This is a genomic window from Nocardia arthritidis, from assembly GCF_011801145.1.
Lineage (GTDB): Bacteria > Actinomycetota > Actinomycetes > Mycobacteriales > Mycobacteriaceae > Nocardia > Nocardia arthritidis_A.
Window position 1 is genome coordinate 8,723,462 of record NZ_CP046172.1, and the last position, 115,062, is coordinate 8,838,523.

109 protein-coding genes, 2 tRNA genes and 1 pseudogene (2 of these 112 only partly in view) are annotated in these 115,062 nt (G+C 67.1%); 48 read left to right on the plus strand and 64 right to left on the minus strand.

Annotated features, from left to right (window positions below):
* Positions 1-594, minus strand: the 5' portion of a protein-coding gene (locus F5544_RS39545) for an SAM-dependent methyltransferase (protein WP_238846903.1). It extends 198 nt beyond the left edge of the window; the window shows 594 of its 792 coding nt (coding positions 1-594); the start codon lies at positions 592-594; its stop codon lies beyond the left edge, outside the window.
* 436 nt (positions 595-1,030) lie between these two features.
* Positions 1,031-1,107, minus strand: a tRNA-Leu gene (locus F5544_RS39550).
* 175 nt (positions 1,108-1,282) lie between these two features.
* On the opposite strand from F5544_RS39550, the gene F5544_RS39555 reads away from it, so the two are divergent.
* Complete coding sequence (locus F5544_RS39555) at positions 1,283-2,599, plus strand: serine hydrolase domain-containing protein (RefSeq protein ID WP_238846904.1); 1,317 nt, start codon at positions 1,283-1,285, stop codon at positions 2,597-2,599.
* Between the two features lie 7 nt (positions 2,600-2,606).
* Here the strand turns inward: F5544_RS39555 and F5544_RS39560 are convergent, their stop codons facing one another.
* The gene (locus F5544_RS39560) at positions 2,607-4,130 is read right to left on the minus strand and encodes a multicopper oxidase family protein (protein WP_167477879.1); all 1,524 of its coding nucleotides are present in this window, start codon (positions 4,128-4,130) and stop codon (positions 2,607-2,609) included.
* Entirely contained in the window at positions 4,127-4,495 is a 369-nt protein-coding gene (locus F5544_RS39565; protein WP_167477880.1) for a hypothetical protein, read from the minus strand. The genes F5544_RS39560 and F5544_RS39565 overlap by 4 nt, the downstream gene beginning before the upstream one ends.
* 36 nt (positions 4,496-4,531) lie before the next feature.
* Between F5544_RS39565 and F5544_RS39570 the strand changes: the two genes are divergently transcribed.
* Together F5544_RS39570 and F5544_RS39575 are read left to right on the plus strand one after the other, a co-directional pair.
* Positions 4,532-4,852 carry a PadR family transcriptional regulator gene (locus tag F5544_RS39570; RefSeq protein ID WP_167477881.1) on the plus strand — a complete coding sequence of 107 codons (321 nt, stop codon included), beginning with the start codon at positions 4,532-4,534 and terminating at the stop codon, positions 4,850-4,852.
* Positions 4,849-5,466 (plus strand): permease prefix domain 1-containing protein, encoded by a 618-nt coding sequence (locus tag F5544_RS39575; protein WP_167477882.1) that lies wholly within the window; start codon positions 4,849-4,851, stop codon positions 5,464-5,466. Before F5544_RS39570 ends, F5544_RS39575 begins: the two co-directional genes overlap by 4 nt.
* An 11-nt stretch (positions 5,467-5,477) precedes the next feature.
* On the opposite strand, the gene F5544_RS39580 is transcribed toward F5544_RS39575, so the two are convergent.
* From F5544_RS39580 to F5544_RS39640, 12 genes are all read right to left on the minus strand, one after another.
* Positions 5,478-6,014 carry a hypothetical protein gene (locus F5544_RS39580; protein WP_167477883.1) on the minus strand — a complete coding sequence of 179 codons (537 nt, stop codon included), beginning with the start codon at positions 6,012-6,014 and terminating at the stop codon, positions 5,478-5,480.
* Between the two features lie 39 nt (positions 6,015-6,053).
* Complete coding sequence (locus F5544_RS39585; RefSeq protein ID WP_238846905.1) at positions 6,054-7,547, minus strand: amino acid permease; 1,494 nt, start codon at positions 7,545-7,547, stop codon at positions 6,054-6,056.
* A gap of 28 nt (positions 7,548-7,575) precedes the next feature.
* On the minus strand, positions 7,576-9,057 hold the full coding sequence (locus tag F5544_RS39590) for a peptide MFS transporter (protein ID WP_167477884.1): 1,482 nt from the start codon (positions 9,055-9,057) through the stop codon (positions 7,576-7,578).
* A 778-nt stretch (positions 9,058-9,835) separates the two neighbouring features.
* Complete coding sequence (locus F5544_RS39595; protein WP_167477885.1) at positions 9,836-10,783, minus strand: Ppx/GppA phosphatase family protein; 948 nt, start codon at positions 10,781-10,783, stop codon at positions 9,836-9,838.
* A complete protein-coding gene (locus F5544_RS39600; protein ID WP_167477886.1) occupies positions 10,776-11,303 on the minus strand; it encodes a DUF501 domain-containing protein in 528 nt (175 codons plus the stop codon). The genes F5544_RS39595 and F5544_RS39600 overlap by 8 nt, the downstream gene beginning before the upstream one ends.
* Positions 11,300-11,914, minus strand: a complete 615-nt coding sequence (locus tag F5544_RS39605) for an FtsB family cell division protein (protein WP_167477887.1) — start codon at positions 11,912-11,914, stop codon at positions 11,300-11,302. The genes F5544_RS39600 and F5544_RS39605 overlap by 4 nt, the downstream gene beginning before the upstream one ends.
* A gap of 32 nt (positions 11,915-11,946) precedes the next feature.
* Entirely contained in the window at positions 11,947-13,236 is a 1,290-nt protein-coding gene (eno, locus tag F5544_RS39610) for a phosphopyruvate hydratase (protein WP_167477888.1), read from the minus strand.
* A 138-nt stretch (positions 13,237-13,374) separates the two neighbouring features.
* Positions 13,375-14,148, minus strand: coding sequence for a lytic transglycosylase domain-containing protein (locus F5544_RS39615; RefSeq protein ID WP_167479807.1), 774 nt, complete (start codon positions 14,146-14,148; stop codon positions 13,375-13,377).
* 99 nt (positions 14,149-14,247) lie between these two features.
* Positions 14,248-16,044, minus strand: a complete 1,797-nt coding sequence (locus F5544_RS46855; protein WP_238846906.1) for an ABC transporter ATP-binding protein — start codon at positions 16,042-16,044, stop codon at positions 14,248-14,250.
* A 147-nt stretch (positions 16,045-16,191) separates the two neighbouring features.
* Positions 16,192-17,094, minus strand: coding sequence for an ABC transporter permease subunit (locus F5544_RS39630; RefSeq protein ID WP_167477889.1), 903 nt, complete (start codon positions 17,092-17,094; stop codon positions 16,192-16,194).
* A 66-nt stretch (positions 17,095-17,160) separates the two neighbouring features.
* On the minus strand, positions 17,161-18,090 hold the full coding sequence (locus tag F5544_RS39635) for an ABC transporter permease (protein WP_167477890.1): 930 nt from the start codon (positions 18,088-18,090) through the stop codon (positions 17,161-17,163).
* Positions 18,090-19,604 (minus strand): ABC transporter substrate-binding protein, encoded by a 1,515-nt coding sequence (locus tag F5544_RS39640; RefSeq protein WP_167477891.1) that lies wholly within the window; start codon positions 19,602-19,604, stop codon positions 18,090-18,092. The genes F5544_RS39635 and F5544_RS39640 overlap by 1 nt, the downstream gene beginning before the upstream one ends.
* Positions 19,605-19,865: 261 nt before the next feature.
* Between F5544_RS39640 and F5544_RS39645 the strand changes: the two genes are divergently transcribed.
* From F5544_RS39645 to F5544_RS39670, 6 genes are all read left to right on the plus strand, one after another.
* On the plus strand, positions 19,866-21,014 hold the full coding sequence (locus F5544_RS39645; protein ID WP_167477892.1) for a TauD/TfdA family dioxygenase: 1,149 nt from the start codon (positions 19,866-19,868) through the stop codon (positions 21,012-21,014).
* A complete protein-coding gene (locus tag F5544_RS39650; protein WP_174867490.1) occupies positions 20,986-21,996 on the plus strand; it encodes an ornithine cyclodeaminase family protein in 1,011 nt (336 codons plus the stop codon). The genes F5544_RS39645 and F5544_RS39650 overlap by 29 nt, the downstream gene beginning before the upstream one ends.
* A complete protein-coding gene (locus tag F5544_RS39655) occupies positions 21,987-23,357 on the plus strand; it encodes an alanine racemase (protein ID WP_342760403.1) in 1,371 nt (456 codons plus the stop codon). Before F5544_RS39650 ends, F5544_RS39655 begins: the two co-directional genes overlap by 10 nt.
* A gap of 46 nt (positions 23,358-23,403) precedes the next feature.
* Complete coding sequence (locus F5544_RS39660; protein WP_167477893.1) at positions 23,404-24,435, plus strand: PLP-dependent cysteine synthase family protein; 1,032 nt, start codon at positions 23,404-23,406, stop codon at positions 24,433-24,435.
* 79 nt (positions 24,436-24,514) lie between these two features.
* Positions 24,515-25,918, plus strand: a complete 1,404-nt coding sequence (locus F5544_RS39665) for an MATE family efflux transporter (protein WP_167477894.1) — start codon at positions 24,515-24,517, stop codon at positions 25,916-25,918.
* A gap of 144 nt (positions 25,919-26,062) precedes the next feature.
* Complete coding sequence (locus F5544_RS39670; protein ID WP_167477895.1) at positions 26,063-27,016, plus strand: phosphodiesterase; 954 nt, start codon at positions 26,063-26,065, stop codon at positions 27,014-27,016.
* On the opposite strand, the gene F5544_RS39675 is transcribed toward F5544_RS39670, so the two are convergent.
* Positions 26,964-28,418, minus strand: a complete 1,455-nt coding sequence (locus F5544_RS39675; RefSeq protein ID WP_428847202.1) for a stealth family protein — start codon at positions 28,416-28,418, stop codon at positions 26,964-26,966. The genes F5544_RS39670 and F5544_RS39675 overlap by 53 nt on opposite strands.
* 485 nt (positions 28,419-28,903) lie before the next feature.
* Here F5544_RS39675 and F5544_RS39680 point away from each other — a divergent pair, with 485 nt between their 5' ends.
* The 4 genes from F5544_RS39680 (at position 28,904) to F5544_RS39695 (ending at position 31,370) form a co-directional block, all read left to right on the plus strand.
* The gene (locus F5544_RS39680) at positions 28,904-29,356 is read left to right on the plus strand and encodes a flavodoxin domain-containing protein (RefSeq protein ID WP_167477896.1); all 453 of its coding nucleotides are present in this window, start codon (positions 28,904-28,906) and stop codon (positions 29,354-29,356) included.
* Between the two features lie 97 nt (positions 29,357-29,453).
* A complete protein-coding gene (locus F5544_RS39685; RefSeq protein WP_167477897.1) occupies positions 29,454-29,936 on the plus strand; it encodes a hypothetical protein in 483 nt (160 codons plus the stop codon).
* 83 nt (positions 29,937-30,019) lie between these two features.
* Entirely contained in the window at positions 30,020-30,595 is a 576-nt protein-coding gene (locus tag F5544_RS39690; RefSeq protein WP_167477898.1) for a TerD family protein, read from the plus strand.
* A 91-nt stretch (positions 30,596-30,686) separates the two neighbouring features.
* Positions 30,687-31,370, plus strand: a complete 684-nt coding sequence (locus F5544_RS39695; protein WP_167477899.1) for a DUF6891 domain-containing protein — start codon at positions 30,687-30,689, stop codon at positions 31,368-31,370.
* A 19-nt stretch (positions 31,371-31,389) separates the two neighbouring features.
* Here F5544_RS39695 and F5544_RS39700 read toward each other — a convergent pair whose 3' ends face one another.
* The 3 genes from F5544_RS39700 to F5544_RS46075 form a co-directional block, all read right to left on the minus strand.
* Complete coding sequence (locus tag F5544_RS39700; protein ID WP_167479812.1) at positions 31,390-32,427, minus strand: alpha/beta hydrolase; 1,038 nt, start codon at positions 32,425-32,427, stop codon at positions 31,390-31,392.
* Positions 32,428-32,543: 116 nt separating this feature from the next.
* Positions 32,544-33,302: an SDR family oxidoreductase gene (locus F5544_RS39705; protein WP_167477900.1), complete on the minus strand. Its 759-nt coding sequence runs from the start codon at positions 33,300-33,302 to the stop codon at positions 32,544-32,546.
* Positions 33,303-33,639: 337 nt separating this feature from the next.
* Positions 33,640-34,071, minus strand: coding sequence for a hypothetical protein (locus F5544_RS46075; protein ID WP_203217453.1), 432 nt, complete (start codon positions 34,069-34,071; stop codon positions 33,640-33,642).
* A gap of 598 nt (positions 34,072-34,669) precedes the next feature.
* On the opposite strand from F5544_RS46075, the gene F5544_RS39715 reads away from it, so the two are divergent.
* Positions 34,670-35,326 (plus strand): hypothetical protein, encoded by a 657-nt coding sequence (locus F5544_RS39715; protein WP_238846907.1) that lies wholly within the window; start codon positions 34,670-34,672, stop codon positions 35,324-35,326.
* 6 nt (positions 35,327-35,332) lie between these two features.
* Here the strand turns inward: F5544_RS39715 and F5544_RS39720 are convergent, their stop codons facing one another.
* Positions 35,333-36,169 carry an SDR family NAD(P)-dependent oxidoreductase gene (locus F5544_RS39720; protein ID WP_203217454.1) on the minus strand — a complete coding sequence of 279 codons (837 nt, stop codon included), beginning with the start codon at positions 36,167-36,169 and terminating at the stop codon, positions 35,333-35,335.
* 125 nt (positions 36,170-36,294) lie between these two features.
* On the opposite strand from F5544_RS39720, the gene F5544_RS39725 reads away from it, so the two are divergent.
* A complete protein-coding gene (locus F5544_RS39725) occupies positions 36,295-37,170 on the plus strand; it encodes an LLM class F420-dependent oxidoreductase (RefSeq protein ID WP_167477902.1) in 876 nt (291 codons plus the stop codon).
* A gap of 46 nt (positions 37,171-37,216) precedes the next feature.
* Here the strand turns inward: F5544_RS39725 and F5544_RS39730 are convergent, their stop codons facing one another.
* The 4 genes from F5544_RS39730 to F5544_RS39745 all read right to left on the minus strand — a co-directional run bounded on the left by F5544_RS39730 (position 37,217) and on the right by F5544_RS39745 (position 43,086).
* The gene (locus F5544_RS39730; protein WP_167477903.1) at positions 37,217-37,906 is read right to left on the minus strand and encodes a MazG family protein; all 690 of its coding nucleotides are present in this window, start codon (positions 37,904-37,906) and stop codon (positions 37,217-37,219) included.
* A complete protein-coding gene (mfd, locus tag F5544_RS39735; protein ID WP_167477904.1) occupies positions 37,903-41,517 on the minus strand; it encodes a transcription-repair coupling factor in 3,615 nt (1,204 codons plus the stop codon). The genes F5544_RS39730 and mfd overlap by 4 nt, the downstream gene beginning before the upstream one ends.
* Positions 41,518-41,606: 89 nt before the next feature.
* Positions 41,607-42,254 carry a TetR/AcrR family transcriptional regulator gene (locus F5544_RS39740; protein WP_167477905.1) on the minus strand — a complete coding sequence of 216 codons (648 nt, stop codon included), beginning with the start codon at positions 42,252-42,254 and terminating at the stop codon, positions 41,607-41,609.
* Between the two features lie 181 nt (positions 42,255-42,435).
* A complete protein-coding gene (locus F5544_RS39745) occupies positions 42,436-43,086 on the minus strand; it encodes a TetR/AcrR family transcriptional regulator (protein WP_167477906.1) in 651 nt (216 codons plus the stop codon).
* A gap of 357 nt (positions 43,087-43,443) precedes the next feature.
* Here F5544_RS39745 and F5544_RS39750 point away from each other — a divergent pair.
* The 6 genes from F5544_RS39750 (at position 43,444) to F5544_RS39775 (ending at position 47,495) form a co-directional block, all read left to right on the plus strand.
* Positions 43,444-43,514: transfer RNA gene (locus F5544_RS39750), tRNA-Gln, on the plus strand.
* 107 nt (positions 43,515-43,621) lie between these two features.
* On the plus strand, positions 43,622-45,109 hold the full coding sequence (glmU, locus tag F5544_RS39755; protein ID WP_167477907.1) for a bifunctional UDP-N-acetylglucosamine diphosphorylase/glucosamine-1-phosphate N-acetyltransferase GlmU: 1,488 nt from the start codon (positions 43,622-43,624) through the stop codon (positions 45,107-45,109).
* Positions 45,109-46,089 (plus strand): ribose-phosphate diphosphokinase, encoded by a 981-nt coding sequence (locus F5544_RS39760; RefSeq protein WP_167477908.1) that lies wholly within the window; start codon positions 45,109-45,111, stop codon positions 46,087-46,089. Before glmU ends, F5544_RS39760 begins: the two co-directional genes overlap by 1 nt.
* An 87-nt stretch (positions 46,090-46,176) precedes the next feature.
* Complete coding sequence (locus F5544_RS39765) at positions 46,177-46,437, plus strand: hypothetical protein (RefSeq protein ID WP_167477909.1); 261 nt, start codon at positions 46,177-46,179, stop codon at positions 46,435-46,437.
* Between the two features lie 84 nt (positions 46,438-46,521).
* The gene (locus F5544_RS39770; protein ID WP_167477910.1) at positions 46,522-46,842 is read left to right on the plus strand and encodes a hypothetical protein; all 321 of its coding nucleotides are present in this window, start codon (positions 46,522-46,524) and stop codon (positions 46,840-46,842) included.
* Between the two features lie 11 nt (positions 46,843-46,853).
* A complete protein-coding gene (locus F5544_RS39775) occupies positions 46,854-47,495 on the plus strand; it encodes a DUF2461 domain-containing protein (protein ID WP_167477911.1) in 642 nt (213 codons plus the stop codon).
* Positions 47,496-47,545: 50 nt separating this feature from the next.
* Here F5544_RS39775 and F5544_RS39780 read toward each other — a convergent pair whose 3' ends face one another.
* The 5 genes and pseudogenes from F5544_RS39780 to egtA all read right to left on the minus strand — a co-directional run.
* On the minus strand, positions 47,546-49,162 hold the full coding sequence (locus F5544_RS39780) for an alkaline phosphatase family protein (protein ID WP_238846908.1): 1,617 nt from the start codon (positions 49,160-49,162) through the stop codon (positions 47,546-47,548).
* A 188-nt stretch (positions 49,163-49,350) separates the two neighbouring features.
* A complete protein-coding gene (gene egtD / locus F5544_RS39785; RefSeq protein WP_167477912.1) occupies positions 49,351-50,322 on the minus strand; it encodes an L-histidine N(alpha)-methyltransferase in 972 nt (323 codons plus the stop codon).
* Positions 50,323-50,326: 4 nt separating this feature from the next.
* On the minus strand, positions 50,327-51,343 hold the full coding sequence (locus F5544_RS39790) for an ergothioneine biosynthesis protein EgtC (protein WP_238846909.1): 1,017 nt from the start codon (positions 51,341-51,343) through the stop codon (positions 50,327-50,329).
* A gap of 3 nt (positions 51,344-51,346) precedes the next feature.
* A complete protein-coding gene (gene egtB / locus F5544_RS39795) occupies positions 51,347-52,684 on the minus strand; it encodes an ergothioneine biosynthesis protein EgtB (RefSeq protein ID WP_167477913.1) in 1,338 nt (445 codons plus the stop codon).
* 401 nt (positions 52,685-53,085) lie between these two features.
* Positions 53,086-54,363: pseudogene (gene egtA, locus F5544_RS39800) on the minus strand (ergothioneine biosynthesis glutamate--cysteine ligase EgtA); the annotation flags it as partial.
* A 240-nt stretch (positions 54,364-54,603) separates the two neighbouring features.
* On the opposite strand from egtA, the gene F5544_RS39805 reads away from it, so the two are divergent.
* Complete coding sequence (locus F5544_RS39805; RefSeq protein ID WP_167477915.1) at positions 54,604-55,785, plus strand: aminotransferase class V-fold PLP-dependent enzyme; 1,182 nt, start codon at positions 54,604-54,606, stop codon at positions 55,783-55,785.
* Between the two features lie 59 nt (positions 55,786-55,844).
* Here the strand turns inward: F5544_RS39805 and F5544_RS39810 are convergent, their stop codons facing one another.
* On the minus strand, positions 55,845-56,417 hold the full coding sequence (locus tag F5544_RS39810) for a TetR/AcrR family transcriptional regulator (protein ID WP_167477916.1): 573 nt from the start codon (positions 56,415-56,417) through the stop codon (positions 55,845-55,847).
* 135 nt (positions 56,418-56,552) lie between these two features.
* Here F5544_RS39810 and F5544_RS39815 point away from each other — a divergent pair, with 135 nt between their 5' ends.
* Positions 56,553-57,206 carry a lysophospholipid acyltransferase family protein gene (locus F5544_RS39815; protein WP_167477917.1) on the plus strand — a complete coding sequence of 218 codons (654 nt, stop codon included), beginning with the start codon at positions 56,553-56,555 and terminating at the stop codon, positions 57,204-57,206.
* A 109-nt stretch (positions 57,207-57,315) separates the two neighbouring features.
* On the opposite strand, the gene F5544_RS39820 is transcribed toward F5544_RS39815, so the two are convergent.
* Positions 57,316-57,864, minus strand: coding sequence for a DUF1062 domain-containing protein (locus F5544_RS39820; protein ID WP_167477918.1), 549 nt, complete (start codon positions 57,862-57,864; stop codon positions 57,316-57,318).
* 299 nt (positions 57,865-58,163) lie between these two features.
* Here F5544_RS39820 and F5544_RS39825 point away from each other — a divergent pair, with 299 nt between their 5' ends.
* Complete coding sequence (locus tag F5544_RS39825; RefSeq protein ID WP_167477919.1) at positions 58,164-59,810, plus strand: fatty acyl-AMP ligase; 1,647 nt, start codon at positions 58,164-58,166, stop codon at positions 59,808-59,810.
* 104 nt (positions 59,811-59,914) lie between these two features.
* Here the strand turns inward: F5544_RS39825 and pth are convergent, their stop codons facing one another.
* Together pth and F5544_RS39835 are read right to left on the minus strand one after the other, a co-directional pair.
* Positions 59,915-60,496: an aminoacyl-tRNA hydrolase gene (gene pth, locus F5544_RS39830; RefSeq protein ID WP_167477920.1), complete on the minus strand. Its 582-nt coding sequence runs from the start codon at positions 60,494-60,496 to the stop codon at positions 59,915-59,917.
* 12 nt (positions 60,497-60,508) lie between these two features.
* The gene (locus F5544_RS39835) at positions 60,509-61,108 is read right to left on the minus strand and encodes a 50S ribosomal protein L25/general stress protein Ctc (RefSeq protein ID WP_167477921.1); all 600 of its coding nucleotides are present in this window, start codon (positions 61,106-61,108) and stop codon (positions 60,509-60,511) included.
* Between the two features lie 327 nt (positions 61,109-61,435).
* Here F5544_RS39835 and F5544_RS39840 point away from each other — a divergent pair, with 327 nt between their 5' ends.
* On the plus strand, positions 61,436-63,055 hold the full coding sequence (locus tag F5544_RS39840; RefSeq protein WP_167477922.1) for a peptide chain release factor 3: 1,620 nt from the start codon (positions 61,436-61,438) through the stop codon (positions 63,053-63,055).
* 7 nt (positions 63,056-63,062) lie between these two features.
* Here the strand turns inward: F5544_RS39840 and F5544_RS39845 are convergent, their stop codons facing one another.
* Together F5544_RS39845 and F5544_RS46860 are read right to left on the minus strand one after the other, a co-directional pair.
* Positions 63,063-63,659, minus strand: a complete 597-nt coding sequence (locus F5544_RS39845; protein WP_238846910.1) for a nuclear transport factor 2 family protein — start codon at positions 63,657-63,659, stop codon at positions 63,063-63,065.
* A 120-nt stretch (positions 63,660-63,779) separates the two neighbouring features.
* Complete coding sequence (locus tag F5544_RS46860; protein ID WP_238846911.1) at positions 63,780-64,649, minus strand: Abi-alpha family protein; 870 nt, start codon at positions 64,647-64,649, stop codon at positions 63,780-63,782.
* Between the two features lie 221 nt (positions 64,650-64,870).
* On the opposite strand from F5544_RS46860, the gene F5544_RS39855 reads away from it, so the two are divergent.
* Both F5544_RS39855 and F5544_RS39860 read left to right on the plus strand, forming a co-directional pair.
* Positions 64,871-66,193: a DUF445 domain-containing protein gene (locus tag F5544_RS39855; protein ID WP_174867492.1), complete on the plus strand. Its 1,323-nt coding sequence runs from the start codon at positions 64,871-64,873 to the stop codon at positions 66,191-66,193.
* On the plus strand, positions 66,184-67,053 hold the full coding sequence (locus F5544_RS39860) for an Abi-alpha family protein (protein ID WP_167477923.1): 870 nt from the start codon (positions 66,184-66,186) through the stop codon (positions 67,051-67,053). Before F5544_RS39855 ends, F5544_RS39860 begins: the two co-directional genes overlap by 10 nt.
* A gap of 8 nt (positions 67,054-67,061) precedes the next feature.
* Here F5544_RS39860 and F5544_RS39865 read toward each other — a convergent pair whose 3' ends face one another.
* The 3 genes from F5544_RS39865 to F5544_RS39875 all read right to left on the minus strand — a co-directional run bounded on the left by F5544_RS39865 (position 67,062) and on the right by F5544_RS39875 (position 70,131).
* A complete protein-coding gene (locus F5544_RS39865; protein ID WP_167477924.1) occupies positions 67,062-67,799 on the minus strand; it encodes a DsbA family protein in 738 nt (245 codons plus the stop codon).
* A 307-nt stretch (positions 67,800-68,106) separates the two neighbouring features.
* Complete coding sequence (locus tag F5544_RS39870) at positions 68,107-68,475, minus strand: hypothetical protein (RefSeq protein ID WP_167477925.1); 369 nt, start codon at positions 68,473-68,475, stop codon at positions 68,107-68,109.
* A 141-nt stretch (positions 68,476-68,616) separates the two neighbouring features.
* Entirely contained in the window at positions 68,617-70,131 is a 1,515-nt protein-coding gene (locus F5544_RS39875; RefSeq protein WP_167477926.1) for an FAD-dependent monooxygenase, read from the minus strand.
* 161 nt (positions 70,132-70,292) lie between these two features.
* Here F5544_RS39875 and F5544_RS39880 point away from each other — a divergent pair, with 161 nt between their 5' ends.
* A complete protein-coding gene (locus F5544_RS39880) occupies positions 70,293-70,913 on the plus strand; it encodes a TetR/AcrR family transcriptional regulator (protein WP_167477927.1) in 621 nt (206 codons plus the stop codon).
* Positions 70,914-70,972: 59 nt separating this feature from the next.
* Here the strand turns inward: F5544_RS39880 and F5544_RS39885 are convergent, their stop codons facing one another.
* Positions 70,973-72,760 carry an ABC-F family ATP-binding cassette domain-containing protein gene (locus tag F5544_RS39885; protein WP_167477928.1) on the minus strand — a complete coding sequence of 596 codons (1,788 nt, stop codon included), beginning with the start codon at positions 72,758-72,760 and terminating at the stop codon, positions 70,973-70,975.
* 237 nt (positions 72,761-72,997) lie between these two features.
* Here F5544_RS39885 and F5544_RS39890 point away from each other — a divergent pair, with 237 nt between their 5' ends.
* A complete protein-coding gene (locus F5544_RS39890) occupies positions 72,998-73,846 on the plus strand; it encodes an LLM class flavin-dependent oxidoreductase (protein ID WP_167477929.1) in 849 nt (282 codons plus the stop codon).
* Between the two features lie 5 nt (positions 73,847-73,851).
* Here the strand turns inward: F5544_RS39890 and F5544_RS39895 are convergent, their stop codons facing one another.
* The gene (locus F5544_RS39895; protein ID WP_167477930.1) at positions 73,852-74,781 is read right to left on the minus strand and encodes a 4-(cytidine 5'-diphospho)-2-C-methyl-D-erythritol kinase; all 930 of its coding nucleotides are present in this window, start codon (positions 74,779-74,781) and stop codon (positions 73,852-73,854) included.
* Positions 74,782-75,038: 257 nt separating this feature from the next.
* Here F5544_RS39895 and F5544_RS39900 point away from each other — a divergent pair, with 257 nt between their 5' ends.
* The 6 genes from F5544_RS39900 to F5544_RS39930 all read left to right on the plus strand — a co-directional run bounded on the left by F5544_RS39900 (position 75,039) and on the right by F5544_RS39930 (position 81,844).
* Positions 75,039-75,797 carry a CPBP family intramembrane glutamic endopeptidase gene (locus F5544_RS39900; protein ID WP_167477931.1) on the plus strand — a complete coding sequence of 253 codons (759 nt, stop codon included), beginning with the start codon at positions 75,039-75,041 and terminating at the stop codon, positions 75,795-75,797.
* Between the two features lie 93 nt (positions 75,798-75,890).
* Positions 75,891-76,097, plus strand: a complete 207-nt coding sequence (locus tag F5544_RS39905) for a heavy-metal-associated domain-containing protein (protein ID WP_167477932.1) — start codon at positions 75,891-75,893, stop codon at positions 76,095-76,097.
* Positions 76,097-76,963, plus strand: a complete 867-nt coding sequence (locus F5544_RS39910; protein ID WP_167477933.1) for a hypothetical protein — start codon at positions 76,097-76,099, stop codon at positions 76,961-76,963. The genes F5544_RS39905 and F5544_RS39910 overlap by 1 nt, the downstream gene beginning before the upstream one ends.
* A complete protein-coding gene (locus F5544_RS39915; RefSeq protein WP_167477934.1) occupies positions 76,963-79,218 on the plus strand; it encodes a heavy metal translocating P-type ATPase in 2,256 nt (751 codons plus the stop codon). The genes F5544_RS39910 and F5544_RS39915 overlap by 1 nt, the downstream gene beginning before the upstream one ends.
* Before the next feature lie 59 nt (positions 79,219-79,277).
* Positions 79,278-80,972: a serine hydrolase gene (locus F5544_RS39925; RefSeq protein ID WP_194252454.1), complete on the plus strand. Its 1,695-nt coding sequence runs from the start codon at positions 79,278-79,280 to the stop codon at positions 80,970-80,972.
* Between the two features lie 86 nt (positions 80,973-81,058).
* Positions 81,059-81,844 carry a CPBP family intramembrane glutamic endopeptidase gene (locus F5544_RS39930; RefSeq protein WP_167477935.1) on the plus strand — a complete coding sequence of 262 codons (786 nt, stop codon included), beginning with the start codon at positions 81,059-81,061 and terminating at the stop codon, positions 81,842-81,844.
* Between the two features lie 173 nt (positions 81,845-82,017).
* On the opposite strand, the gene F5544_RS39935 is transcribed toward F5544_RS39930, so the two are convergent.
* Both F5544_RS39935 and F5544_RS39940 read right to left on the minus strand, forming a co-directional pair.
* Entirely contained in the window at positions 82,018-82,167 is a 150-nt protein-coding gene (locus tag F5544_RS39935; protein WP_167477936.1) for a hypothetical protein, read from the minus strand.
* A complete protein-coding gene (locus F5544_RS39940; protein WP_167477937.1) occupies positions 82,167-82,736 on the minus strand; it encodes an ADP-ribosyltransferase in 570 nt (189 codons plus the stop codon). Before F5544_RS39940 ends, F5544_RS39935 begins: the two co-directional genes overlap by 1 nt.
* Before the next feature lie 229 nt (positions 82,737-82,965).
* On the opposite strand from F5544_RS39940, the gene F5544_RS39945 reads away from it, so the two are divergent.
* Positions 82,966-83,142 carry a hypothetical protein gene (locus F5544_RS39945; RefSeq protein WP_167477938.1) on the plus strand — a complete coding sequence of 59 codons (177 nt, stop codon included), beginning with the start codon at positions 82,966-82,968 and terminating at the stop codon, positions 83,140-83,142.
* Positions 83,143-83,219: 77 nt separating this feature from the next.
* Here F5544_RS39945 and F5544_RS39950 read toward each other — a convergent pair whose 3' ends face one another.
* On the minus strand, positions 83,220-84,071 hold the full coding sequence (locus F5544_RS39950) for an MBL fold metallo-hydrolase (protein WP_238846912.1): 852 nt from the start codon (positions 84,069-84,071) through the stop codon (positions 83,220-83,222).
* Positions 84,072-84,089: 18 nt separating this feature from the next.
* Here F5544_RS39950 and F5544_RS39955 point away from each other — a divergent pair, with 18 nt between their 5' ends.
* Positions 84,090-84,371: a winged helix-turn-helix transcriptional regulator gene (locus F5544_RS39955; protein WP_167477939.1), complete on the plus strand. Its 282-nt coding sequence runs from the start codon at positions 84,090-84,092 to the stop codon at positions 84,369-84,371.
* 200 nt (positions 84,372-84,571) lie between these two features.
* Positions 84,572-85,915, plus strand: coding sequence for a Vps62-related protein (locus F5544_RS39960; protein ID WP_167477940.1), 1,344 nt, complete (start codon positions 84,572-84,574; stop codon positions 85,913-85,915).
* 32 nt (positions 85,916-85,947) lie between these two features.
* Here the strand turns inward: F5544_RS39960 and rsmA are convergent, their stop codons facing one another.
* The 4 genes from rsmA to F5544_RS39980 all read right to left on the minus strand — a co-directional run bounded on the left by rsmA (position 85,948) and on the right by F5544_RS39980 (position 90,295).
* Positions 85,948-86,829, minus strand: a complete 882-nt coding sequence (rsmA, locus tag F5544_RS39965) for a 16S rRNA (adenine(1518)-N(6)/adenine(1519)-N(6))-dimethyltransferase RsmA (RefSeq protein ID WP_167477941.1) — start codon at positions 86,827-86,829, stop codon at positions 85,948-85,950.
* A gap of 30 nt (positions 86,830-86,859) precedes the next feature.
* Positions 86,860-88,011 carry a lipase family protein gene (locus F5544_RS39970; protein WP_238846913.1) on the minus strand — a complete coding sequence of 384 codons (1,152 nt, stop codon included), beginning with the start codon at positions 88,009-88,011 and terminating at the stop codon, positions 86,860-86,862.
* 94 nt (positions 88,012-88,105) lie between these two features.
* Positions 88,106-89,248: a resuscitation-promoting factor gene (locus F5544_RS39975; RefSeq protein WP_167477942.1), complete on the minus strand. Its 1,143-nt coding sequence runs from the start codon at positions 89,246-89,248 to the stop codon at positions 88,106-88,108.
* Positions 89,249-89,467: 219 nt separating this feature from the next.
* Positions 89,468-90,295 (minus strand): TatD family hydrolase, encoded by an 828-nt coding sequence (locus F5544_RS39980; protein WP_167477943.1) that lies wholly within the window; start codon positions 90,293-90,295, stop codon positions 89,468-89,470.
* Between the two features lie 16 nt (positions 90,296-90,311).
* Between F5544_RS39980 and metG the strand changes: the two genes are divergently transcribed.
* Entirely contained in the window at positions 90,312-91,919 is a 1,608-nt protein-coding gene (gene metG, locus F5544_RS39985) for a methionine--tRNA ligase (protein ID WP_275107072.1), read from the plus strand.
* Positions 91,920-91,963: 44 nt separating this feature from the next.
* Here metG and F5544_RS39990 read toward each other — a convergent pair whose 3' ends face one another.
* Both F5544_RS39990 and rsmI read right to left on the minus strand, forming a co-directional pair.
* Positions 91,964-92,713 carry an isocitrate lyase/PEP mutase family protein gene (locus F5544_RS39990; RefSeq protein WP_167477945.1) on the minus strand — a complete coding sequence of 250 codons (750 nt, stop codon included), beginning with the start codon at positions 92,711-92,713 and terminating at the stop codon, positions 91,964-91,966.
* 101 nt (positions 92,714-92,814) lie between these two features.
* Positions 92,815-93,669, minus strand: a complete 855-nt coding sequence (rsmI, locus tag F5544_RS39995; protein WP_167477946.1) for a 16S rRNA (cytidine(1402)-2'-O)-methyltransferase — start codon at positions 93,667-93,669, stop codon at positions 92,815-92,817.
* 145 nt (positions 93,670-93,814) lie between these two features.
* Between rsmI and F5544_RS40000 the strand changes: the two genes are divergently transcribed.
* Positions 93,815-95,419 carry a dolichyl-phosphate-mannose--protein mannosyltransferase gene (locus F5544_RS40000; protein WP_167477947.1) on the plus strand — a complete coding sequence of 535 codons (1,605 nt, stop codon included), beginning with the start codon at positions 93,815-93,817 and terminating at the stop codon, positions 95,417-95,419.
* A gap of 21 nt (positions 95,420-95,440) precedes the next feature.
* Here the strand turns inward: F5544_RS40000 and F5544_RS40005 are convergent, their stop codons facing one another.
* Positions 95,441-95,803 (minus strand): GntR family transcriptional regulator, encoded by a 363-nt coding sequence (locus tag F5544_RS40005; protein WP_167477948.1) that lies wholly within the window; start codon positions 95,801-95,803, stop codon positions 95,441-95,443.
* A gap of 9 nt (positions 95,804-95,812) precedes the next feature.
* Positions 95,813-97,075 carry an arginine deiminase gene (arcA, locus tag F5544_RS40010; RefSeq protein ID WP_167479822.1) on the minus strand — a complete coding sequence of 421 codons (1,263 nt, stop codon included), beginning with the start codon at positions 97,073-97,075 and terminating at the stop codon, positions 95,813-95,815.
* Between the two features lie 186 nt (positions 97,076-97,261).
* On the opposite strand from arcA, the gene soxR reads away from it, so the two are divergent.
* Positions 97,262-97,747, plus strand: coding sequence for a redox-sensitive transcriptional activator SoxR (soxR, locus tag F5544_RS40015; RefSeq protein ID WP_167477949.1), 486 nt, complete (start codon positions 97,262-97,264; stop codon positions 97,745-97,747).
* Here soxR and F5544_RS40020 read toward each other — a convergent pair.
* The 6 genes from F5544_RS40020 to F5544_RS40045 all read right to left on the minus strand — a co-directional run bounded on the left by F5544_RS40020 (position 97,716) and on the right by F5544_RS40045 (position 104,448).
* Positions 97,716-98,570: an SDR family oxidoreductase gene (locus tag F5544_RS40020; RefSeq protein ID WP_167477950.1), complete on the minus strand. Its 855-nt coding sequence runs from the start codon at positions 98,568-98,570 to the stop codon at positions 97,716-97,718. The genes soxR and F5544_RS40020 overlap by 32 nt on opposite strands.
* A gap of 378 nt (positions 98,571-98,948) precedes the next feature.
* Entirely contained in the window at positions 98,949-100,076 is a 1,128-nt protein-coding gene (locus tag F5544_RS40025) for a glycosyltransferase (protein ID WP_167477951.1), read from the minus strand.
* An 89-nt stretch (positions 100,077-100,165) separates the two neighbouring features.
* On the minus strand, positions 100,166-101,158 hold the full coding sequence (locus tag F5544_RS40030) for a GAF domain-containing protein (RefSeq protein ID WP_167477952.1): 993 nt from the start codon (positions 101,156-101,158) through the stop codon (positions 100,166-100,168).
* A 13-nt stretch (positions 101,159-101,171) separates the two neighbouring features.
* Positions 101,172-103,052: a putative bifunctional diguanylate cyclase/phosphodiesterase gene (locus F5544_RS40035; RefSeq protein ID WP_167477953.1), complete on the minus strand. Its 1,881-nt coding sequence runs from the start codon at positions 103,050-103,052 to the stop codon at positions 101,172-101,174.
* A 521-nt stretch (positions 103,053-103,573) separates the two neighbouring features.
* A complete protein-coding gene (locus F5544_RS40040) occupies positions 103,574-104,008 on the minus strand; it encodes an effector binding domain-containing protein (protein ID WP_167477954.1) in 435 nt (144 codons plus the stop codon).
* Positions 104,005-104,448, minus strand: coding sequence for a GyrI-like domain-containing protein (locus F5544_RS40045; protein WP_167477955.1), 444 nt, complete (start codon positions 104,446-104,448; stop codon positions 104,005-104,007). The genes F5544_RS40040 and F5544_RS40045 overlap by 4 nt, the downstream gene beginning before the upstream one ends.
* Before the next feature lie 148 nt (positions 104,449-104,596).
* Here F5544_RS40045 and F5544_RS40050 point away from each other — a divergent pair, with 148 nt between their 5' ends.
* On the plus strand, positions 104,597-105,340 hold the full coding sequence (locus F5544_RS40050; RefSeq protein WP_428847203.1) for a uracil-DNA glycosylase: 744 nt from the start codon (positions 104,597-104,599) through the stop codon (positions 105,338-105,340).
* On the opposite strand, the gene F5544_RS40055 is transcribed toward F5544_RS40050, so the two are convergent.
* From F5544_RS40055 to F5544_RS40065, 3 genes are all read right to left on the minus strand, one after another.
* Positions 105,322-106,002, minus strand: a complete 681-nt coding sequence (locus F5544_RS40055; RefSeq protein ID WP_167477957.1) for a GAP family protein — start codon at positions 106,000-106,002, stop codon at positions 105,322-105,324. The two genes, F5544_RS40050 and F5544_RS40055, sit on opposite strands and share 19 nt — an antisense overlap.
* Positions 106,003-106,047: 45 nt before the next feature.
* Entirely contained in the window at positions 106,048-106,881 is an 834-nt protein-coding gene (locus F5544_RS40060) for an SAM-dependent methyltransferase (protein ID WP_167477958.1), read from the minus strand.
* 141 nt (positions 106,882-107,022) lie between these two features.
* Entirely contained in the window at positions 107,023-107,766 is a 744-nt protein-coding gene (locus tag F5544_RS40065; RefSeq protein WP_167477959.1) for a class I SAM-dependent methyltransferase, read from the minus strand.
* 102 nt (positions 107,767-107,868) lie between these two features.
* Here F5544_RS40065 and F5544_RS40070 point away from each other — a divergent pair, with 102 nt between their 5' ends.
* A complete protein-coding gene (locus F5544_RS40070) occupies positions 107,869-108,411 on the plus strand; it encodes a CGNR zinc finger domain-containing protein (protein ID WP_203217455.1) in 543 nt (180 codons plus the stop codon).
* A gap of 39 nt (positions 108,412-108,450) precedes the next feature.
* Complete coding sequence (locus tag F5544_RS40075; protein ID WP_167477961.1) at positions 108,451-109,236, plus strand: SDR family NAD(P)-dependent oxidoreductase; 786 nt, start codon at positions 108,451-108,453, stop codon at positions 109,234-109,236.
* 13 nt (positions 109,237-109,249) lie between these two features.
* Here F5544_RS40075 and F5544_RS40080 read toward each other — a convergent pair whose 3' ends face one another.
* The 3 genes from F5544_RS40080 to kduI are packed head-to-tail and all read right to left on the minus strand — an operon-like array spanning position 109,250 to position 111,617.
* Positions 109,250-110,029, minus strand: a complete 780-nt coding sequence (locus F5544_RS40080) for an IclR family transcriptional regulator (protein ID WP_167477962.1) — start codon at positions 110,027-110,029, stop codon at positions 109,250-109,252.
* Positions 110,026-110,784: an SDR family oxidoreductase gene (locus F5544_RS40085; protein ID WP_167477963.1), complete on the minus strand. Its 759-nt coding sequence runs from the start codon at positions 110,782-110,784 to the stop codon at positions 110,026-110,028. The genes F5544_RS40080 and F5544_RS40085 overlap by 4 nt, the downstream gene beginning before the upstream one ends.
* On the minus strand, positions 110,781-111,617 hold the full coding sequence (kduI, locus tag F5544_RS40090; protein WP_167477964.1) for a 5-dehydro-4-deoxy-D-glucuronate isomerase: 837 nt from the start codon (positions 111,615-111,617) through the stop codon (positions 110,781-110,783). The genes F5544_RS40085 and kduI overlap by 4 nt, the downstream gene beginning before the upstream one ends.
* Positions 111,618-111,746: 129 nt before the next feature.
* Here kduI and F5544_RS40095 point away from each other — a divergent pair, with 129 nt between their 5' ends.
* The 4 genes in view from F5544_RS40095 to F5544_RS40110 are tightly spaced (each overlapping or abutting the next) and all read left to right on the plus strand, a layout consistent with a single transcriptional unit that may run on beyond the window.
* Positions 111,747-113,060: an ABC transporter substrate-binding protein gene (locus F5544_RS40095; RefSeq protein WP_167477965.1), complete on the plus strand. Its 1,314-nt coding sequence runs from the start codon at positions 111,747-111,749 to the stop codon at positions 113,058-113,060.
* Positions 113,057-113,941, plus strand: a complete 885-nt coding sequence (locus F5544_RS40100; RefSeq protein ID WP_167477966.1) for a carbohydrate ABC transporter permease — start codon at positions 113,057-113,059, stop codon at positions 113,939-113,941. Before F5544_RS40095 ends, F5544_RS40100 begins: the two co-directional genes overlap by 4 nt.
* Positions 113,938-114,819, plus strand: coding sequence for a carbohydrate ABC transporter permease (locus F5544_RS40105; protein ID WP_203217456.1), 882 nt, complete (start codon positions 113,938-113,940; stop codon positions 114,817-114,819). Before F5544_RS40100 ends, F5544_RS40105 begins: the two co-directional genes overlap by 4 nt.
* A protein-coding gene (locus F5544_RS40110; RefSeq protein ID WP_167477967.1) for a hypothetical protein crosses the window boundary here: on the plus strand, positions 114,816-115,062 show its 5' end (the start). The gene runs 2,426 nt beyond the window's last position; the window shows 247 of its 2,673 coding nt (coding positions 1-247); it begins with the start codon at positions 114,816-114,818; its stop codon lies off the right edge, out of view. The genes F5544_RS40105 and F5544_RS40110 overlap by 4 nt, the downstream gene beginning before the upstream one ends.

Sequence of the window (115,062 nt, forward strand, 5' to 3'; positions counted from 1 at the left end):
CTTGGCGCTTTCGTCCCAGCCGTGCGTGAAGGCGAGGTAACTGCCGGGCGCCATCGCGTCGCGCAACTCCGAGAAAATCTCGGCGGGCCCTTCGTCATCCATGACAAAATGCAGGACACCGACGATCAGAATGGCGACCGGTTTGTCCCAGTCGATTCCGGCTTCGACGCGGCACCGCTCGATGATGTCCTCGGGATGGCGAATGTCGGCGAGTATCGGCGTGACGCCCGCCGCACCGCTCAGCATCGCGTTGGTGTGCACGTATACGACCGAGTCGTAATCTACCGAGGCCACCAGCGCCGACGGCTGAATCTTCTGCGCGACCTCGTGCACATTCGGTGAAATCGGAATGCCGGCACCGATATCGATGAACTGCCGGATCCCGTCCTCGGCGGCCATTTGCACGGCCTTGAGCAGGAACTGACGGCTGAACCAGGCCATTGTCTTGGTATCGGGCGCAATTGCGAGCATGCGATTAGCGACAACCTGGTCGACCTCGTAGTTGTCCTTGCCACCGAGCAAATAGTTGTACAGCCGAGCCGCGTTCGGCTTGGTTGGATCGACGCCCGCCGGTACCCGCTTGCCGTCCGACACCGTACCTCCCTCGATATCCTCGCCCATCGTAACAAGCCGCGACCGCCAACTGCGTGAAACCTGCGGCGGAAGGGCATCGTTACCGTGGGCATTCCGCCGCTCGACGAGCGTTGTCCCTCAACCGATTCGGTCGATCACCGACCGCATCAGCATGCCAGACCGCGACCCGCCGAATCGACAACACCGCCCCGCGAATCCGCGTCCGAATCAACCGATTCGGCGATTGTTCGACTTCCGGCATTACAACAAGTTTCAACGATTCGGCGGATCCGCCAGCGGAACAGCAATTCGGGCCTCGAACCGTCGCACGTAACTTCTCGGCGGGTTGCCGACCGCGGCGCGCGGATCATCGCGTCGGCCGCCCGAACCACCCAGGAACGGAACCACCGGTCGGCTCGGCGCAGAACCCCTGATCACACCGCGACGCGCGCCGCAATGGTGCCCCCAGTCGGACTCGAACCGACACTTGGCGGATTTTAAGTCCGCTGCCTCTGCCAATTGGGCTATGGGGGCGCGTCGGCCAGCGTACCGAATCGTACGGATGTACCGGAATGGGTTCGGGGGTTCGATGTGTCGCGGCCGGGCCCCAGAACGGCTGCCCCAGTAAGTAAGGGCAGCTCAGCGAGTTAACGCCGGACGGTCCAGCCCGATGAGCCAACTGGAAAATGGTCGGGTTGTGGAGGATGGCGTGGGTCGGCTGAAAAGCATTGCGGTGGGTGTTGTCACGGCCGTCGCGCTATCGCTGGGGTGTGCGGTGACCGCCCATGCCGCGGAGTTGAAGCACTGTGCGGTGAGCGCTGGGCGGGCGCCGGAGACGGCGACGCCGGAGGAGGTGGGGCTGGATCCGGACGCGCTGCGCGAGGCGGTGCGTTTCGCGGCCGATCCGACCCGGATGACATTGCAGATATTCCGGAACAACTGCCTGATCGCGGTGGGTCCGAACAACGCGAAAGCCGCTGGGGTGCCGTGGAATCTGTGGAGCAGCACCAAGAGCGTGGTGTCGCTGCTCGCTGGCATCGCCATCGATGACGGCCGCCTGCGACTCGACGCGCCGATCGGCACCTATCTGCCGCCCGGCCTCGGCGATGCCGGGCATCGCGCCATCACCGTGCGCAACCTGCTGCAGGAATCGTCCGGTATGCAGGTCGCGGTGGCCTCGGAGGGCATAACCGGGCTGGCGCAATTGGATCCGAATGTGGTCGCGCAGGCCCTCGGCATGCCGATCGACGAACCGCAGGGCGCCGAATGGCGCTACAGCCAGCGCGGCGTCGATCTGCTCGCCTATGTGATCCAGCAGGCCGTCGGCGAGGATCTTCAGGTCTACGCGCAGCGAAAGCTGTTCGACCCGTTGGGGATCAAACGGTCCGACTACTTCTGGGGCCGGGACCGCAGCGGCAACACCTACGGCTACGCCCACCTCGTTCTTCCGCCGGATGATTTCGCGAAACTCGGTCTGCTGCTGGCCAATCGGGGCACCTGGGGTGATCGTCAGGTGATTTCGCGGGATTATCTCGCGCTGGCGGGCAAACCGTCGCCGGTGCACGGCTGCTACGGCTTCCTGCTGGTGGTGAACGGCCCCGAATGCGGCAATATGTTCCCCGGCCTGCCGCCGGACGCGCTGCAGATGTCGGGCATGATGCGCCAGGACAATTTCGCGGTCCCCAGCCTGGGCCTGCTGGTGAGCTGGACCGGCGTGACCTTCCCCGGCAGCGCCGTCAGCTTCCCGCACGACGTGTTGCGCGCCGTCGCGGGCGCCTTCCGCACGCCCCGCCTGCCGGATCCGGGACCCTATGTGCAGCAACCGGATACGCAGCTGTCCGATCCGATGATCTCCAACCCGGATGCGACGCTGGCCGCGCTCGGCGTCGGCCCGATGGCCTATCCGGGCTGTAATCCGCTGTCCTGCTTGGGCAAACCGATGTCGGCGCCGTTCGCCAACTGGCCGCCCGGCTGCTTCATCCTCGGCTGCGTCGGTCCGGACCCCGCGACACCCGGAATACATTGAGGCAGGCTCAGACGACCTCGAAGTTCGCCATCATCGCCATATCCTCGTGCTCGAGATTGTGGCAGTGATAGAGGAATCTGCCGCGATAGTCGGTGAAACGGACCAGCACACTGGCGATTTCGGCGGGACGCAGGTTGATGGTGTCTTTCCAGCCCGCGTCGTACGGCCCCGGCGCGGCGCCATTGCGGGACAGCACCTGGAACTGGTTGAGGTGCAGGTGGATCGGATGATGGAAGTCGGTGCTGAAACGCCAGATCTCGGTATCGCCCAGCCGCGGCCGGGCGGTGATGCGATCCGGCTCGAAGGGCGCACCGTTCACATTCCAGCCCATCCCACCGTTGTCGCGGAAGCTGAATGTCCGTGTGGTTACCGCGTCGTCCGTGCGCGGCGGCTCGATGACCGACAGCCGATCCGGCACTCGGCTGTCGTCGCGTCCGGCGCGCACGACGCGGAAGGCCATGACTCGTCCGGCCGGCCCGCTGTCCAACCGGTTGACCAGTACCACCTGCTCCCCTACCGAATAACGGGAGAAGTCGATCACCAAGTCGAAACGTTCCGCGGGCGCGATGTCGATCTCGTCGTGCCGCACCGGCGCCGCGAGCAGCCCGCCGTCGGAGCCGATCTGGCTGAACCCGCCCGAATCGGGTTCCAGCGCAAGCCGATACCGGCGCGCATTGGAGGCGTTCAGCACGCGGAACCGATAACGCACCGCGGCGACCTCCAGCATCGGCCACGGCGCGCCGTTGACCAGGATAACGTCGCCGAGCACGCCCTGCCGGTACTCCTTGCGCACTCCCGGCATGCCGGGATCGACCGCGGGATAGAGTAATTCGCCGTCGGAGCCGAAGGCTCGGTCGGTGAGCAGCAGCGGGATGTCCCGATCGCCCGCTGGCAGCGGCAGCGCGGCCTCCTCGTCATCGCGGATCAGATGGAATCCGGCCAACCCGCGCCAGACACCGGGGCCGGTGAAATCCATCCGATGGTCGTGGTACCAGTGCGTCGCCGCTCGCTGCCGCATCGGATACACATACTCGCGCATCCCGTCGGCGATGACGGCGCGGCTGTCCGAATGCCCCATCGAATGCCCATGCATACCGGTAATGCCTTGCGGCATAATCAGATCCGTCGGATACCCATCGCTGTCCGCCGGCGTGTGCCCGCCGTGCAGATGGACGACGGTCGGCACGGGCAGTTCGTTGCGATACCGCACAACGGTTCGGCGGCCGCTGCGGGACACGATGGTCGGGCCCGGGAAGATCCCGTCGTAGCCCCAGATTTCGGTGGATACCCCGGGCACGATCTCCCGCATGGCCACCCGCTGGGTGATCTCGTAATAGTCGGTGGTCTCGTCGGCGCGCGGCACCAGCACCGGCGGAATCGGCAGCGGCACCCGAAAGGGTTGCGGCAGTGGCATTTCGCTGCGGAGCAGGCGGCCGGTTTCGCCGGCGGAGATCAGCCACGGCACGCTCGCCCCCATGGTCGCGCCGAGCACCGCCGCACCGCCCGCGAGGAGGAACCCACGCCGCCTCATGCCGCACTCCGTCGCCAGGCCCAGGTGAGCAGAACCATCAGCGCCGCGATGATGGCGACGCCGAGCGGCACGTGCACGCCGATACCGCGAAAGTAGCCGAGCAGGATCTGCGCGGTCTCGGCGAGCACGAGTCCGACGCTGACGGCGAGCGGCCAGACCGGCCCGCGTCCTGGACGCCAAACCAGCAGCGCCACAACGACTTGCAGATATCCGATGCCCCCGACGACGGTCGCGTTGGTGGCGTGCGCGGCCACCATGTCGTAGTCGCCGGACAGGAACCGCCCGGCCAGCACGGCCTGTCCGAAGGCGCCCAGTGCGTGCAGCGTGATCACCCACCGCAAGGCCAATGTGTAGCCTGTCTTCATATAGCCGAATGTAGCGCACGTGTAGACTGTCTGCACATGAGGGCCGACGAACTCCGCGGACATCTGGACGGTCTCGTTCTCGCCGTCCTGGAGCGCGCGCCGCTGCACGGTTACGGCGTCAGCCAAGCTCTCGCCCTGCGTAGCGGCGGCGCCATCGACGTGCCGAGCGGCACCATCTATCCGGCGCTGCACCGGCTCGAGCGCGCCGGTGCGATCAGCAGCGATTGGGCGAGCGCCGACGGACGCAAACGCCGCGTCTACACCATCACCGCGCGGGGCCGGCGCGACCTGGCCGAACAACGCGCCGCCTGGGCCGAGTTCTCCAGCACCATCAGCACGGTGTTCGCGGCGCGATGACGATCGAGGACTATCTCGCCGAGTTGGACCGCGGACTGCGCGGTCCGGCGCGCGCCAAACGCAGGCTGCTCGCCGAGGCCGCCGCCGGGCTCGAGGACGCGGTCACCGCGTATCGCGAAGCGGGCGTTACGGATTCGCGCGCGACAGCGCTCGCCGTCGCGGATTTCGGCCCGCTCGACCAGATCCGCTCGGCTTTCCAACAGGATATCGATATCGTCACGGCGCGGCGCCGCGCGCTGGCCAATATGATGGCGATCCCCGCGACGGTCGGCGCATGGAAGGCCGCCTGGGAGCTGAATCCCTATCACCCGCAACAGGTTCCGCTACCGGCGATCCTGATCGTCCTGACCCTCTGCCTGGCCGCAATCGTCACTTTCACCACCGCCATGACCACTTACCTGGCGACGGGGCGGCTCGGTCACCGCCGGGCCTGGACCGGCACGGTGCACGCCCTGAACCTCTGCACCCGCGGCGAAGCCGCCGCCCTCGCCGTCGGCATTGCCACGCTGACGCTCATCGCACCACGAATGTTCCTGTGGCCATTCATGTTTCCCATCGCGATCGGCACGATGGCGCCGCTGCTCCTCGCACAGTTCCGGCTGGCGCGCGCCTGATCGGCCGCGCCTCAATGGGCGGATCCGGTGCGCACCGCGTCGAACGCCTCGATGACGGTATCGGCGGCGGGCAGGCCGTAGTCGTCGGCGACATCGCGGACGTCGGCCGAGAGCGAGACATCGGTGGTCACCGCCAGCAGCGCCAGTTGCAGCGTCTCGCCGAGCTGGATCATGCGGGCGCAGATGGCGGCGGTATCCATCTCCGGTGTCATATCGTTCCAGGCGACCTGGACGACACCGGCGATGCGGTGGGTGCGCAGCGTCTCCTCGCCGAGCGCCTTCATGAATTCGACCGCGGCGACCAGACAGCGGTGGTTGGCGGTCTTCAGTTCCTGCCACGGCCGCACCTTTTCGATGAGTACGGCGGCGACGGTCGCGGCGGTGAACAGCCCGTCGCAGGCGCGGGCGGGCGCGGCCTCCGGCGGACCGCTCGGCGGGTGGGTCAGCCCGGCCACGACGCTATCGATCCAACCGAGCACCAGATCGGTGCCCGTCGTATCGACGGGAGCGGCCGGCGCACTGATGCGGGGAGTGCGCCGACCGATCAAGCGTCGTAACCAGCGACGCATGGCTTGCCCTTCCGGAAGCTAATCCGCGGTGGATGTCCCGAGCAGCGAATGCCGCCGACCGTAGGCAAAGTACACCAGCAGCCCCAGCGCCATCCACACCAGGAAACGCAGCCACGTCTCCACCGAGAGGTTCAGCATCAGCCACAGGCAGGCCAGCACGGCGAGCACCGGGATGAGCGGAACCAGCGGCACGCGGAATCCGCGCGGCAGGTCCGGCCGGGTGCGCCGCAGGATGACAACGCCCACCGAAACCAGCACGAAGGCGAACAGGGTTCCGATATTCACCATCTCTTCCAGCGTGCCGAAATCGATGAAGCCCGCGAGCACCGCGCAGACGACGCCGACCAGCGCGGTGATCCGGACCGGTGTGCCGTTCTGGCTGGTACGCGCCAGTTTTCGGGGCAGCAGGCCGTCGCGCGACATGGCGAAGAGCACCCTGGTCTGACCGAGGTACATCACCATGACCACGGTGGTGAGCCCGGCCAGCGCGCCGATGGAGATGAGGTTCTTGGCCCAGTTCGCGCCGTGCAGTGCGAAGGCGGTGGCCAGCGTCGCGTTTTCACCGGACAGCGCGGTGTAGGGCACCATGCCGGTGAGCACCAGCGAAACCGACACATACAGCACGGTGACGATGACCAGCGAGCCGAGGATGCCGCGCGGCACCGCCCGCTGCGGGTCCTTGGTTTCCTCGGCCGCGGTGGCCACCACGTCGAATCCGATGAACGCGAAGAAGACCAGCGAGGCCGCGGCCAGCAGGCCGTACCAGCCGAAGCTGCTGTGCCCGCCGCCGGTGAAGAAGGAGAACAGCGACTGACTCATGCCCTCGCTGGTGCCGGACGGTTGCGACGGCGGGATGTAGGGCGAGAGGTTCGACTTGTCGAAGTAGCTGAGGCCGACCACCAGCACCAGCGCGATCACCGCGAGTTTGATCGCCACCGCGATAGCGGACACCCGCGACGACAGTTTGGTTCCGGTGGCGAGCAGCACGCCGAGCACGGCGATCAACAGCACCGCGCCCCAGTCGAAACTGATCGAACCGATGTGCACGATCGGCGAATGCGAGCCCATCACCTGGCCCAGATACTGCGACCACCCCTTGGCGACCACCGACACCGCGAGCGCGAATTCCAGCACCAGGTCCCAGCCGATGATCCAGGCCACCAGCTCACCGAAGGTGGCGTAGGAGAAGGTGTACGCGCTGCCCGCGACCGGAACCGTCGAGGCGAACTCGGCATAGCAGAGCGCGGTCAACCCGCAGGCCACGGCGGCGAAGACGAAGGCGAGCGAGACCGAGGGTCCGGCGACATTGCCCGCGGTGCGCGCGGTGAGGGTGAAGATGCCCGCGCCGATCACGACGGCGACGCCGAAGACGGTCAGGTCCCACGCGGTCAGATCCTTGCGGAGCTTCGAATCCGGTTCATCGGTGTCGCGGATCGATTGCTCGATCGACTTGGTGCGGAACAGTCCGCCCCAACCGGTCGAGCCTCGGCTGGTTGAGCCGCGAATGGCCACAAGGATCTCCTTAACTTTCTGCCGGGTGCTAGTGCACGCCCGCCATTTGCCTGCTGATCCGCGGCGCGATGACAAGCACGACCAAACCGGCCAATATTGCCACGACACCGGTGATGCCGAAGTAGGCGAGCTCGTGTTTCGGTGAGTAGTACTGGGCCATCACACCCGAGGTGGAGGTGCCGATGCCGACCGAGAAGAAGTACAGCGCCATCATCTGCGCGCGGAATGCCTCCGGCGCCAGCTGCGTGGTTACCGCCAAGCCGGTCGGCGAGAGCATCAGCTCCGCGACCGCGAACGCGGCCATGATGAACACCACCGCGATGGCCGGGCTAGATTTGCCCTCGCCGCCGGCCATCGGGACGAAAAGCCAGAAGGCCAAACCCATTCCGATCACGCCGAGCGCGAATTTGCGCGGCGTGCTGGGCGCCCGATTGCCGAGCCTGGTCCACATGGCCGCGAACAGCGGTGAGAGCGTGATGATCCACACCGGCTCGATCGAGCCGATCCAGTTCGACGGTGCGGTCCAGCCGAAAATGCTCCAGTTCATCCGCTTGTCGGCGTACACCGCGAGCACGGTGAAGGTCTGCTGGAACAGCGACCAGAAGACGGCGTTGGCGATGAACAGCGGGATGAACGCGCGCACCCGGCTCTTTTCCAACTGGGTCACCTTGGGGCTGCGGAGCATCCGGGCGAAGTAGATCGCCGCGGCGACCGCGATGACGCCGGTGGTCACCTTCGGCAGATTGTGCAGGGTCACCAGGCCGGTGGCCCAGGCCGCCGCGACGACGACGATGCCGAGCGCGACCAACCCGACGAGCGGACGGGCCTCCCTGGCGGTGATCGGATTCGGCACCGTGCGGCCCGCGTCGCCGAGGTTGCGCCGGAACACCACGTACTGGGTCAGGCCGAGCGCCATGCCGATGGCCGCCGCGCCGAAGCCGTAGTGGAAGCCGATCCGGGTCTGCAGTAGGCCGGTGAGCAGCGGACCGATGAACGCACCGGTGTTGATGCCGAGGTAGAAGAGGGTGAATCCGCCGTCGACCCGGCCGTCTCCCTTCGGATACAGGGTGCCGAGCAGCGAGGAGGCGTTGGCCTTCAACCCGCCGCTGCCGAGCGCGATCAGCGTCAGCCCGACGCCGACGCCGAGCAGGCCCGGCAGCACTGCCAGCGCGAGATGCCCGAACACCACGACGAGGCCGCCGTAGAAGACGGTGCGTTCCATGCCGAGGACCCGGTCCGCGATCCAGCCGCCGAGCACGGTGGCCAGATACACCAGGCCGCCGTATGCGCCGACGATGCCGACACCGGTGGCCTCCGACAGGCCCAGACCGCCCTCGGTCACGGAGTAGTACAGGTAGTACCCGAGGATGGTGAGCATGCCGTAGAAGGAGAACCGCTCCCACAGCTCGACTCCGAACAGATTGACCAATCCGATCGGATGCCCGAACACCGTCCGGCGCGGAGCCGGTTGTTCTTCTGCTGTTCGGTCCTCGGACACACTGACACCCATTGCACGGACGATAGCAATTGACCGGCATCCACACCGAATGTCAGGACAAACAACGCCGCGGGGTCCATTTTGGCCGATTGGCCATAGCTATCCAGGCATTATTCATGAAGCCGGGATGAAAACCCGGCCGCCGCGATCTTGGGCAAACTTTCCGGCAATCGATCAGACAACGGGGCTTGGCAGCCGCTTCGACAGATCGTCTCCGGAACGGTTACAGCCTACGGTCTCGATCAGTGGGATGAAGGGTTGCCGCAGCGTGATCCTGCTCTCCGGGTGCCGCACGCGGTATCGCCATGATCGAACCGATATCGGTTCGCGGCGGGTGGATCGGCGATCACGACGGGCACGAATGCGCCGCGCATCGCGGCGGCCAGCAACCGGCGGGATGGATGAGGACCGAAACCCGCTGCGGCCCGCCGGAATCCGGCGAACGGCAGTGGGGAACCGGGACCGGTCATCCCCGTGCCCCCTCCCCCAGGGGGATAACCGACCGGTCGGTCGCATCATAACGTGATGGACGAGTGTTCGGAAAATCGTCTACGGCGCATCGGGATACGGCGACGCCGTCGCGAAATCGACGGCGCCGCCGGATAAAACGATCAACGCGCGGGCGCACCGACGAACGGCAGGACCGTCTCGCAGGTCACCGGCTCGGCATGCGCCGGGTCCTGGCCCGCGCTGTCCGGCACGGGCGCGACCGCGCCGAGCGCGGGGCCGAGCGGACCGGCGCCATAGGTGGTGCTGAAAACGCAGTAGCCCGCCTTCGCCAGGACCGCGATCAGGCGATGGAGAGCGCGATGCCGTCCAGGATGTCGTGCTCGCTCACGATCAATTCAGAAATGCCCGCGCGGCGGGCCAATTCGGCGGCCAGCACCTCGGTGATCACCGCGCCGCCGCCGATCACATCCACCCGGCCGGGATGCATCGGGCCGAGTGCCGCGCGTTCGTCGTGGTTCATGGCGATCAACCGATCGCACACCCCGGATAGCTCGTTCAGGCTCAGACGCGTGAGATGCACTCGCTCCGAATCGTATTCGGGTAGGTCGAGCGCGACGGCCGCCAGCGTCGTCATGGTGCCCGCGACACCCACCCAGGTGCGCGCGCCGTCGACCGGCACCTTCGCGAACGCCTCGGCCAACCGCAGCGCCGCGAAATCCCGTGCGGCCGCGACCTGTTCGGCGGTGGGCGGATTGCCGGGCAGGCAGCGCTCGGTGATCCGGACACAGCCGATATCGGCGGAGAACGCCGCACGCACACCGGATTCGTCACCGAAGACCAGTTCGGTGGAACCGCCGCCGAGATCGACGACGACGAAAGGCCCGTCGTCGCCGGATAATTCGCCGATCGCACCGGTGAACGACAGCCGCGCCTCCTCGTTACCGGAGATCACCTCGGCCTCCGCGCCCGGCACGACGGCGCCGAGTTCGGCGCGGGCCATGGCGAAGAAGTCATCGCGATTCGACGCATCCCTGGTGGCCGAGGTCGCGACCATGCGCACCCGCCGCACCTCGGCCTTGCGCATCAGATCGACGTAGTCGGCGAGCGCGGCCCTGGTGCGCTCGATGGCCTCCGGCGCGAGCGAACCGGTGGCGTCGACGCCCTGGCCGAGCCGCACGATGCGCATCTCCCGATGCACGTCGACCAGCCTTCCGTCGGGGCGGACGTCGGCGATGAGCAGGCGGATGGAATTGGTGCCGCAATCGACGGCCGCTACCCGATCATTCATTCGGCGCTCCTCGTAGGTCGGCGTACTTCGGCCAGTCCGCCGGAATCGCGGTGCCGCGCAATCCATTATCGGCCGCCAGTGCCACCGACTCGTCACCGAGCGGATTCACCCCCGGGCCCTTCGCCAGCGAATGCGCGATGAGCACGTGCAGGCATTTGACCCGCTCCGGCATCCCGCCGCCGGTGAAATCCGTTCCGAGCGATTCGATTTCGTCTCGTTCGGCGAGATAGCTCTCGTGCGCGGCGCGGTAGGCCGCGGCCAATTCCGGGTCCGCCGTGAGGCGTTCGGTCATCTCCCGCATCACCCCCGCCGACTCCTGCCTGCTCGCCTCGGCGGTGAGCCGCGGATCGGTCAGATAGAACAGGGTGGGAAAGGGGGTGCCGTCCGGCAACCTCGGCGCCGTCTTCACCACCGCGGGCACACCGTCGGGCGTGCGGTAGGCCACGGCGAGCACACCGCGCGGAGCCCGGCCCAATTGCTCGGCGATGATCTCGAGATCGCGGTCGGTGGGTGCGGTCACCTGGGTCCTTCCGGTGCTGGTCCGGGCGGCGACGCGGCCGCAGGGGTTTGCTGGGGTTGGGAGATGGTGCGCCACAGGTCCGTGTACCAGGGATCCGGCGCCTTCGGCGGGCCGGTCACCGGTGACGGGCTCGGCGCCTCGATACCGGGCACCTGCACCAGATACGGCGTCTCGCCCGGCATCACCAGCCGCAGCCGGTCCCGCGCCTGTGCCTTCAAATAGGCCGGATCCTGTTGCTGCGCACGGCGATCGCGCAACCGCGCCAGATCGGCCTCGAGCTCGACGCGCTGCTGCTGCAGCTGCTTGGCCTCGGACCGCTGCGCGAAATAGGTGCGCATCGGCACCGCGAGGGTGAGCGCGAGTGCACACACCACGATCGCCAGGATGATCGCCTTACCGGTGGACAGCCCGAGGAACTTGCGCTCGTGCCGCTCCGAATCACGATGCGCCGCACGGGATTCGAACTTCTGCTGCTCGGCCTTCTTCTCCGCGCGGGTGGTCCGCTTCGCGGCGGGCCGCGCCGCCGTCTCGTGCCCGGCGCGCGGGCGGGGAGTTCGCGACGTGCGCCGGTCCCCACGTCCGGACGGACCGGCGCCACGTCGCTCACTCATCTGAACCGCCTATCGGGTCACACTTTCGGTGGTCAGCCCTCGAATACGAAACGCGGGAACGCGACATCCCCGGCGTAGCGGGCGGAATCGCCCAGCGCGTCCTCGATGCGCAGCAGCTGGTTGTACTTGGCCACCCGCTCGCTGCGCGCCGGGGCGCCGGTCTTGATCTGACCGCTGCCCACCGCGACCGCGAGATCGGCGATGGTGGTGTCCTCGGTCTCGCCGGAGCGGTGGCTCATCATCGTCTTGTAGCCGTTGCGATGCGCGAGCTCGACGGCATCCAGCGTCTCGGTGAGCGTGCCGATCTGGTTGACCTTCACCAGCAGCGCGTTCGCCGCGCCCTTGGCGATGCCCTCCTCCAGGCGCTCCGGGTTCGTGACGAACAGGTCGTCACCGACCAGCTGGATCTTGTCGCCGATCTGATCGGTCAGCGTCACCCAGCCGTCCCAGTCGTCCTCCGACAGCGGATCCTCGATGGAGACCAGCGGGTACGCGGTGAGCAGGTCCGCGTAGAACTGGGCCATCTCGGCGGCGCCGCGCACGGTGCCCTCGAACTTGTAACCCGTTCCGGCGGTGTAGAACTCGGTGGCGGCCACGTCGAGCGCCAGCGCGATATCGCTGCCGAGCCGGTAGCCGGCCTTCTGGATCGCGCCCGCGATCAGGTCCAGCGCCTCACGGGTGCCGCCGGCCAGATCGGGGGCGAAGCCGCCCTCGTCGCCGAGGCCGGTGGACAGGCCCTTGGCTTTCAGCTCCGCCTTCAGCGCGTGGTACACCTCGGCGCCCCAGCGCAGCGACTCCTTGAAGGTCGGCGCGCCGATCGGGGCGATCATGAATTCCTGCACGTCGACACTGGTGTCGGCGTGCGCGCCACCGTTGAGGATGTTCATCATCGGCACCGGAAGCACGTGCGCGTTCGGGCCGCCCAGGTAGCGGAACAGCTCGAGGCCCGAGGATTCGGCGGCGGCCCGCGCCACCGCGAGCGAGACGCCGAGCAGCGCGTTCGCGCCGAGCCGGGACTTGTCCGGGGTGCCGTCCAGATCCAGCAGCACCTGATCGACGGTGCGCTGCTCGACGGCGTCCAAACCGATGACGGCGGGCGCGATCTCGTCGAGGACGCCCTCGACCGCCTTGCGCACGCCCTTGCCGCCGTAGCGTTCACCGCCGTCGCGCAATTCGACGGCCTCGTGCTCGCCGGTCGACGCACCGGACGGGACCGCCGCCCTGGTCAGCGTGCCGTCGTCGAGGGCGATCTCGACCTCGACAGTGGGGTTGCCGCGAGAATCGAGGATCTCGCGCGCTCCGACCTGTTCGATGATGGCCACGAAAACGACACTCCTTCGGCTGCGGGCACGGTAGGTCTCGATGGATGGCCGTGCGGGTGCGAGCCTATCGCAGCGGCGTGAGTGTCAGGCTCAGAGGCGGTAGCGACGCGTAACCACACGGGGCCCGCGAACGCCGGATCAGGATCGGCGACCCACGCTGTAGGCGGCGGCCCGCTTGCGGACGTCGAGCATGTAGGAGTTGGACTGGTTGTAGGCCCACAGCGCCTTCTGCCAACCCTCCGCCGAGGTGAGATCGCCGCCGCTGGCGCACAGGTAGCGGGCCGCGGTGAGGGCGGCGTCATCGATATTGTCCGGGTCGGCGACACCGTCGCCGTTGGCGTCGACACCCCAGCGCTGCCAGGTTTCCTGGATGAACTGGAACGGTCCCATCGCCCTGGCGTACACCTCGTGCCCCGCCTTCGCGGTGGCCTCGTTGTCGAGAACCTTTGCCACACCCGGAGATCCGTCCAGCAGCGGACCGCGGATGGGCGGATCCACCTTGCCGTCGGGGCCGATCCGGGAACCGCCGTGGCTGCCGTGCTGCGTCTCCACCCTGGCGATGCCGGCCAGCGTCGTCCACGCGATACCGCATCCGGGACGGGACTGGGCCAGCACCGCGGCGGCGTAACCGTATGCCTCCAGCGCGAGTACCGGAATGCCGAGCGCGCTCGCCTGCTGCTGGGCCCACGCCTCCAACTGGACCGCGGTTCGGCCCGGGCCGTTGACGTCGATCGGCGGTAGCGGGGTGCCGGGGCCGGGCGGAATGGTGTCCGGTATCGGCGGCAAACTCGGCCCGAAGGTGCCGCTGCCGCCACCGCAGGCGGCGATGAGGAGCACCAGCACCAGGGAGGTGATCAGACCGGCTCCGCGCAACAGTCCCCCACCGATCTTCGTCAATCGCACCTCATCCATCATCCAGATGCGGCCTACCGGGAACTTGCGATCGACCGTGTCCTCGCCCCTAATCCGGTCAAGTGGGCTGACGCACCGGCGTCCGTGAGATATCGATCACTAGCCCAGCAGTTCCAGCGTCGCCCGATGGGTGGCCGCCGCCAACACCGCGGTGGTGTCGCCCGCCTCGACGATCCGGCCGTCGTCCAGCACGACCACCCGCTGACAGTGCCTGGCGACCAACGACATGTCGTGGCTGATCACCACCAGCGCCGTGCCGCGCTCGGCGCGGATCCGGTCCAGCAGCGCCATGATCGCGTTCGCCGTCGCGCCGTCGAGCGCCGAGGTGATCTCATCGCAGATGAGCACCGCGGGTTCGGCGGCAAGCGCCCGCGCCAGCGAAATCCGCTGCCGCTGCCCGCCGGACAGCTCACCGGGATATCTGTCGGCGAATTCCGGACCGAGCTCCACCGAACCGAGCAGTTCGGCGATGTGCCGCGCCAGCTGCCGTCTCGGCACCTTGCCGATCCGGCGCAGCGGGCGCCCGAGCGTCTGCGCGACCGTCCTGCGCGGGTTCAACGCCGAAAGCGGATTCTGGGTGACCAGCTGAATTCCATTGCCGCCGTAGGGTCTACGGCTGCCTGTGCCGATCGGGAAGGATGCGCCGCGCAACTCGAGCGTTCCGGCCGCCGACCGATGCAGCCCGGCGAGTACCCGCGCGAGCGTCGTCTTTCCCGCACCCGACGCGCCGACGACGGCGAGCGCCGAGCCCTCGGACAGGTCGAAGGCGATGTCGGCGAGGACCGGTCGGCCGCCGAATTCTGCGCTGATTCCGTTGGTGCGCAAGATGTTTGCCGCGACAACGCGCTTGGCGTTATCACATTCGGCGTGCCCCGGGGTGCTGCCCGAACCCACGTGAGGTTCCTGGACCAAGGTGGCCGACGAGACCTTGGACGATGAAGCATCTTCCTTGGCAAGACAATTCGCCGTCTTCCCAGCGACAGCCCGGTCTGCACCCCCGCCCTGCGACCGCGCGTCGACCGGAGCCATCGCGTCGTTCCGGGCATCCGGTTCGGTCGATGCCGAACCACCGATGGCGACCTCCGCAGTGGCAGCACCGGCGGACGAATCCGATAGCGGCGGAACACCGATCGAATCGGCCCCGACCGCCTCGAAGTTCGACGGAATGCGGGCAACCGGAGCGGCGAGGTGGATGACGTCGGTGGCGATGGCGTCGATGGCCGCGGTGTCGTGGCCGGAGAGCAGGATGGTGGTGGCTCGTTCGGTGGCGATTTCGGTGAGCAGGCGGGCGATTTCGGTGCGGAGGGCACCGTGTAGACCGGCCAGTGGTTCGTCGAGGATCAGGACAGGAGTTTTGCGGATCAGGGCGCGGGCTAGGGCGACTCGGCGCTGTTGGCCGCCGGAGAGTTCGGCGGGGCGGCGGCGCAGGTGTTCAGCGGAGAGACCGACCAATTCCAATGTCTCGAACAGACTTTCGCGCGATGGATGCGCGGCTACCTCGGCGAGTAGGCGGTGCACCCGCATGAGCGGGTTGAGCGCGGAGCCGGGATCCTGGCCGACATAGGCGATGTTGTCGCGGCGAAAGCGTTGCAGCGCAGCGGGATTCAATGCGAAGACATCGTGACCGAGCACGGTTGCCGAGCCGGTTCGGGTGGCACTGCCCGGCAACTGTCCGAGGAGTGCGCGCATGAGCGTGGTCTTGCCGGAACCGGACGGTCCGGTCAGTGCGGTGACGGTGCCCGCTCGCAGTCGGAAAGTCTGCGGCTCCAGCAGTTCCCGCCCTTCCGGACAGCGCACCGCCAGCCCGTCCACCAGCACCGATTCGCGGGTATAGGTTGGGCCACACGATATTTCGCCGCGTGAGACCGGCACGGCATCGATCGCTATTTCACCCATATTCGCTCCCTCGATGCTGGCGACCGTTCTCGGCACGCCGGATTTCGGCAGAGGTGCTGTTTCGCGTCGGCCTACGCGGACAATATCCGGCGATTTCCGCGGTTACGGGCCGATAATCGGGCGATATTGTCCGCTGAGGCCGGGCGTTCACCGCTCCCTCCCGAATGCGGATACCGCCAGGTTCACGCTCACCGCGACGATCGCGATCGCAAGGCTGGGTGCGAGCACCGCCCACGGGTTGAGCAGCATGCCGGAGGCGTTGTCGCGCACCATGACCGCCCAATTCGTCGCGCCGAGCGTTGTGGGCAGTTGCAGGAACGACGCGGTGCTCACCAGGTAGACGGCCTCGACGAAACGCAGGCCGAGCTGCGCGGCGAATACCTCGCGCAGATTCGGGATCACCTCGCGGAACACCAAGTGCGGCAATCGTTCCCCGCCGGCCTGCGCACTCTCGACGTATCCGCTCGCCGCGACCCCGGCCGCTGCCGCAGCGAAAACCCTTGCGCAGTACGGAATGCCGAACAGCAGCGCGACCACGACGAGCCCGTAGACTCCGGCATCCGGCCACGACGTCAGCACCAGCAGAATTCCGAGCACCACCGGAAGCAGAATGACGAAATCGGTCGCCGTCTCGATCCACCCGCCGACCCGCGGCCGCAATGCCGCGACCGCACCGAGTACGCAGGACAATCCGGTGACCAGCACCGCGATCACCGCCGCGAGCAGCAGCAGACCCCATCCGCCGTACAGCAACTGGCTGAGCACATCATGTCCGAGCCGATCGGTGCCGAGCGGCGCGCCACCGCCGGGCGGTCCGAACGGAATCCCGATCGGCGCCTGCGCCGCATGCGGAGCCATTGTCGGCCCGATCAACGCCAGCACCGTCACCACTGCGGCGGGCAGCACGGTCAACCATCGAAACCACCGCGTGCCAGCGCGTTTCACCGCACCACCGGTGCGCCCGACGGCATCATCGACCGCCCCGGTCGGCTCGACATCAGCGAATCCCGCTGCCCGCCAACCGGATCGGATGTCCCTGTCGTCATTCATCCGCTACCCGGCTCCATCGGCTGGTGATTCGCCGCCCGGCCAGCCACCGATTTCCGTGCGTAATTCTCATCGACTCCCCCGCAATGACCAGGCCCGGACCGCGTCGGCGAGCGCGAGCATGCACATGATCACCGTGCCGGACAGCGCGACGACCGCCGCGATTACCGAGACGTCCCGGTCGGCGACCGAACCGGCGAGCACGGCCCCGAGTCCGGGATAGTTGAAGATCGTTTCGACGACGAGCGATCCGCCGAGCACCATGCCGACGGTGGTCGCGAAACTCGCGACGATCGTCGGCAGCGCGAACGGCAGCAGATGCCGCAGAAGTACCGTACGCGTCGAAAGCCCGTCCAGCACAGCGCTTTCCACGTGTGGAGCGCGAGCGGCGTCGGCGATGGCGGCGCGGACGACCCTGGTGTTCCAGCCGATCTGCGGCAGTGCCAGCGCCAGCACCGGCAGCACGGCCATATCCGCCCCGGCCGGGAATCCGGAGCGTCCGGTGATGGTCACCGCGGGCAGCCAGCCGAGGCCGAGCGCGAATACGAGGATCAGCAGTGTCGCGACGACGAATTCGGGCACCGCCACCGCCATCGTCGTCGCGGGTTGCAGCACCCGGGTGAGCACGGAACCGCCGCGCATCGCCCACCAGGAGCCGAGCGCCAGCGAGATGACGACGGTGAGCAGGATGGCCAGCCCGCCGAGCAGCAGCGTCGGCGGGAATTTGTCCGCGAGCAACTGATTGATCGGCATACCGCGCGCGGTGCGCCCGAAATCGCCGGTGGCGACGCCGGTGATCCAGTTCCAGAACCGCTGCGGCAGCGGCCGATCCAAACCCAGCTCGTGCCGCTTCGCCGCCAACTGTTCCGGCGTGGCATCGCGGCCGAGCACGGCGCGGGCGGTATTGCCCGGCAGCAGCTCGACGGCCACGAAAACCGTTGCCAGCAGCGCGATCAGCAGGCCGATGCGCCGAATCAGGAGCCGTGCGACGGTGCCCACTACGCCAACCAGGCCCGTTCCAACTGCACCCTGGCGAAGCCGCCGAGGGTCGGCAGGTCACGCACTCGGGAGGTCGCGATATCGACGCCGTCGGCCATACCCCAGACGAGGTAGCCGCCGCGCTCGTACTGGATCCGCTGCACGTCCCGGCAGGCCTGGGTGTAGTCCGAATCGCTGCGCGCCGAAAGCGCTTTGGCGGTGGCCGCATCGAATTCGGCGTCCTTGAAAGCGGTTTCGTTGCGGTTGGACGCGCTCGACATGAGGTTGTTCGCGTAGAACAGCGTGGAATCGTTGGTGCCCCAGGACACCGTGTACATCGGCGCCTTCAACCAGGTCTGGTCGTAGAAGACATTGGACTCCTGAGTGAGGACATCGAGCCGAAGTCCGATATCGGCCAGCTGGCTCGCGATCACCTTCGCCGATTCGACCTCGCCGGGCGCCTCGGCCTTGGTGTACAGCTGGTAGGTGCGCCCGGTGTCGAAATTCGCCTCGCGCAGCAGGCTTTTCGCGCGATCGGTATCGCGGGTGCGCTGCGCGATGGACTTGTCGTACATCGGATCGCCGGTGCCGAGAATGTCGTTGGCAATCTGCCCGTAGCCCGAATGCACCTGGGAGACCAGCGCGTTCCGGTCCACGCCCAGTCGCACCGCGGTGCGCACTCTGGCATCGGCGAACGGCCCGTCCGCCGCACGCATGGCCAGTCCGAGCATGGTGTCGTCCGAACGCCGCACCACCCGCAGGTCACCGCGTCCGGCGGCGCTGCGGCCCGCGATCGCGCCGACGTTGGATGCCAGGTCGATCTGGCCGGCGAGTACCGCATTGCCCAGTGCGGTAACGCTTTCGAACATGGTGACCTCGATGGCGTCCAGCAGCGGCGCCGGGCCGTGCCAGTGCTCGTTGCGCACCAGCCTGGCATTGCCGCTCTGATACGACTCGAGCCGGAACGGTCCGGTGCCAACGGCTTTCGTGAAATCGGCGGTGTCCTTCTTGACGGTGAACGTCATCAGCCGGACCAGCAGCGGCAGTTGGGTGTTCGGCTCGGGCACGGTGAGCACCACCCGGTTGGGACCGTCGGCGACGATATCGTCAACGGCCACTGGCATTTTCGAGGCGCCGCCGACGGTGCGCAGCCTGCGCAGCGACCATACGACATCGTCGGAGGTGACCGGCGCGCCGTCGTGGAAGGTGGCGCCGCCGGCCAGGGTGAAGGTCCAGCGGCGGCGCTCCGGATCCGGCTCCCAGCTGCTGGCCAGCCGTGCGGCGACATTCGGGTTACCGCCGGGGACGGTGAGCGCGTCGTAAACCAGTGAGGTGATGAGGAAGTCGCTGTCGTTGCTGAGGTTGGCGTGCGGATCGCGCTCGATCCGGGCCGCGGTGCCGAGCGCGCCGACCCGCAGTGTCCCGCCGCGCCGCGCCGGACCCGGCGTTTCCGCCCCGTTCGAGCATGCGGCGAGCGCCAGGACCGCCCCCATGCCGAGGCTCGACCGGATCAGCTGCCGCCGACTGAAACCCATTGCGCTGCCTACCTCCTGGACGACCGATCGCCCACGCCCGCCTACCTGAATCAGGAAAGGCTAGCCTAATGAGGCAGGTTTTCTCCACGCCTAGAGTTTCGGCAAACATTCAGCACTGAACCCGGTCCGCGATCATGCGTTTCGGCTATTTCTGGGCGACTCGCTTAGGCAAGCCTTGCTTAACTCGCCGCGACCGGCTAGCTTCGCAGATCGAGTCTTCACGCCACTTCTCCACCCCCGCTGCGAAGAAGGGACTTTTCGGTGAAAAGCGTTCTCTCCGAACACAAGACGCTTCACCCAGATACCGTCGAACGTCGCGAGTTCTCCGCGGCCGCCGGCGCCGCGGTGCGCGAGCTCGCGCGGGAGATATGTACCACACTCGACGCTTGTGCCCAGGTCACCATGCCCGACACCGCACGAACGCTGACCGATCCGGCGCTGCTCGAACAGATCGATGCGCGCGTCGGCGAACTCCCGGCGGAAATCCGTGCGACGCTGCGCCCGCCCGCCACCAGCGCGGGCGCCACCATCGTCGGCCGATTGCCGCTCACCGACGCCGAATTCGGCCCCACCCCGCCGAGCTGGCGCGAGGCCGCGAGCTGGAGCGGCGATCCGGCGCGCCGCGCGAGCTCATTCGAATTCGATGTGGTGATGCTGCTGCTCGCCCGGTCGGCGGGCGAGCCGTTCGGCTGGCACGGCCAACAGGGCGGACGTTTGGTCAACAACATCGTGCCCGCCGCGGGCCACGAGAACGAGCAATCGGGTGCGAGCAGCAAAACCCTGCTCAGCCCGCATACCGAGGATGCGTTCCACCCGGCGCGGGCGCATCTGCTGATGCTCGCCTGCCTGCGCAATCCGGAACTGGTCGGCACCACGGTGTCCTCGGTGCGCCGCGTCGAACTCTCCGCCGCCGAACGCGCGCTGCTGCGCGAGCCGACCCTGCCCATCCTGCCCGACGTCTCCTACGGCACCGGACACGAAAACTATTCGCCGACACCGCTGCCCACGCTGTGGCACAACCCCGACGACGCCGAAACGCTGCGCTACGATCCCGCGTATACCCCCCTGGACGACGCCGATCCGGAATTCCGGGCCGCCTACGCGCGCCTGACCGCGGAACTGGAGCGCGTCTGCGTCACCGCCGCGCTGACCCCGGGCGAACTGCTGCTGGTGGACAACGACGTGGCCGTGCACGGGCGGGTCCCGTTCACCGCGCGCTACGACGGCACCGACCGGTGGCTCAAACGAGTGAATATCCGCCTGCCGCAACGGCGGCGGCGAAGTGAAGAAGCCTACGAAAATGGATATGGACAAACGATCGTTTCACCGTTCCGGGGAGGGCTACCCACCGGACGGAGTTCTACAGAACGAGTTGCAGCTCATGATCGAGGACCCGTTGAACACCCGTGACCGCAGCACCCCATTGCGGGTGCTGAGCCGCAGCGACCTGGCCACCGTGCCCATCACGCCCGCCGATGTGGTGCACGCGGTCGAGGGCGCGTATCTCGCGCTGGCCGCAGGGGATTCGGATAACCCACGCAAGCTCAGCGTCGCCCATCCGGAGGGCTGGTCGGTCGCCTACGCCATGCTCGGCCGGGACGGTCGCCGCCGGGTGGTCGCGATGAAGACCTCGTACAAATTCGATCCCGGCCACGACCGCGCGACCAAGCGCTACTACACCACCATCACCCTCTACGACGACACCACCGGCGCACCGATCGCGATGATGGACTGCGCCCGCGTCGGCGCGCTGCGCACCCCGGCGGTTTCGGCGCTGCTGGTGCGCGAGACCGCGCGCCGCGGCGCGGAGAGCGTATTGCTCATCGGCACCGGCACTCAGGGTCGAAATGCGTTGCCGCACTTGCTCGCCGCCAATCCACAGCTGCGCAAGCTGATGATGTACGGCACGCATCCGGAGGGGTTGGCCGCGGTGCGCGAACAGCTCGCCGAATACCATCCGCACGCGCTGCTGGAGATGGTCGAGGATCCGTACGCGGCGGCCGCGACCGCCGACGTCGTGCTCGCGACGGCGGGCCCCGGCACCGAGGTCGCGCTCGAATCCAGCCATCTCGCACCGGGTTCGGTCGCCGTGCTGGTCGGCTACGGGCTGGCGCCGTCGACGCTCACCGATGCCGATCGGGTCATCGCGACCAGCGCCGAGCAGATGACGCTCACCGGCACCGATATGGCCGGCCCCGATGGGAAACTGCGCGCGGTGGACGCCGAACTCCCGCAGATCCTGAGCAGGCGCGCCATCGGCCGCGAATCCGACGAGCAGAAAATCTTCGTCTACAACAGCGGATTGGTGCTCACCGATATCGCCGTCGCGCACGCGCTCGCCGAGCGGGCCATCGCCGAGGGACGCGGCGTGGAGGTACCCCTGTGGGATTAGAGACCGGCGCCGTCGGGCGCAATGGCACGAAAGAGCCCGGCGGCACGTCTCCGATCTGTGCGGCCCCGATGCCCGCGCGCCTGGACGAGTGGGAGCACCGAGTCCTCGACGACCCGAATCTGCTGGGCGACATCGCATTCGCGCTAGGCCGCCCTTTCCACCTGCTCTATCCGCAGCGGGTGGCCGCGAATATCCGCGATTTCCAGCGCGTCTTCGAGCGGGCCGGTGTCGAGGGCGCCGTCTACTACGGCAAGAAGGCGAACAAATCCGCGTGCGTCACCCGCGCGTGCGCGGAAAACGGTGCGGGCGTTGACGTTTCCAGCTCCGGTGAGCTGAGCGCCGCACTGGCCAACGGGATCCGGGGCGACGAGCTGATGGTGACCGGCCCGGCCAAATCCGACGACCTGCTCTGGCTGGCCGCCCGGCACGGCGCGCTGATCGCCGTCGACGATCTCGGCGAGTTGACACGGCTTGCCGCGCTGAATGATTCGGCGCGAATCCTGTTGCGTGTGCTGCCGAAGGCCGCGACGAGCCGATTCGGGCTGACCGATGACGAAATCAGCAGTGCCCTGGACTATCTCATCGACCGACGAGAGATTCGCCTGGAGGGCTTCAGCTTTCACCTGTCCGGATACGATGCCGTCGCCCGCGCCGAAACGGCGGGCGAGCTGATCGACCGCTGCCTGCACGCGCAGACCCTCGGCCTGCCCGCCACCACGATCTCGATCGGCGGCGGCTTCGGCGTCGACTACGTCGCGGCCGAGGCCTGGGCGAATTTCACCGAGCACGCCGACCGCGACTGGTTCCACTCCGGTAAGAAATTCGATTCCTACTACCCCTACCACTTCCCGGCACCTGGCGCCGAAATGCTCACCGCCGTACTCGAATTCGATGGTTTGGCGGATCGCCTGCGGGACAACACCATTCGCCTGGCCATCGAACCGGGACGAGCCCTGCTCGCCAACGCCGGATGCACCGTCTTCCGGGTGCAGGGCAGCAAAATCCGCTACGCGCAGGGACATCCGTATCATCTGCTCACCGTCGACGGCACCAGCCTCAGCCTTTCCGAGCAGTGGTTCGAGAGCGAGTATCTGCCCGATCCGCTGCTCTGGCCCGCCCGTCCCGGCACCCCGACCCCCACCAGCGTCGGCGCGGCCACCTGCCTCGACTCCGATATGCTCAGCTGGCGGCGCATTCCGCTACCCCGCGCCGCCGTCATCGGCGATCTGCTCGTCTACCCCAATACGGCCGGCTACCAAATGGATTCGAACGAGTCGGCCTTTCACGAACTCCCGATCCCGCCGAAGGTCGTGCTGCACGCGACCGGGGATCGGTACCGCTGGACGCTCGAAACCGGATAATCCGCCCCCGCCCAACGAAATCACACATCACACGAGGAGATCCTCCATGCCGCTCGTCACGCGTGTGACGGACCTGATCGGCCGCACGCCGCTCTTCGAGCTGGCGACCACCGCGACCGGCACTCGGCTGCTGCTCAAGCTCGAGCAGTTCAACCCCACCGGCGCGGCCAAGATCAGGATGGCGCGCGAGATGGTGCTCGACGCCGAGCGGCGCGGTTTGCTGCGCGATGGCGGGCATATTATCGAGTCCACGTCCGGGAATACCGGACTCGGCCTGGCGGTCGTAGCCGCCGAACGCGGGTATCGCTTCACCGCCGTCGTAGACCACCACGCATGTAAGGACAAACTGCGCGCGATGCGAGCAATGGGTGCGGAATTGGTGTTCGTCGCCGAGGAGGGCGACGAGGACCTGGCCACCTCGGCGCGAGAGGACCTGGCCGCGGCCATGGCCGCCGAACGCGCCGACGCCTACTTCACCGAACAGCACAACAACGACGCGAACGCCGTCGGCTACTACGCCGTGGCCGAGGAATTGCTGGCGGATGTGGAGCGGGTCGACATCCTGCTGTCCGCGGTGGGCACCGGCGGCTCGCTGTTCGGCACCGCGACGCGGCTGCGTCAGCTCGGCTGCGTGCCGTACGTCATCGGCGTCGAGCCCGTCGGCTCGATCGCCTTCGGCGGGCCGGGCGGACCCTACTGGCAGTCCGGCACCGGCACCCCGCCCGGCGCCACCATCGGGACCGCCGTCGACTACTCGCTGCTCGACGAGGGCGTGAAGGTCTCCGATATCGCGGCCTTCGCCACCGCGCGCGCGGTGGCCGCCGAACTGGGACTGATGATCGGCGGCTCGGCGGGCGGCTCGGTGCACGCGGCGCTCACCAGGATGGACGAATTCCCGCCCGGCTCAACTATTGTCACGATCGTCTGCGATGGCGGCGAGAAATACCTGGACACCGTCTTCGACGACGACTGGATGCGCGAGCGCGAACTCCTCGATCCCGCAGCGGAACTCGAAGTGCGCGAATTGCTCGGCCGCTATGCCCCGGCGGCGCGCAGGCCACTGGTGGACGCGCGATGAGGGCGCTCCCCCGGTGTCCCGCGAGACCGTGCGACAAGGCGGTTTTCGAGTTCGACGCCTCGGCAGGGGAGGTCGGCCGATGATCCTCTCGACGTTCCACGGCGACGGACGGCGCCTGGCCGGGCTCGCCACACCCATTGCGCTCACTCAGCTGGCCCAGATCGCGGTGTCCACCACCAATGTCGCGCTGATGGGCACGCTCGGCGTGCGCGAGGTCGCGGCGGGCGGGCTGGCGATGGTGCTGTTCAACCAGATTCGCACCATGTGCGTCGGATTGATCACCGGCACCGGCAATCAGATCGCCACCGCGACGAGTTCCGCTGGCAAGCGCGGCGTTTCGGCCGACCGGGAGATCCGGGACATCGTGCGATCCAGCTTCGTCATCGCGACGCTCGCCGGAATACTCGGCGGCGCAATCCTTATCGGCCTCGGCTGGTCGCTGCAGTGGCTCGGTCAGGACGCGGGCGTGCTCGCCGACGCCCGCCCGCTGATGGTGGCCCTCGCACCCGGCCTGCTGCCCTGTCTGTGGTTCCAGGTGCTGCGCCAATACACCGTCGGCATGCAGCGCCCGCAGGCCCTGCTGCTGGTGACGCTCGGCTCGGTGGCGCTGAATCTGCTGCTGGCCCTTGCCTTTATCCGCGGCTGGGCCGGATTGCCCGAGCTCGGGCTCACCGGAATCGGCGTCGCCACCTCACTGGTCTTCCTGATCACCTTCGCCGTCTTCCTGGCCATGATCCGCCGGGACGCGAAACTCGGTGCGACACTGCCGATCCGGCCGTGGCCAAGGGATACCGCCACCATCCGCGCCGAATTGAAGCTCGGCACGCCGATCGCGCTCACCTACGGTTCCGAGGCCGGCATGTTCTCGGTGCTCGCGCTGGTGATGGGCAGTATCGGGCCCGCGGCGCTGGCCGCGCACAACGTGGTGTATCAGATCATCTACATCGTCTTCCAGGTCGCGATCGGCCTGTCGCACGGTGCATCGATCCTGGTCAGCCATGCCGTGGCCAGGGACGAATCCGCGCACGCGCGCGCACTGGCCTGGCTCGCGCTGCGCGCCGCCGCACTCGTCGCGGTGCTCACCGGCGTGGTCTACGTCGTCGCACCCGATTGGGTGCTGCTGCCGTTCCTGCATTCGACCGACTCCGACACCATTCAGGTCGCGCACACCCTGCTGTTGATCGGCATCGTGCTCCAATTCTTCGATGCCGCACAGAACATCGGCACCGGATTGCTGCGCGGGCTGAAGGCGACGAACGCCGGTTTCCGGCTGTCGCTCATCGGCTACTGGTGCGTCGGCCTGCCCGTCGCCCTGCTGCTCGCCTTCCCCGCCGGGCTCGGCGCGGCGGGCGTCTGGTGGGGTCTCACCGCCGGGCTGGCCGCGACGGCGGTGCTCATGGTGCGGCGGTACTTCACTTTGCTCGGCGAGATGGACCGGGCGCGCGTCGCGGTCGCCGCCGACAGCGAGCTGAGTCCGGCCTGAGACCAAGATCTGACACCGAACCCTCACCTTCCCGAAAGCATGTCGTCACCGTGCGTCGGGAATCCCGTCGGTAGCCCTTCGCTATCCTGGCGTTGGAATCGAAGCCAATGGCGGGCAAACCGCCGGGAGGGACGTTCGGGTCCGGTGCACATCTCCAGAGTCGCGGAGCATCCGCGGCCGGATCATGTTCTTTTCCACTTCAGCGACACCCATCTGATCGCCGGTGACGGTGAGCTGTACGACGCGGTCGACGCCGACCGGCGGCTGCGCCAGCTGCTGGCGCAGGCCCGGTCCAGCCGGATCAGCCCGACCGCGATCGTGATCACCGGCGATCTCACCGACCGGGGTGAGCCCGATGCGTACGACAAACTTCGTGCGCTGGTCGAGCCGGTCGCGCGGGAGTTGGGCGCGCCGATCGTGTGGGTCATGGGCAACCACGACGACCGCGCGACGCTGCGCGACCGACTACTCGGCGAACGGTCGTCCACCGCGCCGTTCGACCGGGTGCATCTGATCGACGGGCTGCGGATCATCGCGCTCGACACCACGGTGCCCGGCCACCACTACGGCGAAATCACCGACGCGCAGCTCTCCTGGCTTGGCGAGGTGCTGGCCGAACCGGCCCCGTTCGGGACCATCCTCGCCATGCACCACCCGCCGGTCCCCTGCGTGCTCGACCTCGCGGTTACCGTCGAGCTACGCGACCAGCGCCGCCTCGCCGACGTGCTCGACGGCAGCGATGTGCGCGCCATCCTGGCCGGGCATCTGCACTTCTCCACCTTCGCGACCTTCGCGGGCGTTCCGGTCTCGGTCGCCTCCGCCACCTGCTACAGCCAGGATCTCGCGGTGGCACGGGGCGGTCTGCGCGGCCGCGACGCCGCCCAGGCCTTCAACTATGTGCACATCTATCCCGATACCGTGGTGCACTCCGTTGTCCCGATCGATCAGGGCCCGACGGTCGGCACGCCGGCGACCCCGGAGGAAGCGGCCCGCAAATTGGCCGAGGAGGGCATCGTCATCCCGCCCGCGAGCCGTATCCCACATGTCATGCGGCACCGGGAGCCGACTCCGGAATCGGGTGACGAGGCGATGCGCTGACCCGCTCCCACGGCGCCGGATCCGGGAAGTAGCGGCGCAGGAACTCCGAAACCGCCTGCGTCCGTTCGGCTTCCGGCACCTCGGGGAAGCTCCCGTCGTTGAGGCAGAAGAAGTCGACGTCGCGGCGCTTGGCCAGTCCGGGCAGCAGCGCGAGCCCACTGCGGCTGGTGGTGTCCACGTACCGCATCCGCGCCGACTCCTGTGGTACCGCGCGGCCGGTGAGCAGCGCGTAGTAGTGGTACAGCGAATTGGTGACGGAGATATCCGTCGCGGCGCGGAACCGACTCGCCCGGGTCCGGGCGAAATCGGCGGCGAACTCCTCCTCCATCTCCAGTAAGACGCTGCGCCGCAACGGAGCAGGCGTATGTTCCAGATGCCTGGTGATGACGTGCCCGAAGCGCGCGGCGAGCAGTTCCCGATTCACCCGCGCGGCATTCTCGAATCCGCTGCGCCGCTCGTTGTTACGGCCCGGCCCGATCCGGGTGCCCGCCTCGATGAAGCGACTCACCCCGCCGGGGGTGAAGAACATCGACGGGCGCACCGGCCTGGCGAAGAACATATCGTCGTTGGAGTACAGGAAATGTTCGCTGAGCCCGTCGATGTGCTGCAGTTGGGATTCCACCGCATGGGAATTGAACACCGGCAGCCCGGATGTGTCGCTGAAGTGATCGACCGCACGGACGACAGTGACCTGCGGATGATCCGAAAGCCATTCCGGCACAGCCGAATCCGTCGCGATGAAGATACGCCGCAGCCACGGCGCGTTCTTGTGCACCGAGCGCAGCGCATACTTCAACTCGTCGATCTGCCGGATCCGCGCGTCAGCGTCGTCACCCTCGCCGACCACGACACCGTCGAGCATTCCCGCACGGCGCGCGCGGAATTCGGGATCGGTGCCGTCCACCCAGGAGAACACGATATCGATATCGAAGCCGACATCGGTCGCCTGCGGTGCGAACATATCCACCAGCGTCGGCCAGCGCCGGTCGAACAGCAGCACCTCGGTGAATTCCACGTCGGCGAGGTCGAATACGGTGCGCGTCAACGCGTTCGGTCGCGGGCACGACACCGTGTCGCCGTGGTACTCCCACAGTTCCACATCGACGTGATGCGCCGGATCGGCATCGCGGCCGAGCCGGAATACGTTGTGCTGCACGTCGTTACAGCTGAATCCGGCGACGACCGCCGACTTCAGCACGCGCCGCACCATGCCCGCCTGCGCCGCGTTCGCGGCCAGCACCAGGCGGTGCCCGATATCGCGCACCAGCAGGAATGACACCTCGGCCGCCGCCAATTCGGCGCGCAGGTAGCCGAGGTCATCGATCATCGCCGCGGAAACCGCCAGGTTCCGGGCCACCGGGCGGGAAACCATATCCACCATGCCCGAATCCACCGCACCCATATCCACCATGTCCCGTCTTCCCATCTGTCCGAATTGCCGGAAATACCTATCGCGGGGCACCGCGCCAGCGATCCGACGCCCCGGCAACGTGTTTCGCATTGCCGAGGGGCCGCGCCGACGCGGTCGGAGTTAGGGATGGGGGATGGTGCCGCGATGCGAGTACGAACTCATCCGCCGAATAACAGACGATCGGATAACCATTCGTTTCACCTCACTCACGGCGGGACGCCGGTGGCGTCGTTTTCTGGTGTGGCGCAATTCACGCGCGCGACCGTCGGCCGGACGTAGAACGAAGTGCGACACACAGGGGGCCGGACACACATCGGCCGGCGAATTGGAGATGCCCCGAAGAAGGGCGCTCTAGGAATGATGCAACGGAGGTGGCCAGCCGTCAATCGGGACATCGCTGCCCCCGTCATGCCCTTGCACTGCCAACACGCGCCGAGCACAATACTTAGGGTAGCCTAACTAGCGAAGGAGTGCGCGTGCGCGTCGTCATCTTGTTCGGAACCGAGCTGGGTACCTCGGAAAAGGTCGCCGAAGCCATCGCCGACGAACTGACCACCCACGACGTATCCGTCTACGACATGACCGATTACGCCGTCGACGATCTCGACATCCGCGACTTCCACATCATCGTCTGCTCCACCTACGGCGACGGCGACCTGCCCACCGGCGCCGAACCGTTCTTCGCCGAGCTCGACGCGCAGGCCCCCGACCTGACCGGCCTGCGGTTCGCCGTCTTCGGCCTCGGCGACAGCGTCTACGGCGACACCTTCAACCGCGGCGGCGAAATCGCCGCGGAAAAGCTCGCCGAACGCGGCGCGATCCAGCTCGGCGAGCATGCGCGCCACGACGCGTCCACCGCCCTCCGCGCCACCGATATGGCCCGGACCTGGGTCGCGGACCTGCCGATTCCGGATCTGCTCACCGCCTGAGCTCACCGACACCCCAGCGGGCAACGGGCGCACCGTCATAGACTGCAAACAGCGCGGCACAGCCCCGTCGCGCGCGACGATCCATGAGGTGACGAAGATGGCAGGCGGAGCGACCCCCGCGCAGCATCAGGAGCAGTCGACCGACCATCCCGAATTGGACGTACTACCGGAATGGCCGCTCGACACCATCGCCGTGCTGGTCACCACCGACCCTGCGCCCCATGCGATCCCGGTGTCCTGGCCGGTCCGCGCCGATGACCGGACCATCCTGATCAGCCTCAAATACGATCGCGGATCGCTGGCCCGGCTGCGCACGCGCCCCGAGGTGGCGCTGCTGATCCTGAGCGGCGGCAATGTGGCGCTGTGCGCCAGAGGCACCGCGAAGGTGATCGTCGAGCAAATGCCGAACGCCGCCGAATACGCCGCGGTGCGGATCGATGTCGCGGTGATCGACGATCACCGGCAGTCGGCCTTCGCGGTGGCACAGGGCATCCAGCGCAATGTGCTGGACGACAGCGAATTGCGCGCACTACAGAGCCGCGTCACGACGCTGCGCTCCTGGGCCGCCGACCAGAACTGAAGCGGCGCAACCATTCCGGCGCGGCGGATAATAATCGTGGGACAGGCGGCGCGACCGGCGTCGCATGAAAGGGGAAATGCAGCGTGAGCGTCACACTGAACAAGGGCGGAAATGTATCGCTGTCCAAGCAGGCGCCCAATCTCACCCGGGTCGCGGTGGCACTCGGCTGGGATGTGCGCACCACCACGGGCGCGGACTACGATCTCGATGCCAGCGCGCTGGCTACCGGGCCGAATCTGAAAGTGTTGTCGGACAGCCATTTCGTGTTCTACAACAACCTGCGCTCCCCCGAAGGCACCATCGAACACACCGGTGACAATCTGACCGGCGAAGGTGAGGGCGACGACGAAACCATCAACGTCGACCTCGGCGCGACGCCGCCGAATATCACCAATGTCTTCTTCGCGGTCTCCATTCACGAGGCCGACGCCCGCGGCCAGTCGTTCGGTCAGGTGCGCAACGCGTATATCCGCGTCATCGATTCCACCACCGGCCAGGAACTGGCCCGCTACGACCTCAGCGAGGACGCGTCCACCGAAACCGCGATGGTGTTCGGCGAGCTGTACCGGCATGGGGCGGAGTGGAAATTCCGCGCCATCGGTCAGGGTTACGCCTCCGGACTTGCCGGTATCGCCCGGGATTACGGCGTCAACGTCTAGGTAGGCGTGCCGCCGAGGGCACGGGGTGGTTCTCGGCGGTGATCGGCGTTCCGGTGGCCCGGTGTCCGGCGAGCCGGTACCGTCGGAAAACATGCTGGTCTTCGAGCACGGCGACGGCGGTATCGAAGCTCTGGAGCGGTTCGCGCGGCAGCTGATAATCCCCGGCTTCCTACCGCTGGACAGCGTGCTGGAATACGTCGCCGAATGGATCGCGGACGGCGGCCGAATTCCCTTGGCGCAGGCCGAGGCAGCCACCCGGCGCATCTGGCGGGAGCGGCTGGCCGAACAGCGGAACTGGACCGAGCCCGGCGATTACAACCGGTTACTGCTCGCCTATGCCGATCTGGAAAGCCAGGGAATTCTGGCCCGAATGAATTTCACCTGCTGCAAACAGTGTGCGACGACCGAGATAGATTTCGAGCGCACCGCGCACCCGAATCCGCCGGACTGGTATCGCTATCGCGAATGGGCGTATGTCTACTTCCATCAGCAAGATGGTGACCGGCTGGCCGAGGATAATCCCGAACTGCTTTTCGGATACAGCGCGTTCCGGCTGCTTCCCGGCACCCCGGCCGAGATTTATCGGCGGATCGCCGCGGGCGATCGGCAACTGGAGGACGAGGTGGGCTTGCGCACCGATACCGAGGTCGGGCGGCGCATTGTCGCCGCGTTCACCCGTCAGGGGTTGCGGGTGAGCTGGGGTGGGGATCCGGACACTCGCATCGGTGTCCGGATCGACGCGTGGCGCAAACCGCTGCCCGAATTCGACGAGTGAGCGACGGTTCGCGGTTCGGTTACGGCGCGGAATACAGTCCCTGCGCGAGCACCGGCCACGAGGTGTGCAGGTCGTCCTGCCAGTAACCCCAGGAATGGGTGCCGGTATCGCGGTAGACGAAGGTGCCCGGGATGTCGAGCTGATTCAGCCGGTTCTGCAGGTTGTGCGTCGACCAGTTCACCCCCATTTCGATGATCGCGCCCAGCGCAACGACTTTCGGCGTATCGATCGGCGCCTCCATGCGGAACTTGTTGCCCGGCACATCGTACGCACCGGGGATGCCGCTGCCGGTGGAGACGAACAGGTTTGTGCCGCGCAGCTTTTCGGCGTTCAAGATGGGATCGTTCGCGGCCCACAGCGGGCTGTTCGTCGGGCCCCACATATTCGTGGTGTCACCGCCGCCCCAGGTCTCGACGGTGGCCTTCACCATGCGCTGGCCGATCGGGTCGCTGGTCTGCGCGATACCGCTGTACACCGCCGCGCTGCGCCACAGTCCGGGCTTGGCGATCGCGAAGTTCAGCACCGAGGTGCCCGACATCGAAAGCCCCGCGATGGCGTTCACACCATTGGTGCCGAGCGCCGCGTTCACCAGCGGCGGAAGTTCCTCGGCGATATAGGTTTTCCACTTGTTGGGACCGAGTACCGGATCGTCCTTCAGCCAGTCGGTGTAGAAACTCCACTGGCCGCCGATCACCTGCACGACATTGATGTTCTTGTCCGACAGGAAGGTCAGCGCATCGGTGTTCTTCTGCCACGACGCGTCGTCGACGCCGCCGCCCGCACCGTTGAGCAGGTACAGCGTCGGCCGCGGCACCGAGGTGTCGGCCGGACGCAGCACATCGAGGGGGATCGCGGCATCCATTGCGGCGGAATGGATGTAGAGGCGGACATTGCGGTCGTCCTTCACCTCGACCCGCTCGACATACGAGCCGTCCGGCGATTTCGCCGATGTGGAAACCGGATTCGGATCCGCCGACGCGGAATTACCGCCGACGCCGACGGATACGGCGGCCACCACCGCGGCCAGCACCAAACGCCTGAAGGTCAGACGACGCACGCCCACCCCACACTCCTCTCGTCGCGCCGAATGTTAACGGCACGGGACGGGTTTGGGAAACCCGGACCCTACCCGTTACCGGTGGTCGGGATTCTTTGCGGCGCCGAAGTTTTCGCTCACCGCGCGGCATGTTCGGCCAGATAGTCCGCCCACGTGCGCTTTCCCTCGGTCTCGAAGGTCAGATTGGCGCCGGCCCGGTACGCCCTGCCCACCTTGCCGGGCAACGGAATCGGCAGCAGCAGACGGCGTTTGCCCGTCGCACGCAGATAATCCCGCACCATCGCGCCGAATTCGAGCACCTGCGGTCCGGCCAGGTCGGGCACTCGGCCCGCCGGTTCCGCCAGCGCCAATTCCACCAGGCGCGTTGCCACCTCGGCCGTCTCCACCGGCTGCATCCGGATCCCGCGCGGATCCGGCACGATCGGCGACTTGGCGAGCGCCTGAATCACTTTGAACACCAAATCGTGGAATTGCGCCGCCCGCAGGATGGTGTACGGAATACCCGATTCCTCGATCGCCCGTTCCGCGCCCAGTTTCGCCTTGAAGTAGCCGAGGTCGACGCGCTCGGCCGCGGTTACTCCGATGAACACCAGGTGCCGCACACCGGCTTTCGCGGCGGCGGCCAGCAAAGTGCGGGTGGTCTGCTCGTCGGTCTTGGCGTCACCCGCCAGGTGCACGATGGTGTCGACGCCTTTTACCGCGGCATCGACACCTGCGCCGGTCTGTAGGTCGCCGACCACGTATTCGATGCCGTCGCCGGTCCGTGCGCCACGGCTCAGCACCCGTACCGGTCGACCCGCCGCGCGCAGCAGCGGCACCACCCGGGTGCCCAGCGTGCCGGTTCCACCGGTTACCAGAATCGTCTGCTCAGTCATCGCCGTACTCCGCTCTCGTAGCGTCATCACCCCAATCGCGGGGAGCTACACATACGACGACGCAACCCTGGCGGGCTGTGACATGAGGTGAGTCAGACCACAGTTAGTCGCCCGGCCACCCTCGCGCGAGGCTAGGCCCACCCGTCGCCCGACCACCCCCCATGGAATCGCTGCGCGATACTAGTCCTTCGGAAAACCCACCACGAATCCGAAGGCGATCAACACCGCACTGACCACTCCGAGAATCGGAATCACCCACATGAAATCCATGCCTACGCAGCGTAGTAACAAATTCCACCGCCGTCCCGGGATTCGCGCACCGAAAATCCGCTGGGCGCTACTCGCTCCGGCCCGGTTCGATCGCACCCCACACCCGCAGCGAACCGATTGGGGCACAACCGTTCTGGATGGCCGCCGCGAGGTCATCCCCCTGCTCGTAGCCGACGACCGCGTGGTTCGGCCACATCCGCGCAACCGCCCGCAGACCTCCGGCCCACACCTCGTCGGCGGGTATGCCGAGACCGAACACATTGGAAATTCCCACCACATCCGCGTCGCGATGCACCACCGCCCCGCAGACCAGTTCGTTCCCCACCCAACCACCGAGCACCGTCACCGCATCGTCTTCGAGTAATTCGGCACGAAAAACGCCCGCATGCACCGGATCCCAAGCCGCCGCCCATTCCGCCAACTCACCCGCCCCACGAACCGGCTCCCACACCTGCTTCGTCGCCGCGGGCACCCGCTCCCCGCCGCCCGACGAATCCATTCGGCCTCGAACAAAATCCGAAACCCATCCCCCGAAAGATCCAACACGGCAAAACTATCCTTCACCGAAGCCCCCGGCACCCCCAGCTCGATCCGCCCCAAAACCTCTGCCCCACAAACCCTCTCATCAAGCGTAACCGCATCCGGATAAAACACCGGCGTCCGCCGCCCACAAGCCCAAACCCCACCCCCGAACTCCCCAACCACCCCATGCACCCGACACACCGCAGCACACCACCGCGCATTCTCCAACGCCGCCACCAGTACCCATCCCCGCCGCTCATCCAACACAACCTGATCCTGACGCAACCGACGGAACCGCGCGCACCGTTCCGGGCATCGACCACGCAACGCCCCGCCCTTGGTCAGCACTGAGCGCCCGCCCATCGCTCCCCATGTCTACTGTAAAACCTTGTATAGAACCCCACCTTCGACCAAGCAGCATCGTCCGAAGCAAGGCTTCGGCTTCAGAAAGCAGCTTTTGTGACAAGCTACAACTACTTCGCCGACGATGAAGACGATTACGTCGTATCCGCAGCTGAAACCGCAGGCAGGCTGGCTAAATGAGGAAGCGGCGCCCGACGGGCAGCAGGCTCGTAATGTCCCGCAATGTGATCGCCGTTTTGCTGATCGGCGTGTCGGTCGTGATTACTGGCTGCTCGACAAAGGGTGAACAAACCGAAGGACGTCGGTTCACGAAGCTGCCGAGCAGCTGCTCCGAGCTCACGAAACCCGTTACGCGAGAAATCCAAGAATATGCGGGTCGGCTCTATTCGTCGAGTGTCGAATTCAAAGACGCTGGGAGCAAATTGGTTTCGTCGCCGCCCGATACGCTCGGTGCCCTGTGTAGTGTGATATATCCGGACCAGACCACTACCGTGCAAATACCGGTCGGCGATCCGAGAATCAGGCGAGTCCTCATAACATTCCGTCTGGAGACCGGCGGCAAGCCCGTCACGGCCCAAAAGAAATACTTCGAAACCAGCGGTCAGGGTTACGACGGAAAGACTTCGGCAGGCATCGGTGAAGAGTCCTATTCGGCGATCAGGACAAAGGATGGTTCGGCTGACGCGACGACGGCGTTTCGCATCAGCAACTTCTATGCGCAGGTATCGACGTCCGGGGAGAACGCTCCGCCGCAGCCGGGGCCGGGCATCACCGATTCGCCGCAACTTCGGTCGAGCCTGCAGTCCGGCTCGCAACGAATCGCGAAGGCGTTGGCCGACAATGTCGATACGGTCCTGGGAGGCAAGTAACGGACGCTACTTGGAGTGGAGGGCGTCGCGAGGGGCGGCGAGCAAAGCGGTTGTGTGGCGGCATAGTTCGCGGCGGGCGGTCGGGTCGTAGGCCTGGGGGTTGGCGCGGCTTTCATGTGGGCCATCGAAGTAGTGGCCGGTGCCCACCTCATCGTTGATCAGGTGCAGTACTGCGGCGCCGCCTTCTTCGATGGTGCTTTGGGCGGGATAGTCGGCTTGCCGGACCATTGTTGTATTCATAAGGGACGCAGGGTGGATCGCGTTTACGGTTACGCCGGAGGGGGCCAATTCCGCTGCCAGGTCGAAGGTGAACATGATTTCGGCAAGTTTGGCGCGGCGGTAAGCGGAGACGCCGGAATAGTCGTGTTCGAGCATGAGATTGTCGAAATCCAGGGGCTCCTGGCCGATCGAGGCGACGTTGACGATCCGGGACGGCGCGGAGCGCACGAGCAGGCCCCGGAGCAGGTGGGTCAGCCGGTAGACCGCCAAATAGTTTACGGCGAAACGTAATTCGATTCCGTCGGCGCTGAGTTCGCGGGCGCCGCCCGGTGCGCCGAAGCCGATTCCGGCGTTGTTCACCAGTACATCGAGGCGGTCGGTGCGCGATTCGACCTCGGCGGCGAGCCGGTCCACCGCCGACAGATCGGCGAGGTCGGCGAGGTCGGCGAGGATGATGTCCGGTTCGGGGCCGCCTTCGGCCAGGATCCGCGCGCGCACCTCCTCGGCGCGCTCGCGGTCGCGGCCGTGCAGCAGCACTCTCGCGCCCGCACGCGCGGTTTCGATCGCCAGATACCGGCCGAGCCCATCGGTTGCCCCGGTGATCAGGATGGTTCGTTCGGACACAGCGCACCGCCCTTTCATCGTCATGCGCACAGCACCGCTTCGACGCTACCCGCGCCGAACCTGGAGTGTGTTCCAGCCGATTCCACCCTTGACCTGGAGTGCACTCCAACTCATAGCATTCGACTATGCGACTCGGAATTCATGTTCCCAACTTCGATATGCCGGGTGGACCGGCCGCGATCGCGCCGGAATTGGCGCGGGTCGGGGCCGCGGCGGAGGCGGCGGGCCTGAGCTGGCTTTCGTTCATGGACCACTATTTTCAGATCCCGCCGCGGGGTGTGGCCGAGCAGCCGATGCTGGAGGGATACACCACGCTCGGCTACCTGGCCGCGCATACCGAACGAATCCGGTTGAGCCTGTTGGTGTCCGGCGTGACCTACCGCCATCCCGGCCTGCTCGCGAAAATCGTTACGACGCTTGATGTGCTGTCACAGGGCCGGGCCACGCTCGGTATCGGCGCGGCCTGGTTCGATCGGGAGCACGAGGGTCTCGGCGTGCCGTTCCCGCCGATGAAGGAGCGGTTCGAGCGGCTGGAGGAGGCGGTCCGGATCTGCCTGCAGATGTGGGATCCGAATAACAACGGCGCGTTCGACGGCAAGTACTACCAGCTCGCCGAGACGCTGTGTTCGCCTGCGCCGGTACAGAATCCGCATCCGCCGATTCTGATCGCGGGCGGCGGCGAGAAGAAGACGCTGCGGCTGGTCGCCAAATACGGCGACGGCTGCAACCTCTTCTACGACACCCCGGACGGCGTCGCGCACAAGCTGGATGTGCTGCGCGCCCACTGCGCCGACGTCGGCCGCGACTACGACGAGATCCAGAAGACGATCATCTACAACGCAGGCACTCCCGACGACGATTTCGTCGAGCTCATGGCCCATTACGCGAAACTCGGCGTCGATATGGTGATGGTCGCCCCGCCCGGCGACTACCCGGCCGAGTGGGTCGAGAAGGTTCTCACCCCCATCGTCCCGCGCCTGGCCGACCTGCCGACCAAGTGACGACCGTGGTGCGCACCATGACCGGTGCGCACCACGTTCGGAAAACCTATACCGGCCAGTACTTCCGCCAGTCCGCGGCCGAAAGCGGCACCCGTTCCCCTCGGTCTGCCTCCGCCGCGTCCTCCGCGGCCCGGATCGCATCGGCGAACACCAAAGTCGCCTTCCGCAAACGCTCTTCGGCACTTTCCGGCGCACCGAGATGAACCACCCGGAGCGCGTCCGGAACCAGATCGTCCGGCAGCCCCGCCTTCGCGCTGCGCGCACGCACCTTCTCGGCCAGCGCGAGGGCAGGTTGCGCCATGGCGATGCCGTCGAGGCAGGAGCGCCGCGCCTTCTCGGCGGATTTCCGTTCCTCCCAAGCCTTTTCCTGCAACGCGATCTTCTCGTCCACCGTCGCCGCCGGATCGATCACCGGCCCGGCGAGCTGCGGGCTGCGGTTCGTCAGCTTGGCCACCAGTGCCGCCGCCACCTCGGCGACGGTGAATTCGCCTGCGGCCTGGGCGATCCGGGAATGGAAAAGCACCTGCAGCAGCAGGTCGCCCAGTTCCTCCTTGATGGTTTCGGCATCCTCGTGCTGGATGGCGTCGAGCAGTTCGTAGGTTTCCTCGAGCAGATAGGGCCGCAGCGAGTCGTGCGTCTGGGTGACCTCCCAGCCGCCGAAGCGCCACAGCCGGTCCATCACCTCGACCGCCTCGACGAGGTCCGCGGTCAGCCGGGCGGCGTCGGAATCGGTCATCGCGCCCCGGAAACCTCGGTCGCCACCGTGAGATCGACTGCCCCCTGGGCTTTTCCGTCCAACGCCAGCAAAAGGTCGGCGACGAATTGCAGCAGCACCACATCGCGCACCCGCTCGGCGCCGACGCTGTCCTCCACCCGAGGCAGCGGCAGCTGCACCACCCCGCTTGCCGCCTTGTAGCCCGCGCTCGGATAGAGCCGCTTCAAGCGCAGCTGTTTGGAGTCGGGGAGGCTCAACAGTGGTGAAATCTTCAATGTCGTTCCGGTGACCGCGATTTCGGTGACGCCGTATTCGCGGGCCAGCAGCCGCAGTTTGGCCACCGAGACCAGCCTGCCCACCTCCACCGGCAGCGGGCCGTACCGGTCGACCAATTCGTCGACCACCGCGGCCAGCGCCGGATCGTCCTGCGCCGCAGCGAGTTTCCGGTACGCCTCCAGACGCAGCCGGTCGCTGGCGATGTAGTCGGGCGGGATGTGCGCGTCCACCGGCAGGTCGATACGCACCTCCTTGGGCTCCTCGACGGTGATCGGCTTGCCATCGGCGGCGGCGCGATACGCCTCCACCGCCTCGCCCACCAGCCGCACGTACAGATCGAATCCGACCCCGGCCACATGGCCGGACTGTTCGGCGCCGAGAACATTTCCGGCGCCGCGGATTTCGAGATCCTTCATGGCCACCGCCATACCCGCGCCGAGGTCGGAATTCTGCGAGATGGTGGCCAACCGGTCGTAGGCGGTCTCGGTGAGCGGCTTCTCCGGCGGGTACAGGAAGTACGCGTACCCGCGCTCCCGGCTGCGCCCGACCCGGCCGCGCAGCTGGTGCAGCTGCGAAAGACCAAGCGCGTCCGCGCGTTCCACGATCAACGTATTCGCATTGGAGATATCGAGGCCGGTCTCGATGATGGTGGTGCACACCAGGACGTCGAATTCGCGCTGCCAGAAACCCTGCACGGTCTGCTCGAGCATGTCCTCGTGCATCTGACCGTGCGCGACCACCACCCGCGCCTCGGGCACCAGATCGCGAATTCGCTTGGCGGCCTTGTCGATCGAGGAGACCCGGTTGTGCACGTAGAAGATCTGCCCGTCGCGCAGCAGCTCACGCCGGATGGCGGCGGTGACCTGCTTGTCGTTGTACGCGCCGACGTAGGTGAGCACCGGATGCCGCTCCTCCGGCGGGGTGAGGATGGTCGACATCTCGCGGATGCCTGCCAGGCTCATCTCCAGGGTGCGCGGAATCGGCGTCGCGGACATGGTGAGCACGTCGACGTGCGTGCGCAGCGCCTTGATGTGCTCCTTGTGTTCGACGCCGAAGCGCTGTTCCTCGTCGACGACGACCAGCCCCAGGTCCTTCCACCGCACGCCGGTCTGCAGCAGCCGGTGCGTTCCGACGACGATATCCACCGAGCCGTCGGCCATCCCCTCCAGTACGGCGCGCGATTCGGCGGGATCGGTGAAGCGGGACAACCCCTTCACGGTGACCGGGAATCCGCTGACCCGCTCGGTGAACGTCTGCAGATGCTGTTGTGCCAGCAGGGTTGTCGGCACCAGCACCACCACCTGCTTGCCGTCCTGCACCGCCTTGAACGCGGCGCGCACCGCGATCTCGGTCTTGCCGTAGCCGACATCGCCGCACACCACCCGGTCCATCGGGACCGGCTTCTCCATATCGGATTTCACCTCGGCGATGGCGGTCATCTGGTCGGCGGTTTCGGTGAACGCGAACGCGTCCTCCATCTCCTGCTGCCACGGGGTGTCCGGACCGAAGGCGTGGCCGGGCGCCGCCTGCCGCGCCGCGTAGAGCTGCACCAGTTCACCGGCGATCTCGCGAACGGCCTTGCGCGCCTTGCGTTTCGTATTCGCCCAGTCGGAGCCGCCGAGTTTGGACAGGCTCGGCATCTCGCCGCCGACGTAGCGGGAGAGCTGGTCGAGCGATTCCATCGGGACGAACAACCGGTCGCCGGGCTGGCCGCGCTTGCTCGGCGCGTATTCGATGACGAGGTATTCGCGCCGGGCGCCGCCGACGGTGCGCTCGATCATCTCGACGAAGCGCCCGATGCCGTGCTGATCGTGCACCACCATGTCGCCCGCGTTCAGCGCGAGCGGATCCACCTGGTTGCGCCGCTTGGCGGGCAGCCGCTTGCCATCGCCCGGCGCGGTGACCCGGTTGCCGGTGAGATCGGATTCGGCGACGACGACGAGACCGGCGTCGTCGAAGATCAGGCCGTCGTGCAGCGAGCCGCACAGCACGCCGACCAGACCTGGCTGCGGTTCGGCGCCGGCCGCCAGCACCGCGGCCGGGACGTCCGCATCGCCGAGCCGTTCCTGAATGCGTTGTGCCGTACCGTGTCCCGCGACGACGACCACCGCGCGGCCGCCGGTCGAGACGTGCGCACGCAGCGAGGCGAAGATCGTCGCGACGAGTTCGTCGGAGCCGCGCGCGGCCGGGCCCGCCAGCACCGGCAGCACGACCTCGGCTGGATCACCCGAGGTGAGCGGGCTCAGCGTCCACCACGGCAGGCCTTGCCGGTCGGCGCTGGCGTGGATATCGGGCAGCGGGCGATACGCCGAGGCCGCCAGGTCGAGTCCGTGACCGCCGAGCGGGGCCGCGCCGCCGAAGGAGGCCGCGGTCCACGACGCCTCCAGGAATTCCTCGCCGGTGCGCACGAGATCCGCCGCGCGGGTGCGGATTTTCTCCGGATCGCACAGCAGCACATGCGTTCCGGTGGGCAGCACCTCGGTGAGCAGTTTGAGCTCACCCGGCTGCAATACCGGCAGCAGCGCCTCCATGCCCTCGACCGGAATACCCTCGGCCAGCTTCTCCAGCATTTCGACCAGGGCCGCGTCGGCCGCGTTCTCGATGGCCACCTCGGCGGCCCGGTCCCGCACCGCGGGCGTGAGCAGCAGTTCCCGGCAGGGCGGCGCGACGACGAGGTCCACCTCGAGATCGGTGAGCGAGCGCTGATCGGCGACCGCGAACGGCCGCAGCTCGGTGACCTCGTCACCCCAGAACTCGACGCGCACCGGATGATCCGCGGTGGGCGGGAACAGGTCGAGGATGCCGCCGCGCACCGCGAACTCGCCGCGCTTGCCGACCATATCGACCCGCGTATACGCGAATTCGACCAGGCGCGTTAGCAATTCATCGAAATCGAACTGTGCGCCGACGCGCAGCACGATCGGCGCGATATCGCCGAGGCCGGCGGCCATCGGCTGCATCAGCGAGCGCACCGTCGTCACCACCACCCGCAGCGGCTCCGGGAAAACCTCATCTTCCGGATGCGCGAGCCTGCGCAGCACCGCGAGCCTGCGGCCCACGGTATCCGCGCCGGGCGAGAGCCGTTCGTGCGGCAGCGTCTCCCACGACGGGAACTGGGCGACCGCCGCGCCGAGGATTTCGGTGAGCTCGACGGTCAGATCGTCGGCCTCACGACCGGTGGCGGTCACCACGACCAGCGGTTTACTCGCGGCGATGGTGTGCGCGACGAACGGCCGCACCGCCGAGGGGGCCACCAATTCGACCGTGGATTTTCCGATCAGCCCGGCGACCGTCTGTAGCGCGGTATCGGCGCTCGCGGCCGCGGCGAGTCCGGCCAGCGGGGGACGATTGGGCATTGAACGACTCCTGAGCACGCACGTTTCGGTCGGCCAACCGAGTCTAGTTGGGCGGACCGACGCGGTTGCCCGCGCCCGGCGGCCGCAACCTACGGCACGTAGCGCCGCAACCGCCGGGCCGCGAATTCCCGGAAGTACGAAAGCTTTTCGGCGGGCACGATGGACGGCAGCAGGAAGTACCAGGCCCGTTCCATCCTGGTTGCCATCTGGTCCATGGTCTCGGTGCCGACCGCGATGATGTGCACGCCCGCGGTGACCTCCTGGAGCAGCACGCCGATCACCTCGGGTTCGAGATCGGCCTCCAGATCGCCCTGGGCGATGGCCCGTTCGGCGAGCACCCGGTAGGTGTCGCCCCAGGTCTTGGCGATGTTGTCACCCTGGGCGCCGCGATAGTCGCCGATCTGATGGGTCAGCTTGAGCATGGCGCCGACCATCGGATCGTTCATCGACAGATCGGCGACCACATAGGTGATGCCGATGCACGCCTCCAGCGCGGGCACCCGGGGATCGAAGAATCCCTGGCAGGAGCTGACCAGTCGCTCGTTGCCCTGATCGACCACCGCGCGGGCCAGTTCTTCCTTCGAACCGAAGTGAAAGTACAAGGCGCCCTTGGTCACATTGGACTGCGCGATGATCTCACTGAGGCTCGCGTTGGCATATCCCAACCGCAAAAAGACATCGGCCGCGCCCGCGAGAACGGAATCGCGGGTGATCTCCGCGCGCGCTTGCCTAGCCATCAGATCCGCCTGTCATCCAAAAACCAGCCATCCTGAAGTAGACCGACATCCCGAAGTTGACCGACATACCGCCCGAACAGCACCCAGAGGATGGGTGAACCGTACCACCAGGTGCCCGTCCAGCAGGCAATTCGAGCATTCGACCAAACCTTCTTCGCAATTCACTGGTTAACACGCGTGGTCAGTCCGCAGAACCGGTCCGCCATTCGGAACTCAGCTGCGGATCGGCCTCCAGGTGCTGTAGTCCGTTCCAGCAAAGGTTCACCAGGTGTGCGGCGACAACCTCTTTCGACGGTTTCCGCTCGTCCAGCCACCAGGTAGCAGCCGTCGAAACCATACCGACCAGTCCCTGTGCGTAGAGGGTGGCGAGACTGGTGTCGAATCCGCGCCTGTCGAAATCGCCCGCCAGGATGTGCGCCACCTGATTCACCGCCTCGTTGAGCAGGCTCGAATAGCGGCCGTCGGCGGTCGCGGCCGGCTGGTCGCGCACCAGGATGCGGAAGCCGTCGGTGCGCTCCTCGATATAGGTCAGCAGCGCCAGCGCGACCTGCTCCAAGCGCACCCGTGACCGATTCTGGGTGAGGGAGGACACGATCATGTCCAGCAACATGGACATTTCGCGGTCGACCACCACCGCGTACAGCCCTTCCTTACCGCCGAAGTGTTCGTACACCACGGGTTTGGAGACCTGGGCCCGCTGCGCGATCTCCTCGATCGAGGTGGCGTCGTACCCGCGCTCGGCGAACAGCGCCCGCCCGATCTCGATCAACTGCTGGCGCCGCTGGGTGCCCGTCATCCGCGGCCGGGGCGCGCGTTGCTCACCCGATGACATCGAGCTCCTCCGCCTCTGTCGTGTGGTTACGCCGGTCGCTGGGACAGGGTCGGCTCACCCATGCTCTTACGAAATCAGTCGTTTGCGTTGAGGCTATCAAGCTGGCGCGCAATCGGTTTCCGCACCGGGGCCCGGTCGGCGGGTCGTCCGAACATCCAAGGCGGCAACCGATTTCGGGTCGCGGCGGCGCGCGGGCGGCGCGACGCCCGAGGCATCCGGCGGCGGCCGGGAGAAGTCCAGTTCGCGCGGGCGGGCATGGCGGATTCGGCTATGCGGTTCGACGTGGAGCGGGTACTCGTGCGAGGATCATGCCGTGCCGTGGCGCAGCGACGGATCTTCGATCCGCCGATGCGACGATCCGCCGTAGTGTAATGGCAGCACCTCTGATTTTGGTTCAGATAGTTCAGGTTCGAGTCCTGGCGGCGGAGCACACCGGCACGGTAACTATCGTTGGCCCCGCACATCGCTGAACGCGCAGCGAAACCCCAGTACGTACCGAGCAGCCCGCACGATGACAGGCAGCCGAGGGAGATCCATGCCACAGCAGACCGCCGTCGTCGTTCTCGCAGCCGGTGCCGGGACACGAATGCGGTCGAAGACCCCCAAGGTTCTGCATTCGTTGGCCGGCCGGAGCATGCTCGCGCACGCGCTGCATGCGGCGAACGAGATCGACCCAGCCCACCTCATCACCGTGATCGGCCACGATCGCGAACAGGTCGGCGCCGCGGTCGCCGCGGTCGCCGCCGAACTCGGCCGCGACATCACCTCCGCCATCCAGGAGGAACAGCTCGGCACGGGACACGCCGTGCAGTGCGCACTCACCGCCGTACCCGCCGATTTCAGCGGTGACCTGCTGGTCACCTCCGCCGACGTGCCGCTGCTCGACGGGCACACGCTGAGCGCGCTGCTCGACGAGCACCGCAGTTATCCGGAGCGCTCCGCGGTCACGGTGCTGACCTTCGTCCCCGAGGACGCGAACGGCTACGGCCGCATCGTGCGCGACGCCGACGGCCACGTCGTCGAGATCGTCGAACATGCCGACGCCACCCCGGAACAGGCGGCGCTCACCGAGGTCAACTCGGGTGTGTACGTCTTCGACGCCGCGGTGCTGCGCACCATGGTGCATCGACTGTCCACCGCGAACGCCCAGCACGAGCTGTACCTGACCGACGTGCTGAAGCTCGCCCGCGAGGCCGGGCATCCGGTACACGGCGCGCGCCTGGTCGACTCGAACAAGGTCACCGGCGTGAACGACCGGGTGCAGATGGCCAACGCCGCGGGCACCATGAACCGCTACATCCTGGAACGGCATATGCGGGCCGGGGTCACCATCATCGATCCGGCATCCACCTGGGTGGACGCCGGTGTGCAGATCGGCAGGGATGTCACGCTGCGCCCCGGCGTACAACTGCTCGGCAATACGGTGATCGGCGAGGACGCGGAGATCGGGCCGGACAGCACGCTCACCGATGTGGTCGTCGGCGAGGGCGCACGGGTGGTCCGGACGCACGGCGAGAGCGCGGCGATCGGACCCGGCGCGAATATCGGACCCTTTAGTTATCTGCGTCCCGGCACGGTCGTCGGCGCGTCCGGCAAGCTCGGCGCCTTCGTGGAAACGAAAAACGCCACCATCGGCGCACATTCGAAGGTGCCGCACCTGACCTATGTCGGCGACGCCACCATCGGCGAGCACAGCAACATTGGTGCGTCCAGCGTTTTCGTCAATTACGACGGGGTAAACAAGCACCACACCACGGTCGGCTCGCATGTGCGTACGGGAAGCGACACAATGTTTATCGCACCGGTAACCGTGGGTGACGGCGCGTATACGGGTGCGGGTACTGTACTGCGCAGAAACGTTCCGCCGGGGGCACTCGCGGTATCCGGCGGACCGCAGAAGAACATTGAGGGCTGGGTGCAGCGTTTCCGTCCTGGAACGGACGCGGCGCGCGCGGCGGCGGCAGCCAACGCGGCCAATGAGAAGTCGGATCCCCCAGACGAGCAAAAGGATGGCAAACAGTAGTGACCGCGTCATGGATCGACAACCAGAAGAACCTGATGCTCTTCTCGGGACGCGCTCATCCTGAGCTGGCCGAACAGGTCGCCAAGGAACTCGACGTCCACGTCACCCCGCAAACCGCCCGCGATTTCGCCAACGGCGAGATCTTCGTCCGGTTCGAGGAATCCGTGCGCGGCTCGGACGCCTTCGTACTGCAGAGCTTTCCCGCCCCGCTGAACCAGTGGCTGGTGGAGCAGCTCATCATGATCGACGCGCTCAAGCGCGGTTCGGCCAAGCGAATCACCGCGGTGCTGCCCTTCTACCCGTACGCCCGCCAGGACAAGAAGCACCGCGGCCGCGAGCCCATCTCCGCCCGCCTCGTCGCCGACCTGCTGAAAACCGCCGGCGCGGACCGGATCATCACCGTCGACCTGCATACCGATCAGATCCAGGGCTTCTTCGACGGCCCGGTCGATCACATGCACGCCCTGATCCAGCTGTCGGAGTACATCCGCACCAACTACAGCCTCGAACACATCACGGTCGTCTCCCCCGACGCCGGCCGCGTGAAGGTCGCCGAGAAGTGGGCCGACTCGTTGGGCGGCTCGCCGCTGGCGTTCATCCACAAAACCCGCGACCCGCTGGTGCCCAACCAGATCGTGGCCAACCGCGTCGTCGGTGATGTCGACGGCCGCACCTGCATCCTGATCGACGACATGATCGACACCGGCGGCACCATCGCGGGCGCGGTCAAGGTGCTGAAGGAGGCGGGCGCGGGCGACGTCGTTATCGCGGCCACCCACGGCGTGCTGTCCCACCCGGCCGCCGAGCGTCTGGCCGCCTGCGGCGCCAAGGAGGTCGTGGTGACCAATACGCTGCCGATCAGCGAGGAGAAGAAGTTCCCGCAGCTGACCGTGCTGTCCATCGCGCCGCTGCTGGCCCGCACCATCCGCGAGGTCTTCGAAAACGGTTCGGTGACGGGCCTCTTCAACGGCAACGCATAGTTTCACTGCCGAACGGCGGTCCGGGTCTCGGCTCGGGCCGCCGTTTCGTTTCCGAATAGAACCGCCCGAACGGGACATACTGTGTCCATGGATACGGACCCGCTCGATATGGATATGGGTGATGACGAGCAGGCGGATGAGATCCGCGAATACGAGCGTTACGTCGAGGATCCGCCCGCCGATCTGGAAATCGGCTACCGGGAGAACGAGGACGACGGCAGGCTGGGCATCGGGGACGAACTCGCCCAGGAGTGGACCGCGCGCAACCAGCGCGCCGAGGATGCCGCGAACGACGACCGGCCCGCGGAGGAAGCCGCCATCGAGATCATCGACGACGACCGGCTCTGATCCGATCGCCCGCACCGCAGCAGGTGCCGGGGTCACCGCGTCGTGGTACCCATGACCTGAACCGGACGACCCGAGGAGGGCGCAATGACCACGCCACACGAGCAGCCGTCCGGCGACGATCGGCGCACCGAGGACGAGGACATCTACCCACCCCCGGACACCCTCCTGCAACGACTCGGCAACCAGGGTTTGTCGCTGTTCGGATTCCTCTGTGCCGCACTGGCTCTGCTGTTCTGTCCGGTCCTGTTCGGTCCGGCGGGCATCGTCATCGGCCTGCTGGCACACGGCAAAGGTGAATGGCTCGGAAAATGGGCGGCGCTCGCCGCGGCGCTGGCCACCGTACTCGGCACCGTGCTCGCGTTCCTGTACTGGAACAGCGGTCTGCGCACCGGATCGACGGGGTAGGTTTTTCGGCTATGACGGAATTCGGCGGCTTTCCGCTCACCGGTCTGGATTTCTATGAGGATTTGGAGGCCGACAATTCGAAGGCCTTCTGGACCGCGCACAAGAACATCTACGACACCGCGGTGCTCGCACCGATGAAGGCGCTGGTCGCCGAGCTGGAGGCGGATTTCGGCGCCGCCAAGATATTCCGGCCGTACCGGGATGTGCGGTTCGCCAAGGACAAATCGCCGTACAAGACGGCGCAGGGCGCGGTGGTCGGCACCGCACCCGGTTGCGGCTGGTACGTACAGATCGGCGCGGCGGGGCTGTACGTCGGCGGCGGCTTCTATCAGGGTTCGCCCGCGCAGATCGCGCAGTACCGGGCCACCGTCGACGATGGGGTGCGCGGCCCGGAGTTGGAAGCGATACTGGCCCGGCTGCGCAAGGCGAAATTCGCGATCGGCGGCGAACAGCTGAAGACCAAGCCCAAGGGGTTCGATGCCGATCATCCGCGAATCGACCTGCTGCGGCACAAATCGCTTACGGCGGGTAGGGAATTCGGCGCACCGGACTGGTTGACGACGCCGCGGGCCGGTAAGGAGATCCGCAAGGCTTGGGAGACGATGCGGCCATTCATCGAATGGCTTTCGGCGGTCGTAGGGGGCACTCGATAGGGGTTGGGCCAGCGGCGCGGACGCGACGCCGCTGAACCATTCGGCGAACTCTACAGCCCCGGCAGCACCGCGGTGTGCTCGGCCGCGACGGCATCCAACTTGTTCGGATCCAGGTCCAGCCTGCGCAGGATGGTCGGCGCGATCTGGGTGAGCGAGACCTCCGCGTCCACCGAACTCTTCCCGATTCCCTTGCCCGCCACCACGATCGGCACATGCCGGTCATCCGGTGTCATGCCGCCGTGTTCGGCGATCTTCGACTTGCCGCCGGTGTACACGGTGCCGGGGACCGCTCCCGCGTAGATATCGGGTACGCGCGGATCGTCGGGGCTCACCCCGAAGAACTTGGCGGCGTCCGCACCCGCGTACACCTTGTCCCTGTCCACGCCGGATGCGGTGTACGGCTTCGGATCACCCTTGATATCGGTGCCGGTCCCGTTGGTTTCCAAGAGCTTTCGCTTGACGAAGGCGGCCGCGTCGGCCGAGCGGTCGGTGAGCCACATGACGATCGCCGAATCGTCGATCGCGTGCGCGACCAACTTCGGGGTGCCGGGATGGGTTGCCGCCCATTCGGTATTGATCGCATCGACGATCTTCTTGTCGTCGACACGGGTCAGCGTCGACGGGTCGATCGGGGATTGACCGTGTTTGGCGGTCAGGATGATCGAGGTCTTGTCGGTGAGCCCGGCCTTGTCCAGCGCCGTGACCAGACGGCCGACCTGCTGGTCGACGAAATCCAGTGCGCCGCTGAGCAGTTCGCCCGGCTTCCCGTCCGGCAGATAGCCCTTGGACGCGGGCAGCTTCTGCGCGGTGGACACCGACTGGAAGTTCATGCCGAATATCGCGGGCACGCCGACCTGCTCGGCGCCGGAATGGTCCTTGCCCGCGATCTCGTTGACCACCGCGTCGACCTTATAAGCGTCGTAGCGGCGGGTGAGCTGGTTGTCCTTGGTCCAGTCGGCATCCGAACCGGGTGCGGCGCTGTTGATCTCGGGGGTGAACAGGTCGTCGATCGAGCGGCCGCCCTTGCCGTTCGCGATCACATAGGCCGGATGCTTGTCCGACCAGGCGGTGCGCTTCCCGGCCGCGTGCAGCACCGAGAAGACCGTGTTGACCTTCAGATACTCGTTGGGCGCCAACGGTTTACAGCTGGCCGGAGCCACCGGAAGTTTGGCCGGATCGAGCAGGACGCTCGGGTCGCCGGTCAGTTTGCCGATGCCGTCGGGCAGGCCGGTCAATCCCTGGCCCGCATCGATGCGGTGCTGATCCTTGTCGAGGTCCTCGGTGAGGGATACCTCGGTGCCCTTCTTCGCGTCCGCGCAATTCGTGGTGCCCGCGGGCAGCAGATCACGGGCCCAGGTGTCGTCGTAGTACACGCCGGTGGTCTTCGGATTGCCGCCGGAGATCGCGGCGATCAGGCCAGGGAAGGAGTCCGACGGAATGGGCGTCTGCGCGTTGGTGAACGACGCGCCGCGCCCGACCAGCTTCGCCAGCGCCGAATCCGGGTGGGACCGCACATATCCGGCCAGATCGGACTGGTGCATGCCATCGATGGACAACAGCAGGACATGCTCATCCCGCTTGGTTTCGGTGTCCCCGGAACAACCGCTCGCGATCATTCCCATCGCACACGCGCAGACCACCGCGATCCCGGATTTGAACTTATTCACCTGGTACTTCCATTCCTCGACATCCGGCAGCGACCGGAATCGGGGAAACGTAACCGGGTTCGGGTAACGCGAGCTGACCTGGCGGTGATGATTCAACGAACAATCGACCCGGCCTGGGCGGACAATATCTCACGTTTTCGGCGAGATTCTCGGGTAATCGGGGCGATATTGTCCGCCCAGGCCGGAATTCAGCGGCGGCCCGCCAGGATCAGCGCGAAGCGGTCATCGGGATCGGTCCACACCTGCTCGGTGGCGAAACCGGCTGCGGCCAGCTCACTTTTCAGTCCGTCGATGCGGAATTTCGCGGAGATCTCGGTACGCAGCTGCTCCCCTCGTTGGAAACGCACCGTCAAATCGAGCTCTCGGATTTCGACCGTCATGTCTTCCGTTGCAGCCAAACGCATTTCGATCCACTCCCGCTCGGCGTCCCAGAGCGCGACGTGCTCGAATTTCTCCGGCGCGAAATCCGCACCGAGGCGAGAGTTCAGTACGTGCAGCACATTTCGGTTGAATTCGGCGGTGACGCCCGCGGCGTCGTCGTAGGCGGGCACCAGGACGGCCGGATCGATCACCAAACCCGCACCGAGCAGCAGTTGCTCGCCCGGCTCCAGCACATCCCTGATGCTCGCCAGGAATTCGGCGCGCTCGGCGGGCACCAGATTGCCGATGGTGCCGCCGAGGAAGGCGATCATCCGGCGGCCGCCGCCCGGCAGATTGTGCAGGGTATCGGTGAAATCGCTGACCACCCCGTGCACCGCGAGGCCCGGAAATTCCGCGGCGATCTGGTCCGCCGCATCCTGCAGCGCCGTGGCCGAAACGTCCTGCGGCACATATGTTTTCAACGGTCCATCGGCGGTGAGCGCGGTGAGCAGCAGCCTGGTCTTGGCGGCCGAACCGGCGCCGAGCTCCACCAGCACCTCGGCCTGGGCGGTGCGGGCGATCTCGCCGACCACCCGCTCCAGCAGTGCCCGCTCGGTGCGGGTCGGGTAGTACTCCGGCAGTTCGGTGATCTTTTCGAACAGCTCGCTGCCGCGCGCGTCATAGAACCACTTGGGCGGCAACCACTTCGGGTCGGCGGTCAGGCCGAGCCTGGCGTCGGTCCGCAACGCGGAGGTCAGGTCCGCCTCGGATAGGTAGATGTCCAGGGTGGGTGCGGTCATTGCGCTAGGCCTTTCGTGTGCCTGAATCCAGGCGGTCGTCAACGGTTTTCGTGCTTTCCGCAGTGGTGAGCGGTTCGTCCGAGAGGTGGCCCGGCCGCGCGATCACCAGTCGCCGGTCGGCGATCGAACGCCAGGCCGGGTCGTCGTCGTACGGTTCGGAGGACAGGATTGCGCAGGAGTCGGTGACCAGTGCGTACAGCGAGTGGTGCACCGTTGTGGCCCAGAGGGTTTCGCCATCGCCGAGCAGGAAGTTCAGCCGCGAGGTCGGTGCGTGCGCGAGGATCGCCTCGGTGATCAACCTCAGTGCAGTAGCGGGCGAATCGACGAAGCCGCCGGGCGCGATGGCGTCGAGCAGGCGGGCAAGCAGTACCCAGACCGTCGCCGAATCGGTCGGCGATTCGGCGGTGAGCAGCAGTTCGTCCTCGAAAAGCCTGCTGGCGCCCGCACTCAACGCGGCGGCATCCAGATCCGCGCAGACGGCCGTCAGCGTTCGCCGCCAATCCCGCACCGCCCCGTTGTGACTGAACGCCCAATGGCCGTGGACGAACGGCGCACATGCCGCCCGCTCCACCGGCATCCCGGAGGTCGCCGACCTGATCGCGCCGAGCACCGCCCGCGACGTCAACTGCGGCAGCACCTCGTCCACCGCCGGATCGGTCCAGATGGGCGCGGCATTGCGATACCGGCTCACCGGCAGTGGGTCCGAAACAGTCTGGTGTGCAGCGGATTCCACCGCATCGCCGGACCGCTCGAATTCGGGATCGGTCTGCGCACCGCCATTCGCCGGGTCGGGGTCACCGGCGTCCGCGCGGTGGCCGAGCAGCTGTGCCGTATCGGTGGCCGCCGACTTCAGGGCGACACTCGCACGCCACCAGGCGACGCCGAAGCCGTCGGCGTTGACCTTGGCGCCGCCGCGCATCTCGTTGGGCGCCCACGATTGGACGCGCAGGGAATGTGGTCCGCGGGTGATGATTTCGCCTACGGGAACCGCATCGCCCAGGTAACCGATATGCCTACACATGGCTCAGTGCTCACCTCGTCTCAGGTCGCGGGCCAATCGGAAGCCGGAGAAGATCTGGCGACGGATGGGGTGGTCCCAGTTGCGGAAGGTGCCGCGGCAGGCCACCGGATCGGTGCCGAAGGAGCCGCCGCGCAGCACCCGGTAGTCGCCACCGAAGAAGACCTCCGAGTACTCCCGGTACGGGAAGGCGCGGAAGCCCGGATACGGCTCGAAACCCGATGCGGTCCATTCCCATACGTCGCCGATGAGCTGATGTACGCCGAGCGGCGACGCGCCGTCCGGATATGCGCCGACCTCGGCCGGTTCCAGGTGGCGCTGGCCGAGATTCGCGGTGCGGGCATCGGGTTCGGCGTCGCCCCAAGGGAATCGGCGCGACGCACCGGTCGCCGGGTCGAACCGGGCCGCCTTCTCCCACTCGGCCTCGGTGGGCAGCCGCTTGCCCGCCCAGTTGGCGTACGCCTCCGCCTCGAACCAGCACACGTGCAGCACGGGCTGTTTCGGCCGCAGCGGGGACATCACCCCGAACACCCGGCGCCACCACTGCCCGGCCGGATCGCGCTCCCAGAACTGCGGAGCGACCAGCCCGGCCTCCTGCCGGTGCGCCCAGCCGCGCTCGGACCACAGCTCGGGCCGGTCGTAACCGCCGTCGTCGATGAAGGCCAGGTACTGCTCATTGGTGACCGGCGCGGCATCGATCGCGAAGGCGGGCAGGTGAACTCGATGCGCCGGACGCTCATTGTCGAGAGCCCATGGATCGGTCGAGGTGCCCATCGTGAATTCGCCTGCGGGGACGATGATTTCACCGTCAATCGGGGTGGCGGCCCGTGGCGCGGGCGGCGCGGAGAGCACCGCGGCGCCGGTGCGCAGCTGATGGGTGGCCAGCATGGTCTCGTCGTGCTGCTGTTCGTGCTGGGCGATCATGCCGAAGGCGAATCCGCCGTCGACCAGCGGATCGCCGCGTAACGCACTGGCGTCCAACACATCCCATACCTTTTCGCGTACGGTGCCGACGTAGCCGCGGGCCTGCGCCGGATCGAGCAGCGGCAGTGCGGGACGGTTGACGCGGGCGTGTTTGAACGCGTCGTACAGTTCATCGATATCGGCGCGGACGGGCTCGCGGCCGCCGACATCGCGGACCAGCCAGAGTTCCTCCTGATTGCCGATGTGCGCGAGATCCCAGACCAGTGGGCTCATCAAGCGCGAATGCTGGGCGACGAGTTCGGCCTCGTCGAGACAGTCGGTGAGGGCGCGGGTGCGGGTGCGGGCTCTGCCGAGCACGTCGGCGATATCGGCTCGCAGCCGTTCGGTGGCGGAATTATCGGTGGGGTGCTGAATGGTCATGACGAAGTTCTTTCGAGCGAGATGCGAAGGACCGCAGCGCAATGCGGCCATGGTCGGCGCGGATAACGCGCTCACGAACCGGGCTTGTCACACGGATGATCCGATCGGCTCGCGCGAGCGCGCCGCCGTCACCGGCGATATCGGCCGCTGACGGATGGGGCAGGCTCGTGCGACATCTGATCGCGTATCGATGGGACGCCGCCGGATGGGGCTCGGGCGTCGGTATGCGCCGGACGCTCGCCGGATACAACTCGGCCGCTGTCGGATGGTGCAGGCCTATGCGACGCCTGATCCCGAGTCGATGGGACGCCGTCATCGGATGGGGCTCGCGCGTCGGTACTCGCCGGACGCTCGCCGGATAGAACTCGACCGCCCCCGGATGAGGTTGTGCGCGTGGCTGATTCCTCGACCGGGGTGCGGCCGCTACTACATCGGCGGATCGCGGCACCGATCTCGGTGGCCGACGTCGAACCGCGCGCATGATCGGCGGCGAGCGTCAGCAGCGCTACCGCCACGGCACGAATCTGACTGTCGGCCAGACCATTACGCGCGGCATCCAACCAACGACCGGCGACCGGCGCTGCCACCGCCGTCGCCTCGGCCACCACGGCGGGACTCGACAGCAGCGCGTCGAAGACGTGGATCGGCACCGTCCAGTCGTCGCCGGGCTGCGCGTCGAGGTAGCGGATCTCCAGGTGGCCCGAGGCGCGCACGGGCGGGAAAAGGGTGGTGAGGTGGTAGTCGAGATCGCCGGCGTCGGGGCGGCGGCCGATCTCGTCGTCCAGCGCGCCGGACAGCCAGTCGGCGAAGGTCGCGCCGGGCGGCGCGGCCCAGTCACCGGGTGGGCCGTCGGGTCTTCGGACACATAGCAGCGGCACGTCCAGCGCCCAACGGCCATAGGACGCAACGGGATCCAGCCATTCGTGCACCGGGGGGCGGGTGCGCGCCGGATCGAGCCGCAGCCAGGCTCGCATCCGCTGCGAAACCCAATCGCCGGCCGGGGCGCCGTGCAGCGCGGGCGAGCAGGCGAAGGCCGCGAGCAGTGCGGGCCCCATCGCGTACAGGGCGACCCAGCGGGCCGCGATATCGCCGCGATCAGCCCCGGCGTCCACGCTGACCTGCGTGGCCGCGGTATTGCACATCATGAGTTTGCCGAACGGCCCGATGCCCGCGAAGGCCTGTTCCATGGCGCGGTAGCGCGGCAATCGCAGCAGGCGTCTGGCCCGGCGATCGGCGTCGGCGGCACCGGAAACGGTGCGGATGGAACGGGATTCGAGCAAGGCCCGCAACATTCGGGCATCGGCGCGCAGCTCGTCGCACAACCGCGCTGCGGTGGCGTACGGGGCGCTCGAGAGTTCGATCTGACCGCCGGGTTCGATGGTGACCCGGCTGCCCCCCGGCAATGGAAGCGCCGGTGAATCGGGGGCGATGGACCGTGGTGCATACGGTCCGAGTGCATCCGCCAGGACGGTCAGCTGGGGACGCGGAGCGGCCGATGGGCCTGCGGCCGAACGCTCACCCTGCACGGTGAGCCACTCGAGTTCGGCGCCGATGAGCGCCGGTGGCCCCTGCTTGAAACAGATCTTGCCGATATAGGCCTCCGCCGCGGCGCGGGAGGATAATTCCCCCAGCTCAACGGCATTTTCGACCGATTCCGGATGCTCCAGCGCGACGGCCATGCCAACCTCCATCGTGGTGTGAGTCGCTGTCCGCTTGCCAATTCCGTTATCGCCGGGGGGTCGCGGCGTATTCCGCGACACCGACCAAACCAGGGTAGCGATGCCCACCGACAAGAAAACGTCAGAGATTTGTGACGGGTTCGTGACAGGTACGTCCGCGCTGCTAGATCACGCTTTCCCCGCCAATAGGGGATTCGGAGTCCCTGCCATCCGGAAGCTCGACCGGCTACGGTCAGCGGCATGTTGGATGAGGATCGGGTACGCGCCGACACCCCGGGGGTCGGCGCGGGGTTGGTATTCCTGGACAGTGCGGGCTCCTCGCTGCCGCCGCGGATCGTGACCGATACGGTCATCGCGCATTTGCGACGCGAATCCGAGATCGGTGGCTACCGCGCGGCGAACGAGCGGCTCGCCGATCTCGACGCGGTGAAAACAGCGATCGGCGAGCTGATCAACGCGTTCCCGGCCGCAATAGCGCTCAGCGACAACGCCACCCGGTCCTGGGCGGATTTCTTCTATTCGGTGCCGCTGCGGCCCGGCGACCGAATCCTGATCTCGGGCACCGATTACGCGAGCAACGCCATCGCGGCGCTACAGCGCGCCAAGGCCACCGGAGCCGTCGTCGAGCAGATCCCGAACGACAGCAGCGGCCAGATCGATCTGGACGCGCTGTCCGCGATGGTCGACGAACGGGTGAAGCTGGTGTCGCTGCTGCACGTGCCGACCAACGGCGGACTGGTCAACCCGGCGGCGGAGGCCACCCGCATCGCGCATTCGGTCGGCGCGCTGGTGCTGCTCGACGCCTGCCAGTCGATGGGCCAGCTCGCGATCGATGTCGCCGAACTCGGCGTCGACGCGCTCTCGGCCACCGGACGCAAATGGCTGCGCGGGCCGCGCGGCACCGGATTCCTCTATGTGCGACCGGAATTGGTCGAATCGATGGAACCGGAGCGGCTGGACCTGCACTCCGCGCAGTGGACCGCGCCGGACGAGTACCGCCTCGCGCCCGATGCCCGCCGCTTCGAATTCTGGGAATTCGATGTCGCGGCCCGGCTCGGGCTCGGCGCCGCCGTCCGCTACCTGCTCGATCTCGGTCCGGAGAACGTGTACGCGGCCGTTGCCGCCCGCGCCGCGCACCTGCGCAAGGCGCTGCCGGAGATTCCCGGTGTGACGGTGCGGGATCTGGGGCTGCGGCAGAGCGGCACCGTATCGTTCACCGTCGACGGCATGGCCGCCGTCGAGGTGCGGGATCGGTTGGCGGAGCAGGACATCACGGTCACCGTCAGCTTCGCGAGCTCCACCCTGCTCGATATGAACCGCCGCGGTATCGACTCGCTGGTGCGCGCCTCGCCGCACGCCTTCGTCAGCTTCGCCGAGTTGGACCGGTTCGTCGCGGCGGTCGCCGGGCTGCGGCACGAATAACGCTGTGCTCGTTGAGGTTTCGGCTTCCCGCGCGTGCGCTGGTCAGCGCGGGAAGACCGTCACGATAAATGCAGGTCGAGCACCTCGGTGACCAACACCCGGGCGACGAGGGCGCCGTTGACGGCGGCTGGGGCCACCAGGGCGAGGCTGCGGTTGGCCTGAAGGGCGGCGATGCCGTGCAGGTTGGTCCACAGCAGCAGCGCTCGGTCGCGGGCGGCGGCCCCCGTCGCCCCGGTGACGTCGCCGACCAGCCCGGCGAATCGGTCGTACAGCGGAAGCGTTGTGGCGCGCAGGTTTTCGCCGGAACCCTCCAGCAGGTCGTGGCGGAACATCAGGGTGAACATCTCCGGACGCCGCCGCGCGAAGTCGACGTATTCGACGGCCATGTGCCGCAGGCGATCTCGCGGCGCGGCCGCCTCCGGCACCGCGGCGAAGCGCGCCGCGAGGTCGGCGAAGCCGCGGGCGGCGATGGCCGCCAGTAGCGCGTTGTGCGTGCGAAAGTGCCTGCGGGGCGCGCCGTGTGAGACACCGGCCGCCCGGGTGATCGCGCGCAGCCCGAGCTGCGCCGCGCCGACCTCCTCCAGGAGGTCGACGCCCACATCAACCAGTCGTTCGCGCAGCTGTTCGGCCATGTAGACATTGTCTGCTATCGCGAGTCGAGGCTCGTCGCCGGACCGCCGCGTCAATACCGCTACGCAGGATTAGTAGACATTGTCTACGCGATCGGGTAGACAATGTCTACACATTCGTTATCGGGAGGAACCCCTGTGTGGTACTGGCTGTTCAAATACGTCCTGCTCGGCCCCGTGCTGCGGCTGCTCGGCAGGCCGAAAATCGAAGGCCTGCACCATGTTCCGCGCACCGGACCGGTCATCATCGCGGCCAATCACCTGGCCGTGATCGATTCGCTCTACCTCGCGCTCGTGCTACCGCGCCGGGTCACCTTCCTGGCGAAACAGGAGTACTTCACCGGCACCGGCCTGCGCGGGCGCTTCAACCGCTGGTTCTACTCCGTCTCCGGACAGGTGCCGGTCGACCGCACCGGTGGCACCGCCGCCGCCGACGCCCTGGCCGCGGCCACCAAAATCCTTGAAGCGGGCGGTGTTTGGGCCATCCACCCGGAAGGCACCCGTTCACCCGACGGCCGGGTCTACCGCGGCCGCACCGGAACTCTCCGGGTCGCCATGACCACCGGCGCACCGGTCGTCCCCGTCGTGCTCTCCGGCACCGACAAGGTGAACCCGCGGGGCCGCCGCACCTGGCGATTCGCCAAGGTGCGCATAGCTTTCGGCGCACCGCGCCACTACCCGCGCCTCGAGCCCACCGCCGTCCGCACCGCCACCGACGACCTCATGCGCGAGCTGGCCGCCCGGGCGGGGCGCCCCTACGTCGACGAATACGCCGCGACGTTCGCGCGGTAGGACTTCCTTTGCGTGCATAGGTAATTGGCGAGTGCGGCCACCGACCGGGACCCCCGCGGCGGCCTGTCCGGCGAACCTTGCCGGACAGGCCGCTGCCCCCGACGCGGGCTCAGCGCTTGAGCAGGAAGGTGAAGTCGCGGGATAGCTTGCCGCTCAGCCGAACCGACGAAACGAGCTTCCCGTCCGTGATCAGTCGCTCCACCTCCGCCCGCGAAAGACCGCAGCCATCAGCGATCAGCCGCACCGGCCGGACCGGGATCCGCGCGGCGAAGCGGACCGAGACGTCGATCACCTCGCGGTCCAGATACTCCGAGCCGCCGGTGTCCAGACGCCAGGCGTTGTCCCAGTCGAGGGCGATGCGATTGCGGCGCCGCACAATCGGGTCTTGGAGCAGCTCGGCCGCCAGGCCGGGGTCGTTGCCATGCAGCCGATCCAAGAGCTCGGACGGCATGCCGCGCACATTCGTGCGCTCCATGACCGTGAGCTTCGTGGTCTCCCCGCAAGCGGTACAGAGCGCGAGGAGCCAGACATCGATGAGTTTGCCGTTCGCGTTGACGCGAAACTTTCCGCTGGTCCGGAAGCGTTCCGACGCGCAAACGTGGCAACGACGGCGAACGCGCGGCAGACAGACGGGTTCGACTACCCAGTTTTCGAGCACAGAAGTACACCTGTTCCAGTGAGAAATCCGCAGCAGAAAAGCGCGCGGCGCATATGCGCACCGCGCGAGGAATTAGCGCTCGGGAGGTCTCACAGGTGGTACAACGGCAGGTCCTCGACTGGGCAACTCAGGTCGCCAGCATGGTATGGACTCACGACGGCACGCCTCCACTGGTTTTCGGGCAGTCAACCGACCGGCGTTCACCAGGACATCCGTTTGCGGGGTTAACGCCGGTCCGTCAAGACGGGATAGTTGGGAGAGGCCGAGTGGCGGCCGAGTGGTGATGAGGGAGTCCGGATTTGAGCAGGTTCACCGACGAGATGTACGCGACGGCGCAGACGTCGGCCAGGGGGTTGGTGACAGGCGAGCCGAACGCGCCCCGGCGGCAGACCTGGGGTGAGATACACGCGGTGGCCCGGCGGATGGCGGGCGGGCTGGCCGCGGCGGGCATCGGGCACGGTGACGCGGTCGGCGTGCTGGCCGGCCTCCCGGTCGATATCGCACCCGCCTGCCAGGCGATCTGGATGCGCGGCGCATCGATCACCATGCTGCATCAGCCGACTCCGCGCACCGATCTGGTGGTGTGGGCCCGCGATACCGAGACCGTGCTGCGGATGATCGAGGCGCGGGCGGTGGTGCTCGGCGCCCCGTTCGAGGCGGCGGAGCAGATCCTGCGCGAGCGCGGCATCACCGTTGTGCGCATCGACCAGCTGCACGACGGTCCGGACACCGACCCGTTGCCCACCGCTGAATCCGATACCGCATTGCAGCAGTTGACCTCCGGCTCCACCGGCTCACCGAAGGCGGTGCGGATCACGCACGGCAACTTCTTCGTCAACGCCTACGCCATGTTCGACCGGGTGAAGTTCCAGCTCGACGACGACGTCATGGTCAGCTGGCTGCCGCTGTTCCACGATATGGGTATGGTCGGGTTCCTCAGCGTGCCAATGCAATTCGGTGCCGAGGTGATCTGCGTGACCCCGCTGGACTTCCTCACCAAACCGTTGCTGTGGGCCGAGCTGATCGACAAGTATCGCGGCACCGTCACCGCGGCACCGAATTTCGCCTATTCACTGCTGGCCCGCAGGCTGGAGCAGGCCGATGACAACGCCCTCGACCTGAGTTCGGTGCGCTACATGTGGAACGGCGCCGAACCCGTCGACCCGGACACCATGGAGCGGCTGGCCGCGGCCGGAAAGCGCTTCGGGCTCAACCCGATGGCGCTCACACCGGTGTACGGAATGGCCGAAACCACACTGGCCGTATCGATTCCGGACCCCGGGCACGGTCAGGTGCTCGACATCATCGATGCCGACCTGCTCGAGGCGCTCGGCAAAGCCGTTCCGGTACAGGACGAACACGGCCATCCGGGTACCGTGCGCCGCCTGCCGACGCTCGGTTATCTGGTCGATCAGCTGGAGGGCCGGATCGTCGACGCGGAACGCCAGCCGCTGCCCACCCGCTCGGTCGGCGTCATCGAATTGCGCGGTCCCGCGGTAACTTCCGGCTATGTGACGGTGGACGGCTTTCGCCCGGCCCAGGATTCGCACGGCTGGCTGGACACCGGCGATATCGGGTACTTCACCGAGGAGGGCCTGATCGTGGTGTGCGGGCGGATCAAGGACGTCATCATCATGGGCGGCCGCAATATCTATCCCACCGATATCGAACGCGCCGCGACCCGGGTCAAGGGCGTGCGCCCCGGCAACGCGGTGGCGGTGCGCCTGGACGCGGGCCAGAAGCGGGAGAGTTTCGCCGTGGTGGTGGAGAGCAACGACCACCAGGACCCCGAAGCCGTCAAGCGCATCGAACGCGAAATCGTGCACGCGGTGTTCTCCGAGGTCGGTGCGCGGCCGCGCACCGTCACGGTACTCGGGCCCGGCGCGCTGCCGAAGACGTCGTCCGGGAAGCTGCGGCGCGCGGCCACCGCCGTGCACCTGCGCTGACCCGCCCCTGGCGTCCTCCCGTCGAACGTCGGGACCCGCAGGCCGCTCTCCCCTCATGCTCGGCCGCGGTCCCGGCGTTCGCCGGGAGGATGCCGCAATACAAGTCAGTGCAATTGGTTCTGCGCGGTTTCCAGGCCGACGCGCAGCAGCATCTCGACGGCATCGGCGGCCTGCTCCACGATCACCGGAACCTCCTTGCGCTCCGGCGTCGAGAACGGCTTCAGCACGAAATCGGCGGGGTCCTGGCGGCCGGGCGGGCGACCGATGCCGATCCGGGTGCGGACGTATTCCTTGGTGGTCAACGCACTGGAAACGGAGCGCAGGCCGTTGTGCCCGCCCTCGCCGCCGCCGCGCTTGAGTTTGATCGTGCCGAACGGCAGGTCGAGTTCGTCGTGGACGACGATCACCTCGGTCGGCGGCACGGAGAAGAATTTGGCCAGCGCGGCGACGGGCCGCCCGGATAGGTTCATGTACGACCGCGGCTTCGCGATGAGCACCTGACGGCCGTCGAGCCGGGCCTGCAACAGATCGGCCCCGGACTTCTTGTGCACGGCGAACCGGCCGCCGACGCGCTGCGCGAGCACATCGGCGACCAGGAAGCCGACATTGTGCCGGGTGCGCTCGTATTCGGAACCCGGATTGCCGAGTCCGACCACGAGCGCTGGCCCGGCGGAAGTTTCGGTCATCGAGACCGGGACCTACTCGGCGCTCTCGCCCTCGGCCTCGCCCTCGGCGGGCGCCTCCGCCTCGGCGGCCGGGGCGACGATGACGTTGACGACCAGGGTCTCCGCGTCGGCGGCCAGGGTGACACCCTTCGGCAGCTCGAGCTGACCGGCGGTGATCTGGGTGCCCGCCTCGGCGCCCTCGATCGAAACCTCGATGGACTCGGGCAGCTTCAGCGCGTCGGCCTCGATGGAGATGGTGTTGGCCTCCTGGGTGACCAGGGTGCCGGGGGCGGCGTCGCCGACCACGGTGACGTGCACGTCGGCGACGACCTTCTCACCGCGCTTGATGATCAGCAGATCGGCGTGCTCGATGTAGCGGCGGATCGGGTGCACCACAACGGACTTGGTCAGTGCGAGCTGCTTCTTGCCGTCGATCACCAGGTTCAGCACCGCGTTGGTGCCGTGCTCGCGCAGGATGGCGGCGAAGGCGTGCGCGTTCACCGACAGGTGCTGCGGGTCGGCCTGGTGGCCGTACAGCACGGCGGGAACGTTGCCGGAGCGGCGGGTACGGCGGGCCGCGCCCTTACCGAACTCGGTGCGTACGGTGGCTTCGAGAAGGTTGGCGTCGGACATGACTGGATCTACTCCTACGGCTCTTCCGGGCTGTCAACTGGTGGCGATCACAGGACGGGTGGAGGCCCTGGATCGAACTGGTCTGCTCGTCGGGCGAAGACCGCACGGGGACGGCCGGAAGCCGAGCCGCGTCGATCACGGTGTCGCAAGGTCTGCAAACACCCTCGCCGAGACAACCCGAACACTGTACCGCAAGGGCGGAACATGCTATGAATCGGCACCCCAAACCCGGTTTCCGAACGGGGGAATGGGCGGAGTACAGCGCGCTACCCGGCTCACGTACCCTGGACAGGTTGCCGATTCGGTCGTCCAAGAAGGGTGTTGAAGTTGACCGCCTCCAGTGAAGGCGTCGCCGCCGAGGTCGCGCGCAGGCGCACGTTCGCGGTGATTTCGCACCCCGACGCGGGCAAGTCGACGCTCACCGAGGCGCTCGCACTCCATGCGCGGATGATCTCCGAAGCGGGCGCCATCCACGGCAAGGCGGGACGCAAGTCGACCGTCTCGGACTGGATGGAGATGGAGAAGGCGCGCGGCATCTCGGTGAGTTCGACCGCGCTGCAGTTCAATTACCGCGCCGAGGGCTCGGATTCCGACAGCGTCATCAACCTGGTCGACACCCCCGGCCACTCCGATTTCTCCGAGGACACCTACCGCGTGCTCACCGCCGTCGACGCCGCGGTGATGCTCATCGATGCGGCGAAGGGTCTGGAACCGCAGACGCTCAAGCTGTTCCAGGTGTGCCGCCACCGCGGCATCCCGGTGATCACCGTCATCAACAAATGGGACCGCCCCGGCCAGGCGCCGCTGGAACTGCTCGACGAGATCAGCGAGCGCATCGGCCTCACCCCTACTCCCCTTTTCCTACCGGTCGGCATCGCGGGTGATTTCCGCGGTCTGCTGCGCCGCGGCCCCGACGGCGCCCCGCTGGAATACATCCACTTCACCAGGACCGCGGGCGGCGCGACCATCGCACCGGAGGAATCGCTGACGCCCGAACAGGCCGAGGCGCGCGAGGGCGAGGTCTGGACCACCGCGGCCGAGGAGAGCGAACTGCTCTCGGCCACCGGACAGGACCACGATCAGGAACTGTTCCTGGCCGGGCAGACCTCGCCGGTCATCTACGCCTCCGCGATGCTGAATTTCGGTGTGCGCCAACTACTCGAGACGCTGGTGGCGCTGGCGCCCGCGCCGGGTCCGCGCGCCGACGTCAACGGCGGGGCGCGCACCACCACCGATCCGTTCAGCGCGGTGGTGTTCAAGGTGCAGGCCGGTATGGATGCCGCGCACCGGGACCGGTTGGCGTTCATGCGGATCGTGTCCGGCGAATTCGAGCGCGGCATGGTGGTGACGCATGCGCAGACCGGCCGCCCGTTCGCGACGAAATACGCGCTGACCGTATTCGGCCGGGAGCGCTCCACCGTCGACACCGCCTACCCGGGCGATGTGGTCGGCCTGGTCAACGCGACCGCGCTGGCGCCGGGGCACACGCTGTACGTGGATAAGAAGGTGGAGTTCCCGCCGATCCCGTCCTTCGCGCCGGAACATTTCGCGGTGCTGCGCGCGCAGAGCGCCGGCAAGTACAAACAGTTCCGCAAGGCGATCGATCAGCTCGACTCCGAGGGTGTCGTGCAGGTGCTGCGCAACGATATTCGCGGTGATGCCGCACCGGTCCTTGCCGCGGTCGGCCCGATGCAGTTCGAGGTGGTCACCGCGCGGATGATGGCCGAATTCAATGTGGAGACCCGGATGGAACATCTGGGGTACACCCTGGCTCGGCGCACCGACGCGGCCTCGGCCGACGAACTCGGTCGCCAGCGCGGCGTCGAGGTGTTCACCCGCAGCGACGGCGTGCTGCTCGCGCTGTTCAGCGATAAGTGGCGGTTGCAGTACATCGAGAAGGAACTGCCGAAGCTCACCCTCGAACCGCTCGTCGCCACCGCGGACTGACCGGCGCTCAACCCGCTTCGGACGCTCGCGGCGGTTCCTGCCCGGGTTCGCGCTGGACGGATGCGATGCCGTCCTCCCTGGCGATCAAACCCCACCGGCTCGACGTCAAACGCAGGCTCGGCAGGTCGCTGAGCGAGAGCACCACCTCATAGGTCCGCTCGTATCCGGTGTGCGCGATGCGCCACTGCCCGTCATCGCACCGGACATAGCGATCGCTGTAGAAGGCCGCGCCGCGCAGCAGCATATTGTGGCCGGGGATCAGCACCGTATCGGCGAGATACCAAGTGCCGGTTGCGATATCGCCTTCGATATCGATCTCGGGATGGTCGCAGCGGTGCTCGGTGATGACGTGCGGGCCGAGGGTGTTGCGCATGAACGCGAGGAAGGCGTCCCGCGATTCGAACTGCAGGTACTCGCTGTAGGTCGCGGTCGCCTCGGGAATCATGGTGTCGGCGAACTCTTCCCACGCCTTGGTGTCCAACGCGCGTAGGTATCTGAATTTCAGGCGGTTGATCGCGAAGAAGTCCGCCCAGTCCGGATCGCCACGCCCACGCGCGGAATCGACTCCCGGATCGGCGTCGTCGGCACCGGTTCCCTGATCCATAACTCCACAATCCCATCCGTCGCCTAACCGCACTTCACGGATTGCTCGATTTGTATCAGATTGCTATGACGCTTGGTCGGAAAACCGCCAGGAAGATCAACTTACATTCCGCGATTCGGCTCAGATCGTGAAGCAGGTCTTGCAGAAGTCCGCACCGAACTCGGTGAGCCGCAAGCTCTTGCGCACGATCTTCGGCGCGCGACCCGCCTTCTTCAGCGCCGCCTCCACCACCGGCTGCACCTCCAGCACCATGTAGCGACTGAGCACCACCGGATCGTCCGAGGTCAGCGTCAGGCCGAGACGGTTGAGGTTGATCAGATACATGCGCGCCCGGTCCGGGTAGCGCACGCCCGCCTGCTCCGGCACCGAGGTGAGGTCGCCCTGCACCAGCTCCGAACCGATGCCGAGCGGCCGATTGGTCCGCACATCGACCGAGGGCTGCGGACCGTTCTGCGACATGAACCGCAGAATGCGCGCCTCGTCGGGCGCCAGCTCGTCGAGGATCCGGTCATAGGCCGGATGCACGTCCTCGCTGAAGTAGACGTCGGCCGAGCGGGCGAGCAGCGAATCGCCGCGGCGGCGCAGCTCCTCGGTGGTCGCCGAGTGGAAGTGGGCGGCGGTCAACGCGCTCTGCGGCACCCCGCCGTTGGAAGTCGGTACGTAGCTGACGATTTCGCGCACCGAACCCTCGGTGACACCGAGCGCGCTTCGGGCTATCGAACGCAGCGCGTTACCGGTGCGCTCGGCCAGATCCGCGGACGATTCACCGTCCAATGCGGCCTGCGTGATCTCCTTGGTGACCTCGAAGGTGGTCTCGACCGCCCAACGGCTGCCGCGCACCGCGGTGCCCGCCGCCATCCCAGCCGCGCGGAACACACCGCGAATCAGCCGCGCCTCGTTGCTGATCTGGCGCCGTTCGACATCCGAGCTGCGCTCGACGGCGCGGGAGCCGGCCCGGGCCACGTCCTGTCCGGTCCTGTCGTCTGCCACGTCTACTCCGATTTGCCCAGTGAACGGAACCCGCCCACAGATTATTGCCCCTCGGTCGTTGAAGTGCGTCTGTGACCGATATCTCCGAATTATGACCTGTGGCGCGGCCCACAAGCTGTCTGGGTCGATTTGCCGGTCACAGGGCGTTCCGTTTGTGCGGGTAGTGCTACCTTGAGGTGCCGGTGAGGCGGCGGTCACCGGTATATCGGCAGGAGGGTGTCGTGTTAGAGAGCGTGTTCGGAATCCACCCGACCGTCCTGTTGGAGTTGGTGACGATCCCGCTGTTCACCGGAATCATCGGCTACATAACGAACTGGACAGGCGTGCTCATGCTGTTCAAGCCGATTCGGTTCCACGGCATCTCGGTGCCCGGGCTGCGCGCCTTATTCCCGTTCCTGCCCAAGCGAATTCAGGTGCTGCCGCTGCTGAGCTACGACGGCAGGCTCGGCTGGCAGGGCATCGTTCCGTCGCGCGCCGACAAGATGGCCAGCATCGCCGTCGACAAGGGACTCGCCAAACTCGGCAACATCGCCGACTTCTACCGGGAAATCGAACCCGACCGGCTCGCAGAGCATTTCATCAATGTCGGTGACGAACGCATCCACGGCATCATCGAGGAAATTCTGCGTCGCGAGCATCCGCAGCTCTGGTACAACTTGCCAACGCAAGTGCGAGATATGGTGCACGCCAGGGTCAAGCAGCAGCTGCCCCACATTCTGCGCGAGCTCACCGAGGAAATCGGCAACAACATCGATCAACTGATCGATGTCAAGCAGATGGTGATCCGCTACTTCCAGGCCCGCCCGCAACTGCTCAACCAGTTGTTCCAGGTGCTCGGCGCGAAAGAGCTGCGGTTCATGCAGAATTTCGGTTTCTACTTCGGTGCCCCGATGGGTGTCGTGCTGGTGGCGCTGCTGCATGTCACGCACTGGTCCTCGCTCGTGGTACTGCCGATCGGCGGCGTGATCATCGGCTGGACGGTCAACTGGGTGGGCATCAACCTGATCTTCGCGCCCGCGTACCCGAAGTGGTACTGCCCGTGGCGGCAGGGCCTGCTGATCAAGCGGCAGGACGAAATCACCGAGGGCTACGCGGAATTGGTGTCCTCACAGGTGATGACCGTCGCCAACATCGGCGACGAACTGCTGCACGGACCACGCTCGGATCGCACCATTCAGATGCTGGAGGACACCCTGCGCCCGGCCGCGGACCGGGCGCTCGGCCCCGCCCGGCCCGCGGTGAAATTCGTGCTCGGCAGTCGCGAATACGATTCGCTGTCCGCGACATTGACCACCGAGGCGATGTCCATCGCGCCGATCGCGTTCGCCGACCCGGATTTCAATGTCCAGCAGGGTAAACAGGTCAACGAGTACATCGCACGACAAATGTCGCAGCTGAGCCCGCCGGACTTCGTGGATATGCTCCGCTCCGCCATCAAACAGGACGAGTGGCTGCTTTTCGTGCATGGCGGCGTGTTGGGACTGTTTGCCGGATACGCTCACATCCTGGTCTTCGGAACGGGAGTGGCGACATCATGGTGGTAGGCGAATCTGCCGGAGGCGGCGATGAGTTCGATGCGGCCGACCCGGCGCCCACTCGCGAGATCGCCCGGCGGCCCGGCGCGGAGCTAGCCGAAATCCGCACGCGCAGTATGCCTTTCCAGGCGGTGCGGGGAGCGTCCGGAGTCGCGCGGGTGGCCTGGAATGCCGCGTACGGGGTGGCGGGCTGGGGTATCGATACCGCGCTCGGCGTCGCGGGCACCGTGGTGAAGGGCAGTATGGCGGGCACGCCGCCGCGCGAGGTGCTGGCCGACGCACAGGCCGAGGTGCGCGACGCGGTGCGCCGGGCGCTCGGGATTCCGCCGCCCGCAACATCTTCCGAGCACACCTCGGTGCCGACGCTGCGCGAGCAGGGCGCCGCGCTGCTGCGCATGTCGGCCAGTCCGCACGCCGAACAGTCCGATGGTCATCCTGCATTCGCGGGCATGCTGTCCGAGCTCACCCCGGACGAGGCGCGGATACTGCGATTCCTGCACCTCGACGGCGCGCAGCCGTCCATTGATATCCGAATCGGGCGGCCGCGCGCGCTCGGCGCGGAGCGAATCGTGGCCGGGCTCAACCTGATCGGCGAACACGCCGGGTTGCGTTTCCCGAACCGCATCCAGCAGTACCTGACCAACCTGCGGCGGCTCGGACTCATCGATTTCACCAAGGACCCGCTCGACAACCCACACCGCTATCAGGTGTTGGAGGCGCAGTCACCGGTGCGAGAGGTGTTGAAGCGCTCCGGATTCGGCACCAAGGTGTACTACCGCAGCGTCACGCTGACCGCATTCGGCACCGATTTCGTGCAGACCTGTCTGCCGGTGGTGGTGCCGGACGGACGGGCCTCCGGCACCGACTGAGCACACCTCTAACGGGCGGCCGCGATGATCGGGCCGAGGCCGCCTTCGGTCATGATCACGCTCGACGTGATCTCATTGCCGTTGACGAAAACCGATGGGGTGCCCTTGATGCCGCCGGCCAACACCTGCTTGGTGTTGTCGCGAACGAACTGTTCCCACTTGTGGCTCGTAATGCACTGTGCCACAGCGGAATCGGTGTAACCGGCGGATTTGGCGATCTCGACGAGCTTACTGTCGGGCAGACCGTCGGTACCCTCTTTGGGCTGCTGCTCGAACATGGCGGTGAGCCAGGTCTGATAGTTCGCGGTGCCCGAGTCGGCGACGCAGTAGGCCGCGTTGCCAGCGCGCGAGGAGTACTTGGTGGTGGACGCCCGGTCCAGGAACGAGATGATGTTGTATTCGATTACCGCCGAACCGTTCCCGGCGGCCTCCGCCAGCACCTTGCCGTTCGCCTTCTCGAACGCCTGACATGCCGGACACTGCAGATCCTCGACCAGCCGGACCACGACCTTCGCTTTCGGATCGCCGACCCGCACCGCACCGGCCCCGGTGACATTCGACGGCCCGCCGGTGATACCCGTCGCCGGTGTCGCCGCGCCCGCGACGACCGAACCGCCGTGCAACACCAACCCGACGACGACCGCGATCACGGCGACCAGCACAGCGAGCACCGCGACCACGACCGGCAGCGCGCCGCCACCCGCCCGCGGCGGCGCCGCATTTGCCGATACGTCGGGGTAGGTCACGCCGATCACCACGCTCTCGTTCGCCGGGGGTAGTTCGCTCCGGAAACGATAGCGCTTCCCTTCCGGTCCGCCCTCCACGGCGCGGGAACCTCCGCATTCGTTCGGCCATGCGCAGGACTGCTTCGTCGACAACGCCTATTCGGCGTAACTCCGCATCCGTTCCGGACATGCGCGAGCCGACGACGGCTTCGCCGACAACTACCTGTGTATTCGCTCCGGCCGTGCGTAGGACTCCTCGTCGACAGCGCCCATTCGGCGCTTGCATGAGTTCGGCCTCGCACGAGACCAAGTCGTGCGAGGCCGCGGCTCAGTGCGTCGGGGTCGGCGCGGGCGTCTGTGACGGCTGAGTCGACGGTTGCGGCGCTCCGCTCGGCGGCGGCTCCGGCGGGCGTTGCCGGTCGTAGCGGTGCATCCGCTCCCCCGGTCCCCACCGGTGCGCGGTCATATGGTGGCCACCGTGATGGCGGTGGCCACCGTGGTCGCCGACCGCCAGCCCCGCACCGAATCCGGCCAGTCCGATGACGACGGCCGCGACCACCGCGGTCACGATTCGCAGCGGCCGCGATCCGCGCCAGCGCGCCGCGAGCGCATTGGACCGCGGCGGGGGCGCCGCCTGAGGTGCTGGATTCTCGTTCTCCGCCGGACCACTCTGCCCGGCGCCTTCCGCTTCTGTCATGGGTGTGCCTTATGTCCGAATTACCCGACCTGATATCCGACGGTATGACCGAACCTTGGGACCCTTCTGCACGACAGTTGTGGATGATCTGTGCGTTTCCGGCCGCCGTGACCAGCGCAAACTCCGATCACACCGCCGAGGTCACGGTTGTCCGAACCATCGGGTCAATGCGTCCCGCAGGCTGGTTCGGGCCGAATCGGCCGACGCGCCGGGGGCGACCGCCCAGGCGATCCGCGCGTCCGGGCGGATCAACAGCGCGGCGGCCACCGGGTCGTCGGCATCGGCCGTCCGGATATCCACTCGATCGGCCCAATCGCCGGCGGTTTCGCGAATGTCGGCTCGGTCCGCGAGGTCGAGCAGCACCGGGCGGCCGGAGCGCATGAGTCCGGCGACGCTCGTGCGGCCGTCGGCGGTGGACAGTGCGAGATCCGGAGCGAAGGCGCCGACCAGCGGATGGGCGTCGGCGGCGGGATACCTGATCTCGGTTCCGCTGAGCATGTCGCAGACGCGACGCACCGGCTGCTCGTCGCGCAGCAGTTCCTGGAAGATCTCCCGCAGCGCGATCGCATCCTCGTCACCGCCGCTCGCCAGCGCGGCCTGCGCACGGCTGTGCCGCAGCGCGCGGGCACCGACCGGATACCGTTCGCCGTGATAGGTATCGAGCAAATCCGTTGGCGCCCAACCATTTACCTCGGCGGCCAGCTTCCAGCCGAGGTCGACCGCATCGAGCAGACCGACGTTCAGTGCGATACCACCCGTCGGGAACAGGTGGGCGGCGTCGCCGGCCAGGAACACCCGGCCGTCCCGGTAGCGCTGCGCCTGACGCGCCTGCGCGCGGAACCGGCTCAGCCAAATCGGTTCGCCCAACGGCAGATCCACGCCCAATACGCGAGTGAGGCTGGCCCGCAGCTCCGGCAGCGTCACGGGTTGGTCGTCGCCGGGCGCGGCCGGATCGTCCTCGGTCGCCGAGACCAACAGCACCTCGGGCGTGAACGATGCGATGGCCACCATGCCCCGTTCGGTTCTGGTGAATCCCGCCCGGACGACGCCGATACCGGGAACATCCAGGTCGCCGTTGTCGAGCAACGTCACCGAATCCGGCATGGCGACGTGACCGAGCCGCGTCACCTCGGGATAGGTGGTGCCGGGGAACGGGATCTCCGCCAGCGCGCGAACGGTGCTGCCACCGCCGTCGCAGCCGACCAGATAGCGCGCCCGCAGCCGGTAATCCCCTTCCGGGCCTTGAATTTCCGCCGTCACGGAGGTGTCGTCCTGATGCAGCGCCACCAGCACGTGCCCGCGCCGCACCTGCGCGCCGAGCTCATCGGCCCGCTCGCCGAGCAGCCGTTCCAGCCGCGGTTGCGGGAGCAGAAGTAGCTGCATCCGATCGGCTTTCAATGGCGTGAAGTCGACATTCACTCCGCCGAACGGGAATCCGGGCGCCATACCGTGAAAAGTGCCTGCCGGCAGCCGTTCCAGCAAGCCGCGATATTCGAGCATGCGCACGATCAGCCCGCCGAGACCATTGGCCTTCGGCAGTTCGCGCGGGTGCGGTTGTCGTTCCAGCACAATCGGTTTCACGCCGCACAGCGCCAGTTCGGCGGCCAACAGCAAGCCGGTCGGACCGGCGCCGACCACGATTACATCGGTGTCCATGACACCTCCCCCTCGTTTGAATCATCCGCTGCCAGTTTTGCTCGACAATCGGACCGTGTCAATCAAAATTGACGACAGCGCGCCCGGCGTCGAAGCGTGATCCCGATGGCCGCAGGCGGCGGTAGAATACGATCGACCGTATATACGCCGTGGAGGTGTTCATGGAGACGTCGGATCAGCGGTTGTTGCGGGGAATGCGGTCCCGGCAGGTGGTTACGGCGCGGGCGGTGGATATCGCATCGATCGACGGGCTGGAAAATCTCAGCTTCGGACGACTGGCCGACGACCTCGGGTTGAGCAAGGCCGGAATTCAGACGCTGTTCCGGACCAAGGAGAAGCTGCAGTTGGCCACCATCGAGGCGGCGGAGCGGGCGTTCGTGGACGCGGTGGTGCTGCCCGCGCGGCGGCGGCCGCGCGGGCTCGCCCAGTTGCGCGCGCTGATCGAGCAGTGGCTCGATTACGTCGGCGAGCCGTTGTTCGCCGGTGGCTGTTTCTGGGGCGCCAACCTGCCGGAATTCGACAGCAAGCCGGGTCCGGTGCGCGATGCGCTCGTCGCGCAGCGGCGGCGGTGGCTCGACATAATCGCCGCCGAGCTGAAACAGGCCGTCGCCAACCGCGAAATCGCACCAATTGATATCGACCTCACGGCATTTCAGATAAACGCCGTGCTCACCGCGGCCAATATCGAACTGCGACTGGGCGATACCGCCGCCGTATCGATGGTGCACCGAGCGATCGACGCCATACTCGCTCGCCGCACCGAATCACACGTTCACGCATAGGTTTCGGCTTCCCGCGCATGCGGTGGTGCGCGGGAAGCCGATCGCCGTGCATGAACCGGTCAGACGTTGTCGGCCAACTCCAGCCAGCGTTCCTCGGCCGAATCCTTTTCGGCCTGAACCTGTTTGAGCTCGGCACCGAGCGGGGCGAGCCGGTCCGGATCGCTGGCGGCCTCGGCCAGCGCCGCGATCAACTTCTGCTCGCGCTCGGCGAGCTTGTCGATGGTGCGCTCCAGGCGGGTGAGTTCCTTGCGGGCGGCGCGATAGGTGGCGGAATCAGTGACCTCCGCCTGTTTGGGCTCGGCGCCGCGGGTCGGCGCGGCCGCCGCGGCGGCGCGCTTCCTCAGATACTCCTCGATGCCGCCGGGCAGGTTGGTGAGTTTGCCGTCGCCGAACAGCGCCCAGGTGGAGTCGCAGATGCGCTCGATGAGGTAGCGGTCGTGGCTGATCACCACGAGGGTGCCCGCCCAGTTGTCGAGCAGATCCTCCAACTGCTGCAGGGTGTCGATATCGAGATCGTTGGTCGGCTCGTCGAGCAGCAGCACATTCGGCTCGGCCATCAGGATGCGCGTCAACTGCAGGCGACGGCGCTCGCCACCGGACAGATCACCGACGGGGGTGCGCTGGCGGGCCGGGCTGAAGCCGAGCCGCTCGGCCAGCTGTCCGGCGGAGATCTCCTTGTCGCCGAGCATAATTCGCTGCGCGACCTGTTGAACAGCTTCCAGCACACGCAGGTTGGTCGGTAGATCGTCGAGTTCCTGGCGCAGCCAACCGATTTGTACGGTCTGGCCCTGAATCCGCTTGCCCGTCACCAGATCACCGTCACCCGCGAGGGCGCGCAGCAGCGTGGTCTTGCCGGAGCCGTTCACCCCGACCAGGCCGACCCGCTCACCCGGCGCGAGCCGCCAGGTGAGATCGCGCACCAGCTCGCGGCCGTCCGGCGTGCCGAGCGTGGCGTCCTCGAGCTCGATCACTACCCGCCCCAAGCGCTTTCGGGCGAACGCGGCCAGCGATACCGAGTCGCGCGGCGGCGGTACGTCGGCGATCAGCGCCTCGGCCGCCTCCACCCGGTACCTCGGTTTGGAGGTGCGGGCCTGCGGGCCGCGCCGCAACCAGGCCAGCTCCTTGCGCGCCAGATTCCGCCGCCGCGCCTCGCTGGCGTCGGCCTGCCGCGCCCGCTCGGCCCGCGCGAAAATCCAGTCGCCGTAACCGCCCTCGTAACTTTCCACCTTGCCGCCCACCACCTCCCAGGTGCGGGTGGCGACGGTGTCGAGGAACCAGCGGTCGTGTGTGACGACGACGAGGGCGCTGCGCCGCGACAGCAGATGCGCGGCCAGCCACTGCACACCCTCGACGTCGAGGTGGTTCGTCGGCTCGTCGAGTACCAGCAGATCCAGTTCGCGCACCAGCGCGGCGGCCAGCGCCACCCGGCGGCGCTCACCACCGGACAGGTTGTCCACCACGGCATCCAGCCCGAGATCCGCGATACCGATCCCCTCCAGCACCGAACGGATCCGCGGGTTGGCCGCCCACTCGTGTTCGGCGACACCGTGATCGGATTGCACGTCCTCCGCCAGCCCGGCCAGCACCACCGAGCCGACGGTCGCGCCCTCGGGCAGCACGCCGCGCTGGGTGACCACCGCCATCCGCAGCCCGCCGAGCCTGCTCACCCGGCCGCTGTCCGGTTCCTCGAGCCCGGTCAGCACCTCGAGCAGCGTCGTCTTACCACCGCCGTTGAGCCCGACCACCCCGATCCGCTCGCCCGCGTGCACGCCGAGCGACACATTGTCCAGCAGCGGGGTGATACCGAAACTCTTGTTGACCTGTTCGAGGTTGATCAGGTTGGCCATGGATCCTTCCGGTGACTATCGAGGGCGCGAAATACCCCGAACCAGCGTACCGAGCAGTCCCGACCGCCCCGACGGAAGCATCATTTGCGCGACGGGCGAACCTCTGGTTACAGTGGGCTCACTCTGAAACGGAGCTCTCCAGAAGTACTGCCGCAGAATGAGAGCCCTACCTCCACTCGGATGGTCATAGAGGGGGCGGCGCTGATTTGCCCACCCCTTTTTTCGGAGGTTTCACCCATGCATGTCGGTATCGGCCTGCCCATTTCCGACCCATCCACCCTGCTCGATTGGGCCAACCGCGCCGAAGACGGCCCGTTCCGGACCCTCGGCCTGCTGGATCGGCTCGTCTACGACAATCCCGAACCGCTGGTCGCGCTCGCCATGGTGGCAGGCGCCACCGAACGGATCCGCGTGCAGACCGAGGTGCTCATCGCACCGCTGCGCGACACCGCGCTGCTCGCGAAGCAGGCCGCGACGCTGGACCTGATGTCCGGCGGGCGGTTCGTCCTCGGCCTCGGCGTCGGCGGACGTGCCGACGACCACATCGCGTCCGGCACCGATATCCGCACCCGCGGCCGCAGATTCGACGAGCAGATCGGCCTGATGCGCAAGCTGTGGTCCGGTGAACCGTACGGCCCGGACTGCGGCCCGATCGGTCCCGCCCCGGTCCACCCCGGCGGCCCGGAAATTCTGCTCGGTGGCTTCCAGCCCGTCGCACTCGATCGGGTAGGCCGTTGGGGCACAGGCTTTCTCGCGGCGGCCGCGCCGTCGTGGGCCGGTGGGCTCTTCGATCAGGTTCGCCATTCCTGGCGCGAGCACGGCCGCTCTGGTGAGCCGCGGATCGTCGCGCAGGTCAATGTCGCGCTCGGCGCGCCGGATGTGGTCGACGACGCCCGCGCCGCGATGGGCGCGTACTACGAATTCAGCGGCCGCGCGGACTACATGCTCGCGGGCATGCTCACCACTCCTGACGAAATCCGCGGCGCGATAAAGCAATTCGAAGATCTCGGTGCGGACGAGGTCATGCTCTACTGCTACGGCCGCGATGCCGGGCAGGTCGATCGCCTGGCCGATATCGTCGACTGAACCGGTCAGCGTTTGCCGGGTGTCTCCAGCACTCGGGCGCCCGGCACCGGTCCGCTGGCCGTGCGCACGCTGCGGCAGACGCCCGCGCCCGCGAGTTCCGCGGCCACGGCCACCGCCGCCGCCTCGCTGTCGCAGAGAAATGCGCAGGTGGGGCCCGATCCGGAGACCAACCCGGCGAGGGCGCCCGCACCGACGCCCGCCCGCAGGGTGCGGCGCAGTTCCGGCTTCAGCGAGAGCGCGGCGGCCTGTAGATCGTTGCCGAGCAGCGGCGCGAGCAGTTTCGGATCACCGGCGGCCAGCGCCTGCATGAGCCGCTGCGGTTCGCCGAGCCGTGGCGGATTCCCGTTCTCCCGCAACCGATCCAGCTCGGCGTATACCGCCGGGGTGGACAGGCCGCCCTTCGCCAACGCGATAACCCAGTGAAAAGTGTTGCGGGACAATACCGGAAGCAAACGCTCCCCCCGCCCGGTGCCGAGCGCGGTACCGCCCTGCAGCGCGAACGGCACATCGCTGCCGAGTTCCGCCGCGATACCGGACAATTCGTCCCGGCTCAGCCCCAGATCCCACAGCTCGTTGAGCCCGACCAGGGTGGCGGCCGCATCCGCGCTGCCGCCCGCCATGCCGCCCGCCACCGGAATCCCCTTGGCGATCGCGATCTCCACCAGCGGCGCGCGCCCGGCCAGATGGGCGAGCCGGACGGCCGCCTTCCAGACCAGGTTGGTCCGATCGGTCGGCACCTCCGCCGCGCCCTCGCCGCTGACCCGGACGGTCAGCGAGGCCGCGGGTGCGATCTCGAGGTCGTCGCTCAGTGACAGCGCCTGAAAGACCGTGGTCAGATCGTGGTAGCCGTCCGCGCGCAGGTCGCCGACGCCGAGGTGAAGGTTCACCTTCGACGGCGCACGCACGGTGACTGGGCTGGGCACTACTGACAACACGAGACCCAAGCATAAGGGGCACGGCGCGGCGAAGTCCGACCGAAAACCGGTACGCCGCCGATCTCACCCCCGCGCCGCCGGACAGGCCGGGCGGAACCGATGGTGACCGACACCACTCCTATCGGCACCGCGCCGGTATATAACGGCAAGGGCACGCGGTGTGGGGGACGGCGAAACACTTGCGTAGCAGGCGAACCCGCGTGCGACCATTAGGGGTGATCGATCGGTCCCGGGACAGGGACAAAACCGAACCGTCCGTGCGAATACCGAGGGCGAGTACCGAACGCCTCTGGTCCATTGTCGGGATATACGTCGCGGCAACGCTTCTCGGATCCGCCGCGCTACTCGTGGTGCAGCGGTGGTCCGGAATAGATTCCGACGCATTGTCGCTGGTGCAGTTCGGTCCGGCGGTCGGGGCGCTGTTCTGCTGGATCCTCTTCGAAACGACGCTGCGCGGGCTGGCCCCGGCGCCGCTGCCTGCCGCGCGGGTGCGCACCGATCTCGGTTACCTCGTCGCGGCGTGTGTGATCTTCGGCGTCCTGCTCGCGGGTATGGCGGCGACGGCCGGGTACCACCCGCCCGGCCCGCAATCGTTCGGCGGCGTACCGTTCGGACTGCTGCTCGTACTCCAATTGATCGGCGCCTGCGGTGAGGAGATCGGTTGGCGCGGCCTGCTGCAGCCGGTGCTCGAAACGCACTATCGGCGCTGGCTGGCGATCTTGGTCACGGGCGTGATCTGGGCGCTGTGGCACGTACAGGTGATCGCCGCCGGACCGGTGATCGCGCTGTCCTTCCTCGTCTCGACCGTCACCTTCGCGATACTGCTCGGAACGCTCGGCAATGGCGGTGTGCGGCAACGAATAACGGTGGCGACGGTCGGCCACTGGTTGATCAACATGATGACCTACCTGGCCGTCGGCGCGGATGCGCACACCAGCCCGCAGGTGATGCTGCTCGCGGTCGCCGCCGCGATCGTCACCGCGGCGCTCGGCCTGCGCACGCTGCGCCGGGATTGACCCCTTGCCATCAAGTACCCATGGGGGGTATGTTTTCTCGTGCCGGGCAGATACCCCGGCACGGTATGATGAATACGAGCGAAGGAGTCGGACATGTCCACCAGCACCTACACCGTCACCGGAATGACCTGCGGGCACTGCGTGAGCTCGGTGAAGTCGGAGATCGGCAAGATCGATGGCGTCACCTCGGTGGACGTCGACCTCGCCTCCGGCGCAGTCCGGGTGGAGAGCACCGCGCCGCTCTCCGACGCCGATATCGTCGCCGCGGTGGACGAGGCCGGTTACGAAGTCGCCGTCTGATGCGGGAAAGGCTGAAGCTCGCCGCGTTCGGCGGCGGGCTGATCCTGCTGTTCGGCGCGGCGCTCGGCGTCGGCGCGCTGGTCGGCGAGTCGTCGCCGACGGCGGATGACGAAAGCCGCCCCGGAACCGGGCTCGCCGACTCCCACGACGGATACACGTTCGCCGATCTGACCGCGCCCACCGAGCCGAATCAGGTTGGGCCGCTCCGCTTCCGAATCACCGGACCGGATGGATCCACGGTCACGAAATTCACCGCACAGCACGACAAGCAGCTGCATCTGATCGTCGCCAGATCGGACGCCACCGGCTATCGCCACGTGCATCCGGTGATGGATGCCGCGGGCACCTGGTCGATCGACTGGAAATGGGCCGAGCCCGGCTCGTACCGCATCTTCGCCGATTTCGCGCCGGACGCCGCGAGCGACCTGGTGCTCAGCCGCACCATTACCGTCGCGGGAAATGCTGTCCCACAACCACTTCCGCCGCCCGCGCGGACCGTTGCGGTGGACGGTTACCGGGTGACGCTCACCGGAGACCTGACCACCGCGGGCAGCGAGCTACGCTTCGCCATCAGCCGGGACGGCACGCCGGTCACCGATCTGGAACCGTATCTCGGCGCATACGCCCACCTGGTCGCCCTGCGCGGCAACGATCTGGCCTATCTGCACGTGCATCCCGAAGGCGAAATCGGCCGCACCCCAGCGGGTCCCGAGGTCGCTTTCCACGCACAGGCGCCCAGCGCGGGCGACTATCGGCTGTATCTCGACTTCGTGCATCATGGCGCGGTGCACACCGCCGAGTTCACCGTCGAATCCGCCACCGCTGCGGCCGATTCCGTCGCGCACACGCACGGCGGCGACCACTGATGACCGAAGCGCACGCCCCGGCGCCACCGCGGCCGAACGCGGCGCCCCGCTCGCTCGAATTGGCGATCGGCGGGATGACCTGCGCATCCTGTGCGGCGCGAATCGAGAAGAAGCTCAACCGGATCGAGGGCGTGCACGCCACCGTCAACTATGCGACGGAGAAGGCGAAGGTCAGTCATCCGCCGACGGTCTCGCCGGAACGACTGATCGAACAGGTGGTCGGCGCGGGATACACGGCTCATGTGCCCGCACCCGCCGAGCACGATGTGGTGCCGTCCGGCGATCTGCTCGGGTTGCGCAGGCGGCTGCTGGTGAGCATCGCGCTCGCGGTGCCGGTGATCGCGCTCGCCATGCTGCCCTTCCTGCAATTCACCGGCTGGCAATGGCTTTCGCTGGTGCTGACCGTCCCGGTGGTGTTCTGGGGCGGGGCCCGTTTCCACCACGCTGCGGTCACGAACGCTCGGCACGGCGCGGCCACCATGGATACGCTGATCTCCGTCGGCACGCTGGCGGCATTCGGGTGGTCGGTGTTCGCGCTGTTCGCGGGGCCGGGCGGCGGATCCGGGTCGGCCGGTATGGCGGGGATGAGTCTCACTGTGCCGCGCGGTGATTCGACCGCGCACGTCTATTTCGAGGTGGCGGCCGGGATCATCATCTTCCTGCTGACGGGGCGATATTTCGAGACCCGGGCCAAACAGCGGGCCGGCTCGGCGCTGCGCGCGCTGCTGGAACTCGGCGCAAAGGATGTGTCGCTGCTTCGCGACGACACCGAAATCCGGATCCCCATCGGCGAATTGGGCGTCGGCGACCACTTCCTGGTGCGGCCCGGTGAGAAGGTCGCCACCGACGGCGTTGTCGTCGCGGGTAATTCGGCCGTCGACCTGAGCATGCTGACCGGTGAATCGCTGCCCGTCGACGTCGGCCCCGGTGACAGTGTCGCGGGCGCGACGGTGAATTCCGGTGGCCTGCTCACCGTGCGCGCCACCAAGGTCGGCGCAGATACGCAGCTGGCCCGGATGGCCGCGCTGGTCGAGGAGGCGCAGAACGGCAAGGCGCCGGTGCAGCGGCTGGCCGACGAGGTGGCCGGGATATTCGTGCCCGTCGTGCTCGCGCTTTCCCTACTGACGCTGAACTTTTGGGTTGCGAACGGGGTCGGCGCGGCGACGGCGGTCGGCGCGGCCGTCGCGGTGCTGATCATCGCCTGCCCGTGCGCACTCGGCCTCGCGACGCCGACCGCGCTGCTGGTCGGGACCGGACGCGGGGCGCAGCTCGGCATTTTGATCACCGGCCCGCAGGTGCTCGAATCGACCCGGCGCGTCGATACGGTGTTGCTGGACAAGACCGGAACGGTGACCACCGGCCGGATGGCGCTCGACTCGATCGTCACCGGCGCCGGGATCGAGGAGCGGGAACTGCTCGCGATCGCGGCGACCGTCGAACACGGCTCGGAGCATCCGGTGGCGCGGGCCGTCGTCGCGGCCGCCGAGGAGCGGGATATCGCGCGAATGTCGTTGTCTCGGTTCACCGATCACGGCGGTAAGGGTGTGCTGGGGTCGGTCGGCGGGCGGGCCGTGGTGATCGGCAGGGGCGCGCTGCTCGACGAGCGGTCGATCGAGATACCCGAAGAACTCACCGCCGCAAAGGAAGCCGCGGAGGCGGCGGGCCGCACCGCCGTGCTCGTCGCCTGGGACGGGCTCGCGCGCGGCCTGCTGATCCTCGCCGACACGGTCAAACCCACCAGTGCACAGGCGGTTACCGAATTGCGCGCGCTCGGGCTGGAGCCGATCCTGCTCACCGGCGACAATGTGGCCGCCGCGCACGCCGTCGCGGACCAGGTCGGCATCCGCACCGTCATCGCCGACGTATTGCCGGGCGACAAGCTGGATGTGGTGCGGGACCTGCAATTTCGCGGCAAGGTCGTCGCGATGGTCGGCGACGGCGTCAACGATGCGGCCGCGCTGGCCCAGGCGGATCTCGGCATCGCCATGGGCACCGGCACCGACGTCGCCATCGAGGCCAGCGACATCACCCTGGTGCGCGGCGATCTGCGCACCGTCGGCGCGGCGATCCGCTTGTCCCGCAAGACATTGCGCACCATCAAGGGCAACCTGTTCTGGGCCTTCGGCTACAACGTCGCGGCCATCCCGCTGGCCGCGGCCGGACTGTTGAATCCGATGCTCGCGGGTGCGGCAATGGCGCTTTCCAGCATCTTCGTCGTGACGAACAGCCTGCGACTGCGCAACTTCCGCGGATAACCGGTTCGGTGTCAGGTCGATGTCCGGCCCGTGTCAAGCGGGTCGGCGACTGTATCGGCGTGAACAGCACAGCACTTGCCTCCGGACTTCTGCGCAGGGATCGCGCCCTCGCCCAACTGATCCGTTTCGCGCTGGTCGGCGGTGTCAGCAACATTGCCTATGTCCTGTTGTTCATGGTCATGCACGGAACCGGGCCGCTGATCGCCAACGCCGCGGGCTCGATCCTCAGCACGGTTATCGCCAACGAACTGCACCGGCGGCTCACCTTTCAGGCGGCCGGGCGGGTCGGGTGGTTCGCCGCGCAGTGCGAAGGCGGCGGGCTGGCGTTGATCGGCCTGCTGGTCAGCTCCGCGGCGCTGGCCGGCCTGCGGTGCTCGGCGCCCGACCTCGGCGATAGAGCGCAGGCGGGTGCGGTGCTCGCCGTCATGGCGGCGGTCGGCGGTATGCGCTTCATCGCATTGCGCGGCTTCGTCTTCGGAGCGCGACAGCCGCGTCAGCACGGTGACGGTCCGGTGTCAGGACGGCGGGCGATCGTTGCCGCCATGATCAATTCACCGAAGAAAATGCCACGGATCTTCCAGCGCACGGCGGTGCTGGCGATGTCGGCGGCGCTGTTGACCGGGGCGGCGGGTGTGGCGGCCGCGGACGGCCCGGATACCGGGCAGGATCGCCCCGAGCTGCGCAAGGCCCTTCAGGAGGTCGCCGAGTACTCCGGCATCACCGGGGTGCAGTTGCGGGTGCACGATCAGCGCGGCGAGTGGGTCGGCAGCGCCGGGGTACGTGAGTTGGGCAAGGCCGAGAAACCACCGACGGACGGGAAGTTCCGGATCGGCAGCACCACCAAGGCCTTCTACTCGACCGTGGTGCTGCAACTCGTGGGCGAGGGCAAGATCGGGCTGGACAGCCCGGCCGCCGATTACCTCCCCGATTTCGGGCTGGACCGGCGGATCACGGTGCGAATGCTGTTGCAGCACACCAGCGGTGTATTCAACTTCACCGGCGAGTATTTCCCCGACGGGAGATACGAACCGGGAATCCCGTGGGCGGGCAAGGACTGGGTGGACAACCGCTTCCACACCTACCCGCCGGAGGAGCTGGCGCGGCTGGGGTTGGCCAAACCGCTGAAGTTCGCGCCGGGCACGGACTGGAGCTACTCGAACACCAACTACGTGCTGGCCAAGCTGATGATCGAGAAGGTCACCGGCAACTCCGACCGCGACGAGATACAGCGGCGAATCCTGCAGCCGCTCGGACTGCGGGACACCGTGGTGCCGGGCGATTCGCCGGACATCGCCGAACCGCACGCGCACGGCTACTACAAATACGAAGACGCCGGGCAATGGAAGACGATCGACGTCACCCGGCAGAACCCCTCCTGGATCTCCGCCGCCGGTGACATGATTTCGACCACCGCGGATCTCCACACATTCTTCTCCTCGTTGGTCGGCGGAAAACTGCTCCCGGCCGCGCTACTGACCGAGATGACCAAGATGCACCCGACACCCCTCCCGACGATGAGCTACGGCCTCGGGCTGGAGATGTGGGACGTGGGCTGTGGATCCGTCCTCGCCTCCGACGGCGGTGTCCAGGGCTACGGAACGCTGGTGTACAGCACCCCCGACGGCAGTAAGACCTTGGAAGCCTCGGTGACCTACGTTGACGCCGATGAAAAGCATGCCCCAGTAGAAGCTCAGCAGAAGGCGGTGCAGCGGCTCACCAGCGAAGTGTTCTGTGGCGGACAAGCCGCAGGCTGATTCCGCCCGCCCCGGGGGTGTCCGCACCGCGGCGGCAGCTCCCGGGGCCGACACCATTCACGAACAGTTCGAGGAATTCCCTTGTCATGCAAGCATTCACAGATACTCGACCGAACAGAACAGTCGAGCGGTTGCTGAGCGACCGCCACCCGCTGCCGCTGTCCATCGCGTTGCATCTGGTACCCGGCGCACTGATCGTCGCCGCCTACCTGCTCGTCGGCGAACCATTCGCCGAAGCCATCGGCTACCCGGCTCTCCTGGGTTGGGCGATCGCGCTGTGCCTGATTCTGATCCCGATCCTGGCGGGGCTGCTTTGGTTGGGCCGAAAACGCAACGGACACTTCTCATTTCACGGTGTACTGCACTACACTGGAAGACCGCTCTCGCGCGGGAAGCTCGTGGCGATGGTCATCCCCCTCATCGGATGGATGCTGGTGGTGGGGTTCGCGCTGGCACCGGTGAACAATTTCTGCAAAGGCTTCTTCACCTGGCTCCCATACGCGAACACCGGCGACAGCCCGACCTCATATCTCGACGGGTACTCGCATTCGGTCATGCTCACCACGATGGCGATAAGCCTGCCGCTGACCGGAATCTCCTTGCCGCTCATCGAAGAGCTGTACTTCCGCGGCTTCCTGCTGCCCCGCATCGCACACCTCGGCAACTGGGCGCCGGTAGCCAGCACACTCCTGTTCTCGCTCTACCACTTCTGGTCGCCGTGGATGTTCGTGTCGCGCACCATCTTCACCTTCCCAGGCTTCTGGTTCGCCTGGCGAGACAAGGACATTCGGCTCTCCATCGGAATGCACGTCGGCGTAGACGCCCTACTGGCCGCATCCGGCTTCACCGCCATCGCCCTGAACCTCATCTAGGAAAGCCCCCGCCCGGATACCCGGCCCGCCGAATCCCCACCGGATACACCGGGCGCGCCAGAAGCCACTCTTGCCCGGCGGCATCTACCCCTGCATCGCATGACGCACTCGGCGAATTCGGGCGCGTTGCATCCGCACCCCGAATTCGTACGTGTCCAAAGCTGGCGGTGAGATTACTTGTCGCCCTTGACATCCGCTGCGGTAGTGCGATGGCGGCGAATCTTGATACCCAGCTTCTCGGCTTCGCGCCGCCGTGCATCGCGCTGTTCCGGCGTCAACTGCACCCGGGTCGCACGCATCGCTTCCTGCGTCAACGCACCCATCACACACCTCCCGTCACGAATGCCTGGATGCGCCACATATTACGCGCCACATCCCAATCGACACCAACGATGTAGTAGCTTCGCGCGTCGATGAGCAGAACCTCCCGCTCGGCACGCACTGTGGCGAGCTCACCCAGCCGCAGGGCTGGAATGCCAGCGGGCACGACCAGGTCCAGAATCACCGGGTCGCGATGGCGCATTGAGCGCGGCGGATACTCTAGACCGCACGTCGACATGAACCCTTCATGTGTGAATTGCTCCTCGACCAGCGCGTAAGCCGATTCCTCGTCGACAATGCCGTATAGCGCGGCCTCGGATTCGCGGGTCACGCGCACCGGCTCGGTCAGTGGGTACTTCGCTAGACCGGACCGAATCAGGCTGATGTACCGCTCCAGGAACGGGGTCATGGGGGCATGCCCCCACAAGGCATCATTTATCAGCTGAAAGAGGTTCAAGGCATACGCGCGGATCGCTCCGCTCTCCTCCGGTGTGAGGAGAGTGAGATCCTGACCAGCGAGCGCTATCTCCCCCAACCGGATTCTCTCGAAATCGTCATCATCATCCGCCATAGGCGGTTTGTTCCGCATCACTACCCCCCGCACACGCGCCATGACCCCACTTGCACAACGGACGTCGAGCCCTGTGATGTCCTTGCCGCAGAAGCTGATTCGCTTCGAAACTCGACCACGATCCGTTACGGCGTTGAAGGCTCGACCGGTAAACCTACACCCGCGCCGCCAACCAGACGAAGGAAGTGGTCTGCCCGCTACCGTCGGCGTAGTCGCCGTTCTACCGCCGGTGCCGCTGTACCTGGAGCGTCCGGTGGCGATGGTCGCGGTGGCACTGGCCCGCGTCCTCGGATCGGTGCGGCCGAGTCCGCACGGATTTGCTTGGCTCCCCGTGGTTCTCGTCGCCGAGCTGGTGCTCGGCGCGGTGCGCGAGGAGCCGTGCGCCGCCCGCAGGGCTGACCGGTGAAGGACCAGGAAGGGGTCCTATCGCCCAGATCTGTTGGGCCGTGGTCGTTTTGGTGCTGAATGCGCTATGTCCTGGGCCTAGGTGATCTGATCGCTCAGCAGCCGCGTCGCGCTGAGCCAGACCGCGCCCGGATTCAGCCGGTCCGGGAAACTGGCCAGCATTGACTCGAAAAAGGTTCGTGCGGAGGGTTTTTCCGATAGCAACCGCAGTGCGGTGCGCAGATAGTCGGCCGTTTCGTCCAGGACGCGCGGATCGTCGGCACGCTCGCGGGCCTTGTGACCGGCGACGACCGCGCGGGGGTGCAGCCGCCGAATGTGCTCGACGGCCCGCAGCCACGCTTCGAGGCCGCCGCCGGCGCCCTCGGCGAGGTACTGGTGCACACCGTTGTAGGCGACGTCCCCGGCGACCACCAGTCCGATCGACGGCAGGTGCAACACCGTTGAATTGTCGCAGTCGCTGTGCCCTACCTCGACGGCGTGCAGTGGGTGGCCCTCGAGGGTGAATCCGGCCGCCGGGACAGGCTGTGCGGTTACGGGTGTTTCGCCGATCTGTCCAGGAAAGACGGTGTCCCAGAACAGTTTTCGTTGCGTTATGGACTCGTGCATCAGCGCGATGGTCCCCGCGGTGGCGTAGACGGTCGCGCCGGGAAAGCGTTCGACCAGCCGGGCCGTCCCGAACCAGTGGTCACCGTGGCCGTGGGTGATATAGATGTGCGTGAGGCGTTTGCCGGATCGTTGCACCCAGTCGCCTACTCGGTCGGTCTGTTCCCGGGTGAACGGGGGATCGACGAGTACGGCGTCGGAGGCGCCGAAGATCAGGGTCGATGCCAGCGGCGACCACATCATCGTCTCGCCGGTCGGCAGCCTGTCCGCAAACGGAATCGGGTCGTTCACGAATACCTCGTAGTCGGGCACGATGCGCTCAGGCACTACGCCGCGGCCACCGAGATGCTCGGCCGACGCTGGGCGGCCACGGTGCTGCGCGCCCTGGTCACCGGCCCGGCGCGGTTCAGTGACATCGCCGCGGTCATTCCCGGCATGACCGACAAGCTGCTCTCGCAACGGCTCGAGGACCTCGAGGCCGACGGGCTCGTCGACCGGCTGGTACACACGGGCCCGCCGGTGCGGGTCGAATACCGGCTCACCGAGAAAGGCGCCGCCCTCAGTGAGGTTCTGCTGGCGCTCAACCAGTGGGCGCTGCAATGGATCGAGCTGCCCGCCGAACACTGAACCGATTACAGCTCGATCGGTGATCCCATACCCCTACAAGAAGCCCGGGAAGAAGCCGGACGCAATGGTCAATGGTGGTGTGCTGCAACAGCTTTACGCCACCGGAGGCGGGGGGTCGAATACGATTGCGGGGTCAGCGGGGGCTGTTGTCAGCGCCGATCGCGGTCCGCGGAATCTTCGAGGGGAAGCAGGGGATCGTCATGGTCGACAGCATCAGGTACGGGGCATTGGATATCGCGGTGACCGATCAGTTCAACCGCCGGTGGGACGATCGCGGGTCGGGTGCCACGATGCACGGCGCGTTCTTCAATCCGAACTGCGGGGGCGCCCTGTTCCAACAGGGTTGGCGGTATCTGGGCAGCGTGGGGCACAGCGGAGACCATGAAGACATCACCGGAAAGCGCGCGACGATCCTGGTGCGTGGCGCGAACGCCGCGGACCAGATGGTGAAACCGCCGGTGCGGTTCGAGCTGATCTGGAAAGACCAGGGCTCGGGCGCCAAAGCCAATGGTGCTGTGTGGCGGCCCATCCCGCCGCAGGGGTATGTGGCGCTCGGGGATGTGTGGGGTTCGTGGAACAGCTGGGATCCGCCGAACCTCGAGTACTACGGGTGCATCCGCAGGGAACTCGCGGGGCGCCGCTACGTGCGCGAAGGCCGGATCGGTTCGCTGATCTGGTGGGATAAGAAGTCCGGAGCGAAGTCGGATGTGTCCACCTGGCAGATCCAGCCGCTCGCCTACCCCTCCGACAGCACCGAGCGTTTGATCCTGGGCGCGGATCTGCTACGGGCACAGGCGAATTACGACACTCCCACCGAATCGGTATATGTCCTCGACGTGCCCGCCGCGGTCGTCAAGCGCAATCCCCCGGCGATCCCGGTACTGACCTCGCATCAGGAGCCCGACCCGATCGCGCAGATCACCGACCGTGCCGTGACGGTGCCGTGCACGGTGGTCACCGACCCCGGCAAGACCATCGCGTGGCAGATCGCGAACTCCCCGTTCTACACGCTGGAGCGGCGAGTCAACTACTCCTTGCAGATCTTCCGGAACAATCAGAACGGCACCACTCCCGCCGAGTCGAGCGTGTCGGTGACCACCGGCGTGACCGAAACCGCCAGCGAGGAGTACAGCAAGCGGACCAGCGTCACGGTCACCGCCAAGGCAGGCATCGAGATCAAGGGCCTGTCGGCGGGTATCGAGACCAGCGTGACCACCGAACTCGGCTACAGCAGCCGCTACGAGGTCGCACAGCTGCGCTCGGTGACCAAGACCCACGGTCTCACCACACCGCCGCAGGCGTCGGGCGCGCTGTGGTCGGCCACCCACGAGATCATCGCGATTCGCCGCGACGGCGAAGCCATCGGTGGTGGCAGCGGCCTCAAGTTCGATATCGACTCCTACGTCACCGGCCAATACCCCTCCGACGCCAGGGTCGTCGACACCGTCGACGGAGCCATCGTCGAAAACAGCGATCCCGCCGAGGCATTCGGCACCACCACGCCGAATGTCCCTGCCGCCGAACCGATCCCGCCGATCGACTGACACCGGCCCACACCCGGCCGCCGCGCGGCGAGTTACCCCTGCGCCGCCAACCGGACGAAGGCGGCGGTGTCCAAGGTTTCGCCGCGGGCGGTGGGATCGATACCCACGGCGACCAGGCGGCGTTCGGCTTCGGCCGCGGAACCGGCCCAACCCGACAGGGCGGAGCGGAGGGTTTTGCGGCGTTGGGCGAAGGCGGCGTCGACGACCTCGAAGACGCGGGTGCGGTGGGCGGCGTCCATGGGCCAGGGAGGTTGTGCGTAACGTTCGATGCGGACCAGGCCGGAGTCGACGCGCGGCACCGGCCAGAAGACCTGGGTGCCGATGGCGCCCGCGCGGCGGACGGTGCCGAAGAAACCGGCTTTGACGCTCGGGACGCCGTAGGTCCTGCTGCCGGGTTCGGCGGCGAGCCGGTCCGCGACCTCGGCCTGCACCATGACCAATGTTGTTGCGATACTTGGCAATTCGGCGAGCAGGTGGAGCAGAACCGGTACCGCGACGTTATAGGGCAGGTTGGCGACGAGTGCGGTTGGCGCTGTGGGCAATTCGGCGGCGCGCACCCGCAGCGCATCGGCGAGCACGACCGTCAGCCGATCCGCCAGCTCGGGAGCGCGGTCCGCGACGGTCTCCGGAAGGTGTTGCGCCAGAACCGGATCGATCTCGACGGCGATCACCGAATCCACCACGTCGAGCAGGGCGAGGGTCAGCGAACCCAGCCCCGGCCCCACCTCTAGTACGGTGTCGGCTCGGCCGACCCCGGCGGCGCTGACGATGCGCCGCACGGTGTTCGCGTCGTGCACGAAGTTCTGTCCGAGCTGTTTGGTCGGCCGCACGCCGAAGCGCTCGGCGAGCACCCGCACCTCGGCGGGTCCGAGCAGCGCGGCGCTCCCACGAGCGGAAACATCAGGTTCGGGCACGCGAAGAACCTATCAACCCGAGTTCGCGCACTACTTCACCCGCGCCAGGAACGCGTCCATCGCCGCGTACATCCGGTCGTTCAGCTGGGTGTGCCGCCCGGTACCGGTCACGGTCTGGAAGTCGACCCCGTTCGCGGCGAACTGCGCGACGAGCGCGGCGTGCAGCGGCGAGGGCACGACGGTGTCGGTTACGTTGAGCAGCAACAGAATCGGGCGGTCGTAGCCACTGGTCGGCACGGTCAGATAGTCGGTGTAGGCGGCCCGGATGCGGTCATCGGACAGCGGCCGCGCCAGGATATCGCCGACCCCGAGCCCAGCCACCCGGTCGATGATTCCGTCGAGGCATTTCGTCCCGATATCGTCGAGCACGGATTTGCCGAGCGGCGTCAGATATTGGTCGACGTCGACGTCCGGCCGCGCGGCCCGCAGCCCGGCCAGGATGCTGACGAAGAAGCTCATCGCGCCATCACTGTTCGATACCGGCGGGATCCCGGGCCCGGCCAGCGGGAACACCTTCTCCACATCGGATTCCGGATCGATCGCGATGGTCCCGCGGAAGTCCAGGTCGGGCGCGTAGGTGCGCTGCAGATGTCCGGTGCCGAGCGCGGCCTGACCACCCTGCGAGGCGCCGAAAACGCCCCAGGTGCGCGACAATTCGGGATGTGCCGCGCGGGCGGCGCGCACCATGTCGATGGTCGCGGTGGCCTCGGTGCGCAGTTCGAGATAGGGATGCGGCCCGGTGCCGAAGCGGCCGAGCCCGAGGTAATCGGTGGCCACCACCGCGAAGCCCTGCGACACCACATGCCGGATCAACTGATCCTCTCTCGCGCGGATCTCCTGATACGGATGCCCCGCCGGATCGGCCTGTCCACCGCAGCCCGCGCCCAACCCGCTGGTGCCGTGGTCGTATGCCATCACCGGCCAGCCACCGGCAGGCGCCGGACCGGGCGGCAGATACAGCGCACCGCTGGCGGGCAACGCGGCACCCGCGGAGTTACTCGTCCAGTACTCGATGACCGAACCGTCGGACGCGCCGTGCCAGCCGTCCGGCTGCGGCGTCGCCGAGATCAGCGTGCCAGGAGCCTGGACCGGTGCCGGAATTGGTTGGGCCTGAACCGGATTCGCCTGAACAACCAGACCGACACCGATGGCCGCCGCCACCATCCCACGCAGAACACGCACCGAACAAACCTCACAGACCCCGACACCGCAACGAACCCGGACGAGTGTACTGATTCCGATCGCCCGGCAACCCCGCCGCAATACCCCTCGGCTATTACTCCGCGCCCGCCCCGATGCCGAGCCTGCTGGTGCACGTCGGCCAGGCGCCCCAGCCCTGCCGCGCCCTGGTCACCTCGGCGATGGCGATCTGCTCCTCGCGCGTCGCCATATCGGCGCGCGGCGCGTACCTGGTACCGCCCTGCCGCTCCCAGGTGCCCTGATCGAACTGGATGCCGCCGTAATAGCCGTTACCGGTGTTGATCGCCCAGTTGCCGCCGGATTCGCATTTGGCCAGCGCGTCCCAGATCGGGCCGTCCTTCACCGGCGGCACCTCGGTGCCCGGCTTGGCGCCCTTGCGGATGGTTTTCGGCTGCGCGGTGACCTTGACCGTCGACGAGAGCTGTTTGCGGCTCACCTCTCGGCCGTTGACCATGGTGACCGCGTAGGTCACGTCCTGCACGCCGGGCGCGCCGGGCGTCTCCACCACCGACCGGCTCATATTCATGGTCGGATCCTCGATGACGTTCTCCGGCGGGTCGAGCGGCACATCGGTCTCGGTCTTGTTCTCGACGCGCTTGCGGGTCACCACCACGCGCATGTTGTCGACCACCGGGGTGTCCGGCGCCGGTTCGACGGTGTCCTCCTCGATCAGCGGAATGCCCGCGACCTTGAGGAATTCGCCGACGGTCGGCGCGGCCAGGCGCACGTCCACCGGGTTGCCGACGCCGTCGATCAGCGAGATCGAGCGGGGGCTCGCGATGCGCAGTATCGCGCCCTCCAGCGGCAGCTTCGCGTCGCGATCCGCGACGTACATGTCCTTGGCGATATCGAGCTGGGCGGCGGCCTCGGCCGGGGTGAGCCCGGTGGTCCACACCTTCTCCGGCGCCTTGCCGTCGATGGACAGCTCCACCTGACGGGCCCGGTTCAGCGTGATGACCGAACCGTCGCCGACCGCGGACGCGAGCGCCGGCACCACCTTGTCCCGGACGGTGACGTCGACCCCCGCGGCGCGGAGCACGCCGCGAACGTTGCGGGACATGGTGGTCATCAGCGACTTCTGACCGTCCACCACAACGGTCACCGTCTTGCGGTTCACGATCGCCAGGCCCGCGCCGGCGATCAGCGTCAGCAGCAGCGCCGCGATCGCCGCGTAGAGCAGCGGCGAGCGGGACTGGTTGATCCGCGTTAATGGGGACATGGTCACAGCACGATAACGAAGGGGTCAGGGGTGGACAACCGCTGCAACGTCAGCTGCGCATTTCAATATCACGATCAGATATCCCTGGCGCAGGTAAATCACGAAATGGGTCAATCGTAGTGATGTACACCACACTTGACGATCCAGGGTCCTTACCAATGGGCCCGGCGAGCAAACCCGGAGACGTCGCCGACCGCGCCGTCTCGAAATGCCAGAATTTCAGATTCCGTATATCCGCCGGGCGTTCGCCGTACTGATCTCGGCCAACTCCACCGGGTCCTGACCACGCAATTCGGCCAAAGCACGCATGGTGTACGGCAGGCAATACGGTTCGTTGGGCGCGCCACGGAACGGATGCGGAGTCAGATATGGCGCGTCGGTCTCCACCAGCAGTTGATCGTCCGGCACCACCTTGGCCGCCTCGCGCAATTCATGCGCGTTCTTGAAACTCACCGTTCCCGAGAAACTCAGAATGTACCCCTCGGCAACACAGGCCAGCGCCATATTCGTATCCGACGAAAAGCAATGGAAGATAACGGTTTCCGGCGCGCCCTCATCGAGCAGCACGGTGAGCAGGTCGTGGTCGGCCTCGCGATTGTGGATCATCAGCGGTTTACCCACCTGCTTGGCCAGTTCGATATGCCAGCGGAAACCCTCTATCTGCGTTTCGATATCGGCGCAGCCGTCGAGTTTGCCCGGCCAGTAGTAGTCGAGTCCGGTTTCGCCGACCGCGACGACACGCGGATCGGCCGCCAGCCTCGTCAATTCCGCCTTCGCCTGCTCGTCGAGCGCGTTCGCGCGGGTCGGATGCAGCGCGACCGCGGCGTACACCCGGTCGTCCCAGTGCGCGGCCTCAACCGCCCACTGCGCGGCCTTCAGATCGTCGGCGACGGTGACCACCCGGCCGACGCCGACCGAGGCGGCACGATCCACCATCACCTCGACCGAACCGGCGTCCGTCGCGCCGCACGCATCGAGGTGGGTATGCGCATCGACCAGCGGCGCAAGGGGTTCCGGCAGTTCCGGGGCCGGGCGCTTACTGGACATCGGCGCCGACCCGGATATTCACGCGAGCGAAGAATGGCACGCGCATTACAGTAGACACACCATGAGCGAGTCTGAGCGCCCCGCCTTTTATCTGACAACGGCCATCGCCTACCCGAACGGTGCGCCGCACATCGGGCATGCCTACGAGTACATCTCGGCGGATGCCCTCACCCGCTTCAAGCGGCTCGACGGATACGACGTCTTCTTCATGACGGGTACCGACGAGCACGGTCAGAAAATGCAACAGACCGCGGCCGCCGAGGGCGTCGCGGTCGAGGAACTCGCGGCACGCAACTCGGATGTGTTCCAGGCGATGGACAAGAAACTGGACATCTCCTACGACCGGTTCATCCGCACCACCGACGCCGACCATCAGGCGGCCAGCGTCGCGATCTGGGAGCGGATGCTCGCCAACGGCGATATCTACCTGGACAACTACTCCGGCTGGTACTCGGTGCGCGACGAGGCGTTCTACACCGAGGAGGAGACGACGCCGCTCGACGACGGCACGCGCATCTCCACCGAGACCAAGACACCGGTCACCTGGACCGAGGAGTCCAACTTCTTCTTCCGGCTCTCGGCGTATCAGGACCGGCTGCTCGCGCACTACGACGCGCATCCCGAATTCATCGCGCCCGCAACGCGTCGCAACGAGATCGTCAGCTACGTGAAGGCCGGACTGAAGGATCTGTCCATCTCACGCACCACCTTCGACTGGGGTGTCCCGGTGCCGGGTCACCCCGATCACGTGATGTACGTGTGGGTGGACGCGCTCACCAACTACATCACCGGTGTCGGCTTCCCGGATACGGAATCGGCTGCCTTCAAGAAGTTCTGGCCCGCCGACGTGCACATCATCGGCAAGGACATCACCCGCTTCCACACCGTGTACTGGCCGGCGTTCCTGATGTCGGCCGGGGTGGAACTGCCGAAACGCGTTTTCGTGCACGGGTTCCTGTACAACAAGGGCGAGAAGATGTCGAAGTCGGTCGGCAACGTGGTCGACCCGCTGGCCCTCGTCGACGAGTACGGCCTGGACGCCGTGCGCTTCTTCCTGCTGCGCGAGATCTCCTACGGCCAGGACGGCAGCTACAGCCATGAGGCCATCGTCGGGCGCATCAACGCCGACCTGGCCAACGAATTCGGCAACCTGGTGCAGCGCAGCCTGAAGATGGTGGCGCGCGATTGCGGCGCCGCGATACCGACCCCCGGCGAATTCACCGAGGACGACCGCGCGCTGCTGGCCCGGGCCAACGATCTGCTGGACCGCTGCCGCACCGAATTCGACGCCCAGCAAATGCATCTGGCGCTGGAGGCGATCTGGCTGACGCTCGGCGAGGCGAACCGGTACTTCTCCGCGCAGGCGCCGTGGACGCTGGCCAAATCGGGCACCCCGGAGGATCTGGCCCGCGAGGCGACGATCCTGTACGTGACGCTCGAGGTGGTCCGGATCGTCGCGATCCTGGTGCAGCCGGTGATGCCGAGTTCGGCGGGCAAGATCCTGGATCTGCTGGCACAGCAGAACCGGACCTTCGCCGATATCGCGACGCCGCTGGTCCCCGGCGTGCCGCTGCCGGAGCCGGAGGCCGTCTTCCCGCGTTATGTGGAGCCGAAGACCAAGTAGCGCAAGGGAATTCGGTGGCGCGGCGGATAGCCGCGCCACCGAACCTACTTCCAGCGGGCGAGCAGGCGCTCGGTCTCGGCGGTCAGCGCGCGCTGCAGGTACGGGCCGAAGCTGATCCGGCCGACGCCCGCCTCGGCGAGGCGCGCCTTCTCCGACTTGTCCGGCAGCGCGACCACGCTGATCGGACGCGGCAGCTCACCGGTCAGGCGGCGCAGTTCGGTCTCGGGCTGTCCGGCGGGGAACAGGGAGTCGGCGCCCGCCTCGGCCGCCAGCCGCAGCCTGGCGATGACCCGGTCGGTGCGGTCGGCCTCGTCGCCGTCCTGACGCAGGTACATATCGGTGCGCGCGTTGATCACCACGTGCACGCCCGCCGCGTCGGCGAACTGGCGCAGGCCGTGCACGAAATCGGCATGCTCCTGGGCCGCGCGCAGCCGACCGCCCTCGCTGTGCACGGAATCCTCGATATTGAGGCCGATCCCGCCCGCCTCCAGCAGACCCTCGATGAGCTGTGCGGGCTCCAGCCCGTAACCCGATTCCATATCCACCGAAACCGGCACCTCGACCGCCTCGGTGATCTGCCGGACCCGGGTGAGCAGTTCGGCGAACTTCATACCCTCTTTGTCGGAGCGGCCGATCGAGTCGGCGACCGGATGGCTGCCCAGTGTCAACGCCGAAAAGCCCTGGGCCACGGCCACCTTGGCCGACCAGGCATCCCACACCGTCGGGAAAACCCCCGGATCGCCGGGCCGGTGCAGTTCCAGAAACGCTTTCGCCTTGCTTTCCAGTGACGTCATAGGACGATCATCCTCCGTATCGCCCGGCGGCACACGGTGAGATATCTCCGCGGTCGGCGAATCCGCGGGTGAATGCGTTGCGGCGCAGGCCGGGCGTGGCCTCAGTCCCCGCCGTCGCGGCGGGCCGCGAGCACCGCGTCGTACAGCTCACGCCGGGAGACACCGGTTTCCGCGGCGACCCGCGCGCAGGCGTCCTTCAGCCGGACACCCTCCTCGGTGAGCGCCTCGACCTCGGTGACCAGGGTGACCGGGTCGGCCGGTTTCGGTTGGGCCCCTTCGAGCACCACGGTGATCTCACCGCGTGCGCCGTCGACGGCCCAGGCGGCGAGTTCGGCGAGGGTGCCGCGGACCACCTCCTCGTAGGTCTTGGTGAGCTCGCGGCAGACCGCGGCGCGACGGTCCGGGCCGAGCACGTCGACCGCGTCGGCCAGGCAATCGGCCAGCCGGTGCGGCGCCTCGAAGAAGACGCAGGCACGCGGTTCGGATACCAAGGCGCGCAACCATTCTCGGCGCTGACCCGATTTGCGCGGCGGAAACCCGTCGAAGCAGAACCGCTCCACCGGCAGCGCGGAAAGCGCCAAAGCGGTTGTGACGGCGGAAGGTCCGGGCAGACAGGTCACCGGCAGGTCGCGTTCCACGCAGGCGGCGACCATCCGGTAGCCGGGATCGCTCACCGACGGCATCCCCGCATCGGTGACGAGCAGCACCGTCCGCCCGTCCGCGATCTCGTTGAGCAGGGCCGGGATTCGCGCGGTTTCCACGTGGTCGTAGAAGCTGACCACCCGGCCGGTGATTTCGACGTCGAGCGCCTTCGCCAGCGAACGGGTGCGCCGGGTGTCCTCAGCGGCGACGATATCGGCGGTGCTGAGGGCCTCGCACAGCCGCCGCGACGCGTCCCCGATCTCGCCCATGGGGGTCGCCGCGAGCACCAGCCTGCCCACCGTCTCGTCCGCCACCGCGCTCCCGTCTCGCCACCACCAAACTTTGTCAGTAGCCTACGGAGTCGGCGAGCAGTGACGGCAACGGCGTAGCACGTCCCGATGACATGCGTCGTTCTCACCGGTGCACGACCTGCCACCGAGTAACGCATACGATCGGGACGTGACCCAGGTGACCGACCAGCGCGCGACCGCACCGTTCGGGGCCGTGCCCTCCTGGTCGAGCCCCGCGCCACTGCGACCGACCCCGGACTTCGGCCCGACCGACACCCTGCGCGGCTGGCTGGTGACCGCATTCCTGACGGCCATCGCCGCCGTCACGCGGTTCACCCTGCTCGACTATCCCACCGATGCGAAAACCCCGGTCTTCGACGAGAAGCACTACGCCCCGCAGGCGTGGCAGATGCTCACCGGCGGTTGGATCGAGGACAACCCGGGCTACGGACTGGTGGTGCATCCACCGGTCGCCAAACAATTGATCGCGATCGGCGAATATTTCTTCGGCTACACCGGCACCGGCTGGCGTTTCTCCGCCGCCATGGCCGGAACCATCCTGGTGCTGCTGGTGATCCGGATCACCCGGCGGATGGCGCGTTCGACGCTGATCGGCGCGATCGCCGGAATCCTGCTCATCGCCGACGGTGTGACGTTCGTGTCCTCCCGCATCGGCATGCTCGATATTTTTCTGGCCCTGTTCGTCACCTCCGCATTCGGCTGTCTGATCGTGGACCGCGATCAGACGCGAGCCAGGATGGCGCGCGTCGACGCCGAGGGGCGGATCGGGCAGAGCCGATGGGGCCCGCGGTTGGGCGTGCGCTGGTGGAGATTCGGCGCGGGCGTACTGCTCGGATTGGCCTGCGGCGTGAAGTGGTCCGGCGTGTACTACGCGGTCGCGTTCCTGGTGCTGACGCTCGCCTTCGACTGGTCGGCCCGCCGCGCCTACGGTGTGTCGCGTCCGCTGTTCGGCACCGCGATCCGGGACGGCGTCGCCGGACTCTACGCGCTGATCCTGATTCCGCTCGGCGTCTACCTCGGCACCTACGCGTTCTGGTATTCCAGCGAGGACGGGATCGACCGCTACGCCGTCGGAAATCAGGTGGGCCGCGGCGGTTTCTTCTCCCCCATCCCCGACGCGCTGCGCTCGCTCTGGTATTACCACGGCGAGGTGCTGAAATTCCATGAGGGACTGACCAATTCGGCGGGCAACCACCACCCGTGGGAGTCCAAGCCGTGGACCTGGCCGATGGGTCTGCGCCCCATGCTCTACTACTACGCCGATAACGGCGTCACCGGCTGCGGCCAGACCAGCTGTGTGAAGGCCGTGATGCTGATCGGCACACCGGCGATCTGGTGGGTGGCCTTCCCGGTACTCGGCTGGCTGCTGTGGCGCGGCATCACCCGCCGCGACTGGCGCTACACCGCGGTGCTGGTCGGCTACGGCGCCGGACTGCTGCCCTGGTTCCTCACCCTGGACCGGCAGATGTACTTCTTCTACGCGGTCCCGCTGGCGCCGTTCCTGGTGATGGGGGTCGCCCTGGTGCTCGGCGATGTGCTCGGCCCGGCCAGGCAGGCCGGGGTGCCGCGCAGCCCGACCGGCACCTTCCTACCCGCCGCGCCGAACGAGCGTTACGCGCTCGGCCTTTTGGCGGTGTGCCTGTACCTGGGCCTGGTGATCGCCAACTTCATCTGGCTGTGGCCGATTCTCACCGCGCTGCCGATAACGCCGGGCAACTGGCACGACCATCTCTGGCTGCCGAGTTGGCGTTGAATTGCGATGCGCGGCATTAGCTCAGCCGGATTCCAGCGCGGATTTGACGTAGCGCAGGGCACTTTCGTCATCGAGACCTAGTCGACGGGCCACCGCGACGTATTCGGTGGCCGCCCGGCCCGCCAGATCGCGGGTCGGGTCGCCGGATGAGGCGATGAAAGATCCCTGCCTGCCCCGGGTTTCGACCACACCGTCCGCTTCCAGCTCGCGATAGGCGCGGGCCACCGTATTCGGTGCGAGACCGAGTTCGGCGGCCAGCGCCCGGACGGTGGGAATCTTTGTGCCCGCAGTCAATTCGCCCGAACGAACCTGAGCGATGATGCCGAGCCGCAGCTGTTCGTACGGCGGTACCGCCGACTCGTGCGACACGGTGATGGTGAACATTGCTACCCCCTAGTTTTCGCTCCCGACCGCCACCTCGTCCCTGGCCAGCGGGCACGACAGACACCGCGGACCCCCACGCCCGGAACCGATTTCGGAACCCGGGATGCGCAGTACCTCGATACCGGCGTCTTCCAGGCGGGCATTTGTCATCTCGTTGCGTTCATAGGCGACAACGACTCCCGGCGCGAGGGCGAGGGTGTTGTTCCCATCGTCCCATTGTTCGCGTTCGGCGGTGACGCCGTCGAGTCCCGTATCGATCACCCGCAGCTTGCCGATCCCCATCGCCTCCGCCGCGGCGGGCAGGAACGGATCGGGCCCGCGCATGCTGACACCGCCGTCCCCGCTGCGCCCGCCGTAATCGTCTTCCCGATGAATCGTGAAGGCGCACAGCGAATCCCGCACCGCCGGATACATCACGACGGCATCGGTGTCGACCATGGTGCACACCGTGTCCAGATGCATCGTCGCCCGGTTCTGCGCGATGGGCACCACCAGCACGGTATGCGCCAGATTGTCGTCGAAAAGGCTGCGCGCCAACGCTTCCGCGCCCGCCGGCGAGGTACGCTCGCCGACTCCGACCGCGACGACACCGTTCGCGAGCAGCAGCACATCGCCGCCCTCGATCGGGGCGGTATGCGATTCGTATGCCCGCCGCACGCCGAGGAAGCGCGGATGGAAGGCGTATATGAGGTCGGTGAGCGAGGTTTCGCGGATCCGGGCGGGCAGCGCGAGCGAGGTGATGGCGACCCTCGGCCCGACCCAGAACGACGAATCCCTGGTGAACAGCAGATTCGGCAGCGGGTCGATGACGAAATCGTTGCCGTGGTGCATCCGCCGCACCAGCGAGGTGGTGGTGGGGCCGAACGGCAGCTCGTCGAAGGTCATACCGGCCATCAGGATGTCGGCCAGCTCCCCGGCCGGAACGCCGCGCAGGTAGGCGGCGAGTTCGTCGGCCAGCGCGTGCCCGAGCCTGCGCGCGTCGACGGACGCCGAAATGCCCTGGATGCGGGCCGCGCCGCTGACCGAGAGGGTCTCGGCGAGCAGGTCGGCCAGCAGCAGCACCTCGACGCCACGGTCGCGCAGCACGCCGGAGAAGATGTCGTGCTCCTGTTGAGCGCGCTCCACCCAGGGGATTCCGTCGAAGAGCAGTTGATCGTTGTTGCGCGGGGTGAGCCTGCGCAACTCGTCGCCGGGGCGGTGCAGCAGCACGGTTCGCAGTCTGCCGACCTCGGAGGTCACCGCTAGGCGTACCTCCGCATCCGCTCCGGCCATGCGCGGGCTTTGGACGGCTTCGCCGGCAGCGTCCGATAGCGGAACGTCAGGATCGTCTCCCATGCTCCGACCGTAGTTCCCCGAGGCCCCCGGAGCATGTAATTCCCACGGTTCGGACCTGAAGTCCGATTCTCGCCCGAGCGCAACCGAACCTGAAGTATTGTTGAGATGAATGGAGGAGCGTGCATGTCGACAGCCGATTGGCGAGCGAAAGAGTTGACCCCCGGTCAGCTGTCCGAGCGTAGTGGAGTCGCGGTGTCCGCGTTGCACTTCTACGAACGCGAGGGTCTCATATCGAGTCGTCGCACGAGTGGTAATCAGCGCAGATACGCCCGAGAAACGTTGCGGCGCGTGGCATTCATCCGCATCTCACAGCGGGTCGGCATACCGCTCAGCGAAATCCGCGCCGCACTCGATCAACTGCCGGAGGGGCGCACCCCGACCCGCCGGGACTGGGAGCAGCTGTCCACCACCTGGCGGGCCGACCTCGACGACCGGATAAATCAGCTGATTCGCCTGCGCGACAGCCTCACCGGCTGCATCGGCTGCGGCTGTCTGTCGCTCGGCACCTGTCGTCTGGTCAACGAGCACGACCGGCTCGGCTCGGAGGGGCCGGGCGCCCGGGTGCTCGACGTGCACATCAACTGCCCACAGAAGCCTGCAGCCTGCTGAACCGGTCGCTGGCCCGGCGCATCACGTAGTTGTACGGGAACGCGAATTTCCTTGCCCACCAATAGGCGAAGCGAATATCGAACGAGGTGTAGACCAGGTAGCGGTTGCGTTCGACACCGCGCAGGATCGAGCGCGCCACCCGCTCCGGCGGCACCGCGTGATCGGTGAACGCCGCCACGAGTCGACGCACCCGCGGATTGTCCTTGTCGACACCGACGAGTTCGAAGGTGTGCACCAGCGGCGTGTTCACCGCGCCCGGCACCACCAGGTGCACCGAAATCCCATGGCGCGCAAGGTCGAAGCGCAACACCTCGGAGACGCCGCGCAGGCCGTACTTGGCCGCGCTGTACGCGGCGTGCCATGGGAAGGCCAGAATCCCGGCCGCCGACGAAACATTCACCAGCGCGCCGCCGCGGCCCGCGCGCATCATCGGCGGCACGAAATTCTCGATGACGTGGATCGGCCCCATCAGGTTGACCTCCACCATCTTTCGCCAATGCCGATGCTCCAGATGCTCGACCGTGCCCCATGCGGAGGTGCCCGCCACATTCATCACGATGTCCAGGCTGTCGTGCGCTTCGTGCACCTCGTTCGCGAATGCGGTGACGGCGTCGTAGTCGGTGATGTCGAGTGCCCGCGCCGCGAGAACCGTGCCGCCCCCGGCCCGGATTTCGGCCACCGTCGCGTCGAGCCCCTCGCCATTGATATCGGTCAGCACCAGCTCGGCCCCCGCCGCCGCGGCCGCCAGCGCCGTCGCCCGACCTATGCCGCTAGCCGCCCCCGTGACCAGGGTCTTCGCACCCCGAAACGTCCTGCGACCCATCTCCGCCCCGGCCTCTCATCTCGTCCATTCGAACTCACCGCAGAGTACTGCGCGTTGCTGTGCGCGCTTGGATGTTCTGCGGCAACGGCTCCCATGTCATCAGACGGTCCGCTGAGTGAGCTCTTCTCAGCGACTACCTACGCAGACAAAGCTGAAAATAAGGCTGCCGCGCCCGTCTTCGAACCGCACACCCCCTGCTTCGAATGCTCGGTTCGAAGATGGGGTGCGACAGCCTCGGCCCGAGTCGCGAAACGCCGCCTGTGCGAAACCGCCAGCGCCGCATGCCGACGCACCCCGCACCCAGCTCGGGCGATTACGTCGTCGTAGCGACACGACCACGCACCGGCGCACCGATCACTCCCAACGCACCCCGAACGACTACCGCCCCAGCACCGCGAGCATCCCTTGGACCGCGCGGGGCCAGGTGAATTCCTCCGCCCGGCTGCGCGCGGCCTGCCGACGGTCCGCGGGCGGCAGGGCCAGCACATTCGTCACCGCCTCGGCGAATGCCGATGGGCGGTCGGCCGCGATGGCGCCGCAGTCCGCGGTGACGATATCGGCCAGCGCCGACGATCTGCTCGCGACCACCGGAGTGCCCGCCGCCAACGCCTCCAGCGCCGCGAGCCCGAAGGTCTCGTGCGGGCCGGGCGCCAGCGAAACATCCGCGGTGGCAAGCAGCTTCGCCACCATCGCCCGGTCGGTGATGAATCCGGTGAAACGCACGGCGGGCTGGCCGCAGGCGAGGGGTTTCATGGCCCGTGCCCGCCGCTCCAGCGCCTCGCGCCGCGGACCGTCACCGGCCACCACCAGCCGCGCCTCGGTCCCCGCCTTGCGCAGTTCGGCGATGGCCTCGATGCTGCGATCCACCCGCTTCTCCATCGAAAGCCTGCCGCAGTGCACCAGCAGCGGGCGGCCGGGCACACCGAGATCCGCGCGCAGCCGGTGGTCGCGCCTGCGCGGGCTGAACAGCTCCAGATCGACGCCGAGCGGCACGAGTTCGACATTGCGCGCGCCGATGCGCTGGAACTCCGCACGCGCGAATTCGGTTGTGCAGACCACGATGTCGTAGTCGTCGGCGGTGCGCCGATTCGCGAGGTCGGCGCAGCGGCGGGCCATCGCGCCCGGCAGCACCTGCCCGAGTAGTCGATCGAGCCGCTCGTGCGAGATCATCACCCCGGCCACATCGCGGCGGCGGGCCCAGCGGCCGAATCCGCGCAACGTCAACCGATCCGATACCTCGAGCACATCGGGACGCAGCCCCGTCAGCACATCGGCGACCCGGCGCGGATCGGCCGCCCGATAGCCGCCGGTCCATGGAATCGCCAAGGCGGGCAAGGTAATTCGAACCGCGCCGGTGGGCAGCAACTCCTCCGCGCGGCGGCGGCCCGGCACGATGAGCACCACCTCGTGTCCGGCCGCGACATAGCCGGCGCCGAGATGGTGCAGTGCGGTGCGCAGCCCGCCTGACCTCGGCCCGTAGAAGTTCGCCAGCTGAACGATGCGCACAACCGGATCGTGCAGCGAAACAGGTTATCCCAGGAACCGATGCGCTCAACACCGCGTGAACAGCAGTGAAAGAACCCACGAACGAGGATTTATTCGGCGGGCCGCACCCGGATGAGGCCGTGCCCCGGCACTCCCGGCTGCCCGGCGAACGTATGCCGGAGCTCGGCATGCGCGCGCAGCCAGCCGGTATCGGCGAACCGGATCCGCAGCACCAGCTCGTGCACGTCGTCGGCGGCGAGTTCCGGATCGGCCTTCAACATCTCGTCGCAGATGCGCCGGTATCGCGCGGCATCGTCGGGGTGGATTTCGGGACGCTCGGTCGCCCACCGGTCCAGCGGCGGCGGTGGCGGGCTCGGCCACTCGTAGATCAGGCCGAAGCCGAGTTCGACGAAGCCCACGCCCACCGATGAGCGCCGGGAAACCGCCCGCATCATCGACATATCCGCATCGGGGCGTGGCCTGCGCACATCGGTGACGTCGTGGATCAGGCCCTGGGTGCGGCGCATCGCCGGATTGGCCCGCGCGATCATCTGGAAGCGGCGCACCCGGCCGTCGTCGCCGCGCATATCGACCTCGCCCTGCCAGCGGCCGTCCACCCGCATCTCGCGGACCATGGCCATGTAGTCGAGCCTGCCGTCGAAGCGCACCATGGTGCTGAACACCTCGGGCGGCGTTCGAGTCACCCGGACGTCCTCGGGTGCGCGCGCCCAGGCCAGTTCCTCCAAACCCGGCCCGTGCTTTGCCAATTCGCTGTCGGCGTCCCAATCCCAAGCTCCGACACCGCGTCTCGGCGGCGGCTGATCCCCCGGCCCGCCGACCCACACCTGCACCGCGTGCGCCGCACCGAACGCGCACGGCACCGGAATCCCGAGCACGATCAGCGTGTCGTCGGAATATGTTGCGGGCATTACGGATTCGACGCAGCGCCGCACCACGTCGGCGATCCGGTACACCGCGGCGCTCGGCTCCCGCTGCACCCGGACCAGGCTCACCCAGTCCTTGATCCGGTCGCCGTCGGCGACCAGCGTGGGCTGGCGCTCATGCCCGAGCGTTTCTATCAACAGCCAATCCTGTTGAGTCATCGGCTTATTCGCCTCACCGAGCGGTCTGCCCGCGCCCGACCCTCGGCAGATCGAGATCCAGCGGGATCCGGCCGAGCGCCAGATGCGCCTCCACCTCGTCGGCGGGCATCGGCCGGGCGATCAGGAAGCCCTGCGCGCGATAGCAGCCGAGCCCGACCAGGGTGCGCGCCGCCACCGGCGTCTCGACGCCCTCGCCGACCACCCCGAGTCCGAACGAACCGGCAAGGCCGATAATGGATTTCACGATGGCAAGATCATCGGTACTGGCGCCGAGGCGCTGCACGAACCCGCGATCGATCTTCACCGCGTCGACGGGGAGCGCCTTCAAATGCGACAGCGAACTGTATCCGGTGCCGAAATCGTCGATGGCGATCTGCACGCCCATCCGCTTGAGTCCACGCAAGGTGACCTGGGTGCGGGCCAGATCCTGCACCACGACATGCTCGGTGATCTCCAGGCACACCGAACTGCCATCGATGCCGAACAGCCGCAGGATGTCCTCGATCCGCTCGACGAAATCGAGGCTCACCAACTGCACCGGCGAGACGTTGATCCGCATCACCACATTGCCCGCCAGCCCTCGTCTGCGCCACTCCGCGAATTGGGCACAGGCCGAGCGGATCACCCAACGGCCAAGTTCCCCAGCGAGATTCGTCGCCTCGGCGACCGTGACGAACGCGGCGGGCGGCAATAGGCCCCTGGTCGGGTGCATCCAGCGGACCAGCGCCTCCAGCGCGACGATGCGGCCGGTGCGCAGATCGACCTCGGGCTGGTAGTGCAGCAGCATCGAGCCATCGGCGACCGCGCCGCGCAGGTTCAGCTCCACATCGTCCTGTAGCTCGAACTGCGCGCGCATCGCATCGGTGAAGACCGCGACCCCGTTGCCGCCACCGGATTTCGCGGACAGCAGCGCGTGGTCGGCGCCGCGCAGCAGGTCGGCGACCGTTGTCTCGCCCGGCATCCCGACCGCGACACCGACGCTGGCCCGCCTGCTCACCGATTCGCCGCCGACCACCACCCGGCGGCCGATCAGCTGCTGGATCCGCACGGCCTCCAGTTCCGCCGCGACCGCGTCCATCGGTTTGGCGGGCACGATGACGAATTCGTCGCCGCCGAGCCGGGCGATCATGTCGTTGGGGTCCAGATGCTCGCGCAACCGCGCGGAGAGGGTGCGGATGAAGTTATCGCCCGCGGTGTGGCCCAGGAAGTCGTTGAGCGCCTTGAGCCGATCCAGGTCGAGGAAGAACGTGGCCACCGGACCGGGACTGCCGGGGCGTAATCGGTCTTCCATATGTTCGAGCAGGGCCCGCCGATTCGCCAGACCGGTCAGGTCGTCGTGTAGTGCGATGTAGCGCAACTGCTCCTCGGCCACCACCCGGGCCTGTAGCTGCGCGAACAGTGCGGCAATCGCCTTGAGCACGTTGATCTCCCTGGTGCTCCATTCCCGGTCGCCCGCCTTCACGAAGCCGAGCAGTCCGGTCGCTTCGCCGCGCGAGACCAGCGGTACCGCGGCGGAGGTGAGGTGCGAGATACCCGGATCCCAGCCAATGGCCTCGCGGATCTGATCACACATGGGCATGGGCCCGGTGACGATCGGTTCGGTGGCGTGTTCCAGCCCGTGGAAGATGGATTTCGGGCGGTCGAAGTACACGGTCTGCAGCGGGTCGGGATCCGGAACCCGGGTGCGCCGCGGCCATTCGGCGACCAGCACGGTTGCCCGTAGTTCGCGGTCGGTATGGCGCAGATATGCGTAATCGACATCGAAATGATCGATCAACCGGGCCAGCACATCCTCGGTTGCCGCCACCATCGTGGTGGCGTCGACACCCATCAGCTCAGCGGCGACCTGGGTCACCAGCGAGTCGAGCGTCCGCCGAGGCACCTTATCTCCCATCGCGCTAACTACGAGTGTCCGCACCCGGCGTCAGACGCCGCCGATCACGGGCAGTGGCAGCTACCGCATAGCTCGAGCGCGCTACCCAGGTCATGGTCTCATGCCGGGGCACCGCCGGTAAGTCCAGGAAGCGACTCCGAACCGCCGCCGGGATGCCCATACCACCATCCGTGCCCGAATATCGCGGCGTCGGAACCGTCGAAGCGCGGAAACCCACCGGCCCATGATGCCGCCGAAATCCGCCGGGGCGACGGTGACCGCTGGCGAAAGTCATGTCTACCTACTCCATTACTGCGCGCCTGGCGCGGTCCGCGAGCCGTGCGACCCACTCAGCCTGCGACGCGCGCACGGTGAGGTGCCTAGGGCAGTATCGTTCATCCGGCAGGAATTGAACAGACATCCGGCAAATATTCCGAAACCCGATTGCGCGCCCCGATATTTCCCCAGGTCATATCGTCGCTGGCAAGTAACGGGCAAACCGTGACAACTGGTCGGTTCACAGTTAGCTAACGGCCAGCAAGCTAAACCAGGATCGAAATGAACAATTCGACCGATTCCGGACCACGCCACACCTCGACCTCTTCGCGGTAGGCCCTGGTGATCTCGGCCGACGCCGTCGCGTCGTCCACCTGCGCCCACACATCCTCCACCGGATCGTGGTAGTCGCCGTTCGGTTCGAACCGGGCATACACCCCTTTCGGCACCTTGACCAGGACATCGCCCACCGGCACCGCGGCCGGATCCGGATAGTCGAAACACACCAACGCGTTGTAGTTACCCGCTGGATCCGGGACGTACACCGTGTACATCGGATGATCGGCCCGCGCCCGGTCCCGCAACCGGTCCTTCAGGAATTCGATGAGGTCGCTGTTGCTCACCTTGAAACTCGGGCGCACCCGCGGCACCACCAAGCCGCCGTAGATCGCCTCGCCACGCACGACAATCGCATAGGTCATCGCGTTTCGACCGCCAGATACAGGTCGATCTTGTACGCGTGCGGGTAGCACTCGAAATCTCCGGTGTAGGTCCGCTTGATCTGGTTGTGCTCCTCGGCGTACCCGATCTGGGTCCACAGGTCGGTCATCACCTGCGGGAAGTTACCCACCGAAGAGAATCTGGCGTAGGTGCCGCGCGGCAGCCGGGCCACCACATGGCCGCGGGTCACCTCGTCGAACGAGGCGCACTGGTAGCCGACGATCTGCGTGTTGTAGGTGCCCAGCTCGCCGGTGTAGTCGGTGTACGCGCTGGCCAGCGGGCCGCCGAGCTCCTGATGTAGGACCGCGGCCCACGCCGCCTCCAGGTCGTGATCACGCAGTTCTCCGAGCGCACGCTTTGGGCTGCGCACCGGCAGCCCGGCAACCCACGTCTCGTCCCGCTCGACGATTTCAAACTGCATTGGAAGGAGCTCTCTCGAAGTGAATCCCGGGCCCGCGAGGGGTCGCGGCGGCTCCGGTACGGTCGGAAAGGCCATGCTACCAACCCTTCCTGGGTGTCAGAGATCACATATTCGGCTCGTTATCCGCCGCGCCACGCCGCGTGGCAGCCTGGATCGGGTGTGCCGCAGCATCGCCGAACTGGACAGCGCCGTCACCGAGTGCCGCGCCTGCCCCCGCCTGGTCGCCTGGCGCGAGCTGGTGGCGCGGGAAAAGCGCGCCGCGTTCCGCGACGAAACCTACTGGGGACGTCCCGTCCCCGGCTTCGGACCACCGGACGCGCGGCTGCTGATCGTCGGCCTCGCACCCGCCGCGCACGGCGCGAACCGCACCGGCCGCATGTTCACCGGCGACCGCAGCGGCGATGTGCTCTACGCCGCACTGCACGCGGTCGGCCTCGCCAACCAACCGACCGCCACCCGAATCGACGACGGCCTACGACTGCTCGGCGTGCGGATAACCGCCCCGGTGCGCTGCGCACCGCCGGACAACAAACCGACCCCCGAGGAACGGGACCGCTGCCGCCACTGGCTCGACACCGAATTGTCGCTGCTCGCACCGCATCTGCGCGGCATCGTGGTACTCGGCGCCTTCGGCTGGCAGGCGCTGCTGCCGGTACTGGCCGACGCCGGATGGCAAATCCCCCGCCCCAGACCGAAATTCGGCCACGGCGCACGAGTCACCCTGGCGCCCGCGAACACCACGCGAAACCCATTGGAGCTCTTCGGCTGCTATCACGTAAGCCAGCAGAATACGTTCACCGGCAGGCTGACCCCGGCAATGCTGGAGTCGGTGCTGACCGAGGCCGGTGCGGCTGCCGGATTGATCGGGCCAGGTCAGAACAGGGCTGAGTAGTGGATCGCGGCATCGGCTACGAGTGCGATGCCGAAGCCGGCGAACAGGATTCGGACGGCGGGTGGGCCGTAGGTGGTGAGGGCTCGGACCAGACCGCGGTAGAAACGGCGGGCGCGCAGCGTTTTTCGGGTCGAGAGGGCGAGGATCAGGGTCGGCGCCAGCAGGGTGATGGCGCAGTACGCCAGGACGATCGCGGGCCACAGCGGCGGTAGCGGATTCTGTGCGGAAAGCATGGCGAGGCCGGCGAGATAGGGCACCGCCGTCGGCGCCTGCCCGAGCCCGATACCCGCGCCGACCAGTATCAACAGCCACGGCCTTGTGCGGAAAGCCATTGCCCACGGCGGTGGTTCACCGCGTGCGTGCAGCGGCAGGAAGGCGAGCGGAATCAGCACCGTGCCGAGAATCAGCTCGCCCCAATACCGAATCGTCGGGGTGAGTTCGAAATCGACCAGGCCCGTGAGGAAGTTGAGCCCGAGCACGGTGCACAGACCGAATGCGGTGGTGACCAGATAGACGCCGAGCAGAAAATTCGCCCCGCCCGGCACGGGCGAGCGTCGCTGCAATCGGCTGTCGGCGACGATGGCGGTGGTGAGCCCGATGACCAGGATATTCGGCGAGTCGAGTAGGGCGAATCCGATGAGCGCCAGCAGCAGTGTCAGCATCCCAACCGAACATACGGGACGTCCGGTTGGTTGCCGACCGAGCGGTCAGCGCTTGCGACCCACCCCGCCGACGATGCACTGCCGCACCGTGGACAGCGGCGAAAGCCGTGGACCGTCCGGCCACCAGTCGTCGCACAGCACGAGCCCCGGGTCCACCATGTCCAGATCACCGAACATGGCCTGGATCTCGTCGCGGGTCCGGAACCGGCCGCTGCGCATCGGGCTGTGGATGAACTTCTCCTCCATATGCTGGGCCAGTTCGGTCAGCTCGGGCGTCTGCGGATCGTAGAAGTGCGCGATCGCGACATATGAGCCGGACGGCAGCGCATCGATATAGGTCCGCATGAGCGCGGCGGCATCGTCGCCGAGGTAGTGGTGCAGCGTGCCGATCTGGAACAGTGCGATCGGACGCTTGAAATCCAGGTGTTCCCGCACCGCGGGCAGCTTCATCACCTCGAACGGCTGGAAGATGTCGGCGGTGGCGATGATCGTGCGGCGGTTGTTGGCGAGCAGCGCCCTGGCGTGCGCCAGCACCATCGGATCGTTGTCGACGTAGACCACCGTCGATTCCGGGTCCACCCGCTGCACGACCTGATGGGTGTTCTCCGCGGTCGGCAAGCCGGAGCCGAGATCGAGATACTGGTCTATCTTGGCCTCCTTGGCCAGGAAGCGGCAGACCCGGATCAGAAAATCGCGGTTGGCCCAGGCCAGATCGGCGACCTGCGGGGCCACCGTCCGCACCTGCGCCAGCACCTCGCGATCGATCTCGAAATTGTCCTTGCCGTTCAGCGCGGCATCGTAGACGCGCGCGATGCTGGCGCGTGAGGTATCGACTCCGACCGGGACCGCACTCGGATAGGCGGCGAATGACTGCGACATCGCTAACTTCCCCTTGCGTCGTTCGGTATCGGCACCCCCGAGTCTCCCGCATCGGCCGCCCGTCCGTGGCGATACCGCGCCGATGGATCGGCCCCTATCCGAAAGTTCCGGACCGCACCCATCGGCCCGGCCCGGAGCGGTTCACTTCACCGCGGCGACGATGCGGCGGCGGCCGTACTGCCAGATCGTGCCGACGGCGCGGAAACCGGCCTCCCGCAACAGTTTTACGTGCTGCTCGTAGCCGATACCGTTACTCGCCGGGTGCTCCCAGCGCCGCCGCTCGCGCTCGGCGACCGCGTGCGCGAGCTCGGGTTCGGCCTCGATCGCGGTCCACCATTCATCCCAAGCCTCGCGGTCCGCGACGCCTTCGCGTTCGGCCTGGCCCGCCGCCAGCTCGTGTTCCAACTGCTCGATATCCGTTGCGCTCGTTGGCATATCGTCGCCGTTGAGCAGGATCCCGCCGGGCCGGAGCAACTGCGCCGCCCGGGCGTAGAACGCTGCGAGGTGGTCCGGTTCGAGCCAGTGCAGCGCGGTGGTGCTCACCACCGCGTCGACCTGGTCGACGGGCAGGGCCGCGAACCAGTCCGGATCGCCAAGATTCCGGTCGACGATTTCGAAACCATAAGTGGCGCGGTTCAATTCGAGCAGCACCGGATCGGCGTCGACGCCGATGACGCGAGCCCGCGGCAGCCGGTCGCGAATGCGCGCGCCGAGCGATCCCGGACCGCAGGCGATATCGAGCACCACCGGATCGGGGCGGCCGGTGCGCGCGGCGATGGCATCGGTGATTACGGCGAACATGGTTTCGCGATCGGGCAGGTATCGCTCCTGCTGGCGATCCCAGCGCTCGATCCAGGAGTGGGCGGTGGCGGTTGTGAGCTGCATGACTGACGCTCCGTTACTGTCATACTTGATTACGACAGTAACGACTGTAACGAAGGTGAGGTAACTGATCAAGTGCGATTAGACAGTCACATGGTGACGCGCGTGACCAAGGCCGCCGAGTTGGTGAACGCCGTTGTCCCGGGCGAGAGCCGGGGGCGCGCCTTCCCGCCCGCCGGCGACGACGAGCAATTGCGCGACCGGGTGAACGGCATGATCACCGCCGCCTACCGGATCACGGTCGACGTCGCGGAGGCGACGGAGCTGGCCAGGGCCGCCGAACAACTGCGCGAGGTGTTCGGCGCGGTCGACGCGGGCGATATGGATTCGGCCGCGGCCAGGATCAACGCGATGGTCACCGAATACGGCGCCCGCCCGACGCTGATCCGCCGCGGCGACGAACCGTGGCACCTGCACTTCCACGATCCGGACGCGCCCGTCGTCATGGGTATCGTGGCCTCCTTCGCCGGCGGCTTCGCATATCTGCTCGGCACCGAATACGCCGAACGGGTCGGCGTCTGCTCGGCCGAGCACTGCGACCGCGTGTACATGGACGTATCCCGCAACGGCACAAAGCGTTTCTGCAGCACCGCGTGCCAGAACCGGACCAAGACGGCCGCATTCCGCGCGAGAAGAGCCGACGGCTGAGCCCTTTGCGCCCGGACGACGCTTCGGCATACTGCGGAGATGGCGGATAACTACCTGGCGCAACGGGTCGCACTGGTCACCGGCGGCGGACGGGGTATCGGGCGGGCCGTCGCGCGGGCCTTGGCCGGGCGCGGCGCGACCGTCGCGGTGAACTGGTCGCGCGACGAACAGGCGGCGAAAGATACTGTCGCGCAGATCGAATCGGACGGCGGCCGGGCGATCGCGGTGCACGCGCCGGTACAGGATTTCGACGCGGTCGCCGCGATGGTCGAGCAGGTGACCGGCGAACTCGGTCCGATCGGGATCCTGGTGCACAACGCGGGCGTGGCCAGTCGCGGAAATACCGTGGCGGACACGCCGATCGCCGAGGTGCAGAAGCTGCTCGCGGTGCATGCGATCGGACCGCACAACCTGACGCGGCTGGTGCTGCCATCGATGCGGCAGTGCCCGCGCGGCGATATCGTCATGGTGAGTTCGACTGCGGCACACATGCTTTCGGCGAACGGCGCACCGTACAACATGGGTAAGGCGGCATTGGAGGCGCTGGCCCATACGCTCGCGAAAGAGGAAGCGGCGCACGGCATTCACGTCAACATCGTGGCGCCGGGGTTGGTCGCCACCGATATGGGCGATCGGCTCACCACCGCGCTCACCGGCGGTGCGGCGAAGCAGGCCGCCGATCTCGACGCGAGTTCACCGTTCGGGCACGTGTGCCGCCCGGAGGAGGTGGCCGATGTGGTCGCCTTCCTGGTGTCACCCGCCGCGGGTTACCTCACCGGGCAGCGGATCGTCGTCGACGGCGGCGCGCAACCGCATCGTCCGTGAATTGCCCTGATTTTCAACGCCGTCCGGATTTCTTGGGCGGCCGCGGCGTCAACGCGCTCGGCAGCCCGAGCGCCTGCGAGGCCTCGCGGGCGGCGGCGGTGAGCAGCGGGACGCAGGCGCGCACCTTCGCCCGGTCGAGGTCGAATGCCAAGGCGGAGACGCTGATTCCGCCGATCGGCTGACCGTGGTGGTCGAGCACCGCCGCACCGAGGCAGCGGGTGTGCTCCTCGTTCTCCTCGTCGTCGACGGCATAGCCGCGCTCGGCCACCGATTCCAGGTGCGCGAGCAACAGCTCGGGATCGGTGATGGTGCGTGCGGTCATGGCGGTCAACGGATTTCGCGCCAGCACCGCGCGCAACTCCGGCCGCGGCAGCCCGGCCAGAATGGCCTTGCCGATCGCGGTGCAGTGCAAGGGAATCGACAGGCCGACCCGGGAGCGCATCACGTACGCGCGGTCGCCCTCCAGTTTGTCGACGTACACCGCCTCGTCGCCCGAGCGCAGCGCGAAATGCACGGTGTGGCCGGTGGCCGCGCACAGCCGCCCCAGGATGGGGTGCACGATCTCGGTGATGCTCGCCGACTGCCCGGCCAGCGAGAGCAGGCGAACGCCGGGCAGATACCGGTGTTCCGAATCGACGCGTACCCAGCCGAGTCCGGCCAGCTCCGACAGGATCCGGTGCACCGTTGAGGTCGGCAGGCCGGTGCCGCGGCTGATCTCGCTGACCCCATGGCAATTCGGCAATGCCTCCAGCACCAGCACCACCTTGGCCACCGCGCTCGGGTGGCCACTCACCGAGCCAGCCATCCCCCGTCCACCACCAAAACGTGCCCGTGCACATAGGACGCGGCGGGCGAACAGAGGAAGACGATGGCGCCGGCGATATCCTCGGGCGCGCCCCAGCGGCCCACCGGAATTCGCTCGGTGATGGCCCGGTTGCGTTCGGTATCGGCTTGCAGCGCAGCGGTATTCGCGGTGGTCACATATCCGGGAGCGACGGCGTTCACCCCGACGCCCCGCCCGGCCCATTCGGTGGCGAGCGCCTTGGTGAGTCCGGCGATCGCATGTTTGCTCGCGGTGTAGGAGGCCACGTTGATACCGCCCTGAAAGGACAGCAGCGAGGCGATATTCACGATCCGGCCCGCGCCGCGGTCGAGCATGGCGGCGCCAATGGTCCGGGCCAGCAGGAAGGCCGCGTCCAGATTCACGTCGAGCACCTTGCGCCAGTCTGCGAGCGAAACACCCACCGCCGCACCGCGACCGATGATTCCGGCATTGTTCACCAGCAGGTCGATCCGGTGCGCGGCGGCCAGCGCGACAGCCGCGGATTCGACCGCGACGAGGTCGGTCAGATCGACGCCGACGGTGTCGCATTCCCGGCCCAGCGCCCGGATTTCGGCGGCCACCGGTGCGAGCCCGGCCGAATCACGGCCCCACAGCACGAGATCCGCGCCCGCGGCCGCCATGGCGAGCGCCGCGGCCCGGCCGATGCCGGTGCGCGCGCCGGTGACCAGCGCTCTGCTGCCGTCCAGCCGGAACGGGTCCGTCACGAGAGTTGCTCCGTCGCAACCAGATCCATGTCGTTGTAGGCCAGGTTCTCACCCGCCGTGGACCAGACGAACCGATAGGGTGCGGTACCGGCCCCGGTGTGCACGGACCACGGCGGGCTGATCACCGCCTGCCGGTCGGCGACGATGATGCTGCGGGTGCGGTTCGGCTCACCGCACAGGTGCACCACACGCTCGGCCGGATCCAGCCCGAAGTACAGGTAGATCTCGGTGCGCCGGTCGTGGGTGTGGCAGGGCATAGTGTTCCACACGCTGCCGGGTGCGAGTGTGGTGATGCCGAGCGCGAGCTCGCAGGACCGGACGCCCTCTTCGTGCACGTACTTGCGCAGCGTGCGCTCGCTGGCCCGCTCCGCCGAACCGACCTGGACGACCTGCGCGGCGGATCGCGGAATCAGGGTGGTCGGATGCGCGAAATGCGCTGGGGCCGAGACGATGTAGAAGACGGCATCGCCCGCGACGGCCACCTCCTCGGTGCCGTGCCCGACGTAGACGATGTCCTCCGCGCCCACCTCGTGCTTTACCCCGTCTGTGGTCACCGAGCCGCCGCCGGATAGGCAGACTATGCCGAGTTCCCTACGGTCACAGAGCTTTTCGGCCCGGATCTCGGCGGGCGGGTGCAGCGTGAGCTCCCCGCCCGCAGGCACCGCACCGGCGATCAGGAGGCGGTCGTGGTGCGACAGCGTGTAGCGCACCTCGCCCTCGGCGAACAGATCGGTGACCAGGAAGCGCTCGCGCAGTTCCGCTGGTGTGAGCGTGACGAATTCGGTCGGGCTGGTGGCGTAGCGGACGTCCGTGCCGCGCGTTGCTGCATTCATCGGTCTCCTCCGGCAGCGCGTTTCCCGTCTGACGGGAAGTGCTTTCCCTCACATAGGACGCGGGTGAAGTATGCGGTATCGAGCAGAACGCGACAAGGCGTGAATGTCGCACAGCAAGGAGCGGTTCGCATGCGAATCAAGTCACGGTCGGTCGGCGCGTTGGTCGCGGGGGTGCTGGCGCTGGCCACGGCCACCGCATGCGCGCCGGGCACGCAGGAATCGAACAACACCTCGAATGGCCCTGTCACGGTGGACTTTTCCAGCTTCAAGGGCAAACACATGACCTACCTGTACTTCACCGACGGGCCCGACCTGGACGCCACCAAGGCCGCGGTCGCCCGCTTCGAGCAGGAGACCGGCGCCACCGTCGACCTACAGGTCATCCCGTTCGCCCAGCTGAACACCGCGCTCACCGCGCGCATCACCTCGGGCACCGCGCCGGAGGTGGCCCGGGTACAGGACTGGCATCTCTGGGGCAGCGAATTACTGGATTTCACCAACTATTTCGGCAAGGCGTATCCGAACGAATTCACCGACGGCGCCGTAGCCACCTCCGTCGACAAGGACGGGCACATGTTCGCGGTGCCGAGCGATCAGACGATCAACGGCCCGTTCGTCAATGTCGACGCATTCCAGAAGGCCGGCGTCCCGGTGCCCGACGCCAACACCAAATGGACCTGGCAGCAATTCGTCGACACGGCGGCCAAGGTGGCCCAGGAAACCCAAATGTCCTCGGCCATCACGATGGACGTCTCCGGTAACCGGTTGAGCACCGTGCTCAGCCAGTTCGGCACCACGCTGATCGGCGCGGACGGTCAGGTCGCACTCGACCAGGCCAAGACCGAACAGGCGTTGAGCGCGGTCAACGATCTGCTGCAATCGGGCAAGATGTCCAAGGAATTCTGGCTGGGCGCGGGCACCAATTATCGCGGCGGCAACGACCCCTTCATGGCGCAGCAGGCTCCGGTATATCTGTCCGGTCCGTGGCAGGTCGGCGCGTTCGCGAAATCCGCGCCGTTCAAATGGGCCGCAGTGCCGAATCCGTGCGCGGCCGAATGCGGCGGCTTCCCCGGTATGAAACAGATGGTGGCGTTCCGGCGCAGCAAGGAGCCGACGCTCGGCGTCGCCTTCGCGCAGTGGATGAACCGCACGGAGAACCAACGCGAGATAGATAAGGTCGCGTTCTGGCTGCCCACCAGGAAGGACCTGGTCTCCGCCCACGTCGAATACCCCTCGCGCGCAGCCGATATGAATGTGTTCATCGGGCAGATCGCGAGTACGCCCTCGGTCGATTTCAAGACCGCGGCGAGTCCGGCATTCACCGGTGCGGCGAACGCGCTGGTGAAGGAATTCGACAAGTACGTCGCGGGTCAGGAGAGCGTCACCGATTGCGTACACAACCTGCGTGATCAAGTGGACAAAATCGTGAAAGCGACCAAATGACGGCCGGTTTCCGGATCAACCGGCGCAAGGTCGCGCCGTACCTGTTCATCCTGCCGAATATGGTGCTGTTCGGGCTGTTCACCATCTATCCGGCGATCAACGGCTTCAATCTCAGCTTCTACGACAGCAATAACGGTCTGACCTTCCGTGCCGTCGGCACCGACAACTACCGCCAGATTCTGGGCAGCTCGGAATTCTGGGATGTCGCACGGCAGACCGCCCTGTTCGTCATCGGATTCGTCGCGCTCAGCACCGTGCTGGCGACCGCGCTCGCACTCCTGTTGCACGGCCAGCGGCGCGGGCGGGGCGCACTGAGCGCAGCCTATTTCCTGCCCATGGTCGTCTCGCCGGTGGTGGTCGGCCTGATCTGGAATGCGGCGCTGAATCGACAGACCGGGCTGGTGAATTCGGCGCTCGCCGCGCTCGGCCTCGGCCATCCCGCGTGGCTGGTCGATCCGCACCTGGCGCTGGTGTCGGTGATACTCGTCGGCACCTGGATCCACCTGGGTTTCTACGCCATGATCATGCTGGCGGGCCTGCAGGCCATCGACGAATCGGTATACGAGGCGGCCACCATCGACGGCGCCGGCACCTGGCAGCGTATCCGGCTGATCACCCTGCCGCTGGTGCGACCGACGACGCTGGTGGTGATCATGCTGGCCACCATCGCCGGATTCCAGGCCTTCGACTTCATCTACACGCTCACCGGCGGCGGCCCGGTCGGCGCGACAACCCTTCTCGTGCAATACGTTTACGTCAACGCCTTCCACGCACCGGTCAGCTACGGCTTGGCGAGCGCCGCGGCGGTGATCCTGTTCCTCGTCGTATTCGCCGTGACTTTTCTCAACTACGTCGTCGGGCGGCGCAGGGAGGCACTGTGATCCAGACCGTCGAACCCGAGCGCACACGTCCGGCCGCCACCTGGACCTCCACCACCGGGCGCACACCGCGGGCCGGCTCGGTGCTGCGCGCGACGGTGCTCATCGCGGGCGCGATCATCCTGGTCGCGCCGCTCATCTGGGCCGGGCTCTCGTCGTTCAAGAGTCAGGCCGAGCTGGCCGCGCAGCCGCCGACGCTCTATCCGCATCACGCCACCCTCGACAACTACCGAACCGGGTTGGCGGCCTTCGATTTTCCGCATTACCTGGTCAACAGCGTCATCGTGACGGTGGCCGCAACGCTGCTGACCCTGCTGATCAATTCGATGGCCGCATTCGCCTTGGCCAAGTACAACTTTCGCGGCCGTGACCTGCTGTTCCTGATCACGCTGTCCACCATCATGATTCCGCTGCAGGTGATCCTGCTGCCGGTCTATCAGGTGGTTTCCGCCTTCGGCATGACCAATTCGCTGCTGGGGCTGATCATTCCGCCCGCGGCGACGCCGACCGGCGTCTTTCTGCTGCGCCAATACATGCTCACGCTGCCCGACGAGACCATCGAGGCGGCCCGGATCGACGGCGCGGGCGAATTCGCCATCTTCCGGCGCATCGTGCTGCCGCTGTGCAGGCCCGCGATCGCGGTGCTCGCGATCTTCTCGGTCATCTGGCGCTGGAACGACTTCCTGTGGCCGCTGATCGTCGCGCAGGACGAGAGCAAGCAGACGCTGCCGGTGGCGATCGCGAGATTCAGTGGCCAACAGGCTATTCCGTTCAATCAGATCCTCGCGGTCTCGGTCGTCTCGATCGTGCCGACCGTGGTGATCTTCCTGATCCTGCAGCGGCAGATCATCGCGGGACTGGTCCGAGGAGCGATTCGATGAGCAGATACGTTCCGGCGCACGCCGCACGGGAGCGCACCGTGCACGCGCTCGATCGCAATGGTTACGTCCGGGACTGGTTGATCGCACCCGTCTGGTCGGCGCCGTGCCGGGATCTGGACGAGGCACTCGCCGCGGACGGCAGCCCGTGGGGCACGGACGGCCGCTGGGTGCTGACCAATGGGCCCGATGTCGCACCGCTGAAAGAGCTGCTGTACGACCGGCTTCCGATCGATATCGCGGCGG

Bases quoted from the DNA above. Each gene is read 5' to 3' on its own strand.
- F5544_RS39560 (WP_167477879.1), bottom strand. From the start codon at position 4,130: ATGAGGCGGCGTGGGTTCCTCCTCGCGGGCGGTGCGGCGGTGCTCGGC.
- F5544_RS39565 (WP_167477880.1), bottom strand. From the start codon at position 4,495: ATGAAGACAGGCTACACATTGGCCTTGCGGTGGGTGATCACGCTGCAC.
- F5544_RS39570 (WP_167477881.1), top strand. From the start codon at position 4,532: ATGAGGGCCGACGAACTCCGCGGACATCTGGACGGTCTCGTTCTCGCC.
- F5544_RS39575 (WP_167477882.1), top strand. From the start codon at position 4,849: ATGACGATCGAGGACTATCTCGCCGAGTTGGACCGCGGACTGCGCGGT.
- F5544_RS39590 (WP_167477884.1), bottom strand. From the start codon at position 9,057: ATGGGTGTCAGTGTGTCCGAGGACCGAACAGCAGAAGAACAACCGGCT.
- F5544_RS39595 (WP_167477885.1), bottom strand. From the start codon at position 10,783: ATGAATGATCGGGTAGCGGCCGTCGATTGCGGCACCAATTCCATCCGC.
- F5544_RS39605 (WP_167477887.1), bottom strand. From the start codon at position 11,914: ATGAGTGAGCGACGTGGCGCCGGTCCGTCCGGACGTGGGGACCGGCGC.
- F5544_RS39615 (WP_167479807.1), bottom strand. From the start codon at position 14,148: ATGGATGAGGTGCGATTGACGAAGATCGGTGGGGGACTGTTGCGCGGA.
- F5544_RS46855 (WP_238846906.1), bottom strand. From the start codon at position 16,044: ATGGGTGAAATAGCGATCGATGCCGTGCCGGTCTCACGCGGCGAAATA.
- F5544_RS39630 (WP_167477889.1), bottom strand. From the start codon at position 17,094: ATGAATGACGACAGGGACATCCGATCCGGTTGGCGGGCAGCGGGATTC.
- F5544_RS39640 (WP_167477891.1), bottom strand. From the start codon at position 19,604: ATGGGTTTCAGTCGGCGGCAGCTGATCCGGTCGAGCCTCGGCATGGGG.
- F5544_RS39650 (WP_174867490.1), top strand. From the start codon at position 20,986: ATGATCGAGGACCCGTTGAACACCCGTGACCGCAGCACCCCATTGCGG.
- F5544_RS39660 (WP_167477893.1), top strand. From the start codon at position 23,404: ATGCCGCTCGTCACGCGTGTGACGGACCTGATCGGCCGCACGCCGCTC.
- F5544_RS39665 (WP_167477894.1), top strand. From the start codon at position 24,515: ATGATCCTCTCGACGTTCCACGGCGACGGACGGCGCCTGGCCGGGCTC.
- F5544_RS39675 (WP_428847202.1), bottom strand. From the start codon at position 28,418: ATGGGTGCGGTGGATTCGGGCATGGTGGATATGGTTTCCCGCCCGGTG.
- F5544_RS39685 (WP_167477897.1), top strand. From the start codon at position 29,454: ATGGCAGGCGGAGCGACCCCCGCGCAGCATCAGGAGCAGTCGACCGAC.
- F5544_RS39695 (WP_167477899.1), top strand. From the start codon at position 30,687: ATGCTGGTCTTCGAGCACGGCGACGGCGGTATCGAAGCTCTGGAGCGG.
- F5544_RS39705 (WP_167477900.1), bottom strand. From the start codon at position 33,302: ATGACTGAGCAGACGATTCTGGTAACCGGTGGAACCGGCACGCTGGGC.
- F5544_RS46075 (WP_203217453.1), bottom strand. From the start codon at position 34,071: ATGGATTCGTCGGGCGGCGGGGAGCGGGTGCCCGCGGCGACGAAGCAG.
- F5544_RS39715 (WP_238846907.1), top strand. From the start codon at position 34,670: ATGTCCCGCAATGTGATCGCCGTTTTGCTGATCGGCGTGTCGGTCGTG.
- F5544_RS39725 (WP_167477902.1), top strand. From the start codon at position 36,295: ATGCGACTCGGAATTCATGTTCCCAACTTCGATATGCCGGGTGGACCG.
- F5544_RS39730 (WP_167477903.1), bottom strand. From the start codon at position 37,906: ATGACCGATTCCGACGCCGCCCGGCTGACCGCGGACCTCGTCGAGGCG.
- mfd (WP_167477904.1), bottom strand. From the start codon at position 41,517: ATGCCCAATCGTCCCCCGCTGGCCGGACTCGCCGCGGCCGCGAGCGCC.
- F5544_RS39740 (WP_167477905.1), bottom strand. From the start codon at position 42,254: ATGGCTAGGCAAGCGCGCGCGGAGATCACCCGCGATTCCGTTCTCGCG.
- F5544_RS39745 (WP_167477906.1), bottom strand. From the start codon at position 43,086: ATGTCATCGGGTGAGCAACGCGCGCCCCGGCCGCGGATGACGGGCACC.
- glmU (WP_167477907.1), top strand. From the start codon at position 43,622: ATGCCACAGCAGACCGCCGTCGTCGTTCTCGCAGCCGGTGCCGGGACA.
- F5544_RS39765 (WP_167477909.1), top strand. From the start codon at position 46,177: ATGGATACGGACCCGCTCGATATGGATATGGGTGATGACGAGCAGGCG.
- F5544_RS39770 (WP_167477910.1), top strand. From the start codon at position 46,522: ATGACCACGCCACACGAGCAGCCGTCCGGCGACGATCGGCGCACCGAG.
- F5544_RS39775 (WP_167477911.1), top strand. From the start codon at position 46,854: ATGACGGAATTCGGCGGCTTTCCGCTCACCGGTCTGGATTTCTATGAG.
- egtD (WP_167477912.1), bottom strand. From the start codon at position 50,322: ATGACCGCACCCACCCTGGACATCTACCTATCCGAGGCGGACCTGACC.
- F5544_RS39790 (WP_238846909.1), bottom strand. From the start codon at position 51,343: ATGTGTAGGCATATCGGTTACCTGGGCGATGCGGTTCCCGTAGGCGAA.
- egtB (WP_167477913.1), bottom strand. From the start codon at position 52,684: ATGACCATTCAGCACCCCACCGATAATTCCGCCACCGAACGGCTGCGA.
- F5544_RS39805 (WP_167477915.1), top strand. From the start codon at position 54,604: ATGTTGGATGAGGATCGGGTACGCGCCGACACCCCGGGGGTCGGCGCG.
- F5544_RS39810 (WP_167477916.1), bottom strand. From the start codon at position 56,417: ATGGCCGAACAGCTGCGCGAACGACTGGTTGATGTGGGCGTCGACCTC.
- pth (WP_167477920.1), bottom strand. From the start codon at position 60,496: ATGACCGAAACTTCCGCCGGGCCAGCGCTCGTGGTCGGACTCGGCAAT.
- F5544_RS39835 (WP_167477921.1), bottom strand. From the start codon at position 61,108: ATGTCCGACGCCAACCTTCTCGAAGCCACCGTACGCACCGAGTTCGGT.
- F5544_RS39845 (WP_238846910.1), bottom strand. From the start codon at position 63,659: ATGGATCAGGGAACCGGTGCCGACGACGCCGATCCGGGAGTCGATTCC.
- F5544_RS39860 (WP_167477923.1), top strand. From the start codon at position 66,184: ATGGTGGTAGGCGAATCTGCCGGAGGCGGCGATGAGTTCGATGCGGCC.
- F5544_RS39870 (WP_167477925.1), bottom strand. From the start codon at position 68,475: ATGACAGAAGCGGAAGGCGCCGGGCAGAGTGGTCCGGCGGAGAACGAG.
- F5544_RS39875 (WP_167477926.1), bottom strand. From the start codon at position 70,131: ATGGACACCGATGTAATCGTGGTCGGCGCCGGTCCGACCGGCTTGCTG.
- F5544_RS39880 (WP_167477927.1), top strand. From the start codon at position 70,293: ATGGAGACGTCGGATCAGCGGTTGTTGCGGGGAATGCGGTCCCGGCAG.
- F5544_RS39885 (WP_167477928.1), bottom strand. From the start codon at position 72,760: ATGGCCAACCTGATCAACCTCGAACAGGTCAACAAGAGTTTCGGTATC.
- F5544_RS39890 (WP_167477929.1), top strand. From the start codon at position 72,998: ATGCATGTCGGTATCGGCCTGCCCATTTCCGACCCATCCACCCTGCTC.
- F5544_RS39905 (WP_167477932.1), top strand. From the start codon at position 75,891: ATGTCCACCAGCACCTACACCGTCACCGGAATGACCTGCGGGCACTGC.
- F5544_RS39910 (WP_167477933.1), top strand. From the start codon at position 76,097: ATGCGGGAAAGGCTGAAGCTCGCCGCGTTCGGCGGCGGGCTGATCCTG.
- F5544_RS39915 (WP_167477934.1), top strand. From the start codon at position 76,963: ATGACCGAAGCGCACGCCCCGGCGCCACCGCGGCCGAACGCGGCGCCC.
- F5544_RS39930 (WP_167477935.1), top strand. From the start codon at position 81,059: ATGCAAGCATTCACAGATACTCGACCGAACAGAACAGTCGAGCGGTTG.
- F5544_RS39935 (WP_167477936.1), bottom strand. From the start codon at position 82,167: ATGGGTGCGTTGACGCAGGAAGCGATGCGTGCGACCCGGGTGCAGTTG.
- F5544_RS39940 (WP_167477937.1), bottom strand. From the start codon at position 82,736: ATGGCGGATGATGATGACGATTTCGAGAGAATCCGGTTGGGGGAGATA.
- F5544_RS39955 (WP_167477939.1), top strand. From the start codon at position 84,090: ATGCTCGGCCGACGCTGGGCGGCCACGGTGCTGCGCGCCCTGGTCACC.
- F5544_RS39960 (WP_167477940.1), top strand. From the start codon at position 84,572: ATGGTCGACAGCATCAGGTACGGGGCATTGGATATCGCGGTGACCGAT.
- F5544_RS39975 (WP_167477942.1), bottom strand. From the start codon at position 89,248: ATGTCCCCATTAACGCGGATCAACCAGTCCCGCTCGCCGCTGCTCTAC.
- F5544_RS39980 (WP_167477943.1), bottom strand. From the start codon at position 90,295: ATGTCCAGTAAGCGCCCGGCCCCGGAACTGCCGGAACCCCTTGCGCCG.
- F5544_RS39990 (WP_167477945.1), bottom strand. From the start codon at position 92,713: ATGACGTCACTGGAAAGCAAGGCGAAAGCGTTTCTGGAACTGCACCGG.
- F5544_RS40005 (WP_167477948.1), bottom strand. From the start codon at position 95,803: ATGTTCACCATCACCGTGTCGCACGAGTCGGCGGTACCGCCGTACGAA.
- arcA (WP_167479822.1), bottom strand. From the start codon at position 97,075: ATGGCCGGAGCGGATGCGGAGGTACGCCTAGCGGTGACCTCCGAGGTC.
- soxR (WP_167477949.1), top strand. From the start codon at position 97,262: ATGTCGACAGCCGATTGGCGAGCGAAAGAGTTGACCCCCGGTCAGCTG.
- F5544_RS40020 (WP_167477950.1), bottom strand. From the start codon at position 98,570: ATGGGTCGCAGGACGTTTCGGGGTGCGAAGACCCTGGTCACGGGGGCG.
- F5544_RS40030 (WP_167477952.1), bottom strand. From the start codon at position 101,158: ATGACTCAACAGGATTGGCTGTTGATAGAAACGCTCGGGCATGAGCGC.
- F5544_RS40035 (WP_167477953.1), bottom strand. From the start codon at position 103,052: ATGGGAGATAAGGTGCCTCGGCGGACGCTCGACTCGCTGGTGACCCAG.
- F5544_RS40040 (WP_167477954.1), bottom strand. From the start codon at position 104,008: ATGACCTATGCGATTGTCGTGCGTGGCGAGGCGATCTACGGCGGCTTG.
- F5544_RS40045 (WP_167477955.1), bottom strand. From the start codon at position 104,448: ATGCAGTTTGAAATCGTCGAGCGGGACGAGACGTGGGTTGCCGGGCTG.
- F5544_RS40055 (WP_167477957.1), bottom strand. From the start codon at position 106,002: ATGCTGACACTGCTGCTGGCGCTCATCGGATTCGCCCTACTCGACTCG.
- F5544_RS40060 (WP_167477958.1), bottom strand. From the start codon at position 106,881: ATGTCGCAGTCATTCGCCGCCTATCCGAGTGCGGTCCCGGTCGGAGTC.
- F5544_RS40065 (WP_167477959.1), bottom strand. From the start codon at position 107,766: ATGCAGCTCACAACCGCCACCGCCCACTCCTGGATCGAGCGCTGGGAT.
- F5544_RS40075 (WP_167477961.1), top strand. From the start codon at position 108,451: ATGGCGGATAACTACCTGGCGCAACGGGTCGCACTGGTCACCGGCGGC.
- kduI (WP_167477964.1), bottom strand. From the start codon at position 111,617: ATGAATGCAGCAACGCGCGGCACGGACGTCCGCTACGCCACCAGCCCG.
- F5544_RS40095 (WP_167477965.1), top strand. From the start codon at position 111,747: ATGCGAATCAAGTCACGGTCGGTCGGCGCGTTGGTCGCGGGGGTGCTG.
- F5544_RS40100 (WP_167477966.1), top strand. From the start codon at position 113,057: ATGACGGCCGGTTTCCGGATCAACCGGCGCAAGGTCGCGCCGTACCTG.